Source organism: Cellulomonas shaoxiangyii (assembly GCF_004798685.1).
Lineage (GTDB): Bacteria > Actinomycetota > Actinomycetes > Actinomycetales > Cellulomonadaceae > Cellulomonas > Cellulomonas shaoxiangyii.
Window position 1 is genome coordinate 3,038,184 of sequence record NZ_CP039291.1, and the last position, 115,343, is coordinate 3,153,526.

The window sequence follows — 115,343 nt, forward strand, 5'->3', positions numbered from 1 at the left end:
CGCACGACCGGTGGCGCGCCGACCGGCTCGTCCGGCTCGTCGACGCCTGGTACGCACGGGCGGTCCGCTCAGCCGGCGACCGGGGCGAGCACCCGGCGGCGGGCCAGGTCGCGCCGCACGTACCAGGCGTTGGGGACGACCTGGCACACGAGCACGGAGACGGCTGAGCCGAGGACGGGACCGGCCGCGCCGAGCGGCGCGATCAGCACCCAGGACAGTCCGAGGTTGAGCGGCACCATCGCGACGATCGGCGCCACCTGGAACCGCAGGCCCGCGGCATCGGTCATGTACATGCCCAGCGGGTACTTCGCCGCCTGCACGACGACGAAGAGCACGAAGGACGCAGCGAGCGGCGTGCTCAGCTCGATCTTGCCCTGGGTGATGAGCTGCGTGACGACGGGCAGGACGAGCCACAGGAGCAGACCGAGCGCGGTCGCGAGGGCGGTGAAGACCGCCGCCGGGCGGGCAGGGCTCTCGACCTTCCCCGCGGCCCGCGCCCGCGCGTAGACGGGCCACAGCGCGACGCCCGCCGCGGCGACGACCTGGTTGATCAGGCCGAACGTCTGCGACCCGAGGTTGTACTCGGCGAGCTCGGCCGTGCCGGCGAGGTGGCTGAGCAGCAGGCGGTCGGTCTGCATGGCCATCGGCAGCGCGATCATCTGGACGAGCATCGGCCATGCGACGTCGACCACCCTGGCGCCAGGGACGGCACGCAGGCGCGGCACGTCGCGCGCGGCAGCCGTCACCTGGGGCGAGAGCAGCCGCGCGGCGAGCACCAGGCTGACCAGCGCGACGGTGGCGTTGGCGACGTAGGAGAAGACGGCGACGTACGGCCCGAACGACCACGCGAGCGCGACGGACGCCGCGACGCCTCCGAGGACGAGCGGCGACGCGATCCCCCCGAGCGCGGTCTGCTGCGCGGTCCGGCCGAGCGCCACGAGCACGCGCTGCCCCACGCCGAGCGGGAGGGCGACCGCGAAGACGAGGAGGCACACGGTCGCGGCCACCGCGCCGCGGTCCCCCATGAGCCCCTGGCCCAGCAGGGTCGGCCACCAGCCCAGGACGCCCGCGAGGACGGCGACCGTGGCGATGACCGTGGCCGAGACGAGGAGGATGCGGAACGCGCTCGTGATCGTGCGTCGCACCTCGCGGTCGGTGCGCGGGTGCGCCGCCGACGCGACGGCGTTGACGATGACGGCGGCGACGCCGAGGTCCGCGAACGGCATGAGACCCGTGAGGCCGGTGAGCAGGCCGTACTGGGCGAAGGCGTCGACGCCGTAGTGCTCGATGACGAGCCGGCTCGTCACGATGCCGGCGAGCCCGGCGACCCCCATGACGGCGACCTTGACGACCGCGGTCGAGCCGACCTGCCGGACGGCCGACCGCTCGCGCTCAACCTGCGTCACGCGCCCTCCTCGGCCCGTGCCCCGGCCAGCGCGACCCGTGCACGACCGGACGACGTGCGCCGGTACTGCACGTAGCGCGCGCCCACCACGGCGGCGAGCGCTCCGAGCCCTCGTGAGCACACCGCGACACCGCGCGCCTGCAGGGCGGGCCGACGGGCCACCGTGCCCGCCGCCGCGGCGAGCGTCCCGACGACGACCCGGCCGAGCGCGGGCACCCCGTACCGCAGCCGCGCGGCGACCCCCGCCAGGGCCCCCTGAGCCAGCCCGACCGACGCACCGACGCTGACGTTACCCTGGGCGAACCGGCGCCGTACGACGTACGCCCGGGTCATCCGATCGCGGGGCACCCTGTCCACCACGCGCGCCTGCGCGCACCAGACGATCTCCTCGCCGGCGGCGACGAGAGCCCGTGTGAATCGCGTGTCCTCTCCGCCTGCGAGCCCGATCGACGTGTCGAACGCCAGCCCGTGCCGGCGCACGGAGGCGAGGTCGAGCAGGAGGTTGTTGGTCGCCGCGGCCGGTACGCGGTCGCCCGTCACGAGGCCGCGGCTGTGCGCGCGGGCGTAGAAGCCGCCGGCGACGATCCAGGGGTCGAGCTCGCCGTCGTACACGGACACGACGGGACCCGTGACGGCGGCGACGCGCTCCCGGCGCCACGTGTCGACGAGGTGCGCGAGCCAGCCCGGCTCGGGGACCTCGTCGTCGTCGAGGAAGACCAGGGCGTCCGACCGGGAGCTCTCCGCGAGTGCACGCTCACGCGCGACGGCGATCCCGGGCCGCGGCTCGGCGACGTACCTCACCTCCGGGTCCTCTCGCTCCGCCACGACGGCCGACGCGCCACCGGCGGGGTCGTTGTCGACGACGAGCACCTCCGCCGACGTACCCGCGGCGGCCAGCTCGCCGACCTGCTCGCAGAGCCGCGGCAGGAGCGCACGCAGCATGTCGTTGCGGCGGAACGTGAGGACCGCGACGGTGAGCACGGGCACGGGAGCGCCTTCCTGTCCAGGGGGTTCGTGGTCCGGGCGCGTGGTCACGGGCGCCCCCGGCGGCGCGGGCCGCCCGGTAGCGTCGGCGCGACCGCCAACCGACGTCCCGAGGAGAGCCCGTGCCCGCGACCGCCGGTCGACCGATCCGCGTGCTCCAGCCGTTCGGCCGGATCCGTCCGACGACGAACCCGTACATCGCGATGCTGCACGCGGCGCTCGAGCGGACGGCAGGTGTGGAGCCCGTGCTCTTCTCCTACCCGCGGGCCCTGGTCGGCCGGTACGACGTCGTCCACCTGCACTGGCCGGAGACCCGGCTCGGCGGGCGCGGCCCGGTGCGGCGGGCGCTGCGCCTCGTCCTCGCCTACGCGTTCTGGGCGCGCCTCCGGCTGACCCGCACGCCGGTCGTGCGGACCGTGCACAACCTCGAGCTGCCGTCGGGGCTCGGCCGGCTCGACTACGCGTGGCTGCGGCTGCTCGAGCGGGCCACCACGCTGCACGTCGTGCTCAACGAGACCACGCCGCCGACGGGCCGCCCGTCGGTCACGGTCCTGCACGGGCACTACCGGGACTGGTTCCGCGAGACCGAGCGCACCGACGCCGTCCCCGGGCAGGTGACGTACGCCGGGCTGGTGCGCCGCTACAAGAACGTGGTCGGCCTCGTCCGCGCGTTCCGCGACGCGCACGCGGTGGACCCGTCCCTCAGCCTGCTCGTGGCCGGCAACCCGTCGGGGCCCGACCTCGAGGCCGAGGTCCGGGCCGCGGCGCACGGCGCCGACGCGATCCGGCTCGACCTGCGCTTCCTCGACGACGCGGACCTCGTGCGCGCGGTGACGTCCGGTGAGCTGGTCGTCCTGCCGTACCTGCACATGCACAACTCGGGGACCGTGCTCCTCGCGCTCTCGCTCGACCGCCCGGTGCTCGTGCCCGACAACGAGGCGAACCGAGCGCTCGCGCAAGAGGTCGGCCCGGGCTGGGTCCTGACCTTCGAGGGCGAGCTCGGGGCGGCGGCGATCCGCCGGGCGCTCGACGAGGCACGCGGTCCGCGGGCGCGACGGCCGGACCTGTCGCGGCGGGAGTGGGACGACGCAGGAGTCGCGCACCGGGAGGCCTACCACGAGGCGCTGCGGCTACGCCGCGGCACGCGGACGCTCTGACGTCGGGCCGACCGCCACGCGGGTGCCGGCTGCGCGCAGGGCCCGGCGTCCGTCCCGCACGCCGCGGAACGTCGCCCGCCACGGCGCCACCGACGTGAGGAGCTGGCGCCGCCCGCCCTGCAGGACGACCGACCGCACCGCGCGCGGCGTCGTGCGCCACCACCGCCGCCGGTCCGCCGGCTCGAGCCGCAGCGCCGCGTGGAGCAGCCGGTTGCGGATGTTGAAGTAGTAGTAGGTCTCGGACTTGGCCCGGCCGGTGCGCCCCTGCGTGCCACCCTCGTCGTGCACCGCCGTGACCTCGGCGGCGACGACGAGCCGGGCGCCGGCCTCCTGCGCGCGCACCGACAGGTCCACGTCCTCCCAGTACAGGAAGTAGTCCTCGGCGAACCCGCCGACCCGCTGCCAGAGCGTCACGTCGAACGCCAGGCAGGCGCCGGAGAGCCACTCGACGTACGGACGGCCGTCCGACGGGTCGGGCCGCCGCGTGCTCGACCGCATCGTCCCGTCGTCGAGGAGCAGGTCGGTCGTCGACGCGGCGAACGGCTGACCGGACGGCGCGAGGACCCGCGGGGCGACGAGCGCGTCCGGGTCCTCGACCGTGCGGGCGACGAGTCGCGCGACGTCGTCGGGGTCGAGCGCGAGGTCCGGGTTGAGCAGGACGACGTGCGTCGCGCCGGCCAGCACGGCGCGCGCGACGCCGAGGTTCGCGCCGACGCCGAAGCCGACGTTGCCGTCCGGCTCGACGACCTCCCACCCGTGGCGTCCCACGAGCGCGCGGACCGCGGCCCGCTCGTCGGCGCTCGACCAGCTGTCGACGACGACGGCGGACGTGCCCGGGGCCGACGCGGTGCGTGCGAAGTTCTCCGCGAGCAGCGCGGACGAGCCGTAGCTCACGACGACGAGCGCCGTGCGGGGGGCCGCGCGGACCTCAGGCGACACGGCGTCGTCCCCGGTGGAGCGCGGCAGCGGTGTCGCGCAGGGCCGTTGCGGCGGCGTCCCAGCCCGGCGGGGGGACGACGGTGCGCCGCCCCCGGGCGAGCTCCTGCCTGATCGCGGTCGCGGTGGCGTCGACGTCGAGCGGGTCGACGAGGCGCGCGTGCGCGCCGACGGTCTCCCGGAACACGCCGATGTCGCTCGCGACGACGGGGGTGCCGAACGCCAGCGCCTCGACGGGCGGGAGGCCGAAGCCCTCGTCGAGGGAGAGGAAGACGAAGAGCGCGGCATGCCGGTAGAGCCACGCCAGCTCCCTGTCGGCGACGTGCCCGGTCAGGACGACGGCCCCGTCGTCGATCGCGCGGCGGGCCTCGGGCCCGAACCCCGGGCCACGCCCGTCGGGGCCGCCGACCACGACGAGGGGCCGCGCGGGGCCGACCTCGCCGCTGCGGACCGCGGCCGCGATCACGGTGCCGAGGTTCTTGCGCACGTTGAGCCGACCGACGGTGAGGACGAAGTCGTCGACGCCCGCGAGCGCGGCCGGGCGTACCGGGGACAGGCTCGTGAGGCGCGGGTCGGGCGCGATCCCGATGGGGCGGACGTGCCCCACCCGCCGGTTGAGCCGCTCGATGCGGTGCGCCTCGTGCGCCGAGGACGTGAGCACCGCGCCGGCCCGCGGCAGCAGGGCCGTGACGGGCGCCAGGTAGAGCCGCTCGGCCGGCGTGAACCACTCCGGGTGCTCCTGGAAGAGCACGTCGTGCAGGAAGACCACGCTCGGCACGCCCCACGGGACGAAGTTGTGCGTCACCGCGACGTCGGCCCGTGCGCGACGCAGCACGGACGGGTACTCCGTCATGACCGCGACGCCGTGGGGCCGCCGGCGCACGCCGACGAGCTCGACGCCCGGCGGCACGTCGTCGCGGACCGCCTCCAGGTGCTCGGTGGGCACCGCGAGGACCAGCTCGTCCTCCGGGTGCGTGCGGGCCCACGCCCGCACGAGCTCGCGCTGGACGAGCGCGTTCGACGGGGGCCCCTCGTGCCACCAGTAGCCGTCGAGGAGCGCCCGCACCGGGCCGTGCGCCATCACGCCCCCACCCGCTCGCGCACGCGACGGGCGAGGCGTGCCGGGGCCTCGCGTGCGCGCTTGGCCCACACCTGCCGGCCGAAGAACCGCCGGTAGTCGTCGACGTACGCGCGGGCCGCCGCCGCGTCGGTGAACAGCCCGGCGCCCGCCCAGAACGCGCAGAGCGCCGCCGTGGCGTCGTCGTCCATCCGCACGAGCGCCGTGCGGTGGACGGAGAGGACGGGCAGACCCGAGCCGGCGGCCCGCACGGCCTCGTCGACCGCCGCCCGCGTCGGCCGCCCGGGCCACACCGTCGGACAGCCCGGCTGGTCCTCGGCGTAGATGCTCGACCGGTCCACGTGCCGCCACGTGAGCCAGGCGGCGTAGAGCGCGAACTCCGTGACGTCGTGCCGGACGAAGGCCCGTTCGAACGTCGTGCCGTCCCGGCGCTCGACCTCGTCGAGCAGGCCGAGGACCTCCTGCGTGTGCAGGACGAACGGCGTCACGGTGGCCGGGAAGTGCGCCAGGTGGTCGCCGGCGTCGAGCCCGAAGTACGCCAGTGCCCGCTCGACGGACGGCCGCAGCGGGTGGTGCGTGTAGGGGTGCGCGCCGACGCGGGAGCGCCCGTCGGGGCCGCGCAGGTAGCCGGCCTCGAGCGGGCGGACGACGACGTTCTTCGCGTCCAGCGCGACGTAGCGGTCGGTGCGCACGTGCCGGGCGACCGCGAGCTTGAGCACCTGCTGGCTCGTCCAGCCGAGTGCCGTCACCGGGGGCGCGACGTCGCGCGCGGCGACGACGTCGACCCGCGGTGCGTGGACGCCGTACGCGGTGACGATCGCGTCCCGCCACCGCGCCGGGATGCCGTGCCGGGTGTTGTCGAGGACGAGGACCCGCTCGACGAGCTCGGGAGCGACGTGCCGTGCGAACGACCGCGCCTGCAGCTCGAGGAGCGGGAGCTCGAGCTCGAAGACGACGGGGACGAAGGTGTCGCCGCTCATGGCGCCGACCCGCGACCCAGTGAGCGGACGTCCCGGAACCACTTCGGCAGCGCGAGGGCGAGGAAGCCGGCCGTGCCGAGGGTGAGGACGCCCAGCACCGGGACGAACACCTGCGGCAGCCCGTAGAGCAGGAACGCCAGGCACAGGACGCCGTAGTCGGTGGGAAGCACGAGCACCGGGCGCAGCCACGGCAGCCGCCCGCCCGTCGGGGCCCGCGACACGACGCCGTGCGCGCGGCGCAGCTGCTCGGTGAGCATCATCCCGAAGAAGAGGACCGACCCGACGACCGCGTTGGCCAGCGGCACGAGCAGCCACGGCACGTCCACGGCCTCGAACCGGTAGAGGCCGACGGCGAGCGCGAGCGGCAGGGCGACGACCTTGGTCGCGTCGACCATGTGGTCCAGCCACTCCCCCGCGCTCGAGCCGGTGCCGGTGAGCCGGGCGACCTGACCGTCCGCGGAGTCGAAGGCGTACCCGAGGACGAGGAGGAGGCACACGCCCACCGCCGTCCCCCACGACGGCGGGACGAGGGCGAGGAGCGCGACGGCGCTGAACGTGCACAGCGCGCTGACGCCGGTGACGGCGTTCGGCGTGAGACCGCGCCGGTAGGCCCACGCCGCGAGCACGCGACCGAGTCGGCGGTTGACGAACCGCGAGTACGCGGGTGCGCTGCGGGCCGCGCCCTTCTGCGCGGCACCCAGCCGGTCGAGGGTCTGCCGGAAGGTCTCCCGGCCGACGGGCGCCGAGCGGTCGGTCGTGGTGCCGGTCACGGCGTGACCTCCAGCGCGGGGACGGCCTCGAGGGTCGTCGCGCCGGCCGGCCGACGCCGCGCGGCTCGCTGCGGCCCGGGGGTGCGCCGCCCGGCGAGGTCGTGGACGAGCTGCTCGTACCCGTCCGTCACGAGCTCCCAGTCGTAGTCGCGGGCGCGCTCGCGCAGGCGCGCGCCGCGGGCCGCGGTCGCGTCCGGGTCGGCCTCCGCGGCCGTGAGCACCCGCGCGACGTCGTCGACGTCCCGCACGTACACCCCGTCCTCCCCCAGCACCTCGCGGTTGAACGACACGTCGTACGCGACGGTCGCCGTGCCGGCGCCGATGGCGCGCAGCAGCGACGGGTTCGTGCCGCCGACCGAGTGCCCGTGCGCGTAGGTGAGCGCGTGCGCGTACAGCTGGTCGAGCAGGCGCTGGTCCCACACGCCGCCGAGGAACCGCACCCTCGGGTCGGCGCCGGCCAGCGCGTGCACGCGCTGCGTGTACGCGTCGGCGTACGGCGCGGACCCGACCACGACCAGCGGCAGGCGTGCCGCGGACCGCACGTACCCGTCGACGAGCAGGTCGACGTGGTTCTCGGGCTCGAAGCGCGCGACGACCAGGTGGAACCCGCCGGGCGCCAGGCCGGCCGCGGTCAGGGCGTCGGTGTCCTGCGGTGCCAGCACCGGGGCCCCGTACGACAGCAGGGTCGTGGGCGCGCCGTACTCGGCGCGGTAGTAGTCCGCGATGCCGATGGCGTCCGCGATGAGCGCGTCGGACCAGCGCACGGCCCCCGTCTCCGCGAGCCGGTAGTACCGCCGCCCGGCCCCGCCCCACTTCGCGCGCATCCACTCGAGCCCGTCGACGTGCGTCGCGACGGGAACGCGCGCCGCCCGCAGCGCGGGCAGGAACGGCGCGTTCGCCGCGTTGAAGACCAGCGCGACGTCGGTGCGCCGCGCGAGCAGGTGCGCGAGGGACATGCCCGTGTGGCTCAGCGTCTCGAGCGAGCGGCGGCGCATCGCCGGCAGCGTGACGAGCTCCATGCCGAGGTGGGTCCGCTGCGGCGCCCCGACCGTCGTGCGGCAGTAGACCCGCACCCGGTGCCCGCGCTCGACGAGCCGGCGGCCGACCTCCTCGACCGCCGTCTCGAACCCGCCGTACCGCGCCGGGACGCCCCGCGTGCCCACCATCGCGACGTGGAGACCGCTCACGCCACGACCTCCCTCGCCCCACCCGCCACGAGGAACTGGCGCAGCATCGTCGACGACGTCGACGGCGTGTACGGCAGGTAGACCACACGCGCGCCCACCTCCGCCATCTCCCGCTCCAACCGGTCGCCCTTCGGCGTGCCGGCCCAGTCGTCGCCCTTGAACAGCACGTCGAACGGGTGCGCGCGCCAGGCCACGCGCTTGTCCTGGGCGAGGTCGGGGACGACGACGTCGACGAAGCGCAGGCTCGCGACGAGGTCCATCCGCTCGTGGTGCGGGACGACCGGCGGGCGTCCCTTCATCGCGACGAGCGCCGCGTCGACGGCGACGCCCACGACGAGGCGGTCGCACCGCTCCCGGGCTGCGCGCAGCACGTTGAGGTGGCCGATGTGCAGCATGTCGAAGCCGCCGGGGACGTACCCCACGACCGGTGGCGGGCCCTGCTCGTGCATCGCGCTCTCCTGACGGTGGGTGGTGGGGCGGCCCGCCGTCGCGCCGCGGAACGGGTGCTGCACGGTCAGTACGCCCCTGCGCCGGTCAGGACTGCCCGAGCCGTCTTCCAGAGGATGAGCAGGTCCATCGCGACCGACCAGTTGTCCACGTACCGCAGGTCGAGCTGGACCGACTCCTCCCACGTGAGGTCGGACCGCCCGCTGACCTGCCAGAGCCCCGTCAGCCCCGGCTTCACGTGCAGGCGCCGCTGCACGGGGTCCTCGTACGCCTCCACCTCCTCGAGCAGCGGGGGCCGCGGCCCGACGAGCGCCATGTCGCCCCGGAGGATGTTGAAGAGCTGCGGCAGCTCGTCGACCGACCACCGGCGCAGGACCCGGCCCACCGGGGTGATCCGGGGGTCGTCGGCCATCTTGAAGAGCACGCCGTCGCGCGGACCGCTGGCCAGGAGCGCGGCGCGCCGCTCGTCGGCGTCGCGGTACATCGTGCGCAGCTTGAACAGGGTGAAGGTCCTGCCGTCGCGTCCCACCCGGGTCTGGCGGTAGATCGCGCCGCCCTGCGACGAGAGCGCGACGGCCGTGGTCGCGACGGCGAGCACGGGTGCCAGCAGCAGCAGCGCGACCGCTGCGAGGGTCACGTCGAGGACCTGCTTGACCAGGAGCCGGGGCCGCGGCGCCTCGATCTCGACCTGGAGCAGCGACAGCCCGGCCGTGGGGCGCACGGTCAGGCGCGGGCCGGCGACCTCGACGATGTCGGGCACGACGACGAGCTGCGCGCCGGCTCGGGACAGCGCCCACGACAGCCGGCGCACGGCGTCACCGCTGAGGTACGCCCCGGTGACCAGGACCACGTCCGCCGCCCGGTCAGCGGCGATCTGCACGACGTCGGCGACGGCCCCGAGCACGGGCGCGCCCCCGATGCGCCGCGGGCCCTCGAACGACGGCAGGCAGACCCCGTCGATCCGGTACCCGTGGTGGGGCACCGCCGAGATGTCCCGCACGACCCGTGCCGCGGACAGCTCGTCGCCAACCACGACCGTGCGCATCATCCCGGCGCCGTGGAGGCGACCGCGGTGCAGGCGTCGCCGCTGCACGTGCCGCGCCGCCCAGCACAGGACGACGGTCACCGGGACGCCGACGAGCACGTAGCTGCGCGGCACCGGCACGCGGAAGACGTAGCCCAGGACCGTGAGGAGGAGGATCAGCACCAGGGCCGCACGCAGCAGCGACTGGAACTCCGCCGGACCGTCGGCGACCTGGCGCCGCCGGTACCCGCCGGTCAGCCCCGCGAGCGCCGCGAACGCGACGGCCGCGGCGAGGGCCCACCGCGTGGAGGCGGCCGGTCCCATCGCACCGGACAGCACCGCCAGGCACACCGCCAGCGTCAGCACCACGTCCGTCACGGCGGCGGCGACGACGTACCGCGTGCCCACCGCCCGCCACGCGTGGGCCAGCACCGTCGGGTCGGAGTTCTCCTGCGTGCGGCGCGACTCGAACGGCTGGCTGGACGCCCAGGACCGGCGCGGCTCGCGCGCGTGCCCGCGCCGGTCACCGGCGCTGCCCGACTGCGACGAAGCGTGGTCCGCTGTGAGCGTCATGATTCCCCCGTGCCCGACGTGAGTCGTCGTACCACTCGGGGACGTTATACGGGGTATAGATGCCTATTGGGGCGTTGTGTCCACTTTCACCCGGTCTCGGCCACTTGTCACCCTCTGGAAGACGTCTTCCGGGTGAACAGACCGTGGCGACGCCCGGCGGCGGGCGCGCTCAGGCCTTCGTGTGGAACCGCTGCTGCGCCGCCTCGAGCCCCTCGAGCACGACCGCCTCGACCGCGTCCGCGGCCCGGTCGACGAGCCAGGGCAGCTCCTTGCGCTCGGCGGCGCCGAAGTCGCGCAGCACGTAGTCGGCGGGGTCCATGCGGCCCGGCGGCCGGCCGACGCCGACGCGCACGCGCACGTAGTCCTTGGTGCCGAGCGCCTTGGTGGTGTCGCGCAGGCCGTTGTGCCCGCCCTCGCCGCCGCCCTTCTTCAGGCGCACGTCCGCGAACGGGATGTCGAGCTCGTCGTGGACCATCACGACCCGCTCGGGCGGCACGTCGAGGTACCGGGCCAGGCCGGCCACGGGGCCGCCCGACTCGTTCATGTACGTCGTCGGCTTCGCGAGCAGGACGCGCGGGCCGGGCACGCCGCCCGGGCGCGTGCCCATCCGGACCTCGACGGCGGTGGCCTGCGGGCGGCGGCCGAGCGAGCCGACGCGCGCGCCGAACGACGCACCCGCGCGCGCGGCGAGCTCGTCGAGCACCATCTGCCCGACGTTGTGGCGGTTGCCGGCGTACCGGTCACCGGGGTTGCCGAGACCGACGACGAGCCAGGGGCCGTCGCTCATGAGGTCCTCCGTGGGGGCGTCGTGCGGGGGCGGTCGGGGTGGGACGCGTCAGGTCCGGACGCGCCGACGCCCGGCACCGTCGGACGGTACCGGGCGTCGCGCGGACGGCGGGCAGGCTCAGGCGTTCGCCGCCCCGGAGGCCGCGGACTGCTCGGCGGCCAGGTCGGCGACGGCCGCGTCGGCGGCGATGTCGTCGGCCGTGACCTGCGGCTCCGAGACGACGACGATGACCTGCTCGGCGTCGCTCATGAGGGTCGAGCCCTCGGGCAGGATCACGTCGCCGGCCGTGACGGCCGCACCGGCGGCGAGACCCTCGATCGAGATCTCGACGGACGACGGCAGCTTGGTGGCGTCGGCCTCGAGCGACAGCGTCTGCGTCTCGACGACGTGGATCGTGCCGGGCGCCGACTCACCGGTCACGACGACCGGGACGTCGACGGAGACCATCTCGCCGCGGCGGACGATGAGCAGGTCGACGTGCTCGATGACCTGGCGGACGACGTCGCGCTGGACGTCCTTGACGATGGCGAGCGTCGTGTCGCCGTCGAGGTCGATCTCGAACAGGGCGTTGGTGTGCTTGAGCGCGAGCATCGTCTCGTGGCCCGGGAGGGCCACGTGCATCGGCTGCGTCCCGTGCCCGTAGAGGACGGCCGGGACCTGGCGCGCGCGGCGCAGGCGGCGTGCGGCGCCCTTGCCGAACTCGGTGCGGGCGGTGGCGGCGAGCTTGACGTCGGACACAGGGACTCCTCGGTACGTGACGTGGCGCACCACGCCGGGGAGGGCGGGCGCGCGGGATGCGGCGGACACGGGGCCGGCGGGACCGGCCGCGCTCGGGCACGGGGCCCGGTGGCCTCGACGCGGGACGCAGGACGGGCGCACGCGGAGGCGTCCACCCAGTCGATCACGGAGCCGGGGGCCGAGCCGGGGTGGTGCGTCCCGTCCGACCGTCCGTCGTCCCTCGCCGAGGCAACTGCGCCATCCTACCCGGCCCCGGGCGGGTGCGCCGCACACCGCCCGCGTCCGGGCGGTGCACGGCGCGCGACGGTCAGGCGTTGCCGTCGAAGAGGGAGGTCACGGACCCGTCGTCGAACACCTCGCGGATCGCGCGCGCGAGCAGCGGCGCGATCGAGAGCACCGTGAGCAGCGGGAACCGCCGCTCCTCGGCGATCGGCAGCGTGTCCGTGATGATGACCTCGCGGGCGCCGCACGACTGGAGGCGGTCGATCGCGGGGTCCGACAGCACGCCGTGGGTCGCCGCGACGATGACGTCCTTGGCGCCGGCCTCGAGGACCACGCGCACGGCGCCGGCGATCGTGCCGGCCGTGTCGATGAGGTCGTCGACGATCACGCACGACCGGCCCTCGACGTCGCCGACGACACGGTTGGCGACCGCCTTGTTCGGGCTGCGCACGTCGCGCGTCTTGTGCACGAACGCGAGCGGGCCACCGCCGAGCTTGGCGGCCCACTGCTCGGCCACGCGGATGCGGCCGGCGTCGGGCGAGACCACCGTGACGTTCGACGTGTCGACGCGCGTGCGGACGTACTCGACGAGGATCGGCTGCGCCCACAGGTGGTCGACCGGTCCGTCGAAGAAGCCCTGGGTCTGCGCCGCGTGCAGGTCGACGCTCATCAGCCGGTCGGCGCCCGCGGTGCGGAAGATGTCAGCCATGAGGCGCGCGGAGATCGGCTCGCGGCCGCGGTGCTTCTTGTCCTGGCGGGCGTACCCGTAGAACGGCGCGACGACCGTGATCGTCTTGGCCGACGCGCGCTTGAGGGCGTCGACCATGAGCAGCTGCTCCATGATCCACTGGTTGATCGGCGAGCAGTGCGACTGCAGGACGAAGGCGTCCGCACCGCGCACGGACTCCCCGAACCGCACGTAGATCTCGCCGTTGGCGAAGTCGTACGCCGTGGTCGGCAGCAGGTCGACGCCGAGGTGCTCGGCGACGTCCTGCGCGAGCTCCGGGTGCGCGCGCCCCGACACGAGAACCAGGCGCTTCTCGCTGTCCTTGGAGGTGATGCCGGTCATCGCGTCGTTCCCTCGTCCGTCGTGGTGGCGCCCTCGGCGAGCCGCTGGGGCTGCCCGGGCAGCTCGGGCAGCGGCGCGACCCGCTCGCCGGCGGCGGCCGCGCGCTCGCGCTCGGCGCGGGCCTGCGGGGAGAGCCCGCCGATGTCCTGCGTCCCGCGGGCGCGGGCGGCGGCCTCGGCGGCGGGCGTCCCGCCGCGCGAGCGCACGACCCAGCCCTCGATGTTGCGCTGCGAGCCGGCGCTGACCGCCAGGGCGCCCGGGGGGACGTCGCGCCGCACGACCGTGCCGGCGCCCGTGTACGCCCCGTCGCCGACGACGACCGGCGCGACGAACATGTTGTCCGAGCCGGTGCGGGCGTGCGACCCGATGACGGTGCGGTGCTTGCTCACGCCGTCGTAGTTGACGGTGACGGACGCCGCCCCGATGTTCGAGTACTCGCCGATCGTGGCGTCGCCGACGTAGGACAGGTGCGGGATCTTCGACCCCGTGCCGATCTGCGCGTTCTTCGTCTCGACGAACGTGCCGATCTTGCCGCCGGCGCCGAGGTCGGTGCCGGGCCGCAGGTAGGCGAACGGGCCGACGGTCGCGCCCTCACGGATCACCGCGAGCGACCCGTGGGTCCGCACGACCGTGGCGCCCGGGCCGATCTCCACGTCCGTGAGGGTCGTGTCGGGCCCGACCGTGGCGCCCTCGCCCACCGTCGTCGCACCGTGCAGCTGCGTGTTCTGCAGCAGCGTGACGTCGCGCGCGAGCTCGACGTCCACGTCGACCCAGGTGGTGGCGGGGTCGACGACCGTGACGCCGGCGCGCATCCAGTCGTCCAGCAGCCGGCGGTTGAGCTCGGCGCGCAGCACCGCGAGCTGCACGCGGTCGTTGACGCCCTCGACGCTCAGGGCGTCGTCGGTGCGCAGCGCGCGCACGTGGCCGCCGTCGGCGCGGGCGATCGCGAGGACGTCGGTCAGGTAGACCTCGCCCTGCGCGTTGTCGCGGCCGAGGCGCGCGAGCGCGGCCCGCAGCACGCGGGCGTCGAACACGTACACCGACGTGTTGATCTCGGTGATGGCCCGCTGCTCGTCGTCGGCGTCCTTCTCCTCGACGATGCCGAGGACGTCGCCCGTGCCGGGCTCGCGCAGGATGCGCCCGTACCCCGTGGGCTCGGCGACGTCGGTGGTGAGCACCGTGACGGCGTTCGCGTCGGCGGCGTGGGCGGCGAGCAGCTCGGTGAGCGTGCCCGCGTCCAGCAGCGGCACGTCGCCGGCCACGACGACGACCGCGCCGTCGAGCACGGAGTCGGCCGCGGCGCCGTCGGCGGCGCGGTCGTGCTCGCCCTGCGCGGCGGCGGCCTGGGCGGCACCGTCGAGGGCCGTCATCGCGACCTGGACCGCGCGGCCGGTGCCGGGCACGTCGTCCTGGTCCACGAGCAGCGCGCCCGGGTCGACCTCGAGGACGTGCGCGGCGACGCGCTCGCGCTCGTGGCGGACGACGACCGCGACGCGCTCGGGCTCCAGGGCCCGGGCCGTGGCGAGCGCGTGCCCGAGCATCGAGCGCCCACCGAGCGTGTGCAGGACCTTGGGCGTTGCCGAACGCATCCGTGTGCCCTCACCCGCTGCAAGGACGATGACGGCGGCTGGGCGGGGGACGTCCACCAGTGGTGCTCCTCGCGTCGTGCCCGGGGACGGGCCGGGTAGTCGTGCGTCAGTGGACTCTACCGCCGCGCCGGGGGCCCGTTCCGCCGCCGACGCGGCCGCGGGCACCGCGCCGCGGCGCGCTCGCGACCGCGCGCCCTCCCCGTACCGCGCCCTCGGGCGCTCGCCAGGCGGCGCCCGCCTGCACGGTCCTCGCACGCGGCGTCCGGTCCGCGACGGCCGGACCGCGCCGTCCGCGGCCGGCGTGTGTCCATGCTCACGCCGCGTCGATTATTCTGATGGTCGATGGAAATACCGTCAGCGTCCCCGCCGAGGACCGCCGGGGACGTTCGCACGTCGACGAGGACGCCCATGACGCCCCATCCCGCGCACGAGTCCCTGCTGCCGCCCACCGGCGTGCGCGCACCCCGCTCCGCCGTCCCCGGCACGGACGCCGCCGCGGTGGCGCTGGACGGCGACTGGCGCTTCCGCCTCTTCCCCACCGCCGACACCGGCGTCGACCCGGCCGACCCCGGGGACGGCTGGGGCAGCGTCCCCGTGCCCGGCCACTGGCAGCTCGCCGGCGCACCCGACGCGTGGCCCCACGGCCGCCCCGCGTACACGAACGTGCTCTTCCCTGTCCCCGTCGACCCGCCCCGGGTGCCGCGCGACAACCCCACGGGCGAGTACCGCCGTGCGTTCACCGTGCCTGCCGGGTGGCGCGACGACGGCCGCGTCGTCCTGCGGTTCGAGGGCGTCGACTCCTGGTTCGAGGTCGCCGTCAACGGTCGCGTGCTCGCGCAGTCCCACGGGTCCCGGCTGCCGACCGAGGTCGACGTCACCGACGCGCTCGGCGAGGGTCCGAACCTGCTCGCCGTGCGCGTCACGCAGTGGTCGGCGCACACCTACCTGGAGGACCAGGACCAGTGGTGGCTGTCGGGGATCTTCCGCGACGTCACGCTGCTGCACCGGCCGGCGGGCGGGGTCGAGCACGTCACGCTGCACGCCGCGTACGACCACGCCACCGGCGAGGGCGTGCTGCGCGTCGCGGTGGAACCGGCACGGCCCGACGCGGTCGTCGAGGTGCCCGAGCTCGGCCTGCGCACCCGTGCCGGCGAGGAGGTCCGCGCACGCGTCGAGCCGTGGAGCGCCGAGTCGCCCCGCCTGTACGACGTGCTCGTGCGCACCGCGGCCGAGACGGTCACGCTGCGCGCCGGTTTCCGCACGGTCGAGGTCGTCGGCGGCGTGCTCACGCTCAACGGTGCGCCCCTGAAGCTGCGCGGCGTCAACCGGCACGAGTTCGAGCCGACCCGCGGCCGGGCCGTCACCCGCGCGACCATGCTCGCCGACGTGCTCGACATGAAGCGCCACCACGTCAACGCCGTGCGGACCAGCCACTACCCCCCGCACCCGCACTTCCTCGACCTCTGCGACGAGCACGGCCTGTACGTCGTCGACGAGAACGACCTCGAGACGCACGGCTTCGAGCCGCTCGGCTGGCGCGGCAACCCCACCGACGACCCGGCGTGGGAGCCCCTGCTCGTCGACCGCGTCACCCGCATGGTCCGCCGCGACGCCCACCACCCCAGCGTCGTCATGTGGTCCCTGGGCAACGAGGCCGGGGCCGGGTGCAACGTCGGCGCGATGGCCGCGGCCGTCCGCGCCCTGGACGCGAGCCGCCCGCTGCACTACGAGGGCGACTGGTCGAGCGAGCACGTCGACGTGTACTCGCGCATGTACCCCACGAGCGAGGAGACGGCGCTGATCGCCCGCGGTGAGGAGGCCCCGCTGCCCGACGCGACGCTCGACGCGCGGCGGCGCGTCATGCCGTTCGTCCTGTGCGAGTACGCGCACGCCATGGGCAACGGACCCGGCGGTCTCACCGAGTACCTCGACCTCGTCGACGAGCACGCCCGGCTGGCGGGCGGGTTCGTCTGGGAGTGGTTCGACCACGGCATCGCCACCCGGACGGCCGACGGCGAGCCCTACTTCGGCTACGGCGGCGACTTCGGCGAGGAGCTGCACGACGGCACGTTCATCGCCGACGGGCTGCTGCTGCCCGACCGCACGCCGTCCCCCGGGCTGGTCGAGCTCGCCGCCGCGTACGCCCCCGTGCGGGTGCGCGCCACGCAGGCACCGCGCACGCTCGAGCTCCGCAACCGGTACGCGTTCACGTCGACCGCGCACGCGCGGCTGGTGTGGACGCTCGTCGCCGACGGGGCCGTCCTGGCCGAGGGCGAGCTCGACGACGTCCTCGCCCCCGGCGAGCGCCGCGAGGTCCGGGCCGACGACGTGCTCGGCGACCGCCTCGACGCCCTGCTGGCCGACCTCGACCCGACCGCCGCCGCGTGGTGGGTGCTGCGCGCCGTGCCGCGCGGCGACGACCCTGGGTTCCCCGCCCACCTCGGCCTCGGCGCCGGCCAGGTGCTCGTGCGCGCCCCCGTGCCGCCGCCGCGCGCCACCGGGAAGGCCGTGCCGACCGCGGGCGGCTGGCGGGTCGGACCGGTCGAGCTCGACGCCACCGGCCGCCCCGTCCGCGTCGGCGGCGCCGCCGTGCGCCTCGCGCGCGCCGACGCGTGGCGCGCGCCGACCGACAACGACCGGATCCGGTCCTGGTACGACGCGGTGGGCGACGGCGAGGCGTGGGAGCGCGCGGGGCTGGGACGCCTGCACGAGCGCGTCGACGACGTGCGCGCCGAGGACGGTGCGGTCGTCGTCACCTCCCGGGTCGCGGGCGCGGCGACCGACTGCGGCCTGCGCGTGCGCACGACGTGGCGCACCGTCGACGAGCGCACCGCCGACCTCGTCGTGGAGCTCACGCCCGAGGGGCGCTGGCCCGGGACGGTGGCCCGGCTCGGCTGGCTCCTCGCGCTCGAGCAGCCCCACGCGGGCGGCGTGCGCGTCGACTGGACGGGACTGGGCCCCGGGGAGTCCTACGCCGACTCGCACCTCGCCGCGCTCGCGGGCCGGTGGCAGCACACCGTCGACGAGCTGCAGACCCGTTACACGCACCCGCAGGAGAACGGCGCCCGTCGGGGCGTCACGCGCGCCGTGCTCGGCCTCGCCGACGGCCCGCTGACGCTCACCGCGGGCGAGGTCCGCGTCGCGCACCGCACCGTGCCGGGCCTGGAGCTCACCGCCCGTCCGTGGTCGGACCGCGCGCTGGCCGAGGCCCGGCACCCGCACGAGCTCGTCCCCGACGGCGCGCTGTGGCTGCACCTGGACGCGGTGCAGCACGGGCTCGGGTCGGCGGCGTGCGGGCCGGGCGTCCAGGCGGACGCGGCGGCGCGCCCCGCGCCGGCGACGCTGCAGGTGCGCCTGCGCGCCTGAGGAAGCTCCCGGTCGGCGCCCTGGGAGGGGAGGGCGCCGGCCGGGCAGCTCAGAGGGCGAGGGGCGACCGCGTCGTGAGGAGCCCGGCGTCCCCCAGGAACCGCTCGAGGGCGAGCGTCGCCATGCCGATCGCGGCGGAGTTGCCCCGGACCGTCGAGATGCCGACCGTGAGGTCGGCGGTGGTGCCGCGCGGCGCCTGCGCGCGGACCTCCGCGTGCGTGCCCGGGAGCAGACGGTCCCCCAGCGCCCAGGCGGTCCACCCGGTCAGCATGACGCGCTCGGGGTTGATGATCGCGACGAGGTCGGCGATCGCCGCGCCGAGGTAGGTCGCGGTGCGCTCGAGCGTGCGCACGACCGCGGGGTCGGGGTCCGGCGCGGCGAGCGCCGCCCCGAGCGCCCCGATGAAGTCGCGCTGCAGCTGCGTGCCGGTGAGCGGGTGGTCGGGCGCGATCTCCCGCAGCGTCTGCTGGATGCCCGGCGCGCCGACGTACGCCTCGACGCAGCCGCGCCGGCCGCACCGGCAGGCGCGGCCCTCGTGGACGAGCAGGGAGTGCCCCCACTCCCCGGCGGAGTTGGTCGCCCCGCGCAGCACGGTCCCGTCGAGCACGATGCCGACCCCCACGCCGGTGCCGAGGTTCACCGTGACCATGCTGGCGACGCGGCGTCCCTCGCCGAGCCACAGCTCGGCCGTGGCGATGGCCTTGAGCGGGTTCTCCACGACGATCGGGACGTCGAGCCGGCGGCGCAGCAGGTCCAGGACGCCGACGCCCCGCCAGTGCCAGGCCGGCACGACCACCGACATCGTGCCGGCGCGGCCCTGCACCAGCCCGGGCAGCGCCACGCCCACGCCGAGGAGCTCGGACCGCGCCCGGCCGGCCGCCTCGAGCGCCTCGTCGAGGGAGCGCACGAGCCCCTCGACGACGTGGTCGGCCGACTCCACGCGCTCGTCGAGCGGGACGTCGGTGCACGCGAGCTCGGTCAGCGCCGCGTCGAAGACGTGCGTCGAGACGTACGTCTCGGCGACGTCGACGCCCGCGAGGATGCCGCGCTCGCCGCGGATCGCCAGGGTCGTGGTGGGGCGGCCGACGCCGCTCGTGGACGACCCCGTCTCGGCGACGAGGCCCTCCGCGAGCAGCTCGGAGACGACCGTGGCGACGGTGGCGAGGCTGAGCCCGGTGCCGCGGGCGAGCTGGTTGCGCGTGGCGCCGCCCTGGGCGAGCAGCGCGTGGAGCACGTCGAGGCGCGACTCGCTGCGGATGTCGCGCGACGAGCGCTTCCTCACGGCCATGCACTCTCCCCGGTCGGCTGCACGAGCACCGCGGCGAGCTCCGGCTCCGCCGCGCCGACGGTCCCGCGGACCATCAGCCGGATGGTCCCAGAGTTCCACGCGGCCGGCAGCCAGACCCGCCCCGGGTCGCCCCCGGTGAACCGCGGGCGCGCGGCGTCCTCGAGCCACACCCGGCCGAGCAGCTCACCGTGGGCGTACGCAGCGACGCGCACGTGCGTGCCCGAGAACCGCACCGAGCAGCCACCGGCGGGCAGGTCCACCTCGAGCCAGACCTCCTCGCCGGGCGCCGGGCGCAGGGGCAGGTCGACCGGTGCGGCCGGTGCGTCGCGGCCGGCCAGGGCCACGAGCTCCCGGTCGGTCTGCGGCTCGACCTGCCAGCCCTCGACCGGCGCCAGCCGCAGCAGCACCGCCCCGCCGAGCGTGCCCGGCACGTGCGGGGCCGTCAGCGCCACCTCGGCGCCCGCGCCCGGGGCGAGGTGCAGCCACGGGTCCTGCGGCGTGACCAGGCACTCGACGCCGTCCACCGTGACCGTGACGGGGGCGGCGAGGCCCGGCAGGTGCAGCGCGTGGTCGTGCACCCCGTCGACGTCGAGGTCCCGCCGGTACGTCACGGGTGCCCCGACGCGCGTGCTGCTCCACCCGCCGAGCGGTCGCACGGGCGCCGGCCGGCCGGCCCACTGCGCGCCCGCGTCGACGGTCCACAGCGCGTGCACGTCCTCGCGGCCCAGCACCGACCACACGCGGCCCAGGCCGCGCAGCGAGCCCATCCGCAGGCCGGGCAGCCGCACGTCGTCGAAGTTGGGGTGCCCCCACGTCTCGACGGTCGCGGTCAGCGCCCGCGCCCCGCCGACGGGCACGACGACGCTCGCGCCGAACCGGGCGACCGTCGCCAGCGCGCGCCCGTCGAGCGCGAGGTCGACGACGTCGCCGGCGCCCTCGAGCAGCAGCTCGGCCGCGCCCGTGACGTCGGCGGCGTAGTGCACGCGCCCGCGGTGCACCCCGATCTCCTCGGAGGCCGGTGCGGTGCGGTGCGCGCGGGTCGCGTGGGTGCGCGTCGGCAGGTCGAGGCGGCGCGCGGTCCGCACGGCCGCCGGGTCGCCCGCGGCGTCCTGCGCGGCCGGCGGGTCGACCGCGCCGTCCGGCCCGGGCACGTCCTGCGGGTGGCGCACGACGACGTCCCACTGCTCACCGTCCGCGCGCACCACCGCGCGCACGGGCACCCCGGGGGCCGGCGCGTCGAGGCGGACGAGCGTCGGCGTGCCCGCCGGGGCGGCGAACGCCACCACGCCGGGCACGGTCGCCGCCAGCTCGACGCCGTGCGGTCCGGCGCCGACGAGGTCGCCGGTCGCGAGCGTGAGCGTGCCACGCCCCCCGAACCCGTCGAGCGGCAGGTCCCGCACGACGAGCGCGCACGCGTGCGCGGAGACGGTGAGCGTGACGGCGGGGACGCCGCCGGCGGCGGCGAGCTCGACGTCCGCCGGCTCGTCGCCCAGGTTCGGCACGCCGAGAAGCGTGCCGCCGCCGTCGAGCGCGACCCGCGACGGCGAGCTGCTCGTCGGCGCCTGCGTCGCGTACGCCCCGTCGGCCGCCTCGGGGACGCCGCGCGCGAGCCGCGGCCCGAGCGTGCGCGCCACGGCGGTCAGGACCCGCGCCTCGACCGTCTCGGGTCGCGGCGCGCCGGTCGGCGACAGGAACCCGCCGAAGTCGTAGTCGTGCGTCATGAAGCCGCCGGGGTCGCCCCAGTTCCCGACGGACGGCGTGAACCCGAAGTCGTACCCCGATGCCTGCAGGTACGGGGCCAGCACGCGCGCACCGCTGACCAGCAGGCGGCGCAGCGTGACGTGGCGGCGGTTGGTCTCGGTGACGAGCAGCGGCTCGCCCCGTGCGGCCAGCAGGTCCGCGTAGCGGCGCACCTCCGGCTCGAGGAACGGCGAGCGGTCGTCGGGGTAGAAGTTGAACGCGGGCGTGACGCCCGGCACCCCGCCGGTCGCCCCCTCGAGGTCGCCCTGACCGGCGCACGCGACGAGCGGGACCTCGATCCCGTGCCGCAGCGCCATGTCCCGCAGCGCACCCACGTACGCGCCGCGGTCGGCGGTGTCGAAGAAGTCCAGCTCGTTCTCCAGCTGCACCGCGACGACGGACCCGCCGCGGCCGTGCTGCCGCTGCGCGAGCAGCGGCAGCACGCGGTCGAACCAGCGCTCCACGTGGGCGAGGTACCGGGGCTCGGCCTGACGCAGCGCCAGCCCGGGTTCGAGGGGCAGCCACGCGGGCAGCGCGCCGCCGTCCCACTCGGAGCAGATGTAGGGCCCGGGGCGGGCGACGACGCCCAGCCCGGCGGCGTGGGCGAGGTCGAGGAACCGCCCGAGGTCGCGCCGGCCCGTGAAGTCCCACTCCCCCGGTGCGAGCTCGTGGAAGTTCCACGGCACGTACACGTCCACGAGCTCGTACCCGGTGGCCCGCACCTGCGCGAGCCGTGCGGCCCACTCCTCCCACGGGATGCGGAAGTAGAACAGGGAGGCGCAGGCCAGCACCTGCTCGCGGCCGTCGATGACGAGCCCGGACGTGCGCAGCGCGACGGGCGCCGTCTGGTGTGCGGTCACTTCACACCCGCGCTTCCGCCGGAGACGTTCATCTCGTACAGGTACTTCTGCCCGGCGTAGTAGATGGCGATCATCGGCGCCGTCAGGAGGATCGAGCCGACCATGACGAGGTTCCACGGCGGCAGCTGCATGGCGTTGCTCGTGGAGGTCATGTACTGCAGGCCGAGGGCCAGGGGCATCATGTCCTCCTGGTTGAGGTAGATGAGGGGGCCCATGAAGTCGCCCCACGCCGCGGTGAGCGTGAAGATTGCGATGGCCGTGAGGATCGGCCACATCATCGGCAGGATGATCCGGCGGTAGATCCCGAAGTAGCCGAGCCCGTCGACCTGCGCGGCCTCGTCGAGCTCACCGGAGACGCGGGACACGAACTGGCGCACCAGGAAGACGTTGAACGCGTTGGAGAAGAAGTTCGGGATGATCAGCGGCAGGAACGTGTTGACCCAGCCGAGCTCCTTGAACAGCAGGAACTGCGGGATCATCGTGATCTGCGCGGGGATCATCATCGTGGCCAGCACGACCATGAACATGACGTTCTTGCCCGGCGCGCGCAGGCGCGCGAAGGCGTAGCCGACGAGCGAGGACGAGAGCACCTGGCCGACGGCGGACAGCGTCGCGATGACGACGGAGTTGACGACGAACCGGCCCACGGGCAGCCCCGTCGCGGTGAACACCTGCGTGAAGTTCGACCACTCCCACTCGCCCGGGACGATGGTGAACATGTTGGTCGCGCTCGTCTGGTCGCTGGCGAGCGCGATCGAGACCATGAGCACGAACGGCACGAAGAACACGGCAGAGACCAGCAGCAGTACCGCGTAGGTCGCGGGCGAGGCCTTGAAGGCCTTCAACGTCCGGGCCGGGGTGTGGTCGCGCCGGGACCCGTCGGTGGTCAGCGGGGGCGCCGCCATGGGCGACACCGGGGTGGCGACGGTCATCACCGCACCTCCGTCTCGTAGAAGACCCAGCTCTTGGACGTGCGGAACGCGACGATCGTGAACGCGATGATGACGAGGAACAGCAGCCAGGCGATCGCCGACGCGTAGCCGAAGTGGTAGAAGCTGAAGGCCTCGCGGAAGAGCAGGGGCACCATCATCATGCTCGCGTTGTCGGGCCCGCCGGAGGTGAGGATGTACACCTGCGAGAAGATCTGGAACGCGCCGATCAGGCCCATGATGAGGTTGAAGAAGATGATCGGCGTGATCTGCGGGAACGTGATGGACCAGAACTGGCGCACCGGCCCGGCGCCGTCGATCTCCGCGGCCTCGTAGAACTCCTTGGGGACGCCGTTCATCGCGGACAGCAGCAGCACGGTGGCACCGCCGGCGCCCCACGCGGACAGCACGACCAGCGCCGGCTTCACCCAGGTGGGGTCGAGCAGCCAGTCCGGCCCGTGGATGCCGACCACGCCGAGCAGGTCGTTGAGGGGCCCCGACGGCGCCAGGACCATCTTGAACACCATCGCGGTCGCCACCAGCGGCACCAGCGTGGGCAGGTAGATCATGGTGCGGAAGAGCTTGCGGCCGCGGACCTTCTTGTTGAGCAGGTTCGCGAGCCACACCCCGATCGCGAGACCCACCGGGACCGACACCAGCGCGTAGAAGAAGGTGTTGCGGAGCGCCTTCCAGAAGATCGGGTCGTCGGACAGCGCCGTCGTGTAGTTCTCCAGCCCGACGAACTCGGCCGGCGTGAACGAGTCCCACTCGGTGAGCGAGATGTAGACGGACGCCACCATCGGCCCGAGCAGGAACCCGACGAACCCGATGAGCCACGGGGAGATGAACAACCAGAACCAGCGCGCCTCGGCCTTGCGCCGCCGGCTGAGCTTCTGACGAGGCGCGCCGCGCCCCCCGGCGCGGCGCGGGCTGCTCGCCCGCACCGCGCCGAGGGCCCCGCCGAGGTCGGCGGTCATCAGCTCGCCGGCTCGATGACGGTCTCGAGCTTCTTCTGGACCATGTCCAGCTGGGTCTTCGCGTCGCCGCCCTCGTTCCAGAACGTCTCGAGGTTGTCGGTGAACGCGGCCTGCATCTCGTTCCACTCGGGGATGAGCGGGGACGTGAAGACGAAGTCCGAGGACTCGCCGAACGCCGCCATGTTCACCTCGCGCGTGGCCCACTCGGGCGTGAGGAACGCCTCGGACTGCTGGACCTCGAGGTTCGCGGGGACGTCCTGCGCGTTCTTGATGATGACGGCCTGCGCCTCCGCGTCCGTGAGGAAGTCGATGGCCTCGAACGCCTGCTCGGCGTGCTCGCTGTCACGGGAGATCGCCAGGCCGGAGCCGAAGGCGGACACGGCCTGCTCGGGGCCCTGCCACATCGGCGCGATGTCCCAGTTGAAGTCGGCCTCGAGCAGCGAGTTGATGGCCCAGAAGCCGGTCGTGTTCATCGCGACCTTCTGCGCGGCGAACGCCGGGTCGCCGCCCATGTCGGGGCCCATGTCCGCGTACTCGGCGGCGGTGGGCGCGACGTGGTGCACGTGCGTGAGGTCGTTGGCCCACTGCAGGGCCTCGACGACCTCGGGCGAGTTCGCCGCCGGCTGCCCGGCGTCGTCGATGATCTGGCCGCCGTTCTGGTACGCGAACGACCACCACTGCGCCCACCAGCCGGCGCCCGCGTAGCCCCACTGCTGACCGGGGACCGTCAGCTTCTCCATCGCCGCCTGCGCGTCCTGCCACGTCCAGTCGGCGGCCGGGTACTCGACGCCCGCGGCGTCGAACATGTCCTTGTTGTAGTAGACGATCATCGCGCCGGAACGGTCGGGGACCGCGTACACGCTGTCCTCGTAGGAGTAGAGGCCGCCGACGGGGCCGAACCGCTCCTCCAGGTCCAGGCCGGCGTCGGCCGCGAGGTCGTCGAGCGGGATGATCTGGTTCTTCGAGGAGTAGACGTTCACGCCCTCGGCGACCTGGAGGATGTCCGGCCCGTCGCCACCGGCGATCATGGTCTGGACCTTCTGCTCGTACTGGTCGCCGGGGATCAGCTGGAGGTCGATCGTGACCTCGTCCTGCGACGCCTCGAACAGGTCGACGCGCTCCTGGTACGACTTCTTGTCGACGTCCCCGCCCCAGACGGTCATCGTCAGGGTCACCGGGCCGTCGCCCGAGGCGGCGTCGTCGCCGCCCCCGCACGCTGCCAGCGTGAGCATCCCCAGTGCTGCGAGTGCTGCCGTTCCGGTCCGCGCCACACGTGACCTCGTGGTCCTCATGCTGTCCGCCTCTCTGCGGTCAGGACGGGGGCGGACGTCGTCGTCCGCGCGACCCGTCGAGTAGTCGTGCCGGTAAATCTAACCATTAGAGAAATGGCTTGACCAGTACCGGGGCGGATGACCGCACGCACGGCGAGCCCCGCGCGACGGAGGGCGACGGAGGCGCGCCGCCGGGACGCAGCGGGCGGTCGGGCGCCCGACCGCCCTCGCCGACGCGGCGGGCCGGGCTCCGCCCCCAGGATTCGAACCTGGACCGCAAGGCTCCAAAGGCCTGCATGCTGCCGTTACACCAGGGCGGACCGGCCGCCCAGTCTGCCAGCCCCGCACGGCACAATGGCCGCGTGGCCGACTCCAAGCGCACGCCGCGCTCGCGCATGACCGGGACGCAGCGACGCGCCCAGCTGCTCGACGTGTCGCGCACGCTGTTCGCCGAGAAGGGCTTCGACAACACGAGCGTGGAGGAGATCGCCGCACGTGCCGACGTCTCCAAGCCGGTCGTGTACGAGCACTTCGGCGGCAAGGAGGGCGTGTACGCCGTCGTCGTGGACCGCGAGATCCAGGCGCTCACGGGTGCGCTGACGGAGGCGCTCGAGGGCGGGGGGCACGCGAAGGCGCTGGTCGAGCGGACCACGCTCGCGCTGCTGTCCTACATCGAGACGTCCGAGGCGGGCTTCCGCATCCTGGTCCGCGACTCGCCGGTCGCGCAGGCGACGGGCACGTTCTCGAGCCTCATCGGGGACGTCGCGTCGCAGGTCGAGCACCTGCTCGCGGACCAGTTCACCAAGCAGGGCCTCGACCGGCGCACGGCCCCCATCTACGCGCAGATGCTCGTGGGCATGGTCGCGCTGACGGGGCAGTGGTGGCTCGACGCGCGCAGCCCGCAGAAGGCCGAGGTGGCCGCGCACCTGGTGAATCTCGCCTGGAACGGCCTGTCGGGGCTCGAGCGGCGTCCGCAGCTGACGAAGGACGGCGAGCCCGCGCGCACCGCCGGGCCGTCCTGACCGCGTCGCCTGCCGGCGGCGCGGCCGACGGCGACTACCCTGCGACCATGGCCGAGACCCACGCCGGCCGCACCCGCCAGGACGAGGTCGACCGCATCGTGCTCGCGTGGGAGCGGGAGCGGCCCGACCTGGACGTACGACCCCTGACGGTGCTGTCCCGCGTCAGTCGCCTCGCACGCCACCTCGACCTGGCCCGCCGCGGCGCGTTCGCGCGGCACGGCCTCGAGACGTGGGAGTTCGACGTGCTCGCGGCGCTGCGCCGCGCCGGTGCGCCGTACCGGCTCTCCCCCGGCGCGCTGCTGACGCAGACCCTCGTGACGAGCGGGACCATGACCAACCGCATCGACCGGCTCGCCGAGCAGGGCCTCGTGGAGCGCCGGCCGTCGCCGGACGACCGCCGGGGCGTGCTCGTGGAGCTCACGGCGGCCGGGCTGCGCCGCGTCGACGAGGCGTTCGCCGACCTGCTCGACGTCGAGCGGGGCCTGCTCGGCGACCTGCCCGAGGCGGACCGCGACCGGTTGGCGGCGCTGCTGCGGGACGTGCTCACGCTCTTCGACGAGTCGTGACGCCGGGACCCGGGCGGCACGCGTGACCCGGGCGGCACGCGTGACCCGGGCGACGCGCCCGGCCTGACGGCTCAGTCCCGGGACGGCTCGACGAGCGCCGCGAGCCGGTCGAGGCGCTGCTCGGCGGGCAGCCGGTGCCGGTCCAGCCAGCGCAGCGCCGGGCGGACCGCGTCGGGCACGAGCTGGTAGGTGCGCACGCGCCCGAGCTTGTGCGACGTCACGATGCCCGCCTGCTCCAGCACGCCGAGGTGCTGCGTGACCGCGGGCAGCGACATCGGCAGCGGGTCGGCCAGCGTGCTCACCGACGCCGGCCCCTGCGCGAGCCGCTCGACCAGCGCGCGTCGCGTGCCGTCGGACAGGGCCTGGAAGACCCGGTCGAGGTCGCCGGCCGCACCCGCCGGCGCGCCGGCAGCGGAGGGGCCCGCAACCGGGTCGGTGCTCACCCCGAGACCTCGGCGGCCTCCAGCCACGCCGCCTCCAGCTCCTCGCGCTCCGCCGCCAGGGCGCGCAGCTCGGTGTCCAGCGCGAGCACGGCCGCGTGGTCGGTGGCCTGCGCGGCCATGCGGTCGTGCAGCGCGGCCTCGAGCGCGGCGATCCGGTCGAGGCGCCGCTCGATCCGGGTGGCCTCCTTGCGCGCCGCGCGCGCGTCCGCGGCCGACGGACCTGCCGATGCCGCGGCGGCCGTCGCGGCACCCGCCACGGCGCCGACCGGCGCGGGACCGCCCGCCCCGGCGAGCGCGGCCGCCCGCAGCTCCAGGTACTGCTCGACGCCGCCGGGCAGGTCGCGCAGGTGCCCGTCGCCGAGCAGCGCCACCTGCCGGTCGCACACGCGCTCGAGCAGGTAGCGGTCGTGCGAGACGACGATGAGCGTGCCGGGCCAGCCGTCCAGCAGGTCCTCGACGGCGGCGAGCGTGTCGGTGTCGAGGTCGTTGGTCGGCTCGTCGAGCAGCAGCACGTTCGGCTCACCGACGAGCAGGCGCAGCAGCTGCAGGCGCCGGCGCTCGCCCCCGGACAGGTCGCGCACGGGGGTGCGGGCGCGGTCGCGCGTGAACCCGAGCCGCTCGACGAGCTGGCTCGCGGTGACCTCCTTGCCGCCGATCACCATGGTGCGCTTCTCGCGCTCGACGGCCTCGGTGACGCGCAGGTCGGCGACCTCGTCGAGGTCCTCGACGTCCTGGCGCAGCTCGGCGATCTTCACGGTCTTGCCGCGCCGCACGCGGCCGGACGTCGGCCGCTCGCGGCCCGTCAGCAGGCGGAGCAGCGTCGACTTGCCCGAGCCGTTGACGCCGACGACGCCGTACCGGTCCCCCGGGCCGAGCCGCCAGGTGACGTCGTCGAGCAGCACGCGCCCGTCGGGCAGCGTGAACGTCACGTCCTCGAGGTCGAGCACGTCCTTGCCGAGCCGGGCCGTGGCCGTGCGGGCGAGCTCGAGCGAGTCGCGGGGCGGCGGCTCGTCGGCGATCAGGGCGGCGGCGGCGTCGAGCCGGAACCGCGGCTTGGACGTGCGCGCGGGCGCCCCCCGGCGCAGCCACGCGAGCTCCTTGCGCAGCAGGTTCTGCCGCTTCGTCTCGACCGTCGCGGCCTGCTGCGCGCGCTCCGCGCGGGCCAGCACGTACGCGGCGTACCCGCCCTCGTACTGGTCGACGACGCCGTCGTGCACCTCCCACGTGCGGGTGCACACGGCGTCGAGGAACCAGCGGTCGTGCGTCACGACGACGAGCGCGCCCGAGCTGCCGGCGTACCGCTCGCTGAGGTATCCGGCGAGCCACGCGACGCCCTCGACGTCGAGGTGGTTCGTCGGCTCGTCGAGCACGAGCACCTCGTCGTCGCGCACGAGCAGCGCCGCGAGCGCGACGCGGCGGCGCTGCCCGCCGGAGAGCGTGGAGAGGTCCGCCTCGAGGTCGACGTCGGCGAGCAGGCCGGTGTGCACGGCACGGATGCGCGCGTCGGACGCCCACTCGTGCGGGTCGGCGGACCCGTGCACCGCGTCCAGGACGGTGCCGGAGCCGAGGTCGTCGCGCTGGTCCAGCAGCGCGACGCGCGTGCCGCCGGCCCGTGTGACGCGTCCGTCGTCCGGCTCCTGGCGGCCGGACAGCACGCGCAGGAGCGTGGACTTGCCGGCGCCGTTGGGGCCGACGACGCCGATGCGCTGGCCGTCGTCGACGCCGAGGCTGACGCCGTCCAGGAGGGTGCGAGTGCCGAGGGTGAGGTGGACGCGGTCCGCGCCGAGCAGGTGAGGCATGGTGGCCTCATTCTCCCAGGTGCACCGCCAGGACGTCGAAGATGCCCCGCGTCCCCTCCTCGCGCCCCTCGGCGGAGTCTGGTCCGTCGAGGTGCACGCCCTGCTCGGTGTAGCGCAGGTGCGTGCCGTCGCCGTCGGCCGTGAGCTCGTACGTGGCCACGGACGTCGAGATGTGCGCGCCGTCGAGCCACATGTCGTAGGTCAGGACGAACCGCTCGGGCTCGACGACGTCGGTGTAGGTGGCGACGTAGCGGCTGACCGGCCCGCCGTGGAACTCCCCCTCGCTGACCGCGGTGCCGCCGACGCGGAAGTCGTCGGTGTCCTCGGACGTCGTCCAGTCGTCGCTCGTGCCGAACCAGGCGTGCTTCTCGGTGGGGTCGGCGAACGCGCGCCAGACGCGCTCGACGGAGGCGTCGAACGTGCGCTCGACGACGAACGTCGAGTGGGCGGTGCTGCGGGTGGCGGGGGTGGTGGGCGCGGTGCTCGTCATGGCGGTCCTCCTCGGGTGGGGGTCCGGCACGCCGCGGCGCCGGACCAATACTTAGGCGTTCGCTTAAGTATTGGTCCAGCCCCGCGGGACGGTCAACCCCTCAGTCGTCGGCCGACCGCGCGAGCGCCTCGCGCACCGAGACGCGGCCGCCCATGCGCAGCACCGACCGCTCGTAGATGCGCGCCGCGACCGCCGTCACCGCGAGCGCCGAGACGACCAGCACCAGCAGCGCCACGAGCGGCTCCCACCACTCCGCCTCGTTGAGGAACAGCCGCACGGGCATGCCGACCGGCGCGGTGAAGGGCACGAACGACATGATCCGCAGCACGAGGTCGTTGTCGTTGAAGAAGATGACGAGGAAGTACGGGACCATCGTCAGCCAGATCGCCGGCTGCAGGACCGAGCCCGTGTCCTCCACGCGGGACACCAGGGACGCGCTGGCCGCGAAGATCGCTGCCAGCAGCACGAACCCGATCGCGAAGAAGACCACGAACCACGCGACCGGCATGCCGATGAGCGTCAGCACCTCGTCCTGCCCGGTGACCACGAGACCCAGGACGGCGACCGCGGCGATGGCGGCGGTCTGCCCGAGCGCGAGCACCGAGTTGCCGAGGATCTTGCCCGCGAGCAGCGCACGCGCCGGCACCGCCGACAGCAGGATCTCGACGATCCGGGACTGCTTCTCCGTCACCGTGTTCTGGGCGATCATCGAGCCCGCGCCGATCACCGAGGTCATGAAGACCAGGCCGAACGCGAACGTGATGAGGTAGCGCAGGTCACCGTCGGCCGGCGCCGGCTCGAGCAGCTCGACCTCCGGCGACACCGTGAGGGCCTGCACGACGTCCGACGGCGCGTCCTCGAGCGCGAGGACGGCCACCCCGAGCGGCTCGCCGCCCGGCACCAACGCCGCCTCGACCTCGCCCGAGCGGACCAGCTCCTCCGCGGCGGCGCGGTCGGCGACGTCGTGCACCTCCAGGCCGGCTGCGCCGTCGACGCTGCCGGCCACGGACGAGACGACCGCCACGGGCGTGTCGCTCGGCTCGCGCTGGCCGATGAGCGCGCTGATCACGATGCCGACGAGGATCGCGCCCAGCAGGACCGCGGTCGAGATGATGAACGACTTCGAGCGGACCTGGGAGGTGATCTCCCGCTCGGCGACCAGCAGGCTGGCGCGGCCGAGCGACGGCGCCTGCGGCGCGGGGTGCGACGTGGTGGTGCTCATCGGGCTGCCTCCAGCTCCTGCGTGCGGCCGGCGTCGTCGGCCGGCACCTCGTCCGTGATGACCTCGCGGAAGATCTCCGCCAGGGAGGGCCGCAGCGGCGTGAAGGACTCCACCGGCCCACGGGCCAGCGCGGCCGTGAGCACGCGCTGCGCCGTCGCGGCGTCGGCCTCGAAGACGGCGGAGCCCGCGGCCAGCTCGTCGACCCGCACGCCGGGCTCGTCGCGCAGCCACCCCATGTCGCCGGCGACGACGATCTCGTGCCGCTCGTTGGCGTGCGCCCGCCGCAGCTCCTCGCGCGAGCCGGCGGCGCGGATGCGACCGCCGGCGATGATGACGAGGTCGTCGCACAGCCGCTCCACGACGTCGAGCTGGTGGGACGAGAACAGCACCGGCACGCCGCGCGCCGCCCGCTCCGCGAGCACGCCCTGCACGACCTCGACCGCCATCGGGTCGAGACCCGAGAACGGCTCGTCGAGCACGAGCACCTCGGGGTCGTGGACCAGGGCCGCCGCGATCTGCGCGCGCTGCTGGTTGCCGAGCGAGAGGTTCTCGACCGGGTCGTCGGCGCGCTCGGTCAGGCCGAGCCGGTCGATCAGGTCGTGCGCACGGGTGCTCGCGGCACCCTTGTCGAACCCGTGCAGCCGCGCCAGGTAGGTGAGCTGCTCGGCGAGCTTCATCTTGGGGTACAGGCCCCGCTCCTCCGGCATGTAGCCGAAGCGGGCGCGGCTCGCGCCGTCGAGCGGCCGGCCGTCCAGCGTGACGGACCCCGCGTGCGCCGAGAGCACGCCGAGGATGATCCGCATCGTCGTCGTCTTGCCGGCGCCGTTGCCGCCGACGAACCCCGTGAGCCGGCCGCGGCCGACCGTGAAGCTCACGTCATCGAGCACGCGCCGGTCCCCGAAGGACCTGCTGACGCCCTGGAGCTCGAGCATCGTCTCCTCCTCCTCGCTGGCCCGGCGGCTGCCGGACGTCCTGGGGACGACGCTAGGCGGGAGGGAGGTGCCGGCGCCTCGGGCGGGCGGCCGATCCTGCGCCTCGTCCTGCGGACGGAGGGCGGCGCCGCGCGGACGGCGGCTGCCGGCCGACGCCGCAGGTCAGCCCGTGAGGCCGTGCTCGTGCGCGTACACGACCGCCTGCACGCGGTCCCGCAGCCCGAGCTTGGCGAGCACGTTCGACACGTGCGTCTTGACGGTGGCCCGGCTGACGACCAGCTCCGCGGCGATCTCGTCGTTGTTCAGCCCGCGTGCCACGAGGACGAGCACCTCGGCCTCCCGCTCGGTGAGCGGGACGAGCGGCGCGGCGGTCGACGTGGGCGTCGGGCGGGCGTCCACGGCGCGGGCGATGACGGCGCGCGTCACCTCGGGCGCCAGCAGGCCCTCGCCGGCGGCCGCGCTGAGGACGGCCTCGTGCAGCTGCTCGGGGCGGGACGTCTTGAGCAGGTAGCCCACGGCGCCGGCCCGCAGCGCCTCCAGCAGGTAGTCCTCGCGGTTGAACGTCGTGAGCACGACGACGGCCGCCTGCACCTCCGGGTCCGCGGTGATGCGCCGCGTGGCCTCCAGCCCGTCCATGTCCGGCATCTGCACGTCCATGCAGACGACGTCCGGGCGGGTCTGGCGGACCACCCGCACGGCCTCGGCGCCCGTGCTCGCCTCGCCGACCACCTCCAGGTCGGGGTGGGCGGACAGGATCGTCCCGATGCCCGCGCGCAGCAGCGCCTGGTCGTCCACGAGCACGACCCGCACGCGCTCACCCATCGCCCGTCTCCCGTCCCCTCGTCGACGCCGCCGCGGTGGCCGTCCTGCCCGGGCCCGCGCCGCCGTCCGCGGCGACCGCGGCCACCGACCTGTCCCTGGCACCCGCCACGGGCACCCGCGCGCGGACCAGGAACCCGCCCCGGCGCAGCCGGCCCGCCTCGAGCGTCCCGCCGTCGGAGGCCACCCGCTCCCGCATGCCCACGAGCCCCATGCCGGTCGACGGCACCACGCCGGCCCGGCGCCCGGTGCCGCCGTCGTCCGACACCTCGAGCTCGACCGTCCCGCCCAGCCAGCGCAGGCGCACGTCCGCGCGCGCGGACGGCCCAGCGTGCTTGCGCGCGTTCGTCAGCGCCTCCTGCGCGATCCGGTAGAGGTTCAGGGACGCCAGGGGCGAGAGCCGCTGGGGGTCGCCGACCTCCTGGTACGTCACCTCCAGGCCCGCCGCGCGCGCCGACTCGACCAGCTGCGGGAGCCGCGCCACGTCGAGCGACGCGAGCGCCTCGCCCGGCGGGGCCGGCTCCACCGGGTCGCCGACCTCGGCCGTCGCGCCCTCGCGCAGCGTGCCCAGCAGGCCCTGGAGCTCCACCACGGCCTCGCGTGCGGACTCCTCGACGTGCCCGAGCGCGGCCGCCGCCCGGGCGGGGTCGCTCGCCAGCACGGTGCGGGCCGCGGCGGCCTGCACGCCCATGAGCGACACGTGGTGCGCGACCGCGTCGTGCAGCTCGCGCGCGATCCGCAGGCGCTCGAGCGCGACGGCCTGCGCCTCGGCCCGCACGCGCTCCGCCTGCAGCAGCCGGGTCCGCCACGCCGTCCGCTCGCGCTCGCGCGCCGACGCCCACGCGTGGTCGCCGAACCACCAGGCGCCGGCGAAGTACAGGACGTTGGTCAGCAACTGGATGAGCATGTACGCGACGAACGGCGAGAACGCGCCGGCGCGCTCCAGCCCGATGTCCGCGTCCGGGTCGGTCGCGGCCAGGAAGATCGAGACCAGCAGCCACGTGAACATCGCGGTGACCACGCCGGCCCGCACCCAGAACGCCCGCGCGCGCGACCGCTCCCACGCGCCCACCGTGTACAGGGCCATGAACAGCGCGATGTTGCTGACGAGCTGCTCGGGCACCATCAGCAGCTGCGCGACGATGAACGCGGCGCCCGTGACCACCGCGACCGCGCTCGGCCAGCGCCGGCGCACCGTGAGCGGCAGCGTCTGCGCCGCGAGCAGCAGCACGGACAGCCAGCCCGGCGCCGGGTCCGGGATGAGGCCCGTGACGCGCCACATCACCGAGCTGAGGACGGCACCGACGAACAGCAGCACGCCGAGCAGCACGTCCCAGCGCAGCCCGTCCGGGCCGGGCTGCCGGCGGCTCCAGCCGGTGACGTCCGGGTCGCCCGCGGCGCCGACGCGCGTCAGCGCGGCCGGCGCACCGGCGCCGGAGGGGACGAGCACCATGCGTCAGTCACCCACCCCGACCACACGCGCCCCGGGCACCGGCCCCGACGCGGTCAGGACGCGGTCGGCGACCCCCGACGCGGTGAACGCCGCGGCGATCGCGAGCGCGTGCTGCCGGCTGCGCGCGAGCGCCGCGACCGTCGGGCCCGACCCGGACACGACGACGCCCAGCGCGCCCGCGTCCGTGGCGACCGCGAGCGGCTCCGCCAGGCCGGGGTCGAGCTCCAGGGCGGCCGGCTCGAGGTCGTTGTGCAGCGCCGCGCCCAGCGCCGTGGCGTCGCCCGCCCGCAGCGCCTGCATGAGCGGCACGTCGTGCTCGTCGGTCAGCGGCTGGGCGTCGTGGCCGCGCAGGTCGTCGAACGCCGCGTAGACGCCGGCCGTCGGCAGACCGCGGTCCTGCACGGCGAACGCCCAGTGGAACTCGCCGCGGCTCAGCGCGGGCGTGAGCAGGTGCCCGCGGCCCGTCCCGACCGCGGTGTGCCCCACCAGCGCGAACGGCACGTCGGAGCCCAGCTCGGCGGCGATGGTGACGAGCTCGTCGCGGCTCAGGCCGGTCCCCCACAGCTGGTCGCACGCCAGCAGCGCCGCGGCGGCGTCGGCCGAGCCGCCCGCCATGCCACCGGCCACCGGGACGCCCTTGACCAGGTGCAGGTGCGCGGCGTCGTCGACGCCCGCGTGCGCGGCCACGGCCCGGGCGGCCCGCAGCGCGAGGTTCGAGTCGTCGGTCGGCACGGCGGCCGCCTGCGGGCCCTCGGCGGTGACGCCGAACTCCCCGGCGGAGCGCGCCACGACCTCCTCGTACACCGACACCGCCTGGAACACGGTGGACACCGGGTGGTAGCCGTCGGACCCGACCGGCCCCACGCGCAGGGACAGGTTCACCTTGCCGGGTGCGCGCACGCGCACCGTCCGCTCGGGCAGGTCGTCCACACCGCTCACCGTCACGGGGCCACTGTGCCAGGTCGGTGCGGCAGCGGCCGTCCGGCGGCCGAGAGCTGCTCGGCGATCCGCGCGAAGGCCGCGACGTCGAGCTGCTCGCCCCGGACCTGCGGGTCCACCCCCGCGGCCCGCAGCGCGGCTTCCGCGGCGGCCGGTGCACCGGCGAGCTGGGCGAGCGCCGAGCGCAGCGTCTTGCGGCGCTGCGCGAAGGCCGCGTCGACCACGGCGAAGACCTCGCCGCGCGTCACCGTGGTGGTCGGCGGGTCGCGGCGGTCGAGCCGCACGAGCGCGGAGTCGACGTTGGGTGCGGGCCAGAAGACGGCGCGTCCGACGGTCGCCGTGCGCCGCGCGGCCGCGTACCACGCGACCTTCGCCGACGGCACGCCGTACGTGCGGCTGCCGGGCGGGGCCGCGAGCCGGTCCGCGACCTCCGCCTGCACCATGACCAGGGCCCGCTCGAGCGTCCCGAACCGCTCGAGGAACGTCAGCAGCACCGGCACGGAGACGTTGTAGGGCAGGTTCGCGACGAGCGCGGTCGGTTCCGGGCCGGGCAGCGTCGTCACCGTGAGCGCGTCGGCCGTCAGGACCGTGAGCCGGTCGCGGCCGTCGGCGTCGGTGAGCCGCACCTCCCGCCGCTCGGCGTCCTCGTCCGTCGCCGCGACCGTCAGGCCGGGCACGTGCGCCGCGACCGTCGACGGGAGCAGGCGGGCGAGCACCGGGTCGATCTCGACCGCGACGACGTCCGCACCCGCCTCGATCAGGCCCAGCGTCAGCGAACCGAGCCCGGGCCCGACCTCGACGACGCGCTCACCCGGCCGGACGTCGGCCTGGCGGACGATCTTGCGGACGGTGCCCGCGTCGAGGACGAAGTTCTGCCCGAGGGTCTTGGTCGGGCGGACGCCGGCCCGCGCGGCGAGGGCCCGGATCTCCGCAGGCCCGAGGAGCGCGACGTCGGCTGGCATGGCCCCGAGCCTAACGACCGCGCCACCCCCGCCCGCGCCACGGCGTCCCCGCCCCGGAGCCCTCCGCCCGCCCCGCCACGCCCCCCCGACGCCGAGATCGTCACTCCGACGGGACGAGCTCGCGCGGGAGTGACGAGCTCGCGCGCGGCAGGGCCGATGCGGGCAGGGCCGATGCGGGCAGGGCGGATGCGGGCAGGGCGGACGCACCGCGGCCCCGCCTCCGGGGTCGGGGGCGGGGCCGGTGGGGCGGGTCGCGTCAGCTGAACAGGTTCTTGCCGCAGTGCGGCCACTGCCCGGCGCCCGAGCGGTTGTAGAGCATCTTGGCGCGGGCGGTCTGCTCCTCGGCCGACGCCTGCGACGGCAGGCCGCTGCCACCCACGGCCTGCCACGTGGCGACCGAGAACTGGTACAGCCCGTGGTACTTGCCGGTGGAGGACACGATGTCGGCGCGGCCACCGGACTCGCACTTGGCGAGCGCCGCCCAGTTGAGGGAGTCCGCGTCGCCGCCGGCCGTGATCGGTCCGGCCGCGCCGCCCGCGGCGGGTGCGGCGGGGGCCGCGGGACGCGCGGGCGCCGCGGGTGCCGGCGCCGGCTTGGGCGCCGGGCGCGGCTTGGTGCCCACCGAGACGACCTCCTCGACCGGCTGCTGCGTGACGGCGTCGAGAAGCGGCAGACGACGCTGCTCGGCCCCGTTGACGGTCGTGACGCGCTCGACCACCGTGCGGACCCCGGCGACGCCGGCCTGCGCGACCGCGCGCTCGCCCGTGTACCGGGCGGCGTCGTCCTGCGTGCGCGACGTGAACGGCACCTCGTGCGTCGTCGTGACGTTCTGCACCACGACGCGCTCCACGAGCACGTCGACACGGCCGTCGGCGCCGCGCACGACCTGCACGCGGTCCAGCGGCGTCAGCGTCACGCCGAGCTCGCCCAGCACGCTCGCGACGGTCGCGTCGGCGTCGCTCACCGGCAGCACCTGGCCGTCGACGTGCACCTCGGCGGCGCCGCGGACGACGAGCTCGAGCGGCAGCTCGGGGCGGCCGCCGGCGGACGAGCGGGACGCGACCAGCGCGACGCTGCTCGCACGGTCGGCGAGGTCCGTGAGCGCCTCCTCGGCGGACAGCGCGGTGGTCCAGACGACCTCCTCGGCGCCGTCCATCGCCACCGTGACGGGCGTCGCGTGGCGGACGACGACCTCGAGGCCGTCGGTGAGCGCACCGGACGCCGACACGACGTCCCTGTCGCCCACGACGACGCCCTCCTCGTCGAGGAGCCCTTCGACCGAGCCGGCGAACGTGGACACCTCCTGCGTGCGCCCGTCGACGTCGAGCACCACCGCCTTGTGGACGTGGGCGTAGCCGGCGGTGCCGGCGCCCACGACGAGCGCGGCGACGCCCGCGGTGACCGCGAGCCAGCGCGTGCGGCGGGGCGGTGCGGCGGGCTCGGCTGCGTCGGAGGAGGTCGTGCCGGTGGTGGGGGTCGAGAACTGCACGAGGCTCCAGCCGTCGTCGTGCCCGGGCACGGGGAGCGGTGCGCCGGTCGGCGCCCGGCGGGTGCGCACGCCCGCTGCGTGAGCAGCTCGGCGGGCCACGGCCCCACCGGCCCGGATCCCCGATCCGGCCGTCAGCACACCGCGGATCGGGCGCACTCGCCGCGGCTGGCGGCCTGGCCCGAGCGGGCACGGCCGGTCAATCGCGACACGCGACCGTAACGGAATTGTGACCCCGCTGCCAACCCCCTGAGGCGCACGTCACCCGGCGCGCGCCGGGCGCTGCACGGGGGTCAGTACCAGTTCTTCGCCTGCGAGTGCGCCCAGGCGCCGCAGGGGTTGCCGTACCGGCCGGCGATGTAGCCGAGGCCCCAGGTGATCTGCGTGGCCGGGTTGGTCCGCCAGTCGGCGCCCGCGCTGGCCATCTTGGAGCCCGGCAGCGCCTGCGGGATGCCGTACGCCGACGACGACGGGTTGTCCGCGTCGACGCGCCACCCGCTCTCCTTGTTCCACAGCTTGAGCAGGCAGGCGAACTGGTCGTCGCCCCACCCGCGCGCCGCCGCGAGCTCCTTGCCGATCGCCTGCGCCGTGCCCGGCTCGACCGACACCTCCGCCGGGTCGGGCAGCGGTGCCGTCCCCACCCGGATCACCTGGTCGACCGGCGGCACCGTCACCATCGACGCGACCGGCGTGCGGCCGACGACGACGCCGCCCACCACGTCGAGCGCGTACGTCGTGGTGCGCACCCCGGCGCGTCCGGCGGTCTGGACCTTGCGCGTGCCCGTCACGAGCGTCGCGTCCTCGACCTCCTTCTCCGCGAACGGCACGGTCTCGGTCACGGTCTCCCCCGAGCTCGCGGCGCGGGTCACCAGCACGACCAGCCCGTCCACGGCCGCCGCGTCGAGCGGGACGGACACGCGGTCGCCCTCCTCGAGCACGAGCCCGATGTCGCGCAGCGCGTCGCGGACCGTCGCACCGCTGCTGACGCCGTCGATGACCTGGCCGTCGACGACCAGGTGCACGGTCTTCTGCGTCGAGACCCGCAGCACGTCGCGGCCCACCTCGGCCGACCGGGACGCGGACAGGCGCACGCCGTCACGCAGGCCCAGGCCGTCGACGGCCTCGCCCACGGTCAGCGCCGTCGTCCACACCGACCGCTCCTCGCCGTCGACCTCCACGTCGATCTCGCGCCCGTGCCGCACGACGACCTGGCTGGTACGGCCCACGGGGGCGTCGAGGTCGGGCGCGACGAGGTCGCGCTCGCCCACCTCGATCTCCGCGGCGGCGAGCACGTCACCCACGGTCCGGCCGAACGCCTGCACCTCGACCTCGCGCCCGTCGACGTCGACGGTCACGTCCTTGTGCAGCGCGGCGAACGCGGTCGTCCCGCCCATCACGAGCGCCAGGACGGTCGCCTGCGCCACGCCGTGCGCGAGCCGACGCGCGGGGCGCGGCGTGCCCTCGCCGGTGCGGCGGTGGGTGCGGTCGGGACCGGTCACTGTGTCCTTCGGGTCGGCGGGCGGGATCACGTGCCCTGGTGCGTGGTCGGACGGTGCCGCGGGTCCGTGCTGCCCGGGGCTCGCCCGTCCCGTGGTCATCGGCAGCCGTGCGGAGCACCTTGACGGGCGTCCGCCACGGTTCCGCCACCGACCGTAACCGATCCGTGACCTGGCGACCACCCCGCGGGGCGCCGCGGTGGACATCCGTCCAGCACTGCCCGAGCCCGGCGAGCACCGCACGGCGCGCCTCACCAGGAGCCGTAGACCGCCTCCGCGGCAGCGCCGACCTGCGCGCACACGTCCCCGAGCGACCGGCCCGTGACCTCGGCGACGGTCCGCACGGTGCCCGGCAGCAGGTACGGCGCGTTCGGGCGGCCGCGGTACGGGTGCACCGTGAGGTACGGCGCGTCGGTCTCGACCAGCACGAGCGCCGGCGGCAGCACGCGCAGCGCGGCGCGCAGGTCGTCGTTGGCGGGGAACGACACCGGCCCGGCGAACGAGCAGAACCACCCGTGGCGCGCCGCGACCTCCGCGAGGGCCGCCCCGCCGGAGAAGCAGTGGAACACCGTCCGCTCGGGTGCCCCGTCACGCAGCAGGACGTCGACGACCTCCTCGTGCGCGTCGCGGTCGTGGATCTGCAGGGCCAGGCCGAGCTCCTTGGCGAGCGCGACGTGCGCGCGGAACGCCTCCCGCTGCACCGCACGGCCCGCGTCGCCGGCACGGAAGAAGTCCAGCCCGGTCTCCCCGATCGCCCGCACGCGCGGGTTGTCCCGCGCCACGGCCGCGACGCGCGCGACCGCCTCGTCGAGCGGGACGTCGTGCCGCGGCTGCGGGTCGGGGTCGAGCCCGTCGGGTGCGACCTCCCGGACGCCAGCGTGCAGCACCGCCTCGTTGGGGTGGATCGCGACCGCACCCACGAGCGCGCCGTGCGCCCGCACGGCCGCGTCCGTCCACGCGAGCGCGTCGAGGTCGCAGCCGACCTGCACCATCCGGGTCACCCCGACCTGCGCCGCCCGCGCCAGGTGCGCCGCGAGGTCGGGGTGCACGCCCGGGTCGGTGGGGTCCCAGCCGTCCGCGCGCCAGTCGACGACCGACTCGAGGTGCGTGTGGTCGTCGATGACGGGCAGCGGCAGCGGCTCCGGCGCGGGCGGCCAGCCGCGCTCCCTCTGCTTGCGGCCCATCAGCCCTGGCGCAGCCGGTCGAGCTCCTCCTCGACGATCGCGTCGTCGAGCTTCGTGAACACCGGCGTCGGCTTCGCGACCGGCGTGCCCGGCACGACCGCGCGCGGCTGCCACGGCGCGACCGTCGCACCGAGCCGGTAGTCGCCCGTGATGACGGGGTAGCCCCGCGAGTCGTCGTCGAGGTCCGTGACCTCGTCGATGCGGGGCTGCGGCGAGAACGTCCCCGTGCCGCCGAAGGTCTCGTGCACCTGCTGCGCGGCGAACGGCAGGAACGGCGCGAGCAGCGTGTTGAGGTCGCTCACCGCCTGCGTCGTCGTGTGCAGCACGGTCGCGAGGCGGTCCGGGTCGCCCTTGAGCTTCCACGGCTCCGTCTCGGAGACGTACCGGTTCGCCTCACCGACCACGCGCATGGCCTCGCCCAGGGCGGCGCGCTGGCGGTGCGTGCCGACGAGCTCCCCGACACGGCCGAACGCGGTCGTCACCTCGGCCAGCAGCGCCTCGTCCACGGGCTGGCGCTGCCCCGGCGTCGGGATCACGCCGAAGTTCTTGTGCACCATGCTCGCGGTGCGGTTGACGAGGTTGCCCCACCCGGCGACGAGCTCGTCGTTCGTGCGGCGCTTGAACTCCTGCCACGTGAAGTCGACGTCCTGCGCCTCGGGCCCCGCCGCGGAGATGTAGTACCGCAGCGCGTCCGGCTGGTACCGCGACAGCATGTCGCGCACGAGGATGACAACCCCGCGCGAGGACGAGAACTGCTTGCCCTCGACGTTGAGGAACTCGCTCGAGACGACCTCGGTCGGGAGGTTGAGCGACCCGTAGGCACCCGGCTCGCCGCCGCGCGCGCCCTTGCCGTCGTAGGCGAGCAGCTCCGCCGGCCAGATCTGGCTGTGGAACGTGATGTTGTCCTTGCCCATGAAGTAGTACGACAGCGCGGACGGATCGTTCCACCACTGCCGCCACGCGTCCGGGTCGCCGCTGCGCCGCGCCCACTCGACCGACGCGGACAGGTACCCGATCACCGCGTCGAACCACACGTACAGGCGCTTGGCGTTGTTGTCCTCCCAGCCCGGCAGCGGCACCGGGATGCCCCAGTCGATGTCCCGCGTCATGGCGCGCGGGCGCACGTCGTCGAGCAGGTTGAGCGAGAACTTCAGGACGTTCGGACGCCACTGCGTGCGCGTGCGCAGCCACGCGCCGAGCGCGTCCGTGAGCGCGGGCAGGTCGAGGAAGAAGTGCTCGGACTCGACGAACTTCGGCGTCTCGCCGTTGATGCGGCTGCGCGGGTTCTTCAGGTCGATCGGGTCGAGCTGGTTGCCGCAGTTGTCGCACTGGTCGCCGCGCGCACCGTCGTACCCGCAGATCGGGCACGTGCCCTCGATGTAGCGGTCCGGCAGGGTGCGGCCCGTCGACGGGCTGACCGCGCCCATCGTCGTCCTCGCGACCATGTACCCGTTCTTGTGCACCGTGCGGAACATCTCCTGCACGACCGCGTAGTGGTTGCGCGTCGTCGTGCGCGTGAACAGGTCGTAGGACAGGCCGAGCTGCGTGAGGTCCTCGACGATGACGCGGTTGTACCGGTCCGCGAGCTCCTGCGCGCCGACGCCCTCCTTGTCGGCCTGCACGAGGATCGGCGTCCCGTGCTCGTCCGTGCCCGACACCATGAGCACGTCGTGGCCCGCCATGCGCATGTACCGGCTGAACACGTCCGAGGGGACGCCGAACCCGGCGACATGACCGATGTGACGGGGGCCGTTGGCGTAGGGCCACGCGACGGCCGACAGGATGCGGGACATGCGCCGATCCTAGGTCGGACGCCCGTCCTCGCCGTCCGGCCTTCCGTCCGTCGGGCGGTCCGGCGCGGGCGGCGCGTCCCCGCCGGGGCGCGGCAGGGGCACGAACGTGGCCGTCGACTCGGACACGTCCCACGACCGGTCGTCGGCGTCCTCCTCGGCCCGGCGGAGCGCGTCCTCGCCGGCGATCGCCTCCGCCTCGACGGCGAGCGGCGAGACGCTGGCCTCGGCGAGCGTCGGGGGCAGCGCACCGGCGCCCGGGTCGACGGCCGCGGCGGGCGCCGGCCCGGGGCCCGCGTCGACGCGGATCGGCTGCGTGTCGGCCTCGCCCGGACGCGCGCCCGCTCCCGGCCACGCCGGCGCCACCGACGGCGGACGCGTCACGGGCCGGGTCCACCGCGCGCCACCGGCAGCACCGGCACCACCCGCCGCACCCGGGCCGCCGCCCGCGAACGCGGCCGCCGGCTGCCCGCCCCCGGCCGGCGGCCCGGCCGGCGCGCGTCCCGGCCACGCCAACCCGTGCGAGCGGGCGAACGCCTCCTGCGACGCGACCCGGGGTGCCCCGTCGCCCCCGTGCGGCGCGGCGGGCGTGAAGATCAGCGCGCACAGGTCCCGGTACGTCGCGTCGGGGCGCGCGACCCAGTCGATGCTGCGCAGCGCCTGGTCCTGGCCCGCGGACTCCAGCAGGAACTGCCCGTAGCCCAGCACCTGCCCGAGCACGGACCGCGAGTACCGCATGTCCGTGACCTTCATCAGCGGCATCATCCCGATCTGGTGCGTGACCAGACCCGTGAGCAGGAGCATCCGCTTGTCGGTCGCGACGAACCACTCCACGCGCCAGACGAGCGCGAACCAGCCGAGCCGCGCGAGCGCCGCGAGCCACAGCCACCACAGCCACAGCGCGCCGTCGCCGACCTCCGGCTGCAGCTCGAGGGTCAGCCACGCCACGACGACGAACACGGCGAGGCACGTCAGCGCGGGCTCGAGCAGCTTCGCCCAGTGCCGGCGCGTCGCGAGCACGACCCGCTCACCGGGCAGGACGTACCGGCGCAGCAGCCGGTGCGACATGACGATGCGTGTCGCGCGGTCCGCGCCCATGTCGTCACCCCTCCCGGTGCGCCGGCGCCGTCACTCCCCCGCCAGGTTGCGGAAGAACTCCCCGAAGCCCTGGATCGCGGCCCACAGGAAGTCCCAGACGGACCGGACGACGTCGGCGGCCCGGTCCGGGTTCGTCACGACCGCGTACACCAGGAAGATGACGACGACCCACATCAGGATGCTCTTCGCCCTCGCCGGCATGACGGCTCCTTCCGGGGTGCAGGTGGTCGGCGCACACAGTACCGATCGTCACGAACCCGGACACGGTGGACACGCCGGACACGCCGGGCGGACCCGGTCCCGGGATCAGCCGACGCGCACGCGCAGCAGGCGGTCGTCGCCGGGGCGAGGGTCGCCGCGGCCGTCCGTGTTGTTCGTCAGCACCCACAGCGAGCCGTCCGGCGCGGCCTCGACCGCGCGCAGGCGCCCGTGCTCCCCCGCGAGCAGCGGCTGCGGCGTGCCGACACCCGCCGCGTCCTGCGCCGGGTCCGCGAGCGCCGCGGGGTCGACCGGGCGCAGCGGGACCCGCCACAGCGTCTCCCCGCGCAGCCCGGCGAGGTAGACGCCCTCGTCGGTGACCGCGAGGCCGCTGGGCGACGCGTCGTCGGTCGACCAATGCGCGACGGGGTCCACGAACCCCTGCGCCGCGCCGCCGGTGCCCTCGACGGACGGCCAGCCGTGGTCGGCACCGGCGTGCAGCACGTTGAGCTCGTCCCACGTGTCCTGCCCGAACTCGGCGGCGAACGCGCGGCCGTCGGGCGCCCACCCGATGCCCTGCACGTTGCGGTGCCCCCGCGTCCACACCGGGGACGCGGGGTCCGGGTTGCCGGGTGCGGGCGCACCGTCGGCGGTCACGCGCAGCACCTTGCCGCCGAGGCTGGCCGGGTCCGGCGCGAGGCCCGTCTCGTAGACGTCGCCCGTCGTGACGTAGAGCGCGCCGTCGGGCCCGAAGGCCAGCCGTCCGCCGTTGTGGTTGGTGCCGCGGGGGATGCCGGTGACCACCGCGCGCACCGGGCCGAGCGTCGTGCCGTCGAGCGTCGCGCGCAGCACCCGGTTGTCCTGCGCGGCCGTCACGTACAGCACCACGTCGACGGGCCCGCCGGCGGGCGCGCCGGGGACGACGGCGACGCCCAGCAGGCCGCCCTCGCCGCGCGGCACGGCGGTCGCAGCGACCTCGTCCGCGCCGGGGCCGGTCACCTCATCGACGGCGCCGTCGGGCCCGACCACCACGAGCCGCGCCGCGTCGCGCAGCGTGACGACCGCCCGCGCGTCGGGGAGGAACGCCAGCCCCCAGGGCGCGTCGAGGCCGGTCGCCACCTCCTCCACCGCGGTGACGGCGACCGTCGGCACGTCGCGCACCGGCGACGTGGGCGCGGGCGCCGCGGTGGCGGGCACGTCGGCCGGGGTGGAGGTGGCGCTCCCGGCCGCGTCCGCGCCGGCGGTGGGGGTGCCGGACCCGACCGGGCCGCCCGTGCACCCCGTCAGCAGGGCGAGCGCCACCGCCGCGCCCGCGACCGCCGCCCCGCGCGTCGCGCGGACCCTGAGCCGTCCGGCCATCGCGGCACCTCCCGTCGGGCCGCCGGGATGACGGCGCCCCCCAGCGTCCGCGCCGCGCGACCGCCACGCAAGGGCGCGTGTGGCGGGGCACACGCCGCGAGGACGGGACGCGGCGTGGCATACCACCGAGAATGTCCGGATGAGCGAGCAGCGGACGCAGGGCCGTCGCGCCCTGGTGGTGGTGGACGTGCAGCCGACGTTCTGCGAGGGCGGGGCGCTCGGTGTCGCCGGCGGCAACGCCGTGGCGGAGGGCGTCGCGCGGTACGCGGCCGAGCACCGCGACCGCTACGACCTCGTCGTGACGACGCAGGACTGGCACGTCGACCCCGGTGCGCACTTCTCGGACACGCCCGACTACGTCGACTCGTGGCCCCCGCACGCGGTCGTCGGCACGGCGGAGGCGGAGCTGCACCCCGCGCTCGCGGACCTGCGCCCCGACGTCAGCGTGAAGAAGGGCGAGTACGCGGCCGCCTACTCGGGGTTCGAGGGGCTCGACCTCGACGGCCGCGCGCTCGGCACGATCCTGCTCGAGGCGGGCGTCACCGACGTCGACGTCGTCGGCATCGCCGAGTCGCACTGCGTGCGCGCCACGACCATCGACGCGCTCGGCCTCGGCATGCGCGCCCGCGTGCTCACCGACCTCACGGTCCCGGTGACGCCCGAGCAGGGCGAGGCAGCGCGTGCGGCGATGACCGAGGCGGGCGCCGAGCTCGTGGACTCCTCGGCGCTCTGAGGCGCGTGCCGACGCGTCAGCGGGTGCGCGCCGCGAGCGCCGCCGCGTAGAGCTCGCGCTTGCCGACGCCCGCCGCCTCGGCGACGCCCGCCACGGCCTCCTTGAGCCGCTCGCCGGCGTCCACGCGCGCCAGCACCTCGGGGACGAGGTCGCCGGCGTCGGCGGGTCCGTCCGCGGGCGCGCCGCCGACGACGAGGACCACCTCGCCCCGCACGTCACCCGAGTGCGCCCACGCGGCGAGCTCGGCGAGCGGGCCCCGCACGACCTCCTCGTAGGTCTTCGTCAGCTCCCGGCAGACCGCACCGGGCCGGTCGGCGCCGAACGCCTCGGCCATCGCGTCGAGCGTCTCGGGCACCCGGTGCGGGGCCTCGAACAGCACGAGCGTGCGCCGCTCCGCCGCCAGCGCGGCCAGCGCGCGGGCCCGCTCCCCCGGCTTGCGCGGCAGGAAGCCCTCGAAGCAGAACCGGTCGGTCGGCAGCCCGGAGAGCGCGAGGGCCGTCAGCACGGCGCTCGGACCGGGTGCGACGGTCACGGGCAGGTCGGCGGCGACGGCGGCCTGCACGGCTCGGAAGCCGGGGTCGGAGACCGCGGGCATGCCGGCGTCGCTCACGACGAGCACGGTGCCGCCCCCCGCCACGACGTCGAGCAGCTCCGCCACCCGCCCGCTCTCGTTGTGCTCGTGGTGGCTGACGAGCCGGCCGCCGATGGTCACCCCGAGCCGCGCGGCGAGCGCGCGCGTGCGGCGCGTGTCCTCGGCGGCGACCACGTCGGCGTCGGCCAGCAGCCGGCGCAGGCGGGCGGACGCGTCCTCGCTGTCGCCGATGGGCGTGGCGGCCAGCACGAGCAGGCCGGGGCGGTCGGGGCGGTCGGTGCTCACGGTCCCAGCCTGGCACCCGCGGCGACGTGACCACGTGCCGGTGACCCCGGTCACACCACCCCGGGGCGGCCTCTACGATGACCGCGTGCCGCCCACCGGAGACGACGCCGAGCGCGAGGACGCGCCGGGCACCCCCGTGCCCGGCGGTGCGGGAACGCTCCCGGCCGACGACAGCGCCGCCCGCCCCCCGCACGCCGCGACGGCCCCCGCGCCGGCACCGGCGGCCGGCGGGGCGGAGCCCGTGGGCGGCAGGCCGGAGCCCGGGGCCGACCCGGGAGCGAGCCCGTACGGTCCCGCGACCGCGACGGCGGTCGAGGACCCCGCCGCCGACCCCGCCGCCGACGTCGACGAGCCGACCGACGCGCCGGGCGGCGAGACGGCGGACGAGCCCGACGAGCCGCGCCGCGAGACGTTCCTGCGCCGCCTCCTCGGCGACGACGCCCGCACGCTCGACGCGACGCCGCGCGACCGCCGGAACGGCTGGCTGTGGGCGCTGGCGGTGACCGTGCTGGGCGGCGTGCTGCGGTTCTGGGACCTCGCCCGCCCGCACTCGCTGGTCTTCGACGAGACGTACTACGTCAAGCAGGCGTTCTCGCTGCTCGCGCGCGGCTACGAGGCCGCGTGGGGCGAGGACCCCAACGCCGCGTTCGAGAGCGGCGACACGAGCAGCCTCGGCACGGACCCCGAGTACGTCGTCCACCCGCTCGTCGGCAAGTGGATGATCGCGCTCGGCATGCAGCTCGGCGGCGGCGTCGAGAGCTCGTTCGCGTGGCGGCTGTCGGCCGCCGTCGTCGGCACGCTCGCGGTGCTCATGGTCGCGCGCATCGGCCGGCGGATCTTCGCCTCCACGGCGCTCGGCACGCTCGCGGGGCTGTTCCTCGCCGTCGACGGCCTGGCGATCGTGCACTCCCGGATCAGCCTGCTCGACCCGTTCCTCATGTTCTTCGCGCTCGCGGCGTTCGGGGCGCTGGTGCTCGACCGGGAGCAGGCGCGCCGCCGCCTCGCCGACCGCGCGGCCGCCGTGCTCGACGGCGGCGGCACGCTGCGCTGGGGGCCGGGGCTCGGCTTCCGCTGGTGGCGCCTCGCGGCCGGCGTGCTGCTGGGCCTCGCGATCGGCACCAAGTGGTCGGGCATGTACTTCCTCGCCGTGTTCGGCGTGATGACCGTGCTGTGGGACATGGGGGCGCGGCGGGCCGTGGGCGTGCGGCTGTGGCACGTGGCCGCCGTCGTCAAGGACGGGCTGCTCGCGTTCGTCCTGCTCGTCGGCACGGCGGCCGTCACGTACGTGGCGTCGTGGGCGTCGTGGTTCGCCTCGGACAACGCGTGGAACCGGCACTGGGCCGAGGCGAACCCCGACCAGGGCGTGCAGTGGCTGCCGCCGGCGCTGCGCTCCTGGTGGCAGTACCACCAGGACATGTGGCTGTTCCACAACGGGCTGGAGACGCCGCACTCGTACGCCGCGCACCCCGTGGGCTGGATCGTGCAGTGGCGGCCCACCTCGTTCTGGTACCCGACCGAGGTCTCGGGGCTCACGGGCGAGCAGGCGCAGGCGGCCTGCGGCGCCGACGCGTGCTCGCAGGCGATCCTCGCCGTCGGCAACCCGCTGATCTGGTGGGCGGGCGCCGCTTCCGTGCTCGTCGCGCTCTTCTGGCTCCTGCGGTACCGCGACTGGCGGGCCGGTGCGGTGCTGTCCGGCATCGTCGCCGGCTGGGTGCCGTGGTTCGCGTACGCGCACCGCACGATCTTCGCGTTCTACTCGGTGGCGTTCGTGCCGTGGGTGGTGCTGACGCTCGTCTACGTCCTCGGCCTGCTCGTCGGGCCGGCGAGCCCCGACGACAGCGAGCGGGACCGGCGCGGGCGCAGGCGGGCGGTCGTCGCGGTGGGGGTGTTCGCCGTGCTGGTCGTCGCCGCGGGGCTGTTCTTCTACCCGGTGTGGGCGGCGTGGGTGGTCCCGTGGCAGCAGTGGCACATCCGCATGTGGCTGCCCACCTGGATCTGACGGCCCCGGCCCGGCGCCTCAGGACGCGGGGTCGTCCCAGACGCCCTGCGGCGAGCGGTACCAGGCGAGGCCGAGGCGGTCCCAGTACGCCCCGTGCGCGGTCAGGCGGCGCGTGAGGTCCGCCCAGTCGCGGCGCTCCGGCACGCTCCACGCGACCTCCGCCACGGCGGCGAGCCGCGGCAGCAGCATGGTCGTGAGGTCGTCGAGCGTGCGCAGCGTCTCGGTCCACACGGCCGCCTCCACGCCCACGACCGCACCCTCCGGCAGCCCGGGCAGGACGTCCGCGGGCTCCCACGCGTAGGCGTCGCGCAGCTCGACGTGGCCGGCCCACTCGAGCCCGAGCGGGAAGTCGGCGTCGTACTTCATGTCGAGGTACACGCGTGAGCCGGGCGACAGCAGCAGCCGCGCACCGGCGTGCGCGGCGGCCACGAACGGCGCGGGGTCCGCGCGGTCGTCCCAGAGCTGCACGACCGTGCCCGGCGGCAGACCGGGCACGTGCGCGGCCTCCTGCCACGCGACGACCGACTTGCCGTGGGCGGCCACCGCGTGGGCGGCCGCGCGCACGAGCCGTGCGTACTCGTCGGGCGCCATGGTGAGCACCTCGTCGCCGCCGACGTGCACGTACGGGCCCGGCGTCATCCGCGCGAGGTCGCCGAAGACGTCGGCGAGGAACGCGTGCGTCGCCGGCAGGTCGTCGTGCAGGCGCGAGAACCCCACCTCGATGCCGAGGTACTCCTCGGTCGGCTCGCCGCCCGGGGTCAGCTCCCCGTAGGCGTGCTGGGCCGCGTTGACGTGCCCGGGGACGTCGATCTCCGGCACGACCCGCACGCCGCGGGCGTGCGCGTAGGTGAGGATCTCCGCCCAGTCGGCGGCCGTGTAGTGCCCGCCGGGGTCGCCGCCCACCGAGTGCGCGCTGGACCGGCGCACGAGCTCGGGCCGCGACGGCAGGTCGAGCCGCCACGCCTGGTCGTCCGTGAGGTGCAGGTGCAGCACGTTGAGCTTGTAGTGGCCGAGCAGGCCGATGACGACCTTGAGGTCCGGCACGCTCACGAAGTGGCGCGCGACGTCGAGCGACAGCCCGCGCCACGCGTACCGGGGCGCGTCGACGATCCGCACCGCCGGCACCTCGACCACGCCGTCGGGCCGCTCGTGCAGCAGCTGGCGCAGCGTGACGACGGCGTGCACGAGCCCCTCCGGGGTGCGGGCGTCGAGCTGCACGCCGTGCTCGCCGGCGACGACGCGGTACGCCTCGTCGCCCGCCGGGAGGTCGTCCACGGCACCGTCCGCGTCACGTCCGCCGTCGAGCAGGCGCACGTGCACCGCGCCCGGCACGCCGGGGTCGTCGAACCGCAGCGGCACGGCGTGCCCGCCGGAACGCCCGAGCAGGTCCGCCGCCAGCACCGCGGCGGGGACCGCCGGGTGGTCGGCGGGGTGGGCGGCGTCCGCGGCGGCGACGACGACCGTGGTCGCAGCCGAGACGACGTACGGCGGCGCGTCAGCCGGCTCGACGACGAGCGGGGCGGGCACCACGGGCACGACGTGGGGCACGGGGACTCCTCGGGGTCGGTGGACGGCACCCGCAACCTACCCGCGGACCCCTCCCGCGAGGCCTGCGGAGGTGCCCCGCGCACCCGAATTCTCGGCCGGTCGCGCTCTCGACAGGCGCGCCGGCCCAGAGTGCCCTAGTTTTCTCCCGTCACGGATTCCGACCCTTGACTCGACTTGAGGAGTGTGCATGAGCATCACCGGCATCATCACGGCCATCGTCATCGGCGCGATCATCGGGGCACTCGGTCGCCTCATCGTGCGGGGCAACCAGAACATCTCGATCATCGCCACGATCGTCATCGGCATCATCGCGGCGCTCCTGGGCACGTGGATCGCGAGCCTGATCGGCCAGAACGACACGGACGGCTTCGACTGGATCGAGCTGATCTTCCAGATCGCCCTCGCCGCGATCTTCGTGAGCATCTACGCGGGTTACGCCGGCAAGAACCGCCGCCGCTGACCTGGTGATCTGCGGCCGCACCGCGGCCGCGGACGACGACGGGCCCCTCCTTCGGGAGGGGCCCGTCGTCGTTCCCGGGTGCACGCGGGCGGGCACGCCCGGCGCGACGGTCCGGCACGGCCTGAGACGGCCGGGACGCAGCCACCACGGCGACGGGAGCAGGACGAAGATCCCTCGACAATCACCGCGCGACCATGCACGCGCGATCGATGCACGAGGAAAGCTGTACGACGAAGGGCCCGTCCCGGACTTCCCGGAACGGGCCCTTCTGCGGTGGAGCTGAGGGGATTCGAACCCCTGACCTTCTCATTGCGAACGAGACGCGCTACCAACTGCGCCACAGCCCCTTGTGCGAGGAACACGCTAGCACCCCACGGGCCCGGGAACGAAACCGGCCCGGGCCCCTCCCCGCGAGGTGCGTCACACCCGCCGACGGGCCACGACGGGCCGGCCGCGGAGGACGCCGCAGGCCGCTGACCGGCGCCGTCGCCGGCGCCTGCCGTCAGCGTGCGTTCACTGCCCGGCGGCCCGGCGGCGCGCCAGGACGGCGTTCAGGTCGATGCTGCCGGTCGTCTCCGCCACGGGCTCGAGCGGCGCCACGGGGCCCTCCGCGGCACGTGCGGCGTCCGCCGCGGACTCCCCAGCGCCGTCCGCCGCGGACTCCTGGTCGCGGTCCGCCGGACGGTCGGCGGGGCGGCGCGTGGTGGACGCCTCGGCGTCGGACTCCAGGAGCGCGGCCGGCGTCCGGCGGGGCGCCGCGGCCTTCATCGTGTAGGTCGGGCGGGGCACCGGGACCGGCGACCACTCCTCCGCGTCGCCGGCGTCCTGCGTCTCGCCGTCGGCCTGCGCGTCGCCGGGGGCGGGGACGCCGGAGGTGGGTGCCGTCGTGGCCGAGCGGCGCACGACGGGCGTCGAGCCGGTCGCGTGCCGCGCGGGGCCGGCGCTCTCGCCCGCGTCGGCGACGATCCGCTCGAAGACCTCGGTGTGCGCGTCCGACGGGCGCACGGCGTGCCCGGTGACGAGCGGTACGGGCACGTCCGCCGGACCGGCACCGGGGCGCACCACGGGCACCCCACCGGTCGCGGGGCGGCCCGCGCGCACCGTGTGCGTCGCGCCGGTGCGCGGACGCGACGCGAGCCGCTCCTCACGCTCGATGGTCGTCGCCCACGCCTCGTCGGCGGCGTGGCCGGCCACGACCGCACGGCGGCCCAGCACGGTGACCGCGCCCAGCAGGACGGTCGGCACGGCGCCGAATGCCCACGTCGACGCCGGGACCACGCCCGTGACTACCCAGCCGGCCACGGACGCGACCAGCAGCAGCGTGGCCAGCAGCCCGCGCCTGCGCGCGGCAGCGCCGCGTCGGGCCGATGCCGCGGCGCGCGCCGCGCGGGCCTGCGCGAGGCGGCGCGCCGCCTCGGCCGAGATGCGCTCGGGGGTGGCGTGCGGTCGGTCCACGGTCGTGCCTCCTGTCGCCGTGCCGGCGCCGACCGCCGGCACACCCGTCGCCGGGGTCAGCAGCAGCGCCGTCGTGCTCGGTCCCGCCGTCGCGGACGCCAGGGCCGGACGCACGGTCCGGCCCACGCCCCGCGACACCGCGACCACGCGCAGACCGGCCGAGAACCGGTCGTCCGCACGCGCCTCGAGCAGCCGCTGACGGTGCCGCAGGTGGTGCGGCACCAGATACGCAGCCCACAGGCCGACGAGCGCGAGCGCCACGAGGCCTGCGAGTCCGTTCACGCACCGACGGTAGGTGCGTCCCGGCCGTCACCGCCGCAGGGAAGCGGCGTGTCGTGCGACGACGCGCCAGAACGCGGTCCCGCGGACCCGTGGGGGCCGCGTGCGGACCCGTCAGGCCGTCGACCGGCGGGTCGCGTGCCAGCGCGCCAGCAGCCCCTCGGGCACGTCCTCGACCGTGAGCGCGAAGGTCCGGTGGTCGCACCACCGCCCCTGGATGTGCAGGTACCGCTCCCGCAGGCCCTCGTCGCGGAAGCCGAGCTTCTCGACGACCCGCAGCGACGGCGCGTTCTCGGGGCGGATGTTGATCTCGACCCGGTGCAGGCGCAGGACCCCGAAGCAGTGGTCCGTCGCCATCGCCACGGCCGTCGGGGTGACCCCGCGCCCCGCGACGTGCCGCGACACCCAGTACCCGATCGACGCGGAGCGCAGCGACCCGTACTGGATCGACGACACCGTCAGCTGCCCCACCAGCTCGCCGTCGTGGTCCACCGCGAACGGCAGCGCCGTGCCGTCCCGGGCCTGGGCCGCCAGGGAACGCACGAACTGCCCGAACGTCGGCCGCGGTCCGCGCACCGGCTCGGGGTTCGTCGCGTCCCACGGCTCCAGCCACCCCGCGTTCGCCGCGCGCAGCGCCATCCACGCGTCGGCGTCCCGCCGCCGCAGCGGACGCAGCCGCACGTCACCGTCGACCAGATCGACGGGCCACCCGACGGCCACGCTCACCCCTCTCGTCCACCGGCACGGCCGCTCACCCTTCCAGCACCAGGCAGTGCACGACCTGGCCGGGCCGCACGGCGGCGTCCGTCTCCCCCACCACGGCGAGGGCGTTCGCGTGCGCGAGGGCCGTCGTCGACGGGGCCGCCGGGTCGCCGAGCGGCGTCACCCGGTACCCCTCGTCGGGCGAGCCGAGGACCGTGGCGGGGACGAACTGCCGCAGCCCGGGCGGCGACGCCCAGCCCTGCGTCGCGGCGGCCGCCACGGACGGGCGGAACAGCTCGGTGTGCCCGGCCATGGCCCGCAGCGCGGGCCGCACGAACACCTCGAACGACACCTGCGCCGCCACCGGGTGCCCCTGCAGCGCGAACACGGGCACGCCCTGGTCCTCGTCGCGCCCGCCGACGCCGCGCCCGACCGTCCCGAACCCGTGCCGCATCCCCGGCGTCATGGCGACCTGGTCGAGGCGGACGGTGCCGAGCGGGGCGAGGACGTCCTTGACGGTGTCGTGCACCAGCTCCGACAGCCCGCCGGTGAGCACGACGAGGTCCGCGCGCACCAGCTGGTCCTCCAGCGCCTCGCGCAGCGTGGCGCGCTCGTCGGGCACGACGCCCACGCGCACCGCCGCGGCACCGGCATCGAGCACGGCGGCCTCCAGCGCGTGCCCGTCGGCCTCGAACACCGTGCCGGGCCGCACGGCCGTCGTCGGCTCCACGAGCTCGTCCCCGACCGACAGCAGCACGACGCGGGGCGTCGGGTGCACGGGCAGGCGCCCGCGGCCCATGGCCGCCGCGAGCGCGATCTGCCGGGCGCCGAGCCGCGTGCCGGCAGGCAGGACGACGTCACCCGCGTGCACGTCCGCACCCGCGTGGCGCACGTGCTGGCCCGGCCGCGCCGGGCGCTGCAGCGCGACGCGGGCGGTGCCGCGGTCCGTCTCCTCGATCGGCACGACCGCGTCCGCGCCGATCGGCAGCGGTCCGCCGGACGCCACCCGCACCGCGGTGCCCGCGACGTGCCGCAGCCCCGCCGGCGAGCCGGCGTGCACGTCGTGCGCCACGGGCAGGTCCGGGACGCGACCGCCGGCGCCGTGCTCGGTGTCGCGCGCCGCGACCGCGTAGCCGTCACGCGCCGCCACGGGCACCGCCGGCACGTCGATGGGCGCCGCGACGTCGGCCGCGAGGATGCAGCCCGACGCGTCGTGCAGCAGCACGTCCAGCGGCGTCACCGGACCCACTGCCGCGAGGACGGCCGCGAGGTGGTCCTGCACCGATCTCATGCGGGCATTCTGCCCGCTGGTCGCAGTGCCGCAGTCCGGCGCGGCGACCTGCGCCCGAGCCGGTGCCGCTGTCACCCCGATGCCGACCGCACCGCCGTCCGGCCCCGCCGGGGCGCGCACTGCGCCACACTGGACCCATGAGCACCGTCGCCCAGCCGTCCTGGCACACCCCTGCCGGCGGCGGTGGCGACGGTCGAGGGCGACGTGGGGCCGAGGACCGCGGGTCCGCGCGCCGCCCGTCCGCGGCGGAGGCGAAGCACGAGCTGCGCCGGCGGGTACGCACCCAGCGCGGTCACCGCTCCCCCCGGCTGCGCGACCAGGTCGCGGAACGCCTCGCCGCCGTGGTGCTGACGATCCCGGAGGTCGCGCACGCCAGCTGCGTCAGCGTGTACGCGTCACGGCCGGGCGAGCCGGGGACCGGTCCGGTCATCGAGGCGCTCGCCGGGCGGGGCGTCCGCCTGCTGCTGCCCGTGCTGGGGACCGGCCTGCAGCGGGACTGGGCGGAGTACGACGGCGCGCACGACCTGCGCGAGCGTGCGCCCGGTCGGCCGCCCGAGCCCGGCACGCCGCCGCTGGGCGCCGACGCCGTGCGCGACGCGGACGTGGTGCTCGTGCCGGCGCTCGCGGTCGACGCCGCCGGCACGCGCCTGGGCCAGGGCGGCGGCTGGTACGACCGGGTGCTGGCGCACGTGCGGCCGGGCGTCCCCGTCGTCGCGCTCGTGCACGCCGACGAGGTGCTCGGCGTCCCCCTCCCGCGCGAGCCGCACGACCGGCCCGTCTCGGCCGTCGCGACCCCCGAGCGCTGGTGGCGCGTGGGGGCGGCGGACGGCTGACCCGGCGCCGCGGCCCGGACGGGCCGCGGCTCAGTCCTGCCCGGGGACCAGCGTCTGCCGGTCGACCGCGTCCGCCTCGACCGCCGCGTCGGAGAACGGCCACGCGAACTGCTCGCCGCGCGCCCATGCCGGGAGCTGGTCGTCGTAGTGCGGGCTGGCGGGGTGCCCCGACGTGCCGGTCAGGTTGACCCACGTCGAGGAGTCGAGGTCGCCCAGGTCGACGACCATGCGCATCGACGGTGCGCTCGTGACCGCGAAGGAGCCGGACGCCGCGTCCCACCCGGTCGCGTCGACGACCGACGAGCCGCCGCCCACGCGCTGCGCCGGCGGGTTGACGAAGGAGCGCACGACCCCGGGGATGCCCTCCCCGCCGAGCACGGGGTGCTCGGGCGCGGCGACGTGCAGCTTCCCCCACGCCCAGTCCTCCGTGCGGCTGCCGAGGGTCGCGGTGAGCGAGTACCGCGCATCGGTCAGCGCCCGCGACAGGATCTCGTCGCGTCCCTCGACGAGGCCGGGCGTCGAGCGGTCGTCCCACCACGGCGACGTGGGCTCCGCCAGGATCGTGCGGACCACCTCGAGCCAGCGGGAGTCGCCGGACGCCGCGTGCCCGTCCGGCAGGTCGTCGGCGAACGTCAGCTCCAGCAGGTCCGCCCACACCGCCGCGAGGTACGCGGCGGCCGCGGAGTCGGCCGACGCCACGCGGTCCCACCGGCGCAGCAGGTCCTGACCCTCGGCGACGAACGGCTCCTCCAGGTCGACCTCGAGGAGCGCCGGCACGAGCACGTCCGCGTACGGGTTGTGCTGGTCGGTCTGCAGGTCGGCCATGCCGGCCGCGTCGAGGGGGCGCCCGGCGGCGATCTCCGCCGTGAGCAGGTCGCGGATCCGCTGCGCGCGGTACCCGTAGTCGGTGTCCTCCGCGAGGAACGGCCCGAGCCCGGCAGGCGTGACCGCCTGGTTCGCGGCGACGACGAAGCCCTCCGCCGGGTCGACGACGCGCGGCATCTCCGCGGGGTCGACGTACCCCTGCCAGTCGTAGCGGGAGTCCCAGCCCGGCCGCGGCCACGTGCCGTCGGACGGCACGGGCGAGGCCGGCACGCTCGCGCGCACGGGGATGCGGCCGGGCGCCTGGTAGCCGATGTGGCCGTCCGTCGTGGCGAACACGATGTTCTGGGACGGGACGTCCAGCAGGGCGGCCGCGGCCGCGACGTCGTCGGCGTCCTGCGCGGTCATCATCGCCAGGACCGCCTCCGCGGTCCGGCCCGGCTGCAGCGCGGTCCACGAGAGGGCGACCTCGAACCGCCGGCCCGGCGCACCCTCGGGCACGGGGACGCGGGAGACGCCGTCGACGTCGAGCACCTCGGACACGAGCGGCCCGTGCCGCGTGGCGCGGACGACCAGCTCGACGTCCTCGCCGCCGGCGACCCGGATGGTCTCGGTGCGCACCTCCAGCGGCTCGCGGCGCCCGTCCACCACGACCTCGCCGTCCACGACGCGCTCGAGGAAGAAGTCGGTCACGTCGGCGCCGAGGTTCGTCAGCCCCCACGCGAGGTCCGCGTTGTGCCCGATCACGACGCCCGGCAGGCCCGCCAGCGCGAAGCCGGACACGTCGAACGGGCACGCGTCGTCGACCTGCGCGCACCGCAGGCCCACCTGCGACCAGATGCCCGGCGCGGAGATCGACAGGTGCGGGTCGTTGGCCAGCAGCGGCGCGCCGGACGCGGTGTGCTCACCCGCGACGACCCACGAGTTCGAGCCGACGCCGTCGCCCTCCCCCACGAGGTGCGGCACGGCCGCGAGCGCACGGTCGGCGGCCGCGAGCGCCTCCTGCAGGTCCGCCTCGCCGAGCACCTCGGTGAGGTCGACGTCGGCCGCGACGGTCTGCGCCGCCTGCTGCGCGACCGACGCGGCGTCGAGGATCGGCAGGTTGCGGTCCTGCGGGTACGCCGGGAACAGCTGCTCCACCCGCGCCACGTCGGGCACCGACTGGTACGTCAGCGCGCGGGCGAGCTCGTCGTCGTAGTTCGCCCGCAGGTCCCACGCCATCGCCTTGAGCCACGCGAGGGAGTCGACCGGGTCCCACCGCTCGGGGCGCTCGACGGGCACGCGCTGGCCCAGGACCGTGTACTCCATCGCGATCGCGGCCGTGTCCCGCCCGTCGAGGTAGGCGTTGACCCCGGCCGCGTACGCCTCGAGGTAGCGGCGGGCGTCGGCCGGCAGCAGCTCCCACTCCTGCTCCGCGACGCGCCGCCAGCCCATCGTGCGGATCACCATGTCCGCCGCCAGCGCCTCCTCGTTCTCGCCGACCAGCTCCGACAGCCGCCCGGCCGTGACGTGCCGGCGGTAGTCCATCTCGAAGAAGCGGTCCTGCGCGGACACGTACCCCTGCCCGGCGAACAGGTCCTCGGCCGTCCGCGCGACGATCGTCGGCACGCCGCGCGCGTCCCGCGAGACCCGCACCTCCTCGCCGAGGCCGGGGACTGTCTCCTCGCCCGACCCCTCGGGAAGCGGGCGGCGGAGCACCACGGCCGCGAGGAGCGTCGTGGCGAGCAGCGCCGCGACGACGACGGAGGCGACGACGACGAGCGCAGTGCGCAGACGAGAGCGGCGGGGCACGGTCGAAGGCTAGTACCCACCCCCCGCGCTTGACGCCGTGAGTAGTGTTGGCACTCGGACCTCGAGAGTGCCAGCTTTCACGGGTGCCGCGTCGCGGGTGCGGTTCCCACGGGTGCCGCGGCTCGTGCGCCGCCCGGACGCCCAGCCCTCGCCGTGCACGCGGGACGTACCGCGCACACGTACCCGTGCCGGCTCCGCCGCCGCACCGGGGTCCTCACGTCCCCGCCGGGCGCACGCCCGGCACACGAGTTCCACGGGAGTCGGCCAGTGCCCACCTATTCCTACCGGTGCACCGCGTGCGAGCACGCCTTCGAGGTCCAGCAGTCCTTCACCGACGACGCCCTGAGCGTCTGCCCCGAGTGCGAGGGGCGTCTGCGCAAGGTGTTCTCGTCCGTCGGGGTCGTCTTCAAGGGCTCCGGTTTCTACCGGACGGACGCGCGCGCGGGCGGGTCGTCGACGAGCGCGTCGGCGCCCGCCGCGGCGGGGTCGGCGTCGGGCGGGTCGTCGTCGGGCGGGTCGTCGTCGGGCGGGTCGTCATCGGGCGGGTCGTCATCGGGCGGGTCGTCCTCGGGCGGGTCGTCCTCGGGCGGATCCTCGTCCGGCGGATCCTCGGGCAGCTCCTCCTCGGGCAGCTCCTCGTCCGGCAGCTCCTCGTCCGGCGGTTCCTCGTCCGGCAGCGCTGCCACGACGACGAAGGTTGCCTCCTCCTGACCGCGGGGGCGTTCCCGCCCTGACCCGACCACAGCCGCGCGGCGACACGCGCCCGTCCACCGCTGGTGGCACGCGCCCGACCGGCGGCGACCGACGGGGCCTAGCGTCCCGGGCGTGCTGCCCCTCAACGCCACGCGCCCGGACGACCTGTCGCCCGCCCTGCCTCCTCCGCTGCCGCGGGTGCGGGCACCCGCGGCCGTACGCCTGCGGGGTGCGCTGTGGCGGTGGCGCGTCGTCGTCGCCGCGGTGTGCCTGGGCGCGGCCGCCGCCGCGACCGTCCAGGCGCTGAGGCCGCCGCCGCCCCGCACGGTCCCGGTGCTCGTGCTCGCCGCCGACGCGACCGCCGGGACCCCGCTCACCACCTCCGACGTCACGGTCGCGCGGGTGCCGCCCGACGCGGTGCCGGCGGGCGCGCTGACCGCACCGGACGACGCGGTGGGCGCCGCACCGGTGGTCGACCTGCCGGCGCGCCAGCCGCTCACGCCCACGCTCCTCGGGGGCGGCACCCCGACCGGCCCGGCGGGCACGGTGGTGGCCGCCGTGCGCCTCGACGACCCCGCGGTCGCGGCGCTCCTCGCCCCCGGCGCGCACGTCGACCTCGTCGCCGCCCGTCCCGAGGGCGGCCCGGGCGAGACCGTCGCCCGGCGCGCGCTCGTCCTCCCCGCCCCGCCGTCCGACGGTGCGGGCGGCGGGCTGCTCGGCGGTGCGAGCGGCGCGCCGGACGTCCCGGTCCTCGTGGCGGTCGCACCGGACGAGGCCGTCCGCCTGGCCGAGGCGTCCGCCTCCGCTCGGCTCGTCGCGGTCGTCGTGCCATGATCGACGGACGACGCATGCCCGGAGCAGGGGGAGCACGCCATGAGCGAGAACGCGCGGGACCGTCGACGCGGAGCGGGCGACCGCCTTCGTACCGTCGGCAGCAGCGAGCGCCTGAAGGGCATGAGCAAGGTCCTCCAGGGCTTCAAGGACTTCGTGTCCCGCGGCAACGCGGTCGAGCTCGCCGTCGGCGTCGTCATCGGCGCCGCGTTCACGGCGATCGTCGGTGCCATCCAGGACGGGCTGCTCAGCCCGCTCATCGGGTGGATCTTCGGCCAGCCGAACCTCGAGCAGCTCTGGAACGTCGGGCCGTACTCGTGGCAGGAGGGCGCCGACCCGGTGCGGCTCGGCCTCATCCTGAACGCGCTGCTGCAGTTCCTGCTCACCGCCGCGGGGATCTACTTCCTCATCGTCCTGCCCCTCAACGCGCTGGCCGCGCGCCGCAAGCGCGGCCAGGAGGAGGAGCCGCAGGCACCGAGCGAGGACGTCCTCCTGCTGCAGGAGATCCGCGACCTGCTCGCCGCGCAGGCATCACCCGCCGTGCGGAACGACGCGGCGCCCGGGGGCGGCACGCCGGACGGTCCCACCCCCGGCACCGCGGCCGGTGCACCCCCGGCAGGCGGCGCGCCGCCGAGCATCCCCCCGGGCCCCGGCCCCGCCTGACGGGGGCCGCGTCGGCCGCGGCGCGTCACCCGTCACCAGCCCTTGGGCACCGGTCCGCCACGCGCCCGCCGGTCCGCCGCGCGCCGCACCGGTCCGCCACGCGCCCGCAGGTGCGCCCCGCCTCACCAGTGCGGCGGGCGCTCCCGGCGCAGCCGGTCCTCGTTCGACGACGGCTCCTCGCACCCCCAGCCGTGGTCCGTGTCGTCGGCGGAGCGGGTCGCGCTCCACGGGTCGGGCGCGCCGGCCGGGCTCGTCGGCCCGGCGTCACGGGTCGCGCCCGCCCTGGTCTCGTCCGCTCCGGAAGAGGCGCCGGCTGCGCCGGCACGCGGCCGTGACGCGGGCTCGTGGTGTGCCACCGGAGTCGCGCCAGGTGCCGCGGGCAGGGTCGAGCGGAGCACCGACTCGTCGGTGCCGACCGTGCCGGGTGGGCGTACGGCGCGCCGGGGCGTGCGTCGCCGCGGCGCAGGGGTGGGTCCGGTGCCCGTGGTCATCCCCCGATGGTCGCGCGGACCGGCCCCCTGGGGCGAACCGTCAGGTGAACGCGCGGGCGACCGCGCCGCGCACGACCGTGTCCACGCGGTGGCTGCGGCGGGTGATGCCCAGCTCGGCGCGCAGCGCGTCGGCCAGCGCGTCGCGGGTGCGCTCCTGCCCGTCCGAGCACAGCCAGCGCACGAGGTCGTCGAGCTGGTCGTCGCTGTACGCGCCCACCGGCAGTCCCGGACGCACGTCCGGGCGCGGCTGCGTGCGAACCGCCAGGACGAGCTGCTCGCCCGTCGTCGCCGCCGGCTCGGCCGCGGACGGCGCCGCGGCGGCACGCGTCGCCCCCGTCGCGGGACGGGTCATCGGGATGCCGCCGCTGCCGAGGGACGCCACCGCGGGCAGCACCCCCGTCGGCGTGCGCACGACCTGCGTCGCACCCGTCGGCGTCCCACGCCGCGTCGCCGTCGCGGGCACCGCGGGGTCCGCCCCGGTGGGCACCGCGCCCGTCGTCGCCGGCGCGGCAGGAGTCTCCCCCGTCGGCACCGCCTGCACGGCGCCGGTCGCGGGCCGCACCACGGGCACGGCACCGGTCGCGGGGCGGGCCGGCACGTAGGGGCGCACGCCCACCTCGACGTCGTCGACCTCGGGGGCGTCGCGCACGACCACCGGCACGGGGCGCGACGGCGACGCGGCGGTCTCCGGCCGACGCTCCACGAGCCGCGTGTGCACCGCGCGGCGGATGCGGTCCACCTCCGCCTGCGGGTCGAGGAACGCGGCGGCGGACCACACCCGCACCACCGACCAGCCCAGCCGCTCCAGGCGGTCCGCCGCGAGGCGGTCGCGCACCCGGACGCTCGGCTCGCGCACGTAGTCCGAGTCGTCGGTGAGGACGGCGACGAGCATCTCGTCGGGCAGCTCGGGGTGGCCCACGACCAGCGGGATGCGCACGCCGCCCGGGACGCCGTGGTCGACGTCGACGACGAGGCCGTGCTGCCACAGGCGCTCGGCCAGGTCCAGGACGAGCCGGTCGGGGTCCACGCCACCGGTCGGCCGACCGCCGGCGTCCGCGGCACGCGCGTCGGCCTGCCCGCGGTCCGCCGTGAACCGCAGCAGGTCCCCCAGGAGCCGGGGGCCGCCGTCGCGCAGTCGCTCGGGGTCGAGGTCGTCCACGCCGAAGCACGACACGACGGTGAGGCGGTGCCGGGTCGAGCCCAGCGCGTCGAGCAGGAGCGCGTCGCCGCCGGGGCGGCTCACGGGGCCGAAGGAGTGCAGCACGCGTCGGTGCGGCGTGCGTCCCAGCCCGAAGGACAGGATCACCGCCTCGCGCCGGAGCCCGGCGACGTTCGCGAGGTCGACGACGACGAACGGCTCCGTGCGCCCGGAGTCGAAGAACGACGCCAGCGCGGGGTTGTCGCGCACCTCGGCGAGCACGACCTCGCGGACCGCGTCGGCGTGCCGGGGCGTCACGGTGACGACGGCGAGCGACTCCTCGGGGTGCTGCAGCACGTGCTCGACGACGAGCTCGAGGACGCGGTCGACCTCCGCACGCGTCGAGTCGACGGTGCCGGTCGCCGGGTCCGGCATGCCGGTGCCGTCGACGACGTCGAGCTGCACGAGCGGCTGCGCCGACGGCAGCGGCGTGGGCACGAGCACGCCCTCGTACCCGTGCCGGGCGAGGAACGCGGTCAGGTACGGGTCACGCCGCGACGCGTCGGCGTGCAGCGCGACGGACGGGAGCACGTCCGCGAGCTCCCGCACGGCGGACCCCGAGGCGCAGCGCGCGTCCCCGACCACGACGACCTGACGGCCGCGCGCGATCGCGGGCAGCGCCGCCTCGACGGGCAGGTGCGCGGCCGCGTCGACGACGACGAGGTCGACGGTCCGCGCCGCCGGCAGCACCTGCGACACCAGCATGGGGCCCGCGACGAGCACGGGCCGCAGCCGGCGCGCCACGTCCGGGTAGCGCCCGAGCGTCTCCCGCACGGACGTGACGCGGTCCTCGACGAGCTCGGCGAACAGCCCTTCGGCCTGGTCGCGGTGCTGGCGGACGGCGGCCGAGACGCGCGCGAGGGCGGCCGCGAGCACGGGCGCGGTCCGGCTCTCCACGTGCGCTCGGTCGAGCTCGGCGTACCGGGCCGAGAGCGTGCCGAGCGCGGCACCGTCGTAGCCGGCGAGCGCCGGGTCGGCGGCGAGCACCTGCTCGAACACCGTGCTCCACCAGGCGAGGTCGAGCTCCGCGGGGGCGAGCGCGGGCTCGACGCGCCGCCCGGTGAGGTCGTCGACGAGCTCGCCGAGCCCCGCCGCGCGCACGCCGTGCAGGAGGTGCGTGCGCTCGGGCAGCGTCTCGAGCGCGTCGGCGGTGTCCCGCAGGCGCGTGAGGCGGTCACGCAGCTCGGGGAACGGCGTCGCGGCGAGGCGGCCGCCCCCGGGCGTGCCCGCGAGGACGTCGGCGAGCGCCTCCACGTCCTCCCGGACCGCGCGGTGCTCCTCCTCGATGACCTCGAGCGCGTCGGGCAGCCGCGGCCACCCGCCGGCGGGGCAGTGCGCCTGCCACACCTCTCGCCTGGCCTGCACCTCGAGCAGCGCACCGTGCAGGTCGGCGACCGGGCGGCCCGGGCGGAGCATGTCCTTCGCCTGCTTGCGCAGCCGCCGGCGCACCCAGAAGCCCATCGGCACGTCGTGCTGCTCGCGCCACTCCTTCGACGCGGTCGCCGCGACGAGGTCGGCGGCCGTGCGCTCGAAGACCAGCGGCTGGAAGACGTCGAGCGACGCACGAACGCCGTCGAGCATGCGCAGCTGCTCCGCCCAGTCGTCGAGGGTCGTCGCGGGAGTCAGGCCGGTGTCGGCGGCGACGTGCGCCACGCGGTCGAGGAGCACGGGCAGCGACACGTCGAGCAGGCGCTCGAGGCGGTGCCGGACGACCTGGGCGTCCGCGGACGTGCGCAGGTCCGCACCGAACCACGGCGTGTCCTGGGGGCGCAGCGTGAACGCCGCGAGCTCGCCCGCGCGCACGAGGTCGCGGCCCAGGCGGGTGCGGCGCTCGGCGTCGAGGACGCGCGCCACCTCGGGCGTGAGCCGCACCGTGGTGCGCGGGGTCGGCCGGGCGGACGTGAGGCGGGCGAGCTCCTGCAGGGCGTCGTACGCGGACACGTCCCAGGGCCCGCGGGGCACGTGCAGCGCGTCGACGTACCCGCGCAGCCGCTCCCGGTGCTCGACGAGCGACGCCCGCAGGGTCGCGACCGCGGCCGCGTCGACCGCCGGCGGCTCGATCGTCATGGCACCGAGCAGTCGCCGGCCCGCGGCGGCGCGCCAGCCGGCGTGCGGCTCGACGTCGAGGACGAGCTCCCCGAGCCCCAGCGCCGTGAGGCGGTCGACGAGCGCGGTCGCGGCGCGGCGGTGGCCGGGCACGTACAGGACCGTGCGGCCCTCCGCGGCGGCGTCGGCGACGAGTGCCGCGAGCGTGCCCGTGACGTCGGCGCCCGTCGGTGCGTCGACGAACACGTGCCCGCCCGCCGCGACGACGTCCAGCACGTGCTGCTGCGCGGGGTCGAGGTCACCGGCACCGCGCTCCACCGACGGGTCGCGGTCGCCCGCGACCGGCTCCGGGAGCGGGACCGTCAGCGCCTCGCGCGCGTCGTCGAGGCCGGCGAGGGCGCGGACGACCTCGTGCCGGTCGAGGGCGCCCGCGAGGTGGTCGAGGTCGTCGACCAGCACCTGGCCCGGGTGGATGAACGTGCCGACGACGACCTTCTCGACCAGGGAGAAGTCCTCGAGCACCGCCTCGCCGAGCGAGGAGAGCCGCTGGAGCGCACCGCGCGGGTCGAAGCCGGCGCCGGTGAACGTGCCGCGCGCGACCGCGGCGGGGTCCAGCAGGGCGCCGTGGCGGCGCAGTGCCCGGGCGAGCACGGGGTTGACCTCGAGGGACGGCTCGAGCGCCAGCTCGTAGTCACCCTCGCCGGAGCCGCGGCCCCGCAGCGTGACCGGCCGCAGCAGCACGGGCGCGCGGACCGTGCGCACGGCGTCGGCGCCCCGCTCGGCGCGGGTGTCGCGGGGGTCGGGCGTGCGGCGGGTCACGTGCGCCAGCGCGCCCACGTCGTCCGAGCCCAGGTCGGCGGTCGACCGCTCGGTCCACGAGGCGACGCCGATCGCGAGGGACGTCGGCGCGATGCCGTAGCGCTGCGTGTACGTCGCGGCACGAGCACTCACGGCACGCGCGCGGCGGCGCGCGCTGGACAGGGCCCCGGCCTCGCGCACGAGGTTGGACAGCCGCGTCGCGCGGCCGGCGAACAGCTGCGCCATGCCCGACGGGTGCGCCGCCGACAGGTCGAGCGCCGCGTCGCCGAGCTGGTCGACGTCCGCCAGCGTGGACGCGCCCGCGGCCTCGACGAGCGCACCCCGCCACGTCGCGACGGCGCCCTCGAGCACCTCGGCGGGCGACGGCGGCTCGACGAGGGCCACGGGCGGGCCGGCGGCGCGGTCGTCCGTGCGGTCGTCCGTGCGGTCGTCGGTGCGCTCGTCGGCGGACCCGGGGGCCGGTGCGGAGGCGTCGGCGGGGGTCGGCTGCGGGGGCGAACCGGCCGGGGTCGGTCCCGAGCCGGGCGTGCGGGCGGGGACGGTCACCCTGGCACGGTAGACCGCCGGACGCCGATCGCCCGGGCGGCCACGCCGGGGCACGCAGACCCGGTCGCGGCGTGATCGCCGTCCCGGCACGCCCCGGTCGCCGGCGTACCGGACGGGGCCTCGAGGGGGAAAAGACGAAGAGCGGGACGGGGTGACCCGTCCCGCTCTCGTGACCGCCGACCGGCGGGAGATTGAGAGACGGTGCGCACCACGCAGGGGGCAGGCGATGCGCACCGTCAGGTACGAGTGTGGCTCATCGGCAGGCGTTGGTCAAACGTCCAGACCACCCGTCAGGGTGAAGTCGGCCGACCGTCCAGCTCGGCGCGACGGAACCTCACCCCGCCCGCCGCCGCGCCGGGCCGACCGGTGCCCGACATGTCGCGTCTGCCCTGGTCACGGGCGGCGCACCCCCTCCGCGGCGCCGCCCGCCGGCGGCCGCGGCGCCGGCCTCCGGCCCCGCGCCGACCCGGCTCTCGCGAGCCCGTGCGGCCCTCGCGACCCGACCGGCGCCTCCCCCTCCCGGGCCGCGCCGGGCTCCCCCGGTCCGTCCCGGTCCGGTCGCCTCCCGTCCCTTCCCGTCGCGTGCCTAGGCTGGGCGCGGACGGCGGACGCCGGCCCGGGAGGGACGGACGCGATGGCAAGGCGCGGTGCCGTGGTGGTGTACACGGCGGCGGCGCTCGCCTACCTCGTGGCGGTGGTCCACCGCACGGCGCTCGGCGTCGCGGGCGTCGACGCGATCGAGCGGTTCGGGCTGTCCGCCACGGGCCTCGCGGCGTTCTCCGTCGTCCAGCTCGCCGTGTACGCGGCGCTGCAGATCCCCGCCGGGCAGCTCCTCGACCGGTTCGGGGCGCGGGCGCTGGTCGCGGGCGGGTCGCTCGTGATGGCGGTCGGGCAGGCGCTGCTCGCGTGGGCCGACGACGTGCCGACGGCGATCGTCGCGCGCGTGCTCATCGGGGCCGGCGACGCGGGCATCTTCATCAGCGCGTGCCGCCTCGTCGCGGAGTGGTTCCCGCCCCGGCGGGTGCCCGTGCTGGTGCAGCTGACGGGCCTCATCGGGCAGTCGGGGCAGCTCGTGTCGGCCGTCGCGGTGGCGTGGCTGCTGCACGCGCGCGGCTGGGGCGTGACGTTCGGTGTGCTGGCGGCGCTCGGGATGCTCGTGGCGGTGGTCGCGTGGGTCGGCGTCCGGGCCCCGGTCCCCGCGACCCCCGCGGACGCGATCGCGTCGGCGGCCCGCGCCCGGTTCCTGCACGCCGTGCGCGACGCGGCGCGCCCCGCGGGCACCCGGCTCGGGTTCTGGTCGCACTTCCTCGCACCGTTCAGCGCGAACGTCGTCGCGCTGCTGTGGGGGGTGCCGTTCTTCGTCACCGCGCAGGGCCGGTCCCCCGGGGAGGCGAGCGCCCTGCTCAGCGTGCTCACGGTCTCCGCGATGGTCTCCGGCCCGCTGGTGGGGCGCTGGACCGCCCGGCACCCGCTGCGACGCAGCTGGTCGGTGCTCGCCTCCGCCACCGCGACGCTCGCCGCGTGGGTCTGGCTGCTCGTCCCGGACACGCCGCGCCCGTTCGCCCAGCTCGCCGTGTTCTGCGTGGTCGTGGGTGCGGGCGGGCCCGTGTCGCTCGTCGGGCTCGACTTCGCCCGCACGTCCACGGCGGCCGACCGGCTGGGCACGGCCACGGGCTTCGTCAACACGGGCGGGTTCGCGTCGACGATGGTCGGGATCCTCGCGGTCGGCGTGGTCCTGCAGGTCGCGTCGCCGCCGGGTGCGACGACGTACTCGCTCGACGCCTACCGCCTCGCGTTCGCCGTGCTGCTCGTGCCGTGGCTCGTCGGCGTGACCGGCGTGCTGCGCAACCGGCGGCTGGCACGCGCGGACATGGCCCGCGCGGGCACCGTGGTCCCGTCGGTCCGCGAGGTGCTGCGCCGCCGTCGCCCCTGAACGCGGCACCGCCCCGGCACGATCCCGAGAAGCTCGATGCGTCTGCATGCATCCGCGCGGTGCCCCCGGACGGAAGTAGAGGTGTCAGCACGACACCGCCCGCACCGCGGGCCGATCCAGGAGGACCTTCATGCGCGCTCGATCCCTCGCCGCAGCAACCGGTTCGTTCGCCGTCGCAGCACTGACCCTCGCCGCCGTGCCCGCGCAGGCGGCCGGTGCCGACGCCGCGCAGCTCTCGGTGCTGCACGGCGTCCCGGGCCTCACCGTGGACGTGTGGGTGAACGGCGAGCGCACGCTCGACGACTTCACGCCCGGCACGCTCGCCGGCCCGCTCGACCTCCCCGCGGGGACGTACACGGTGGCGATCACGGCGGCCGACGCGGCCGACGCGAGCTCCCCCGCCATCGGCCCGGTCGACCTCGCCCTCGAGGCCGGCGGCAACTACACGGCCGCCGCCCACCTCGACACCGCGGGCGAGCCGACGGCGACGCTCTTCACCAACGACACCAGCCCGACGGCCGCCGGCCAGGGGCGCCTCACGGTCCGGCACGTCGCGGCCGCACCGGCCGTCGACGTCCTCGCGGGCGGTCAGCCGGTCATCTCGAACCTGACCAACCCGAACGAGCAGACGCTGGACCTGCCCGCGGGCACCGTCGCGGCGAGCGTCGTCGCGGCCGGCACCACCGAGCCGGTGCTGCTCGGCCCGGCCGACGTCCCCGTCACCGAGGGCACCAACACGATCGTCTACGCGTGGGGCAGCGCGACCGCGTCGCCGTCGACCCTCGCGCTCGCGACGCAGGTCGTCGATGGCCTGCACAGCGCGCCGTCCGGTGTGCAGGCGGGCCAGCTGGGCCTGGTCGACGACACCCGGACGCAGCCGTGGCTGCTCGGTGCGGGCGCGTTCGCCGTCCTCGCCGCCGCCGTCCTGGCCGTCACGCGCCGCACGTCCGCGGCGACCGTGACGGGCGACCGCTGACCGGTACCCCGGCGGAGCGCACCGTGGCCCGGGGGTGGACGGCGGCACCCGCCGTCCACCGCCGGGCCGCGGCCGTCCCCGCCGTCCGCCGCCCCGGCGGCATGCTCCGCCCGGGCGGCGCGTTCCGGCTCCGCGGCGCGTTCCGTGCGGTCGCGGCCGTGGCGGCGCTCGTCGTCCTGACGGCGTGCGGCGGTGCCGCGCCCGCGCAGACGCCGGCCGGTGCGTCCGCGTCCGCGTCGGCGACACCGTCGGCGGCACCGGTGCCCGCCGGCGGCGCGACGACCGCGCCGCCCGTCCCGGTGCAGGACGCGTCGCTCGGCGCCCTGCCCGTGGCCGCCGTCGTCCCACCGGTCCGGGTGCAGGTTCCCGACCTCGAGATCGACATGCCGGTCGAGCCGGCCGGCGTCGCACCGGAGGGCGACATGGAGCTCCCCGACCGCGCCGACGTCGCCGCCTGGTACGAGTTCGGCCCCGCACCGGCCGCACCCGCCGGGTCGACGCTGCTCGCCGCGCACGTCGACTCGCGGACCACCGGCGTCGGCCCGTTCGCCCGGCTGCGCGACGTGGGCGCCGGCACCGCCGTCGTCGTCACCACCGCCGACGGCGCGACGTACGAGTACCGCGTGCGGGACGTCGTGCGGGTGCCGAAGGACACGGCACCGGTCGGCGAGTGGTTCGACCGTGCGGGCGCCCCCCGGCTCGTCCTCGTCACCTGCGGAGGTGCGTTCGACCGGGACGTCGGACACTATTCGGACAACGTCGTCGTCACCGCCCTCCCCGTGGGCGGCTGACCGTGCTGCAGCGGGCGCGCGAGCGGACGGCGGGTGAGGAGCGGTCCGTGGCGGTGGCAGTCCCCCCGTCCGGCGTGCCGGCTGTGCCGCCGGAGCCGGGCCAGGGCGCCGACGACGGTGTCGCGGCCCTCGGCGAGGCCTTCGCCGCGGGCGACGACACCGCCGTCCGCGAGGCGTACCGCCGGTGGGCGGCGCTCGTGCACACGGTCGCGCTGCGCTCGCTGGGCACGATCGCCGAGGCGGAGGACGTCACGCAGCAGGTGTTCGTCGACGCGTGGCGCAGCCGGCAGCGGTTCGACCCGACGCGCGCCCGCCTGCCCGCCTGGCTGCTGGGCATCACGAAGCACGCGGTGGCCGACGCGCACGCACGCCGTGCACGCGACGGCCGGCTCGAGGCGGCGGCGGAGACGTCGGCCGTCGCGGCCGGCACGCAGGCCGCGCCCGGCCACGCCGACCGCGTGGTCGACCGGGTCGTCGTGCGGGACGAGCTCGACCGGCTGGGCGACCCGCAGCGCACGATCCTGCACCTGGCCTTCTACGACGACCTCACGCACGAGCAGATCGCGCGGCGCCTGGACCTGCCGCTGGGCACCGTGAAGAGTCACGTCCGACGCAGCCTCGCCCGGCTGCGGACCCGATGGGAGGTGGAGGGTGTCGCCGAGTGACGCGCACGTGGACGACGACGTGCTGAGCCTCCTCGCCCTGGGCGAGGACACGGGCACCCCGGACGAGCGCGCCCACGTGGCGGCGTGCCCGCGCTGCTCGGCCGAGCTCGCGCAGCTGCGCGACCTGGTCGGGGTGGCACGCGCCGCCCAGGCGGACGGACCGCTGGTCGCCCCCGCCCCGCACGTGTGGGAGCGGATCGCGGGCGAGCTGGCCCTCGACCCCACCCCCGTCGTGGTCGACGACGCGACGGCGACCGCCGTGCCCGTCGCGGGTGCGCCCGGCGCCGGCGCACGGGCGGACGAGCCGGTCGCGAGCGGCGGCGGACCCGCCGCTGCACCCGCACCCGCACGCGAGCCCGGGCTCGCCCCCGTCGTTCCGCTGCGGCCGCGCCGCTGGGCCTGGGTGGCCGGTGCCGCCGCTGCGGGCCTGGTCGTCGGCGGCGCCGGCGCCTGGTGGACGGCGACGCGCGAGCCGGCGACGACCGTGGTCGCCCGGGCCGAGCTCGACGCGCTGCCCGGCTGGGACGCGGCCGGCTCCGCCGAGCTCGAGACCGCCCCGGACGGCTCCCGCGTGCTCGTGGTCGACGTCGCGGACGACGGCCCGGCGTCGGGCGGTTACCGCGAGGTGTGGCTCCTGCGCCCGGACGTGTCGGGGCTGGTGAGCCTCGGGCCGCTCACGGGGACGTCGGGCCGCTTCACGCTGCCCGACGACCTGGACGTGGACGAGTTCCCCGTGGTCGACGTGTCGTCCGAGCCGCTCGACGGCGACCCGGCGCACTCCGGCGACTCGATCGTGCGGGGCACGCTCGGCGCCTGACGCCGCCGTGCTGTCGGTGGCGTGCGCCACAGTGGGCGGATGGACGACAAGGAGACGCTGCACCGGTACCTGCGCCGCAGCCGCGAGGACCTGCTCGGCAAGCTGGACGGGCTGAGCGACTACGACGTGCGCCGTCCGCTGACCCCGACCGGCACGAACCTGCTCGGGCTGGTCAAGCACGTGGGGGGCGTGCAGCTCGGCTACCTGGGCAGCGTCTTCGGCCGGCCCAGCCCGCGCGAGGACGCGCCGTGGATGGCCGAGGACGCCGAGCCGGACGCGGACATGTGGGCCGCGCTGCACGAGACGCGGGACCAGGTGCTGGAGCTGTGGGCCCACTCGGCGGAGCACGCCGACGCGACGGTGGCGGCGCTGCCGCTCGACGCGCCGGGCGTCGTGCCCTGGTGGGGGCCGAGCGGCGACGTGACGCTGCACGCGGTGCTCGTGCACCTGGTCGTCGAGGTGGCGCGCCACGCGGGCCACGCCGACGTGCTGCGGGAGGGCATCGACGGGCTGGCGGGCCAGCGGCCGGGCGACCTCAACGTCACGGGCCGCACCGCCGAGCAGTGGGCGGCGCACCGGGCCCGCGTCGAGGACGCCGCCCGCCGGGCCGCGGGGCTGGCGGGCGAGGCGTGAGGGGCGGACGTCACGGGCACGGTGTGCCGGGGGTGGAGCGAGGAGTGCGTCGACGTCGGACCGGCGGGCGGCGCCCGCGTCGGTCCGGAAACGACGACGCGCCGCCCCGACCGGGGATCCGGTCGGGCGCGGCGCGTTCGCGTCGAGCCCGGGGTGCGGGGCGCGCGTAGTGTCAGTACTTGCAGCAGGGCGCGGCCTCGGCCGAGTCCGCCTGCGCGATCGAGGCGCCGGTGACGCCGGTGACGGCAGTGAGGGCGACGAACACGGCGACGATGAGCTTCTTCTTCATGGCGGGGACCTCCGGTCTGGTGCGCCGGTCTGTCCGGCACAGCGGAATGTTCTCGGCCTGAGTGTCGCGCCCGCAATGACTCGGGGAATACTGGTATAGACTCTCCCCGAATTTTGGTCGCCCGGGCGTGTCGCGTTGCGCCTGGTGAGAGCGCCGTGCCCTGCCGGACGGATCGGGGCCGGAAATGCCCACGCGGCTCGCTGCACCGCCCCGCAGAACGTGAGAGTCGTTCCGCAGCGGGCTCTGATCTGGCGACTCCACCCCGTGACATCCCCGGAGCACGGTCGCCGTGGACGACCGCGCCGGACGCCGTCGCCGGGGTGCAACCGGCCCCGAACGCGGACGACGGCGGCCCCGGTACGGGACCGCCGTCGTCCGACGTGATGCGTGGGCCCTCAGCGTCCGGTGGGCGGACGCAGCGTCGTGCGGGTCCCGAGGGCACCCAGCGCGCGGCCGTATGCCTCCACGACAGCCTCCATGCTGTCGCCGGCGGTCCGTAGCCGGTCGGCCACGCTACGCCACGCGGTGGCGGCGGGACGGCCGGGCGGCATCGACTCGAGCCGGGCCGCCGCCTCCCGGTACGCCTTGAGCGCAGGGACGCGCTCGCCCGACGCCAGCAGGGCGTCGCCGAGCACCTCGTGAGCGGCAGCGCCGTCGCGTCGGTCGCCGGGGCCGATGAGCTCGACGGCCTTGACGGCGTACGTCAGAGCGGCCCGCGGCTGCCCCAGCATGAGCAGGGCGCGCGAGCGGAAGGTGGCGGCGCGGGCGAGGTCGACGCCCGACTCGCTGATCTCAAGGGCGAGACGCGCGGCGTCGAGCTCGACCAGTGCCTCCTTGGGGCGCGGCGGCGTCACCTGGAGCAGCAGCTGCGCGAGGTCGAGGCGCAGCAGGGGGACGTCGTTGTCGGCCTCGTCGGCACCGGCGATCGCCAGCGCGGCCCGCAGGTGGCCGAGCGCCTCCTCGCCGTGCCCGTGGGCGTCCTCGACGAAGGCCAGGTTCCAGTGCACGGCCGAGACGGCGCGCGCCGACCCGTCCTGCAGTGCGCGTGCGAGCAGGTCCTTGCCCCGCACCAGTGCGTACATGGTGTCGCCGCGCGCGACGTAGGCCCAGACGACGGTCGACTCGAGGCGGAAGAGCGCATCGCTGCCGCTCGCCGCGTCCGCCAGGGTGACCAGGTGGTGCTCGCCCGCCTGCACGGCCGGCGTCAGCTCCCCCGCCTGCGTCAGTGCCATCACCAACCGGGCGGCCGCCTGCGCGGCGCGCACAGCGCGGTGCCCGTCGGTGAACCGCTGCGTCGCCTCCGCGAGCAGTCGGTACGCCTCCTCGAGCTCGCCGACGCGGTCGAGGGCGTCGGCGTGCGCGAGCAGGACGCGCCCCGCCTGGTCGACGTCGAGCGCGTCGAGGTCGACGGCCGCGAGCTCCGCTGCGGCCGCACCGGGGCGCCCGGAACGTACGAGCTGGCGGGCGCGGACGACGGCGGCCTCGGACGCCTGGTACGCCGGTGACCGCTCGCCCTGTTCCAGGTACGTGACGGTGATACCGAGCGCGGTCGCGAGGCGCTCCAGCGCCGCCGGACCGGGTCCCCGGATGCCACGCTCGAGGTGCGAGACGTAGCTGGGGTGCATCAACGCGGCGCGGGCGAGGTCGGCCTGGCTCAGGCCGGAACGCTCGCGAGCGTCACGGAGCCTCTCACTGACTGGGTGCACGTCTCTCACGATAAGCACGGGTCGGCACACACGGAAGGGGGACAGCCACTACTGGTGGTCACGAGTGTGCAGACAGACCGGGCATTCACGTCAGGAGCGCACATCTGCGGGGGTGACAGCACCCCCGCGCCCGTCCGTGACTGGACACATGACCTGGAACACAGGGCGTGGGACACGTCGTCCCACGTGCCGGTCACAGCGACCATGCAGGCGTTATGCCGGTGCCGCGCCGGGTGCGGTTCCCTACGCTCGCGGCATGCTTCCCGTGGACTGGATCGAGCACCGCCGGGCGGGCGACCGCGAGCTCGTCGGATGGGTGCGCCCGGACGGCGCCGGCTTCGTCGCGATCGACCGGCTCGGGCACCCCGTGACCGACGTCGTCGACTGGGACGTCGCGGAGGAGGCGCTCGACGCGCGCGGCCTGCACTGGCTCGCGGACCTGTGGCAGCTCCAGGTCGAGGACGGCCGGTGGATGCGCGTGCGCCTGGTCGAGGTCAGCCCCGAGCGCGTCGTCGTGAAGATGGACGACTTCGGCGCGGTGGACGCGGAGATGCGCACGTGGACGCTGCCCTTCCCTGCGCCGGCGACCCTGCGTCCGTACGCGGGCGACCCGGGGGTGCTCTGACGCGCCCCCGCCGCGGCACGTCACGCGGCGCGGGGGCCGGTCAGTCGGCGCCCGGGCCCGCGTACTCCAGGCCCGGCCAGTGCGCCCACTCCTCGAAGTGCTCGGCGCGCCCGTCGGCCGCGAACCGCATGACCCACAGGTCCCGGAACTCGTGCGGGTCGTCGCCGAGGTACTGCACCTCGACACGGACGACCGCCATCGGCGGCGCGACCGCGACGGGCTCCGCGGACATCGTGAACGGCGTCGGGTCGAGCCAGAACTCCGCGATGGCCGCGCGTCCCCGCAAGCCCTCGTCGTACGCGCCGCGCAGGTACAGCGCGTCCTCGGTGAACAGCCGCTCCACGGCGGCGACGTCCTGGTCCCGCCACGCGCGCTCGTACTCCCGCACCCATCCCATGACGTCCGCGGTCTCCATGTGTGCCCCCTCGCTCCGAGGCGTCGAGCCTCGCACGCGCCGCCCCGTCCGCGCCCGCGTGTCGCCACCCCGACGTGCGTTCGGACGCCCGGGTAGCGATGCTCGGGGTGAGGGGCGGCACGTCCGCCCACCGCGCACCACCGCACGCGGAGGAGCACCCATGAGCGAGAACCCCGGACCCCCGTCGCAGGGCGGCGGCACCCACGGCGACGGCCAGGTCGACGGGTCCGCCGACACAGGCCCCGGCCCCGCCCGGACGGACGTGAACCAGGAGCCGGCCGACGAGTCGCCCGACCAGCCGGACGACGACGAGCCCGTCGAGGGCTGACGCTCCCCGGTCGCCCCCCCGCCCGCGCCCGGTCCGCCCGTCGGCGCACACCGAGCCCCCTCCCCCCGCCGAGTTCGTCAGTTCCGCGTCGAGTTCGACACCTACGAGTGACGAACTCGGTGCGCAACCACCGAACTCGGCGAAGCACCGGCGCGCGCCGCCTGACCTACACGCGTACCGCCGTCACGCCCGGCAGGTCGCCGAAGCGAGCACGCAGGTCGTGCGAGGCGATCGCCCGCCCGTGCTCGACTGCGTGCGCGGCGATGACCAGGTCGTGCGCGCCGCGAGGCACCCCCGAACGTCGGACGTGGGCCAGGAGCCGGGCGTGCTCGGCGGCGGTGCGTTCGGTGTAGTCGAGGACGGTGATCGCCGACGTGATCGCGGCGAGCACGCGGGCGCGTTCGGCCGCGCGCTGCGCGGTGTCCGCGAGCTCGATGCCGGTGCGGAACTCAGCGACAGTGATCGCCGCGATGGCCAGGTCGTCGGCGTCGAGCTGCGACCGGTCGATCGTGCCTCGTTCGTAGGCGATGAGGGTCGTCGTGTCGAGGATCAGTCGACGCGCCACGGATCGTCCTGCTCGGTCGTCAGCAGCGCCGTGGCGGCCGCGATGTCGCTCTCGAGGTCCTCGTCCAGCCGGGAGACGCCGGCGAGCGCCTCGCGGAGTGCGCGCCCGGTCGTCGCGGCCGCCGGCCGGATCTCCGCGACGACGTGCCCGGCTCGCGTGATGGCGATGGTCTCGCCGTGCTCGACCGCGTCGAGCAGGTCGGAGAACCCGCGCGAGGCGTGGGTGGCCGTCACGGTGCGCATGAGGATCAGCGTACGCGCGGATCAGAGAGTCAGATAGGGCACGGCAGTGCCCGCCGCGGCGGACGTCCGGGCAGCGAGCGTGAGCGACGCCCTACGGTGGCGGGCAGCGGCCGGCAGCGTGCCCGCCGCCCGTGGGCGAGGGAGCCGGCATGGACGGACGACGGCTCGGCTGGCGCACGGCGTACGAGCTCCTCGCGCTGCGCGTGCGGCGCCCCGAGTGGGCGTTCATGAACTACGGCTACGCGCCGGCGGCGGACGACGACGGCGACCTCGCCCTCTCCCCCGCGGACGAGCCCGACCGCCTCTGCATCAACCTCTACGAGCGCACGATCGACGGAGTCGACCTGACCGGCCGGGACGTGCTCGAGGTGGGGTCGGGCCGCGGCGGCGGCAGCGCGTACGTGGCGCGCACGCACGGCCCGCGGTCCGTCGTCGGGCTCGACTTCTCCGCCGCGGCGGTCGACCTCTCCCGGCGGCACCGGACCGCCCCCGGCCTGACGTTCGTGCACGGTGACGCGCAGGCCATGCCGTTCCCGGACGCGTCGTTCGACGCCGTGCTCAACGTCGAGTCGTCGCACTGCTACCCGTCGCTGCCGGCGTTCCTCGGCGAGGTCCGCCGGGTCCTGCGCCCCGGCGGCGTGCTGCTCCTCGCCGACTTCCGGCCCACCGACGCGGTCCCCGGCCTCCTCGCCGACCTCCGCGCGTCCGGCCTCACGCTCGTGGACCACGCCGACGTCACGCCGCACGTGGTCGCCGCGCTGCGCCGCGACGACACCCGCAAGCGCGCGCTCATCGGCGCGTGGCTCCCCCGCGTCGTCCACCCGCTGATGCGCCGGTTCGCCGCCGTCGAGGGGTCGCGCGGGTTCGCGGCGTTCGCGTCCGGCCGCACGACGTACCTCGTCGCACGCCTCACCGCCCCGACGCCCGGTACGGCCCCCTGACCGGCGCCGCCGTCCTGCACGTGCGTCCAGATCCCGAACAATGGACGACGTGAGCACCCACCTCGAGGACTACGCCCTCCTGTCCGACCTCAGCACGGGGCCGCTGGTCTCCCGGGACGGGAGCATCGACTGGCTGTGCCTGCCAAGGTTCGACTCGCCGGCCGTGTTCTCGGCCCTGCTCGGCGGGCCCGACGACGGGCGGTGGCGGCTGTCGGCCGTCGACGGCGAGGTCGTCGAGCGCCGGTACCTGCCGCAGACGTTCGTGCTCGAGACGACGTGGCAGACCCCGACCGGCCGGGTCCGCGTCACCGACTTCCTCCCGCCCGTGACGGACCGCGCGGACCTGGTGCGGCGCGTCGAGTGCCTGGAGGGCACGGTCGAGGTCGAGCACGACCTGCGCCTGCGGTTCGACTACGCGCGCGCGACGCCGTGGGTGCGGGTCGTGGAGCGCGAGGGGCGGCCGGCGCTGCTGTCGCTCGCGGGCCCCGACGGGGTGCTCGTCAACGGGCCGCTGCTGCACCGCACCGCGTCCGACGACGCGGACGACGACCCGACCGGCCGGCCGGGGTCGGCCCACCAGCACGAGGGCGCCCGCGCGCCGCGCCTGACGGGCCGCTTCGGCCTGGAGGCCGGGCAGGTGCTCGACTGGGACCTCACCTGGTTCCCGTCGCACGAGGCCCCGCCCGGGCCGGTGGACGCGGACCGGGCGCTCGCGCAGACGCTCGAGTTCTGGACCGACTGGTCCGCGCGCCTGACGGTGGACACCGGTCACGACCCCCTCGTCCTGCGGTCGCTGCTGGTGCTGCGGGCGCTGACGCACGCGCGCACCGGCGGCATCGTCGCCGCGCCCACGGCCTCCCTGCCGGAGGACCTCGGCGGCTCGCGCAACTGGGACTACCGGTTCGTGTGGCTGCGCGACGCGGCGCTGACCATCGAGGTCGCGATCGCGCACGGCCTGACCCGGGGCGCCCAGCTCTGGCGCGACTGGCTGCTGCGCGCGGTCGCCGGCGACGCCGACGACATCCGGATCATGTACGGCATCGCCGGCGAGCGGGAGCTCGACGAGAAGGAGCTCGACCACCTCGACGGCTACGAGGGGTCCCGGCCCGTGCGCATCGGCAACGGCGCGGCCGACCAGTACCAGGCGGACGTGGTCGGCGAGGTGATGATCGCGCTCGGGGAGCTGCGGGACGCCGGCGTCGCCGAGGACCGGTACTCGTGGGGCCTGCAGAAGAACCTGCTGCGGTACTGCGAGGCGAACTACGACCGCCCCGACCACGGCATCTGGGAGATGCGCGGCGACCTGCACATGTTCACGCACGGCCGCGTGATGATGTGGGCGGCGTTCGACCGGGGCATCCGCGCCGTCGAGGACCACGGGCTCGACGGCCCGGTCGAGCGGTGGCGCGAGCTGCGCGACCGGCTCCGGGCCGAGATCGACACCCGCGGCTTCGACGAGGCCACGAACAGCTACACGCAGACGTACGACGGCACCGAGGTCGACGCGTCCCTGCTCCAGCTGCCGCACACCGGCTACCTGCGCCACGACGACCCGCGCATGCTCGGCACGGTCGCCCGCATCGAGGCCGACCTGCGCGACGAGCACGGCCTGCTGCACCGGTACCGCACCGACGCCGGGCTCGACGGCCTCGAGGGCGGCGAGCACCCGTTCCTGATCTGCAACTTCTGGCTCGTCGAGCAGTACGCGCACAGCGGGCGGGTGGACGACGCCGAGGCGCTCATGGACCAGCTCGTCGGCTACGCGAACGACCTCGGGCTGCTCAGCGAGGAGTACGACGCCGAGGCCGGGCGGCTCATCGGCAACTTCCCGCAGGCGTTCAGCCACCTGGGCCTGATCCGCGCGGCCGACGCGCTGGCCGCGGTGCGCTGAGGCCGGGCGCGGCCGTCGTCGCGCCGCGGGGGGTCAGGCGACCGTGAGCATCGTCCCGGCCGGGACCTTGTGCCACAGCAGGTCCAGCACGTCGTCGCCGACGCGGACGCACCCGTTGGAGATCGCGCCCGTGCGGGCGTACGGGGTGGTGTGGATGGCGGTGGCCGACGTGCCGGTCCGCGTGTCGTAGGCGTCCAGGGTCTCGCTCTGGCTCGACAGCAGGACCACGCGGGGCGTGGCGGTGCCGGGCTGGTCCCAGAAGGTGCCGACGACGAACTGCGGCGCGGTCGGCGTCGGCGACCCCGGGGCGCCGACCGCGATCACGGGGACCGTCTGCGTCGTCGTGCCGTCCTCGACGGTCAGCGTGCGTGCCGCGAGGTCGAGGTGCAGGCGCCAGCTCGTGCCCGAGGTCACGGTGTCCTCCGCGCGGATCCACGCGGTGCGGCCGTTGACCTGGGTCACGTCCTGGCTCGGCAGCGCGCCGCGGCTCGCGACGAGCACGCGCAGCCAGCCGCCCCGTTGGTCGACCACCGGCAGGACGGTCGGCACGTCGAGCGTCATGGCCGGCACCGTGCCGACCGCGCGCCCACCCACGGCGTCGTAGCCGGCGGTGTCCCGGACGACGGTCGCCGTCTGCCACGTGCCGAACGCGGCGTCGTCGCTGCGGCGCTGCTCGAGGCCGTCGGCCCCGGGCAGGCCGGGGACGACGGTCACCGGGTCGATCGTCGGCAGCGCGGCCAGGTCGGCGGGCGCGGGCGTCGGCGGCTCCGGCGTCGCTGCCTTGGCCACCGCGACGGGTGCGCGCACGACGACGACGGGCCGCTCCACCTGCTGCTGCGCACAGCCGGACGCCAGCACCACAACGCCCACCGCCGCGGCGGCCCACGCCCGCACCCGACCCCTCACCCGCACATCGTGCGCGTCGGCGCCGCCGCCTGCCACGCGCGGCCACGGACGGACCAGCCGCCTGGCGGACCACCGGCACGGTCGGGTAGACCTCGGACGGTGACGGGTGCGCAGCACGGGCGGGACGCGGGGACGCTCGTCGTCGACGCCGCGAACGTGGTCGGCGCGCGGCCCGACGGCTGGTGGAAGGACCGTGCGGGGGCGGCGGCGCGCCTGCTCGACGGGCTGGCGGCGGCCGTCGACGACCCGGAGCTCGCCGGGCGGCGGGTCGTCGTGGTGCTGGAGGGACGGGCGTCCGACGCGCGCGGCTCGTGGGACGCGATCGAGGTCGTGCGCGCCGAGCGCGACGGGGACTCGGCGATCGTGGACGTCGTGGCGGCGGCGACCCGCGCCGTCGGCCCCGCCGACGCGGAGGGGCCCGCCGACGCGGACGGGGCGCGTGACGTCCTCGTCGTCACCTCCGACCGCGAGCTGCGCCGACGCGTCGAGGCCCTCGGCGCGCACGTGCGCGGCGCCGGCTGGCTGCGCGACCTCCTCGACACCCACCACCCCTGACCCGACCCCTCCCCCCTCGCCGCCGAGTTCGCCGGTTGCACCTCGAGGTCGCCGCGGAGAACCAGCGAGCTCGGCGCCGCACCAGCGAACTCGGCGCGGTGCCTGGGCCCGGCGCGGCGGGCGTGGGCGGGCGGACGTGGGTGGGCGTGCGTGGGTGGGGCGCCGAGCGCGCCGGGTCAGTCGTCGATCGCCTCGACGCCCTGACGTGCGAGCTCCGCGAGGTGGGCGCGCATGGACGCGAGCACCTCGGGCGGGTGGGGCTCCCAGTCCTCGACCTCGCCGACCACCCGCACCGGCTCGCGCGTCCGGTACGAGCGGGTCGGGTTGCCGGGGAACCGGGTGTTCGTGAGGTTCGGGTCGTCCTCGACGGGACCCGTCGGCTCGACGCGGTAGATGCGGCCCGGTCCGTCGCCGGCTGCGAGCTCTGCACCCCAGGTCGCGGCGTCCAGCGTCGCGGTCACGTAGACGTGGTTCGCGGCCCGGCCGGTGCCGAAGTTCGAGCGCCGGCCGGGCTCCAGCACGTCGCCGACCCGCAGGTCCGCCTTGGTGCCGTGGAAGAAGGGACCGGGGTCGTCCACCCCGGCGGCCGCATCGGTCGCGTCGGTCGCGTCGGTCATGGGCACCCCGTCGTCGGGCCGGGAGCGGACGCCGACGACCCTAGGGGCGCCGGCCCGGCGGCGGGAAGCCCCGGACGGCGGCGACGGCCTCGAGCCACAGGTCCTCAAGGTCACGGGCGCGGTCGGTCCGCATCCACGTCTCGACGGCCGTGTCGAGGCACGCCAGCGCGCACGCGCGTCGCGCGGCTGCTCGGCCGCCGCACGCGGGTCCGGGCGATGGCCCGCATCGCCGGTGACCGCCTGCTGGCCGGCGGGCCGGCCTAGGTCAGCCCGCGGAACGCTCGCGCCGCAGCACGAACACGTACGGGTGCGGCTGCCCGCGCAGGTCCATGACCCCGAGCAGCGTGTCGTCGTCGACGCGCCGGAACACGTCGATGATCGGCAGCCGGTCGTAGACCATCGCCGCCGAAGCGACGCCCCGGTAGGTGACCGTCCGCAGGCGCGCCTGGGGCCTCGACGTCGTGAGCAGCGGCCTGACCAGCGCGAACGCCCGTGCCGCGACGGCTCGCGGCACGACCGGCGCCAGCCGCAGCGCGGGGCCGACGGGCAGCAGCGTCGGGGTGATGCTCACGAGCCGCCCGCGCGCGCCACGGAACACGAGCGGGTGCACGACGTCGGCCGTGTCCATGCGCTTGCCGTACCAGCCGAGCGCCTCCAGCAGCCCGTCGAAGGGGTGCCCGGTGGGGATTCCGCGGCCCGCCCACCGGCCCAGCAGCCCGTCGATCCCGACCGGCTCCAGGGTGTCCAGCAGGTCCAGGACGGCGCCGGGGTCGGCGCCGTCCTGGAGTGCCTCCAGCCGTGCGGTGGAGTCGGGCATCGGCAGGGCTCCTCCGTCGCGTGCGGTGCGGTGGAGGACGACGCTACGACCTCCTACGACCTCCTCCGGCGCACGCCCCACGTCATCGCGGCACCGGTCGCCAGCAGCGCGAGCGCGCCCAGAGCGAGCGGCGCGTCCGTGCCGCCGGTGGCCGCGAGCCAGTACGGCGCCCGCCGCGCCGGTGTGGTCCAGGACGACCCGGACGACGGCGGGGTCTCCGGCGTCACGACCGGGTGCGTCGTCGACCGGCAGTCGTCCGTGGGGTCCACCAGGACGGCGAGCGTCACCGGCACCGTCGGGTCGCACGGCTCCGCCCCGGGGGCCGTCACGACGTTGCGCAGCGTCACCCCGCTCACGCCGTCGTCCACCCGCACCTGGTAGGTGAGCGTCTGCGCGCCCTGCAGCGTCGGCAGGAGCCACGTGAGCCGGGTGCCGGACGGGAACGCCGTCCCCGCGCTCGCGTCGATGCTGCCCTCGACCAGGGTCGCGCCCACCAGCACGCCCGCGAGCTCGTCGACGACCAGGACGCCGTCGACGCTCGCGCCCCCGACGGGCTCCACCCGGATCGTGTAGGTGATGACGTCGCCCGGCTGCACCGATGCCCCGGACGGCGGGTCGCTCTCCTTGACGGCGGTCCACGCGGGCGGCGGCGGCACCGGGGAGTCGTCGTTCGTCACCGTGCACGTGACGTCGTCGCCGGCGGCGAGGTCGAGCGCGTCGCCGTCGAGCGCGACGGGCTCGCCCCGGTTCACGCACACCCATCCCGCCGTGTAGCCGCCGGGACCCTCCTCCGTCAGGACGTACCTCCCGGGTGCGACGGGCGACGCGGTGACTGCCGCGCCGTTCTCGCCAGGGACGCCGGAGACCGTCTCCGGTCCCTGCGCGGTGAGCGTCCAGTCCGCCGGGGACGCGGTCCCGCCGTCGTCGTTGACGACCACCTTGACGAGCGTCAGGAGGGGCAGCGCGTACTGGTTGACGACGGTGCAGCGGACCGTCTCCCCGTTGGCGACGGTGACCGTGTCGCCCTCGAGGGTGCCGCCCTCGCACGTCCACGGCGACGCGGTGTAGCCGGCCGGTCCGCCCGTCTCGGACAGGGTGTACGCACCGGCGGGCACCTCGACGTCGGTCACGGCCGCGTCCCCGGTGCGCCCCGAGATCGCCTGCGCCGACGTGTCGGCCGCGAGCGTCCAGTCGGTCGGCACGGCCGTGCCGCCGCCGGTGTTCACGACGTCCTTGAGCAGCGTCAGCCGCCCCGGCTGGTCGTCGTTGAGGAGCGTGCAGGTGACGTCCTGCCCGGTGTCGATGGCGACCACGCCGTCCTCGACCGGCAGGTCCTCCTCCTCGGTGCCGCACGCCCACTCGCTCGCGGTGTACCCCGGGAGCCCGTCCTCGGTGAGCGCGTAGCTGCCGACCGCCACGGGTCCGGCGGTGATCGCGTCGTCCCCGGTCCGGCCCGTCAGGACCGCCGTGGGCCCGGTCGCGGTGAGGACCACGTCGCGCGGCTGCGCCGTGCCGCCGTCGTCGTTGGTCACCTCCTTGACGAGGGTCAGCGTGGACGGGACGGCCGTGTTGGTGATCGTGCAGGTCACGTCCGCGCCGTTCGTCAGCGGGAGCGAGCCCTGGTCGAGCTCGACCGGCGCACCGGCCGCGTCGACGCAGCCCCACTCGCCCGTCTCGAAACCCGGCACGAACGACTCGGAGAGCGCATAGCTGCCCGCCGAGACGTCGACGTCGGTGACGCCGTCGGCGCCGTTGCCCGAGACGGCGTCCTGACCCGGGATGCCCTGCGGCGCCGCGGTCAGCGTCCAGTCCGCCGGCGTCCGCGTCGATCCCGTCGTCCCGGGGTCCACGACCTTGCGCAGGGTCAGCTGCGCCGGCTGGTCGTCGTTGACGATCGTGCACGTGACGTCCTGGCCGAGGCCGATCGCGACCGACCCGTCCTCGACGGGCAGATCGGTGCCGCCGTCGGCGCACGTCCAGGCGCCCGCGGTGTACCCGGCGGGTCCGGACTCGGTGAGCGCGTAGCTGCCGATGGCGACCGGTGCGGCGGTCACGGCTGCGTCGCCGGTCACGCCGGTCCGGCCCGCGGTGGGGCCGGTGGCCGTGAGCGTCCAGGCGCCCGCGGCGGCCGTACCGCCGTCGTCGTTCGTGACCTCCTTGACCAGGGTCAGCAGCGGCTGCTGCGCCGTGTTCGTGATCGTGCACGTCACGTCCGCGCCGTTCGCGAGCGCCACGACGCCGTCCTCGACGGCCACGTCCCCGCCGGCCGCGTCGACGCACCCCCACGCGCCCGCGTCGAAGCCCGCGACGTCCGACTCCGACAGCGCGTAGCTGCCCGCGGCCACCTGCACGTCGGTCACGCCGTCCGCACCGTCCCCCGAGACGGGGTCCTGGCCGGCGATGCCCTGCGGCGTCGCCGTCACGGTCCAGTCCGCGGCCGTCTGCGTCGCGCCCGACTCGCCCGCGTCCACCACCTTGCGCAGCGTGAGCTCCGCCGGCTGGTCGTCGTTGACGATCGTGCAGGTCACGTCCTGGCCGAGGCCGATCGCGACCGCGGCGTCCTCGACGGGCACCTCGGTGCCGCCGTCGGCGCACGTCCACGTCCCGGCGGTGTACCCGGCCGGTCCGGACTCCGACAGCGCGTAGCTGCCGATCGCCACGGGCGCGTCGGTGACCGCGTCGTCCCCGGTCACGCCGGTGAGCCCGGCGGTGGGTCCGGTCGCCGTCAACGTCCAGGCGTCCGTACCGGCCGCCCCGCCGTCGTCGTTCGTGACCTCCTTGACCAGGGTCAACGTCGGCTGCTGCGCCGTGTTCGTGATCGTGCACGTCACGTCCGCGCCGTTCGCGAGCGCCACGACGCCGTCCTCGACGGCCACGTCCCCGCCGGCCGCGTCGGCGCACTCCCACGCGCCCGCGTCGAAGCCCGCGACCTCGGACTCCGACAGCGCGTAGCTGCCCGCCACGACCTCGACGTCGGTCACGCCCTCGGCGCCGTCGCCCGAGACCGGGTCCTGGTCCTCGATCCCCTGCGGTGTCGCGGTCAGCGTCCAGTCCGCGGGGGTCTGCGTCGCCCCCGTCGTGCCCGGCTCGACGACCTTGCGGAGCGTGAGCTGCGCGGGGTCGTCGGCGTTCACGAAGGTGCACAGGACGCTCTGGCCGGCACCCACCGTGATCTCCGTGACCTCCTGGGGGACGCCGTCGACGAGGCACTCGAGCCCCGTGAGGCCGTAGCCGGCCGGGCCGCTCTCGCTCAGGGCGTAGGGGTGCCCGGGCCGGATCTCGACCGCCTGGGCGTCCTCCGGCGCGGCGCCGGCGACCTCGACGTCGGCGAGCCCCGCGACGGGCGGCGTGGTGCCCGGGACCGCGCGCAGCGTGAAGTCGGACGCCACCGCCGTGCCCCCGGCCGCGTTGACGACCTCCTTCGCGAGCGTCAGCTGTGCCGTCTGGTTGGTCGCCGTGCACAGGATCCGGGCGGCGAGCGGGACCGTGACGCCGCCGTTGAGGCCGTCGGTGAACCCCGGGACGACCTCCCCCGCGCTGGTGACGCGGTTGCACGCCCACGACCCGGTCGACTGCGGGTACACCTGCAGGTCGGACCGCTGGTCCACCTGCACGTAGGTCGCCGGACCGCCCGACTCCGCGAGCTGGTACGGCACGCCGGCCGTCACCACCTGCTCGGTCACTGCCGCGCTGCCCGCCTGCCCGCTCGGCCCCGGCAGCTGCCCCGCGGGCGCGCCGGGTGCCGGCAACGCGGCGAGGTCCCAGAGGGTGGGCGCCGCGCTGCCCTCGACGTTCTTCGCGAGCGTCAGCCGGGACTCGCAGTCGATCGTGTTGCGGATCACGACGAGGTTGTCGCCCTCCGCGAGCGTCACGTCGTACCCCGCGCCGGTGACCGGGGTGGGCGTCACGGGCTCACCGTCGACCTCGACGACCTCGGCCTCCGCGACGTCGCAGAGGTCGAGGTCCACCTCCGGCGTCTGCAGCGTCAGGTCCTCCTGGACCGTCACGGTGTTCCCCGCGACGTACCCCGTGCGCGTCACGCTCCAGGCCTGGGGCGTCGCGCCTGCCGCGCCGGGGCCCGTGAGGGTCAGCTGCGAGGTGAAGCCGGGAGGCTGGCCGCCTTCCGGCACGGGGTCGGCGCCGTTGATCACCCACAGCTTGTCGACCGTGACCGAGGCGGGCCCGGCCACCTGGTTGTAGACCGTGCAGCTGATCGCGGCGGTGCTCGCCACGTCCACGGAGAAGCCGGTCGCCCCGGCGTTCGTGACGGCCACGGGCTGCCCCGTGTCGAGGTCCGTGCAGACCGCGTTCGCCCCGTCGACGGGGAACAGGGCGGTGCCCTCCTGCGGCTCCTCCTGCACCTCGATCGTGCCCGCGGTGGTCCCGGCGTCGTAGGTGATCGGGAAGTTCACCGCGCTCGACGCGTCCGTCGTCGCACCGGGCGTCGGCAGCGTGACGCCGGTCGACGTCGTGGACGCGCCGAACGTCCACCCGGCACCAGCGGGCGTGGCGCTCGCGACGTCGCCGCCCGAGCCGACGATCTGCTTGACCACCGACAACGAGCCGGCGCACTCCCCGAGCGCCAGCTGGCGCAGCGCCTGGCCGACGACCGTGTAGTCGGACACCTGGTAGTGGTCGGCGGCCTGTGAGTTCGTGCCGTCGTACCGGACGGGACCCGAGATCGCGGCGAGGTTCTGCGCGGTCGTCGGGTCGCTCACACCGGCCCCGACACCGACGGCGAGGACGCGGGTGCCCTGCGCCTTGACGGCGTTGGCGGAGAAGATGCCGTTCTCGGTCTCGCGGAAGCGGTTGAAGTTGCCGGGGCCCTCGGCGGGCTGCGAGTAGAAGGTCGGGTCCCCGTCGGTGATGACGACCGCGATGTCGTAGGACGCGTCCGCCTCGGCGGCGGCGGCGAGGCCGCGGTCCCAGTTGGTGCCGCCGCCCGACGTCCACGCCGCGTAGCGGGACTTGACCGCGTCGGCGCTCGCCTGCGTCGAGATGGAGGTGAGGCCGGGGTAGTTCTGCGTCGCGCCCGTCGCGGGGCTGGCGTTGGAGAACGAGAACACGGCCATCTCCGACGGCGTGCCGACCAGCGAGTCGACGAAGGTGTCCGCCGCCGCCTTGAGCTGGACCAGCTGCGGTGCGGTCACCGAGCCGGAGAGGTCGAGGATCAGCGCGACCCGCAGGCCGCACTGCTGCAGCGGCGCGGGGTTGACCCTCGACTGCTGCCAGGTGCCGCCGGACGCGGTGCGGTTCGTGCTCCCCGTCCCGACCATGAAGGCCGACTGCGAGCTGTACGTGCTGCCGGCGCGCAGGGTCGTGCCCGTGCGGAACCGGTACGCCGTCAGCTGGGAGCCCGTGCCGTCGCCGTTGCCCGTGCGCAGCGTCGCGTTCGCGGTGAAACCGGACGGCACGCCGGTCTGCACGACCCAGAACCTGCGGTCGCAGTTGGCGCCCGCGCCGAGGAAGCACCCGAAGGCGCCCGGCTCGGTGTCCGGGACGACGAAGCTGCAGTCACCGTCGGCGTCCGACACGCACGTCGCCCAGTCGGCGGCGACCGGCGTGGTGGGCTCGGTCGTGCCGTCGTAGAGCTGCAGCGTCACCCCGGCGAGGCCGGAGACACCCGTCGTGCCCTGGCGGTCGGCCCCCACCCGGACGGTGATGACCGCGTTGTCGCCGGTCGCCGGTGGCACCGCCATCGGCACCGCTGCCGGGACGCCCCCGGCGCTCAGCCCCTGGGCCGACGCCGCGCCGGCGAGCCCGAAGGCCAGCACCGCCGATGCCAGTGCAGCGACGGCGCGCAGCGCGCGCCCAGACCTGTGTTCCATGGCGTCCCCCCGGTCGCACGGAATACGCACCGCCGACGGTGCGACCTCGAACGTACACCGGAAGGGAGGAATCCGACGTTCCGAGCGAAAAGCGCAGGTGCCGGACGCGGGCGGCAGCCCTGCGCAGGGGGCCCGTGACGGCGGGGAACGCGTGGTCGCGGGCCCGGGCTCGTCCTCCCGGACCGGCGGAGATCACCCGGTCCGCGCGCGGCCGAACAGCGCGGCCAGGGCGTCGTCCGAGGCGGCGAGGGCGGCGCGGTCGAACGTGCTGCCCGCGGCGACCAGCTCGGCGGCGCCGGTGCGGTCGAGGAGCTCGGCGAGGCGCCGCTCCACGTGGGCCTGCGTGCCGGCGATCGCCGCGGCAGCGGTCTGCTCGAGGTACCCCTGCTGGCGCGGGGTGCGCGCCGCGGCACGCACGGCGGCCACCGGTTCCAGGGGCGGGAAGACACCGGTGGTCCGGCTCCGGGCCATCGCCCACGCCTCCGGCAGCAGCAGGTCGGCGGCCTCCGCGGCGGTGTCGGCGACGAGCACGTCGAGGCTGATCGCCACCCGCGGCTCCGGCTGCTGCGGGGAGGGCGTGAAGTCGCGGCGGTAGGCGGCCAGGGCCTCGAGCCCCGGCGTGGGGTCGCCGCCCACCCCCAGGAGCGGGCCGCCGACGATCACGGGCAGCCCGAGCGCGGCCGCGACCTGCAGCCCGGTCCCCGTGGCCAGGACGTGCATCGGCACCGGCCCGTCCGGCTGCGGGTGCAGGGTGATCTCCGCCGTCCCGTCCAGGAACCCCCGCAGCTCGGCGAGGTCGGCGGCGAAGTCCCGCTCGGTCTCCCGCAGGGCCCGGCGCACCGGCGGCGTGAAGCCCGGCGAGCGGCCGAGCCCGAGGTCGACGCGACCGGGCGCGAAGGCGGCCAGCGTGGCGAACTGCTCGGCCACCACGAGCGGCTGGTGGTGCGGCAGCATCACCCCGGCCGAGCCGAGGCGGACGGTCGTCGTCGCCCCGGCGACCGCCGCGAGCAGGACCGCCGGAGCGGCGCCCGCGATCCCCGGGACGCCGTGGTGCTCGGCGACCCAGAACCGGTCGTACCCGAAGCGCTCGGCGCGCGTCGCGCGTGCGACGGTGCCGCGGAGCGCGGCGGCGTCGGTCTCGCCGACGCGCGTGCGGGAGCGGTCCAGCAGGGAGAGGCGGACGTCGGGGTCGATCACGACGGGTGCAGCGCCGCCCGGCGGACGGTTGTTCCGTCCCGCCGGACGCCGCCGACCTCCGCGTCGTCAGGCGCGCGGGCCGGACCGGCTCAGGGCCGCCCGGACGGCCGCGCGCCGCCGCGGTTCCGGAGCCTGCTCACCAGCTCCTTGGCCTTGCGCTGGTTCTCGGGCTTCGACATCTCCCGCCGGGCGATCTGCGCCGCCTTGATCGCGAGCCCGCTCTTCATCGCCTTGCCCAGGTATCCCATGGCTGTCTCCCGTCCTCGAGGTGCCGACGACGGTACGGCCCGCCCGCCGTCCGCGCGCGGCAGAGGTGGTCAGGCGTCCCGGCCGAGCGCGGTGGACAGGCCGATGATCCCGGCGTCGACGACTGCGACTCGAGGCATCCGCTCAGCCCATCACCCCTCGGGGCGCGGGTCGTGTCAGCGTCCGCCGTCCGCGGCCCATGCGTCGGTGAGCAGTGCGACCAGTGCCTCGAGCTGCACGTCCGTGGACCCGCCGTCCTCCTGCGCCGCCCCGTCGAGCGCCCGCGCGGCCAGCCCCGCCTTGCTGTCGATGAGCTCGGCGATCTTCGCGTCGATGGTCTGCGCGGCGATGATCCGCCACGCGGTGACCGGCTCGGACTGGCCGATCCGGTGGATGCGGTCGATGGCCTGGGTCTGCTCGGCGTCGGTCCAGGAGAGCTCGGCCAGCACCATGTTCGACGCGACCTGGAGGTTCAGGCCCACGCCGGCGGCCGTCAGCGAGCACACGGCGATGGACACCTCGGGGTCGTCGACGAAGGCGGTGACGTTCCGTTCGCGGACCCGCGGCGTCTGGTCCCCGCGGATCGAGGCGTACCGGATGCCGCGGTCGGCGAAGGTCTGCTCGGCCTGGTCCATCACGTCGACGTGCTTGGCGAAGAACACGACCTTGCCGACGTTGCGGGCCAGCTGGGCGGCGTAGTCCGCGGCCGGCCCGGCCTTCGCCTGGCCGATCCGGCGGACCATCGTGAAGACGTTCTCGCCGCCGGCCTTGTCGCTCGAGTCCTTGAGCTCGGCCGCGGCGACGCGACGCGCCAGGTCCAGGTCGAGCCCCACGACGCCGGGGTCGCCGGTGCGCGCCTCCAGGGCGGCGCGGTAGCGGCCGACCAGCCGGCGCGCGAGCGCCTCCTCGGCGGCGCGGATCGAGCGGCCGGCCGCGCCGTCGAGCTCGACCGGCAGGTCCGCGACCCGGCGGGCGGGGATGTCGGCGACCACGTCGATCTTGCGGCGGCGCACGATGCCCATGTCGATCACGGCCGTGCGGGCCGCGGCGGAGAACCCGCGGTCCGCCGGGGTGAGGCCGGTGTCCTCCAGGGCCGTCATGAGCCGCCCGAGCGGCTTCTCGTCGTCGATCCAGCCGAGGAACTGCCAGATCGCCCGGAAGTCCTCGATGTCGTTGATCAGCGGCGTGCCCGTGAGCGCCATCAGCAGCGCCCGCGACGTGCGGGCGCGGATGCGCTCGGACAGCGCGAGGACGTGCTGCGAGCGCTGGGACGACTTGTTCTTGATGAAGTGCGCCTCGTCGACCACCATGCCGCGGAAGCCGAGGTCGCCGAGCCAGCCCACGTGCCGGTCGAGGATCTCGTAGTTCACGATCACGACGTCCGCGAAGGCGTCGACCTGCTCGCCGTCGCCGTGGACCACGGTGGCCCGCCGCAGCGGCGTCCACAGCCCCACCTCGTGCGCCCAGTTCGTCTTCACCACGTTGGGGACCACGACGAGCAGCGGGAAGGCGTCGGCCGCCTGCGCGGCGAGCAGCGCCTGGGCGGTCTTGCCCAGGCCCGGCTCGTCGGCGAGCAGGAACGTGCGGTGGCCGCGCGCGGCCGCTGCCACGACCTCGGCCTGGTGGCGCATCAGCTCGCGGCCGGGGGGCGTCGGCACGACGCGCGGCTCGGGCAGCGGCATGCAGGCGGGGGCGCCGGGGCCGGCTTCCTCGAACGAGCGGAAGAGCGGTTCGAGCAGCTCCCAGCCGGCCAGTCGACGGGGGCGCGCGGCGATCCGCTGCGCCGCACCCTCGAAGTCCGGCGCGAGGAACGGGTTCGCCCGCTGGAACGAGATGACCGACTGGGGCACGACCCGCTTCTCGGCGTTCGGCTCCGGGGCGGCCGGTGCGGCGGGCGCGGGCTCGTCGGGCGGCTCCAGGCCGCCGGCGCGCATGAGGGTCGCCTTGTACGCGCGCGCCGCGTCGGACAGGCGCACGTCCTCGGCGAGCAGCGCGAGCAGGGACGTGTCCCGCGCCGCCGTCCGCGCCAGCACCGTCGCGACCTCGTCCAGCCGGGCCAGCTGCTTGGACCGCCGGCCGTCGGTGAGGGCGCTGTCGCCCGTCAGCCGTGCCCGCTCCTCGCGCACGAGCAGCGCCACGACGTGGAACTTCGTCCGCACCGACGGCTTGGCGGCCGCGCGCTGCACCGAGCGGTCGACGCCGCGCGCGACCTCCGCCAGCACCGGGATGATGCCGTCCTCCGCGGGACGCGGGGGGCGGCGGCGCTGAGCGCCGGGCTCGGTCCGCGCGCGACCGGACCGACGCTGGCCGCCTGCTCGTGCCACTTCTCCTCCTTCGCACCGCGCCCGTCGGGCGAGCGGGTGCAGCAGTGCGTGTCGAGGCCGCCCGGACCGCCGGACGCGCCCCGTCTCGGGCGCGGACGCGCCCGGGTCGACGACGTGCGCCGACGGGCGACGACGTCACGGCATCGCCCTCGGCGTCTCGCGCGGGTCCGTGCCGAGCCGGTGGTGCCGCGCGACCGGGCGTCAGGCACACCACCACGGAGCACGATCGCCCCGGGCCTGGTTCAGCACCGGCTGAGGTCAGCCTACCGCCGTGCGGCCCTGCCCCCGCGCGACACACTCACGGCGTCGACCGCCGTACCGGCAGGCTCCCGGCGGCGGCGGCGACGCGGTTCGGCCGCTCAGCGCCCGCCGGTGATGGACCGGTTCCGCTGCTGCACGCCCGCCTTGCCGTAGGGGTAGTCGTCGACCCGCGGCGTGCTGACCTCGGTCAGCCGCTCGATCGCGTCGGGCGAGAGCCGGAGGTCGGCCGCGCCGAGGTTGTCGTCGAGCTGCTCGACGGTCCGCGCGCCGAGGATCACCGACGTGACCGCCGGCTGCTCCGCCAGCCACGCGAGCGCCACCTGCGACATCGAGGCGTCGTGCTGCTCGGCGACCTCGCGCAGGACGTCGAGCACCTGCCACGTCCGCTCGTCGGCGTTGCGGGCGGCCCACGCCTCCATCCCCCGCTGCGGGTTCTCGCCGAGCCGCGTCGCCCCGGTGGGGTCGACGTCGCGCCGGTACTTGCCGGTGAGCCAGCCCCCGGCCAGCGGGGACCACGGCAGCAGGCCGAGGCCGGCGTCGAGCGCGGCGGGGACGACCTCGTGCTCGATGTCGCGGACGAGCAGGTTGTACTGCGGCTGGAGCGTCACGGGGGCCGACCAGCCGTGCGCACGGGCGACGTGCACCGCCTTGGTCAGCTGCCAGCCCAGGTAGTTGGAGAAGCCGTAGTAGCCGATCTTGCCGGCCGTCACCGCGTCGTCGAGGAAGCGCAGCGTCTCCTCGACGGGTGTGAGGGCGTCCCAGGCGTGCACCTGGTAGAGGTCGACGTGGTCGACGCCCAGGCGTCGGAGGGACGCGTCGAGCGCGTCGCGCAGGTGGCGGCGGGAGAGACCGAGGTCGTTCGCCCCGTCGCCCATGGGGAACCGACCCTTGGTGGCGAGGACGAGCTGACGCGCCTCGGTCGGGTGCTGCGCCAGCCACCGCCCGATGACCTCCTCCGACACGCCCGCGCTGTAGACGTCGGCGGTGTCGACGAACGTGCCGCCCGCCTCGACGAACCGCGTGAGGATCGCGTGCGACGTCTCCTCGTCCGCCTCCGCGCCGAACGTCATCGTGCCGAGCGTCTGCGTCGAGACGACGGTGCCGCTGCGGCCGAGGGTGCGGTACTGCATGGGTCCTCCTGGGTGGGCGCGGATCGGACCACCCACTCCATCACCGCGGGGTACCGGCGGCGAGCGGGCGGGGGTCAGCGACCGCGTGCCGCCGCGGTGCGCAGTCGCGCGAGCCCCTCGTCGATCGTCACCTCGGGGCGCCACCGCAGGTCGGCGCGCGTGCGCCGCTGGTCGAACCAGTGGGCGGTCGAGAGCTGCTCGGCGAGGAAGCGCGTCATCGGCGGCTCGTCCTGCCCCGGACGCACCCGCCACACCGCCTCCACCGCGCCGCCCGCGGCGCGCGCCAGCCCGGCGGGGACGCTCCAGCGCGGGGCCGGCACCCCCGCGGCGGCGCAGATCCCTGCGAGCATGTCGGCCACCGGGCGAGGCTCGCCGTTGGTGACGACGTACGCGTTGCCGTGCACCGCGTCGTCGTCGGCCCGCTCGAGCGCCGCGGCGATCGCGGCGGCCGCGTTGTCGACGTAGGTGGTGTCGATGAGCGCGCGGCCGCCGTCGAGCAGCGGCAGGCGGCCCGCCCGGGCCCTCGCGACGATGCGGGCGACCAGCTGGGTGTCGCCCGGGCCCCAGACCAGGTGCGGGCGCAGGGCGACGACGCGCATGCCGTCGCCGTCCGCCGCGAGGGCCGCGAGCTCCGCCCGCGCCTTCGTCCGGGCGTAGTCGCCGCGGGCGCGCCCGGGGTCCGCGGGCCGGGCGTCGTCGCCGACGATCGAGCGGCCGCTGTGCGCGACGGACGGCGAGGACACCTGCACGAACCGCGTGGCTCCCGCGCGGGCGGCGGCAGCCAGGAGTCGCTCGGTCCCGTGCACGTTGACCCGCTCGAAGTCGGCCGGGTCGCCCGCGAGGGAGACCTTCGCGGCGAGGTGGACGACGCCGTCGACCCCGGCGACGGCCCGCGCGACGTCGTCCGCCGCCGTCACGGAGCCGCGCACGTCCTCGACGCCCGGCACGCCGCTCGGGCGGCGCTGGAACGTGCGCACCTCGTGGCCCGCGGCGCGCACGCGCGCGGCGACCGCGCGGCCGAGGAGCCCGCTCGCGCCCGTGACCAGGACCCTCACGGGCGGCGCACCCGTCCCCCGGACAGCACGTCCTCGGCCCAGCGGGCGAGCCGGGTGCGGTCGATCTTCGAGTTGTGCCGCACGTCCGTGGGCAGGCCGGGCACGACGAGGACCGCGGCGAGCGGCGCGGGCACCGCGGCGCGGACGGCGCCGGCCAGCTCCGCGGGCGCCAGGCCGGGACGTCGGGTCCGCGGCCGGGTCTCGACGACGGCGACGAGCAGCTGGGTCCCCCGCGGCCCGATCCCCACGACGCCCGCGCGGTCCACGGCCGGGACCCGCTCGACGCGCTGCTCGAGGCCCACGGGGGTGACCACGCCGTCGGCCGTGGTGACGACGTGCGCGAGGCGCCCCTCGACCCACAGCCTGCCCTCGCCGTCCAGGTGGCCGACGTCGCCCGTGCGGTGCCAGCGCCTCCCGGGGACGTCCCGGGCGGCAGCGCGGTCCGTCAGGTGCAGCCGGAAGTAGCCGTCCTTGAGGTGGGGCGCGCTGACGAGGATCTCGCCCGTCCGGCCGGCCTCGGTGGTCGGCTCACCGGTCGCGGCGCCGTCGTCACCGAGCGGGCTGATGCGCACCTGCGTGGTCGCGGTGGGGCGACCCACGCAGACCCCGCCCGGGTCGCCGTCGGCCCGGGCGGCGGTCGCCTCGCGGATGCCCGCGAGGGTGGCGTCCGTCATGAGCAGCCCCTCCGTCATGCCGTACGGCGTGTGCGGCTCCGCGTTCGGCATGAGCCGGCCCGCGGCGGCGAGCAGGTGCTCGGGCACCGGGGCACCCGCCGACAGGAAGGTCCGGACGCGGGCGAGCGCGGCGTGGTCCGCGGGGGTCAGGTCGCCCGCCGTCGCGACGACGTTCGCCAGCGCCGCCGGGGACAGGAAGAGGACCGTCGCGTCCACCGCCGCGGCTGCGGCCGCCACGGCCGGGGCGGTGAGGGTGCGCGGGGAGGTGACGTCCATGTCCGGCGTGACCGAGCGTGCGCCCAGCGCCGGTGCGAGCAGCGCGAAGGGGGCGAAGCCCGCGACGAGGCCGGTGCCGGCGCCGAGGTCGTACTGCGCGCGCAGCGCACCGGCCACGGCGGCGAGCTGCCGGTGGGTGTAGACGACGCCCTTGGCTGGGCCGGTGGAGCCGGAGGTGAACAGCACCGCGGCGGTCGCGTCGGGGCTCGGCTCCGCCGGGAGCTCGACGCCGCGCCCGGCGTCCACGAGGTCGACCAGGGCGTGGCCGACGCCGAGCGCGCGGGCGACGGCGGGGAGCAGCGGCGTGGTGGAGATGCGGCGGCCGGGCCAGCCGAGGGCGCGGGCGACCGTGAGCCCGGGCAGCTCTCCGACGACGTGGTCGGGCCGAGCACCGCGGACCGCCCGGGTCAGGCCCCGCACGCCCAGGCCCGCGTCGGCCACCACGACGACGGCACCGATCCGCAGGCACGCGTACAGGACGGCGGTCAGGTCCGCACCGGGCGGGACCAGCAGGGAGACACGGTCCCCGGGCCGCACGCCGACGGCGGTCAGGCCGGCGGCCAGCTCGCGCACGCGGCGGGCGAGCAGCGCCCAGGTGACCACGCGCGGTCCCGCACCGCCGGTCGGTGCCATCTCGACGAGTGCCGTCCGCGTGCTGTCCCGCTGGGCGTCGAGGTGGTGCCACAGGGGCTCGTAGCGCGGCGGCTCGTAGGGCGGCGCGGGGGTGTCGGCCGAGCGGGTCCCGGGCACGTCGTATTCAGCCGGGGCGTCGGGTGGCGGGGCGTCGGCGGCCGGGGCGCCGGGGCCGGTCGTGGCGCTGGCGAGCCAGTCGAGCGCGGCGGTCGCGTAGTCGACGTCCTCGGCGACGAGGTGCCCGGCCCCCTCGAACCGGTGCACGGCGGCGTGCGGCAGGCGGTCGACGAGGTCGTCCAGGTACTGGTCGCCGAAGACCGGGTCGCCCGGGCCCCAGAGCAGCAGCGCCGGGACGTCCAGCGCGCGCACCCCCGCGGCGACGCGGTCGAGCTCGGCGGCGCTGGGGTGGGCGGCCGTCACGGGGATGTCCGCGACGAAGCCGCCGATGCCCCCGCGGCGCGCGGCCTCCCGGTACGGGGCGCGGTAGGCGTCGCGGACCGGCCGGGGCAGGCGCGGGCGGGCGAGCGCGAGGGTCGTCTCGAGGAAGGCCGGCGTCGCGACGGTGGCCGAGCCCAGGACCGCCGGGCGCAGCGCGAGCCGCAGCGGCACCGGCACCCGCAGGTGCGCCGGCTGGTGCACGGCGGTGTTGAGCAGGACGACGCCCGCGAGGAGGTCCGGGTGGTCGACCGCCCAGCCGAGGCTGATGACGCCGCCCCAGTCGTGCCCAACGGTGACGACGGGGCCGGCGAGGCCCAGCGCGGTCGTGAGGTCGCCCAGGTCCGCGACCCGCTGCGGCAGCCCCCGCGGCGACCCGGTGCGCTCGGAGAAGCCCATGTCGAGCTGGTCGACGGCCACGACCCGCCACGCCTCCCCCCCGGCCGCGGCCCGGTCGGCCGCCTCCGCGACCAGGCGACGCCACAGGTAGGACCACGTGGGGTTGCCGTGCACGCAGAGCAGGGTGCCGACCGGCTCGACGCCGAGCCGGTCGAGGTGGTCGGCGTTGTCCAGCAGGTGCCAGGTGTGCGCGCCCGGTCCCGCCGTGACGAGGCGCGAGAAGGACGGGTCGAGGCCGTGGAGCCCCCGCGGCGGCAGCGAGGCGGGTGCGATGGCCCCGGCTGCGGCCAGCAGTGCGCGCATCACCAGGCGATCTCCGTCATCGCCGTGTTGATGCCGGAGCCCACGCCCATGAGCAGCACGCGGTCGCCGGGCGCGAGGTGCCGCGCCTCCTCCGCGAGGGTCATGGGGATCGAGGCGGGCCCCACGTTGCCGTACCGCGGGTAGGTGAGCGGCACCCGGCTGCGGTCGAGGCCGGCGGCCTTCACGATCGCGTCCGTGTGGACGTCGGAGACCTGGTGGAGGACGTAGCGGTCCATCGCCGACCAGCTCCAGTCCGTCTTCGCCTCTTTCCACGCCGACATGACGAGGTCCAGCCCGCCCTTGAGCAGGGCCTTGGCGTCGGTGAACATCCCGTTCACGCTGCCCACGCACAGCTCGTTGAACTGCGTCGCCGCGCGCGTCACCCCGCCCAGCATCCGGTGGCCCTCGGGGTGGGCGTCGGCCGGCCCGATCACCGCGGCCACGGCGCCCGAGCCGAGGGTCAGGCTCGGGAACTCGCGCATGAAGTCCCTGCGCGTCACCCCTGGCCGGTTGAGCCGGTCGATCGTGATGTCCTGGATCTCGTCGGCGTCCTCGCCGTCGACGACGACGGCGTAGCGGATCTGCCCCGCGTCGATGAGCTGCGCCGCGAGCGTCATGCCGTTGACGAAGCCGAGGCACGCGTTGGCGAGGTCGAAGTTGACGGCCGACGGCGGCAGGCCCATGCCGTGGTGCAGACGCACCGCCACCGAGGGCTCGAGGTGCTTGCGGGTGACCGAGGTGTTGATCAGCATGCCGACGTCGCCGGGGTTGACGCCCGCCTCAGCCAGCGCCTTCTCGCCCGCCGCGACCGCGGCGGAGTCGAAGGTCTGGCCCTCAGCCCAGTTGCGCCGCTCGTGCACACCGGCGACCCGCTGGAGCAGGCCGGTGGGGAGCCGCAGGCGGTCCAGCACAGGCGCGAGCCGACGGTCGATGTCGGCGGACGTCGTCACACGCTCCGCCACCGTCGTCGCCAAGGACAGCAGTGCCGCGTTGCGGTGGACCGACGTCGCGTTGCCCTTCACACCGACCCCTCTCCTGGCGCACACCGGGCTGCGCCTAGCCCGCACGATCGTGCACCGGACTGGGCGGCGGCGCCTTTCGAGGCAACGGGAAGAAGGGTGCACTGTCGCGGGGTCCGGTGGCTCACCCCGGGGGGCCACCGAGCGAGCGCCGGTCCGCGCGAGCCCAGCGAGTACCGCGTTCCCACGTAGGCGTCGCCTCTGTCGCGCACCAACACTCTGCGCCTGTACAGATTCGAACTGCGGACACGCTTCAGGAGTTCGGTCTTGCTCCCACGCAACGCGGTGACCTGAGGATGTACGCGTGGATAGTCGATGTAGGGCCCCGTTCCGGGCTCCGCGCTGACGACGCCTCGAGCCAAAGGCACCCGCGACGCACCTTCGCGCCTACGGGACCACCGATCGGGCGCCCGACAGTGCCTGCCGGGTCCGCGAATCGCCGCAATCGCGAGGACGACACCCACCCAACCTATTCACGACAGGCCTACACCGCGCCTAATCTTCGTGTCGGGGCAATTGCGATCAGCTAGTCGACCAAGCCCCCGGGTCTAGGGCTGCCCTCGCGGTGTCCAGTCCCGGCGCCGTGGGCCAACAGGATGGAGCACCCGATGTCGTTCAGCGCCTCCCGTCTGACGTGCTATGCCTTGCTGTCGGCTCTGGAGGAAGACTTACGCCTCGCCCTCGTCGAGGCGCTTCCAGGCGTCACACCCGATGAGGCGCTTCCAAGCGACGTGCTGCAGGAAGCTCGTCGCCGCATGGCGAAGCAGCCCGACCTCGGCACGGAAGCGCGGCTCACTGATGTCCTACCGTTCGTCGACTTCAGCGAGACACTTCACCTCATTGATCGCCATAAAGCTTCGCTGCATCCCGCGTTCGCGGACAACCTGCCCGAGTGGCGACCGAGGATCTACCAGTTACTCCCGATCAGGAATCGCGTGGCACATACGCGGCCGCTCGAGATCGCCGACCTGCCGACCGTTCAGGATCTGGTCGGAACTCTTCTGCGATACCGCGACATGTGGCCGTCACTGGACGGAACTACGGCCAGAATTCGCAAAGACCCGAGCACAGTCCTCGACATGGACATTCGCTTCCTTGACATAGAGCCCGATGTAAGCAGGCACAACCTGCCACTCCCCGACTTCGATGATACTGGGCTCGTCGGCCGCGCCTCCGACGAGAAGAAGTTGCTGCAGATGGTTCGCGGACCTTTCCCAGTGATCAGCGTGGTCGGCGACGGCGGAGTAGGCAAGACAGCGCTCGCACTCAAGACGGCGTACGCACTCCTCGACGAGGAGCGCCAACCCTTCGACGCGATCGTGTGGACAACAGCAAAGGCTGCTCAACTCACCAGCACAGAGGTGACCAGAATCGAGGGTGCCATCAGGGACAGTCTCGGCATGCTGGGAGCAGCCGCGCGGGAGCTTGCGGGATCCGGAGCCGAGATCAATGATCCATTAGCAGAAGTTCTCGCTTATATGGAGACATTTCGCGTCCTCCTCATTCTAGACAATCTCGAGACCGTGCTTGACGCACGACTCCGGGAGTTCCTCTCGCGCCTACCCAATAACAGTAAGGTGCTGATCACAAGCAGGATCGGTCTAGGCAGCCTCGAGATTCCTCTAAGACTGGGCCCGCTCGAAGCTAACGACGGCGTGACGCTACTCCGAGCGACCGCAAGGACTCGCGGAGTAGGCGCGCTCGCATCCGCACCGCAGGAGGTGCTCGAGCGATTTATTCATAAGATGCGCAGCCATCCCCTGTACATCAAATGGTTTGTAAGCGTCATTCAGGCCGGCCGCAGGCCAGAAGACGCGCTGTCTGGCAGCGGCAACTTTCTCGACTTCTGTATGAGTAATGTCTACGAGTTCCTCAGCGACGAGAGCCTCGCCGCGCTGCGGTGCCTCCAGGCGCTCCCGGGGAGGCACTCCCAGGCGGCGATCGCCGAGTTAACCGACCTGCCAGCGGACGCCTTACAGGAAGCGCTTGCTCAGTTGATCACCACCAACTTTGTAAGCCTGCAGCCGGTGGCTCGCGGTGGCGGCGTTCGAAGCGAGTACGAGCTGACCGAGTTCGCGCGTACGTATCTTGATCGCCGCCACGCGCTTTCGCAGACTCAACGCACTTCTATCACTGGGCGGCATAGCCGGATCTTGGAGCAGGGAGCGAGGCTCGCTTCCGCCAGCGTTGCCGATCCCTATGGCGAGCGGTCCCTGACGGTTGGCGGCCCTTCGGACTTCGGCGTTGCGATGAAACTCATGAACGCAATGACGCTACACGACCGCGGTGATGCGCCGATTGCATTCGAACTGATTCAGGAAGCACAGATCCTCGCGCCCGACTACCACGAGTCCTACCGCATCGAGGCGCTTCTCCGCGACCGCGAGAACGACATCGGTGGTGCTACACAGTCGTACGAGCTTGCCCTTGAGCACGCTGATGGAGATCCTAGTTGCTTGTATCACGCGGGCAGGTTCTTCATGCGGCGCGCTGGCGACCCCAAGAGAGGGCTTGTCCTCCTCCAGCAGGCCGCAAGGACCCGCCGCGAGGATCCTGTGCTCCAACTCGAGATCGTCCGGGGCCACATCCAGTGCGGAGACAAGCACTCAGCGCTCGACGGCGCGCTCGGTTTGCTCGCGAACCATTCGGATGTGGCCCACGACGCGGCCGCGGTTGCGTTTCGTGCCGCGCTCGAGTTGGCCCGAGACCATCTAGGCGTCGGAGAAGTGGCGGAGGGCTTGGAGAGACTTGAAGACGTGGCCGACGTAATTCTCCCCGCCTTGAAGAAGCGAGACGACGCTTATCATGTTCGCCTGGTCCAGGCGAAGGGGCTCGTATCTCGTGCGTCTACGCTTGCCACCACGGCTTACCTGCGCTCAAACGCCGACACCCTGGGACAACGACTGGGCTCAGTAAATGTAAGGGGCGGAGAGATGGAGTACTCGAGAGTCCTCCGAGTCTTCCCAGAGAAGGGCTTCGGTTTCCTATCCGTACCTGGCCAGCGGGACCTCTTCTTTGGCCGACGTTCGGTAGTTCCCAGCGGCGCCTTCGATCGCCTGATCGCTGGATCCGATGTCTGTTACTCCATAGGCGAGGACAACGAAGGTCGCCCTTGCGCAGTTCGAGTCCTCCCGGTCAGTGAGTACGACGGCGCTCTCGAGTGACGAGAGGCGCGGGTATCGAGCGGTGATCGTCTGGCCGGTGCGGTGGTGGACCCATCGGGGTCCCGGTCGCGGCGGCGGTTGATCCCGAGCCGGACCAGCCACCGGCCCACGGTCGCCACCGAGACGCAGCGCCCGGCCCGGCCCGGACGAGCTCGCGGTGGATCTGCCGGGCGGTCCACTTGCGCTCACGCCGCCAGCACTCGATCAGCTCGACGACTTCGGCCGGCAGCTGGGTCGGGCTCGCGTGCGGGGCGCTCGAGCGGTCGAACAGACCAACCTCGCCGAGCGCGTCGTGGCGGGCTTTCCACCTCGACAGTGTCTGGTGCGCGATCCCCGCCTCGGCCGCGACATGGGTGATCGGGCGGTCCTGGCTCGCCCGCCCTCGCTCTCTCTCCGAGACGCCACCGCGAAGCTGGAGCAGCGTCGGACACTGGTCGCTCTGCGTCCGCCGGCGTCGGTCCACATCCTCGACAAGTCGTCGAGCGCCTGAGGCGAGCCACTCAGCACGGGCTGGCCAAACCCTGCGTATCGGGGAAGGGACCCGCTGCAGCTGCAGCGTCGATGTAGCCCCTGCTCTGCACACCCGTTCTGTGCGCCTGGGCAGATTCGAACTGCCGACACCCGCTTTAGGAGAGCGTTACGGGCACTACCGGTAAACGCCGAGAGGTGCTGGCTACTCGGGAATCTCGCGCGTGACCTGCGGCGCAGCCCGCGCCGACCCCTGGAAACTACCGAAGCTCGCCTGCTTCACTGCGGACTCTGCGCGGACTCATGCCGAGCACGGGTCCGCACCGGCCATGGCGCCCGCCAGAAGCGAAACCTACGACCCCCTGGTCACCTTTGCCTTCCGATTCTCCGAGGGCTGGATCGTGACAGGCACTCTTGCAAACACGCTAGACGACCGGCAAGCGCGAACGCACAGCGATCACAAGCTCATCGAGATGCGCCCCCTCGGCGGCGCCCGATGCGATGAGAGGGGCTAGCGCCTTGATGACGTACGCCTTGCCGCCGTACTCAGACGCCAGCCCGTCGATCCAATCGTGGTGATCGATCCCGTCCAGCCGAGCAAGCACCGCCCGCAGTCGCTGAGCACCCCCGGGAAAGGGCGGGCGCCACTCGACCCCACCCAACCGCCATAGCGAAAGAGCCTGCTGCAGCACAATCTCGGGCGCAGCGTCACCGGGGAGGAACGTGTGCGGCGCATTCCCGGCCGCTCGCTGGTCGCCGTCGAGGACGCCGATCACCGCAACTCGGTCCCCCGCCGTTTTCAATCCCTCCACAATCCGGCGAACGCCTGACTCACCGTCCACTGAGTAGCTGATCGTTACGCGCCGACGAAGATCTGGGTCGGCAAGCTCTAGCATCTCCCCTAATAAAAGCGCCGCACACTCGTCTTCACAAACCAAGTGAACGGACCCCTCGGGCGCAACGCCTAGTTGACGCGCGGCTTCGCCCGAACTCAGGGAGGTCGTAATCGACGGCGTCGGTGACGACTCAATAACGGCCACACTTCCTTCGGGCAGTCGGCGAAAGAAGCTTGGCGTATGACTGGCACATATAAGACTGAGATTGCGATCGATAACGATCTTTGCCAGCACGTAAACTAGCGCATCGTGCGAATACACCGCCAAGTGGCTCTCAGGCTCTTCGATGAGAACGATGGAACCCGAAGCGAGTCGGTCGAGACGCCAGATCAGATGTAATGCACTCAGCTCCCCTCGGCCCATAGATAGCGAGTTATACGAGTCGCCTCCGACTTCAACCTCGAAGAATGGTGTAGCGGCCTCTTCTTCATCCATCCCCGTGATCTCATATACACCAACGTGACTGTATGTCTTTCGGATCAAGAACGAAGCGAGGGCTTGTAGGTCAGGGGCCAAGTCGCCGGGGTCGAGACCTTCGAGCAAGTCACCACTCGCCGGGTCTCTTCGAAGGCGCCGCACGATCTCGTCTGACTCCCCCGACGGATCGAGATGGACAACGGGAACCGGGCAGGAGGTAGATCCGTTGGACTCTCCATTCCCCCCGATCGCGAGCTCGGCCTGCCACGCCTTGCCACTTGACACGCCCTCAATCGAAATCCGAGTCAGCCATGGAGGACACGACTTCAAGTCGCGGGGCACAGCAACGTCGCCAGCGAGGCACCGCCAAAGCGCACCCAGCACCGCACTCTTCCCAGCACCGTTCCCGCCGCTAAGGACGGTCAAGCCGGGCGCGAACGGCAGTTCGAGGTCCGCTCCGGATCTGAGAGAAATCCGCGCCGGTTGGAGGGTCGTCGCGTAGGTTCGAAAGGGCAGCGATCTGAGCCACTTGCTTCGTTCGACCGCTCTTAGATCCATCCCTGGTGTCCCCAGTCCGCCTCCTGAGCAAAGGCCAGCAGGCTCCGCTCAGGCTCCCTCAGATCGACTCGTGCCCACGCCGCGGCGGCTAGGTCGCTCGCTGGGTGGCTGGCATGCAGCCGCTCGTTCTCGAGGTCCACCATGACCATCCATGCGATGAGATCCCGAAGGACGACGGACGACACGTCAGCCACGCGTGCGGTGGACCTGTCATGGAACACGGCAAGCGCCGCACCCATCGCTATGGTGGACGAGAAATCGCGAGAGGATCTGCTCCTCTCGATGTGCTCAATCGCATCGGACGCAACTCCGCCGATCTCACCGAGATCGCCCCAGCGCGACATACCTGCCGCGAAGCATAGCCACGTGTGCAACGTTGCCTTGTTTGGCTTCGGATGGGCAACACCAGCACCGAGAAACGATTGCGACAGGAAGAACGACAGCGAGTCTCGCGCCAACCCGATGATGTCTTCGCTGAACCCGTCCTCGCCTCGATACCTATACGTAACGCGCTGAGCAGTTATCTTCTCGTTTAGCGAGGACTGTTCAATCGTCAGCAGGAAGCGCGCGATGATGTCATCATAAGCGAGTCTAGAGTTCGAAAAGCCCAAGCGTTCAGGACGCATACCGGCGTCAACTGCCCAACTAACTAGTTCCTTTACTTGGTTCCTCGCGCCACCGATGAATGCGTTTCTCTTCTCGGCCTCCGTGAGGCTCGTTGGCTGGTTTAGCCGGAAGAATAACTCATGAGGCTCCTCCGGCTGAAAGTTATGCAACTCAAGAACCCTGATCGAAAAGGTATCGTATCGGCCGCGAACGTGCGGCGGCAGTTCCTCATATCGGAGCCCGTGCAGCATCGCCATCTTGGAATCAAGCGGTTCAATGTGTCCGTCGACGGCAAATTTCCCCAGCGAGAAATCTCGAAGCGCAGTAAGTCGCTGCTGGCCGTCGAGCACGTCGTACCCGCCGTCTTCACGCGCGACCAAGTGCACCGGTGGAATATGCCAACCTCGAAGGACACTGTCGACCAGGCGCTGCTGCTTTGCGCGGCCCCAAACCTCGCCGCGCTGAAAGTTGGGCTGCAGGTCTATCGCGCCTCGGCGGATGCGTCCGACTAAGGTCTCGAGGTCCGGGTCGCGCGGGATGAATTGCATTTAGTTCCTCGTCTACTTGCGCGGGACAGGAGCCGACTGCTGCCCAGCATGGCCGAGGTATCAACACGAGTGCTGGGTCACAACGAGCTTGGCGCGCGGCTCAGGAGCAGACGCGGCCGCCAAGCAAACCATGGCGCTCTTCGCGGTGAGTTGCATGGCGGCGCGCCGATGCCAGTGATGTTAGAGCGCCATTGAGGTCTCGATCCGGCGATCTGGCTCCTTGTGGACGTCCGTCGGGTTGCGAGCGTGGCCCATGCATCTCGGGGCTGCTTCCGACCCTCGCGGTGATGCACGACGATGCTTCACGCGGTCGCGGGCAGGGAACCAGTCCATCCTCAACTTCCACGTGCTGCCCCGATGAGGCAGCACTCGTCTCTCGTCCCTGGACCCGGAGTCTCTCCAGGTGGTGGACCAACGAACTCGCCGCGACCGGGCTCGCCGCGGGGACTGTGCGCAAGATCGTGGGACTCCTGCACTCGATTCTTCAGTCCGCGGTGAAAGCGCGACGCCTTGGCCGTCAATCCGGCTGAGGGACTGGCCCTGCCGCGCCAGCGGGTCGCTCGCCGGCGCTACCTGTCTACACACGAGGTCGAGGCGCTGGCTGAATCCGCCGGTGACCACGCAGACATCGTCATGGTCCTGTCGTACTGCGGTCTGAGATGGGGGGAACTTGCAGCTCTACGGGTACGCGACGTAGACGTCTTTCGCCGTCAGCTAAAACATAGAACGAAGCGTCACCGAGGTGAACAGGCGGCTTGAATGGGGCGCCCCCAAGGACCACCAGCGTCGCTCCGTCCCGTTCCCCGGCTTCCTGCGGGGGGCCATCGAAGCGGCACTCGACGATCGCTCCGCCGACGATCTGCTGTTCCCTGCAGGCGGCGACACCGCGATGCGCGTGGGGAACGCGCGACGTGACTGGTTCGACGGCGCAGCCACCGACGCGGGTGTCGCAGGGCTGACGCCGCACGAGTTGAGACACACCGCCGCGAGCCTCGCGGTGGCCGCCGGTGCGAGCGTGCTTGCCGTCCAGCGAATGCTCGGCCACGAGAAGGCCAGCATGACCTTGGACACTACAGCGACCTGTTCGACGGAGACCTCGACCTCCTGACTGACAGGCTCACTGAGGCTCGGACTCGGGCGCTCGCGGACTCAGTGCGGACTCCGGAAATCCCTGAGCGGAGTCAGGCAGTCCCGGTAGGGCCATGACCTGCGGAGACGTGGTGCGCCTGGGCAGATTCGAACTGCCGACACCCGCTTTAGGAGAGCGGTGCTCTATCCCCTGAGCTACAGGCGCGAGGGACGGGGAGAGTCGTCGGCGGCGGTCCGGACGGTCGGCGTCCAGGTCCCGTGGCGGTTCTCGCACGTCCCGTGCGTCGCCGGGCGGGCCAAGGCTCGCTCGACGCGGGTCCAGGGTACCGGTGCCCGTGTCGAGGGCACGTCGTCGCGCCTCGGTGGCGAGCCTTCGGCCCAGAAGCCCCAGCGCCGCCGTCGTCCCAGAACCCGCCCGCCAATACCCGCCCGCTGCCAGACTCGCGCGACGGCATGAGGAGGCGCCATGGCGGACGCACCGCACGGCGACGACCGACACGCCCCCGACCCGGTGCGCGGCACGGCCCCCATGGCGATCGGGCGGACCTCGCGCGGGCCGTCGCGTGCCCGCCCGCTCGCGAGCCTGTGCCTCACGCTCGGCGCAATCCTCGTCGCCGCGGTGTTCGTGCAGTGGTGGGACGTCTACTTCTCCATCGGCGTGCCGGCGAACGCGCCGACCGAGGCCGAGGCGAACCGCTACGTGGTCACGGCCGGCGCGTGCCTCCTCCTGCTCGTCGTCGGCACCGTCGCCGCCCGGCGCTACGTCCTCACCGCCTTCGGCATGGTGCCGTTCGTGGTGGGCGTCGCCGTGGCGGCCTTGTTCGCGGTGCCGTCGGACCGCTGGGAGCGGGAGCCGCCGCCGCCCCCGGCCGACCGTCCCATTTGCCGCAGCGGCGGCGGCAGCGACGACTGCCCCGGCGGGTAGCCGCCAGGCACGGTGGCCTTGCCAGCCCGGCGTGTGAGGCGCATCCCGGCCATCCGCTCGAACGTAAACGGCCTGCGCAGGCGCGCCGCCGGCACACCTCGCCCAGCTCGGAAGGGCGAGAGTCACCCAGGCGTGCCTCGTGACGTCGGGCGCGTCACCTCGAGGATGACCCGCCCACTCCCACCACCGCGGCCAGCAGCTCCGCGGTCAGCGGCTCCGCAGCTCCCCCGATCCGCACCCACATACGGGCACCCAGCGCGGCGGCCAGGCCCTGCACCGTCGCCCACAGGGCAAGCACGTCCTCCGGGTCCACCGGCGGGTCGCCGTACACCTCGCCCGCGAGCTGCGTGAGCGCCCCCTGCGCGTCGGGCTCGAGGGCGATCTGCCAGAAGACCGTGCCACGGCCGGCGTCGAGGACCCCCTCCGGCACGGCGGACACGTCCACCCCCAACCCGCCCAGGAGCGTGCGGGCGAGCGGCTCGTCGAGCGCGGGCAGGGCACCGGAGAGGAACTCGTCGGGGTGCCCCGCCGCGAGGATGAGCTCCTCAGCCACGGGCGCTCCGGTTCCCCTCGAGCTGCCTGAGGGTCCGCACCACCTTGTCGTGCAGGTGGTCGGGCAGGAACGGGCGGCCGCTGCCCACGGCCGCCGGGACGCTCCCGTGCGCGAGCGTGATGACGTCGGCCGGGTTCTCGGGCCAGCCGATGTCCATCATCGGCTTGCCGTTGCGTTCGTCCCGCCGGTCGCCGTTGCGGAAGCAGATCCACGTCGAACCGGGCACCTGCGCGCGCAGGACGTCGGCGACGTGGACGGTCACGAGGTCCCACAAGCGCATGACCGCGTCGCTCACGGGGGCGCGGGCCACCGGGGCGGGGCACGAAGTGCGGGTTCGGCGGCGGCGCCCACGGCGGACGGCCCGGCGACGGGTCCTGCTGCGCCTCCACGGCCCGCGCGTGTTACCAGACGTTCAGCGCGCGCAGGCTCTCGAGCGTCGGGTCGAGGGACGGCCCACCCGTTGCGGCGACCCACGCGTGGAGCCTGTCACGACGGGCGTCCTCCGCCGCCACCCACTCGGCGAACCGGCGCTCGGCCTCCGGCCTCCTCGCGCGTCATCTGCAGGTACACGGTTTGCCTCGCGTGGGTCGGTGGAGCCGGGTCCTGAACTCCGGTGCCAGGAGCTCGGGCGCTGGAGCGGCGGGCACCGCCGCCTCACTCGAGGTCTAGCAAGCCCGCGAGCGCGTAGTCGATCCGCTGCATCGCCTCGAGCGGAAGGTAGCCGACCACGTCCCCCAGACGTGCCTGCGGGTCGACGGCAGTGACCGCGTCGCACAGCGCGAGCGTCTCCCCGTGTCCCGGGATCTCGATCGCGGGCCGGAACACGAACGGGCGCGCCCGGGTGGAGGTCGGGACGACCAGCCAGGTGCTCAGGTGATCGAACCGGGACGCGAGAACGACGACGGCGAAGCGAGGGCCGGCCTGTTCGTGCCCACGGGTGTCTGCGGCCTTCAGCCGGTAGACGTCGGCGCGCATCACCCGGCCAGGTCGGCCAGGATCGAGGCGACCTCGGCGCGGTCCGCTGGATCGGCGGCGGCTGCGCGAGCGTCGATCTCGGCCTGCCGGCGCCACTGCTCGCGACGCAGCAGGGCGATGCCGTCGCGGATGACCGCCTCGACGGGCTCGCCGCGTTCGGCGCTGAGCTTGTTGAGGTCGTCGCGGGTCGAGGTGCGCACACGAACCGTCGTGGTGTCCGTCATCCGACGAGTCTACATTGCGTCTACATCTATGGTCTATCTACCGCGGCGCTCATGAGGGACTGCCCCGAGTTCGGTTGACCTGTTCGGTAGGGGCGTCCATTCCGCTGATGATTCCGGCTGCGAGGGCCTGACCAGAGGACGTCAGCGCGAACGCCGGGCCGCCGGAGTCGCCGTTACCAGCTCGGCCGATTCGACGATCGGCCGCGACGTGATCGTCGTCGCCGCGAGAAACCGCACCCTCCGGCGAGCATGCGACCGCGACCGCGCCGAACGCCGTGACGCTGATGGCGTGGTTGTCGCCCGCGGTCAGGCGAGCATGGTGCGCGCCCGGCGCACCGCGAGCTCCTCCTCGCACGCCGTCGCCCACTCGCGGCGCGGGCCGCGCATGGTGGGTGCGGGAGCGAGGAACAGCGCCGTCACGGTGCCGAGGGCGTAGGCCCGGCGCGGCGGGACGTCACGTGCACGTGCCTTCGCGTACGTCTTCCCGAACGCGCTCAGGTGCGCCTCGACGAGCACGCTCACGGCCCGACGGGCCGGCGGGAGCAGCGTCGACATGGTGGTCTTCTCCTCCGTTCCGACTTCTCGACGCCCCACGGGTGGGTCGGCGGGAGTGTGCCACGCCGACCTGTGCGGAAGGCGATTTCCCGAGGCGCCAGGAGGCTTGCTCGGACCTCTCGGCCCCCGCCTCCTCCCGGCCGACGGAGTCCCGCGGCAGAACCCGGGCGCGCCGTCCGGGCCGCGTGCGGGGGCTCACGGACGCCGTCGTGCGGCCGAATGGGTCCACTCAGGGCGCCAGCAGGGGGCTGTATAGACCGGATGCTGGACAGTCGTCCGGTTCATTGTTTTCCACCCGTGCGATGAGAAGTCACCCGTTCGTGGCAAACCGCCGCGGCCCTGCCGCAAGCCCCGCAGCGCACGCCACCTTGGGCCCCCACCTGCACCGACGCCCCGGAGAGCGCGCCGCTCGGTCAACGGTCAAGGCCACTGCGACTGCGCCCGTCACGATCTAGACGGATCTACCCGAACGAGGGCCTTTTGCGTGATTTGCCCGAACGGGCGATATCGGACCGTCTCCGTCACGCATACGTTTCGGTCAGCCAGGTCAACGGAGACACCGCCACCCACTCGACGGGAGTCCGATGCCCTCGGCCACCTTCCCCATGCTGCCTGCCCTCGACACGAGCGCACTGACGTTCGACACCCTGCGGGACGCGTTCCCGCTCGCGCTGGCCGGCCTCGTCGTGTGGGGGCTGTGGCTGTACCGCGTCGTGCTGTCCCGCCTGGCACAGCCCATCCGGACGGACTTCCGGACGACGACGTCGGTGATCGTCCCGTCGTTCCACGAGGACCCCGACATCCTCATGAGCTGCCTCGAGTCGTGGCGGTCGCAGGGGCCGACGGAGATCATCGTCGTCCTCGACCTCGCCGACACCGAGGCGTTCGAGCGCATCACCGCCCTCGGCGACCCGCGCGTCACACCCGTTCTGTTCAAGCACGCCGGCAAGCGCTCGGCGCTGGGCGAGGGCATCCGCCGGGCCCGCAGCGAGCTGCTCGTGCTCACCGACTCCGACACCACGTGGATGCCGGGGCTGCTCGAGGCCGTGCAGATGCCGTTCGCCGACCCCGAGGTCGGCGGCGTCAGCACGCAGCAGAACGTGTACGACCGGCGCTCGAGCGTGTGGCGTCGCGTCGCGGACTGGCTGGTCAGCCTGCGCTACTACGACTACGTGCCGGCCATGGGCCGCGCCGGGGCCGTCGCGTGCGTGTCGGGCCGGACGGCCGCGTACCGCCGCGCCGCGGTCCTGCCGGTGCTGGAGAACCTCGAGGACGAGTTCTTCCTCGGCCGGCGCTGCATCGCCGGTGACGACGGGCGGCTCACCTGGCTGGTGCTCGCCTCCGGCTACAAGACCGTGCACCAGTCCGCGGCGCGCGCGCTGTCGATGTTCCCGGCGTCGTTCCGCGCGTTCGTCAAGCAGCGCGTGCGCTGGAGCCGCAACAGCTACCGCTGCTACCTCACCGCCGTCTACAAGGGCTGGCTGTGGCGGGTCCCGTTCGTCACCAAGATCACCGTCCTCCAGATCCTGCTCACGCCGGTGACCATGGGCATCACGCTCGGGTACATGGTGTTCGCGCGGCTCGAGGCGACGACCTGGGGCATCGTGGCCGTCGTGGCCTGGCTCCTGATCGGCCGCGGCATCCGCGGGCTCTCCTACCTGCGCCACCACCCGAAGGACATCGTGCTCCTGCCGCTCGTCACGCTCGTCGTCATCTTCATCGCGCTGCCCATCAAGCTGTACGCGTTCGTCACCATGAACAAGCAGGGCTGGCTCACGCGGCACGCCGACCAGGTCGGCGGCGACGGCCAGACGGCCCGCACGCTGACCCCGCGCACGACCACGGTGCAGCCCCCGGCACCGGTGCGGCCGGTCGCCCCGCAGCCCGTCGGCGCGCTCGCGATGCGCCGGTCGGGGGTCTCCGCGTGAGCGCCGCCAGGCAGCGCCGCCGCCTGGCCGCCGGCACGCTCGGCGCCGTCCTCGTGACGACGCTCGTCGCCGCCCCGGCCTCCGCTGCTGACGGCGCGACCGCACCGGCCGACCCGAGGGGTCTCGCGACCGCCGTGGCCGGGATCCTCGTCGGCGCCGGCATCGACCCGTTCGGCACCGGCGAACCGGCCGGGCAGGGGGCCGCCGTCCTCCCCGCCTCCGCCGCGTCCGAGTCGGCGCCGGCCGACCCCGCACCGTCCGGGTCGACCCCCGCCGGCGACGCCTCCGCCGCCACGACGAGCGCGCCGGCGACCGCGCCCACGGGCGCGGACACCACCGACGAGCTCGACACCGAGGACGTCGACGCGTCGGCCGGCGGTCGTCCCTACCCGGGCGACGTGACGACCGAGCCGGTGCTGGTCGCGGACGAGGACGACCGTCTCGACGAGATCCGCACCGTCGCGTCGATGGTCCGCTGGCGCCAGCTCGAGATGGACGCGCCGTACCGCCTGACCAGCGGCTCCACCTACACGCTCGTGCTGACCAAGCGCGAGGCCCCCTACACCGTCACCGACCTGCTGGCGCTCGCGCCGCAGACGTTCGTGCGTCAGCCCGACGGCGCGTTCCTGCTGAGCGAGAACGTCGTCGTCCAGCCGGGCGCGACGCTCGAGCTCAGCGGCGCCGGCGGCCTGACCGTGCGGCTCGCGAGCGACTCCGAGCGGTTCGTCTCGATCGTCAACTACGGCGGCAAGCTCGTGACCGGCGGGACCGCGAACGACCCGGTCGTCATCACGAGCTGGGACCGCACGGCGGGTGCGCCGGACCTGCTGACCGACGACGGCCGCGCGTACGTCCGCGCCGTCGGCGGCCAGGTCGACCTGCGGGCCACCGAGTTCCGCGACCTCGGCTTCTGGAGCGGGCGCACCGGCGGCGTCGCCCTGACCGGCACGGACCGTCCCACCGGGGGTGCGCTCGAGCAGTTCGGGCGCGAGCTGCGCGACGACGTCTCCGCCATGAAGGGCACCGCCCCGGCGACGGAGCCCGGCGCCCCTCCCACCGACGCTGCCCCTCCCGTCGAGGAGCCGGCCGGCGCCGTGCCGGGCGTGCTGCCCGCGGGCGAGCTGCCGCTGCCGGAGGTCGACCTGGACGACCCCTCGTACAGCTACGTCGCCGCACGCATCGACGGCGTGACGTTCGACGGCAACGCGTTCGGCCTGTTCCTGTCGAGCGCGAACGGCGTCGACATCACGGACACGGTCGTGTCCGACAGCCTCGTCGACGGGCTGGTCCTGCACCGCTTCGTCGCGAACGCAGCGATCAGCGCCACCGAGGTGAGCGGCAACGCGGGCGACGGCATCGTGCTGTCCCGCGCGACCACCGGCATCGTGCTGAGCGAGGTCTCGGCCACCGGCAACGGCGACAACGGCATCGAGCTGCGCGGCGAGTCCCTCGCGGACGGCCCGAGCGCCACCGGGTCACCGGTCGGCGACTACGGCAACAACTCGGTGTCCAACAGCGTGGCGTCGGACAACGCCCGGTACGGCATCGAGGTCGTCGGCGGCCGCAACGTCAGCCTGACGGCGAACGACGTGTCCGGGAACGACATGGGCATCGTCGTGCGCGACCCGGCCTCCGAGGTCGCGGTCGTCGGCAACCGGCTGCGCGACAACGCACGGCACGGCATCGCGCTGCGCGACGGCGTCCTGTCCGCGACGGTCAGCGGCAACGTCCTCGACGACGGCTCCAACGGCATCTACCTGCGCGACGCCGTCGCGGACGTGCGCCGCAACACGGTGTCGGGCATGACGCTGCACGCCGTGACGCTGGTCGGCGACGTGGGCACGACCGTGGTGACGGAGAACGACCTGGCGGGCCGCGGCCCCAGCGCCGTGGACCGCAAGCGCGTGACGGGCACCGAGCTCGAGGTGACCGGCAACGACGAGGGCGGGTGGGCCAGCACGAAGCCGTTCTGGACGGTCGTGCGCAACGCCGCCCAGCCCCTCACCGTCATGTGGGTGCTGCTGGGGCTCCTGGTGGTCGTGACCGCCGTGCGCGGCGCTGGCCGTCCCCGCACCCGCACCCACCCCTACGCGGAGCAGGCGAGGCTGTCGACGATCGTCGGCCGGCCCGCCAACGACCTCCCGCTGAGCACGCACGACATGCGGACCCGTCCGCAGGAAGGGGTGCTCGATGCGCCGCGCTGACCTCCGGAACGGGATCGTCCTGCTCGCCGTCGTCGGCCTCGCCGGCTGCACGGCGCCGGCCGACACCGCGGGGCCGACCTCCTCGCCGACGTCCCGGTGGACGTCGCCGCCCGTCCCCACGCCCGACCCGCTGCCCACGGGCGACGAGGACGACTCGGACGGCTCGGACGACGGGAAGAAGGACGAGGACAAGGACGACAAGGACGACAAGGACAAGGACAAGGAGAAGGACGACGACGCCGGCGCCTCGGCCGCCGGCGCCACCCCGATGCCGTCCTGGATGACCGAGCCCGTCGCGGAGGCCCCCGAGTGCCCGGCCGTGACCGTGCCGGTCGGCTCCGCCGACGAGCTGCAGGCCGCGCTGGACGACGCCGCACCCGGTGACGTCATCGGCCTGGCCGACGGCGTCTACGCCGGCGAGTTCGTCACCGGCGCGTCCGGCACCGCGGACCAGCCGATCGCGCTGTGCGGCGGCCGCGGCGCGGTGCTCGACGGCGGCGGGCTCAAGGGCGGCTACGCCCTGCACCTGGACGGCGCGCAGCACTGGCTGCTCGACGGCTTCACGGTCCGCAACGCGCAGAAGGCCGTGATGGCCGACGGCACCACGGGCACGACGATCTCCCGCCTGCGGGTGCACCACATCGGCGACGAGGCGATCCACCTGCGCCGCTCGAGCACCGACAACCTCGTCACGGGCAACGTCATCAGCGACACCGGCCTGCGCAAGCCGAAGTTCGGCGAGGGCGTCTACGTCGGCACCGCGGAGTCCAACTTCTGTGACGTGTCGGACTGCGAGCCCGACCCCAGCCACCGCAACCGCGTCGTGGCGAACGCGATCTTCGCGACGACGAGCGAGGCGGTCGACGTCAAGGAGGGCACCGACGACGGGCTGATCGCCCGCAACCAGCTCGACGGCAGCGCGCTCGCCGGCGACGCCGACTCCTGGGTCGACGTCAAGGGCCGCGGCTGGACGATCGAGGACAACGTCGGCCGGCACTCCACCGCCGACGGCTTCCAGACCCACGAGATCGTCGACGGCTGGGGCACGGACAACGTGTTCCGCGGCAACAGCGGCGAGCTCGACTCCCCCGAGGGCTTCCTCGTCGCGCCCCGCCCCGCGCGCGACAACGTCGTGGAGTGCTCCAACACGCTCCTGACCTCCGTCGGTGGCGTGGCCCCCGACGACTGCACCTGACCTGACGCGGCCCGCCGCCCGGCCGGTCGCACCGCACGTCCCCGTACGCCCCCACCCCCTCTGTCCGGCCCGCGCACCGCCGTGGGCAGGCCCCGCACACCCTGGAGGACCCCATGAGTGAGCAGCTGCCCGTCCCCACGAGCGTCGACGGCATCCCGGTCGTCGCCCGTCCCCGCATGACCGTCATCGGCACCGGCTACCTCGGCGCCACGCACGCGGTCTGCATGGCCGCCCTCGGGTTCGACGTGCTCGGCGTCGACGTCGACGCGGCGAAGATCGCCCGCCTGTCCGCCGGCGAGGTGCCGTTCTTCGAGCCCGGCCTGCAGGCCATGCTGGTCGACGCGCTCGCGAGCGGCCGGCTGCGGTTCACGCAGGACTACGCCGAGGCCGGCGAGTTCGGCGACGTCCACTTCGTCTGCGTCGGCACGCCGCAGCGCAAGGACTCCCAGGCCGCGGACCTGTCGTACGTGTACGCCGCGGTCGACGCCCTCGCACCGCACCTGACGCGCCGCGCTCTCGTCGTCGGCAAGTCCACCGTGCAGATCGGCACCGCGCAGGCCCTGACCGAGCGTCTGCACGCGACCGCGCCGGCCGGCACGGACATCGAGCTCGCGTGGAACCCGGAGTTCCTGCGCGAGGGCTACGCCGTGCAGGACACGCTCGCGCCCGACCGCCTCGTGTTCGGCACGACGTCGGCGTGGGCGTCGGCGCAGCTCGCGGCCGCGTTCCGCCCGGTGCTCGACCGCGGGACGCCGCTGGTGGAGTGCGACCTCGCGACCGCCGAGCTCGTCAAGGTCGCGGCCAACTCGTTCCTCGCGACGAAGATCTCCTACATCAACGCGATGGCCGAGGTCTGCGAGGTCACCGGCGCCGACGTGAACCTGCTGGCCAAGGCGCTGTCGTTCGACGACCGCATCGGCGGCCGGTTCCTCAAGCCGGGCCTCGGCTTCGGCGGCGGCTGCCTGCCCAAGGACATCCGCGCCTTCGCGGCCCGCGCCGAGGAGCTCGGCGTCGGCCAGGCGGTCGCGTTCCTGCACGAGGTCGACGCGATCAACGTCCGCCGCCGCAAGCGCACGGTCGACCTGGTGCGCGAGCTCGCCGGCGGGTCCCTCGCGGGCGTCCGCGTCGCCGCGCTCGGCGCCGCGTTCAAGCCGAACTCGGACGACATCCGCGACGCCCCGGCGCTCGACGTGGCGCGCATGCTGCACGAGGAGGGGGCGATCGTGCAGGTGTACGACCCCGAGGCGATGGACAACGCGCGCCGCACGTACCCGGAGCTGACCTACGCCGAGAGCATGCCGGCCGCCCTGCACGGTGCGGACGTCGTGGCGCTGCTCACCGAGTGGTCGCAGTTCCGCACCGCCGACCCGGAGATGATGGGCTGGCTCGTCGCCCACCGCCGCATCGTCGACGGCCGCCACGCCCTCGACGCCGACGCGTACCGCGCCGCCGGCTGGGACTACCGCGCGCTGGGCCGCCCGCTGCTGCCGCGCACGGTCGAGCTCACCGCCTCGGCCGCCGACGAGGTCGACCTCGCGACGGCCCTCGCGATCGCCGAGGACGCGCTCGCGGCGACCCGCTGACGAGACCGCACCACGAGGGGGCCCGCGCACCGTGCGCGGGCCCCCTCGCCGTCGGCCGCGCCCGTGCCGGCCGGGTGTCAGACGGTGGTGGTGGTCGGGGGCTCGCCCGCGGGCGGCTCGCCGTCCCACCAGCGCAGCACGCGGGTCGCGAGGAACGTCAGCCACCTCGACGGCTCGCCCGCCGGCACGTCGACCTCGAACCACACCGCACCGGGGTGCCGCCGTTCCTGGAGCCAGGTCCCGTCCGGCTGCCGCGCGGCGCGGATGTGCTCGATCGCGTCGGCCGTGCGCGGGTCGGGCGGGGTGCCGTCGTGCAGGGACGCGGCGCGCAGGTGGTCGGCGGCGTTGAGCACGCTGTAGTACGCGCGGAACGGGTACGCGAGGCGCAGGGCCCACGGCGCGAACGGTTCGCCCGTCGCCAGCCGCCGGAACAGCGAGCGGGAGAGCAGGTACTCCTGACCCGCGAGGCGCGCCGCACGCACCCGCTCCCGGTCGCCGGTCGCGAGCTCGTAGTCGAGCAGGCCCTTGAGGGTGTTGAGGGTGGAGGGGAACGACGACCGCGTCGACCCCTCCACCCACTCGCAGTTCCACCCGCCGTCGTCCATGCGGTGCGCGAGGAACCAGTCGACGATCCCGTCCACGTCCGCGCCGAGCCACAGCCCGTTGGACAGCGTCCAGGAGTTGATGCAGCAGTCGACCTCACCGCCCCAGTACGGCAGGTCGTCGTACTCCCAGCGGGCGTGGGCGGCGAGCCGGTCGGCGGTGCCGGCGAGCGCGTCGGCACCGACGCCCCACTCCCGCAGCGAGTTCAGGGACCAGGTCGTCGCGGTCCACGGCTGCCCCGCCGTCTCGACCGACGCGAAGTCGAAGCCCGCGGGGAAGAACGCGCCGCCCGCCCACTGCCCGTCGGGGTCCTGCAGCGCGAGGAGCTGCGCGCCGAACCCCTCGGTCGCGACGCGGGCCCGCGTCGCGGACCACGTCTCCTCCGGCAGGTCCAGCAGGTCGCGCTCGACCTGCCAGCGCAAGGCGGGGTCGGAGTCGAGCAGCCACTCGGTCGGCACGGGTGCGGTCACGGCCCCAGGGAACACCGGGCCGGGGGGCGGCGGGAACCCCTCGGCGTCACCGCCGCAGCAGGCGGGACCAGAAGCCGCCGGACGCCGACGCGTCAGCGCCCGGGGCGTCGGCGTGGCCGGGGCACCACTGCGCCGCGGGGACGGCACGGCGCACGTCCTCGACGTGCTGGCCGCACCC

95 protein-coding genes, 3 tRNA genes and 4 pseudogenes (2 of these 102 cut by a window edge) are annotated in these 115,343 nt (G+C 74.8%); 30 read left to right on the forward strand and 72 right to left on the reverse strand.

The window, feature by feature from the left end:
• Nucleotides 1-167 carry the 3' portion of a glycosyltransferase gene (locus E5225_RS13590; RefSeq protein ID WP_135973251.1) on the forward strand. 1,132 nt of this gene lie to the left of the window's left edge, so only the last 167 of its 1,299 coding nucleotides appear in the window; its start codon lies off the left edge, out of view; it ends in the stop codon at nucleotides 165-167.
• On the opposite strand, the gene E5225_RS13595 is transcribed toward E5225_RS13590, so the two are convergent.
• Together E5225_RS13595 and E5225_RS13600 are read right to left on the reverse strand one after the other, a co-directional pair.
• Nucleotides 69-1,406, reverse strand: a complete 1,338-nt coding sequence (locus E5225_RS13595; RefSeq protein WP_135973250.1) for a lipopolysaccharide biosynthesis protein — start codon at nucleotides 1,404-1,406, stop codon at nucleotides 69-71. The two genes, E5225_RS13590 and E5225_RS13595, sit on opposite strands and share 99 nt — an antisense overlap.
• Nucleotides 1,403-2,392: a glycosyltransferase family 2 protein gene (locus E5225_RS13600; RefSeq protein WP_135973249.1), complete on the reverse strand. Its 990-nt coding sequence runs from the start codon at nucleotides 2,390-2,392 to the stop codon at nucleotides 1,403-1,405. The genes E5225_RS13595 and E5225_RS13600 overlap by 4 nt, the downstream gene beginning before the upstream one ends.
• 119 nt (nucleotides 2,393-2,511) lie before the next feature.
• On the opposite strand from E5225_RS13600, the gene E5225_RS13605 reads away from it, so the two are divergent.
• A complete protein-coding gene (locus E5225_RS13605; RefSeq protein WP_208012525.1) occupies nucleotides 2,512-3,546 on the forward strand; it encodes a glycosyltransferase family protein in 1,035 nt (344 codons plus the stop codon).
• Here the strand turns inward: E5225_RS13605 and E5225_RS13610 are convergent.
• The 11 genes from E5225_RS13610 to glmU form a co-directional block, all read right to left on the reverse strand.
• Nucleotides 3,520-4,485, reverse strand: coding sequence for a glycosyltransferase (locus E5225_RS13610; protein ID WP_135973248.1), 966 nt, complete (start codon nucleotides 4,483-4,485; stop codon nucleotides 3,520-3,522). The genes E5225_RS13605 and E5225_RS13610 overlap by 27 nt on opposite strands.
• Nucleotides 4,475-5,563 carry a glycosyltransferase family 4 protein gene (locus tag E5225_RS13615; RefSeq protein ID WP_135973247.1) on the reverse strand — a complete coding sequence of 363 codons (1,089 nt, stop codon included), beginning with the start codon at nucleotides 5,561-5,563 and terminating at the stop codon, nucleotides 4,475-4,477. Before E5225_RS13615 ends, E5225_RS13610 begins: the two co-directional genes overlap by 11 nt.
• On the reverse strand, nucleotides 5,563-6,540 hold the full coding sequence (locus E5225_RS13620) for a DUF6492 family protein (RefSeq protein ID WP_135973246.1): 978 nt from the start codon (nucleotides 6,538-6,540) through the stop codon (nucleotides 5,563-5,565). The genes E5225_RS13615 and E5225_RS13620 overlap by 1 nt, the downstream gene beginning before the upstream one ends.
• Entirely contained in the window at nucleotides 6,537-7,310 is a 774-nt protein-coding gene (locus E5225_RS13625; RefSeq protein ID WP_135973245.1) for a CDP-alcohol phosphatidyltransferase family protein, read from the reverse strand. The genes E5225_RS13620 and E5225_RS13625 overlap by 4 nt, the downstream gene beginning before the upstream one ends.
• The gene (locus E5225_RS13630) at nucleotides 7,307-8,476 is read right to left on the reverse strand and encodes a DUF1972 domain-containing protein (RefSeq protein ID WP_135973261.1); all 1,170 of its coding nucleotides are present in this window, start codon (nucleotides 8,474-8,476) and stop codon (nucleotides 7,307-7,309) included. Before E5225_RS13630 ends, E5225_RS13625 begins: the two co-directional genes overlap by 4 nt.
• 17 nt (nucleotides 8,477-8,493) lie before the next feature.
• Complete coding sequence (locus tag E5225_RS13635; protein ID WP_135973244.1) at nucleotides 8,494-8,946, reverse strand: FAD synthase family protein; 453 nt, start codon at nucleotides 8,944-8,946, stop codon at nucleotides 8,494-8,496.
• Between the two features lie 65 nt (nucleotides 8,947-9,011).
• Nucleotides 9,012-10,541, reverse strand: coding sequence for a sugar transferase (locus E5225_RS13640; RefSeq protein WP_135973243.1), 1,530 nt, complete (start codon nucleotides 10,539-10,541; stop codon nucleotides 9,012-9,014).
• Between the two features lie 169 nt (nucleotides 10,542-10,710).
• Nucleotides 10,711-11,328 carry an aminoacyl-tRNA hydrolase gene (pth, locus tag E5225_RS13645; protein WP_135973242.1) on the reverse strand — a complete coding sequence of 206 codons (618 nt, stop codon included), beginning with the start codon at nucleotides 11,326-11,328 and terminating at the stop codon, nucleotides 10,711-10,713.
• A gap of 117 nt (nucleotides 11,329-11,445) precedes the next feature.
• Entirely contained in the window at nucleotides 11,446-12,066 is a 621-nt protein-coding gene (locus E5225_RS13650; protein WP_135973241.1) for a 50S ribosomal protein L25/general stress protein Ctc, read from the reverse strand.
• A gap of 307 nt (nucleotides 12,067-12,373) precedes the next feature.
• Entirely contained in the window at nucleotides 12,374-13,357 is a 984-nt protein-coding gene (locus E5225_RS13655; RefSeq protein ID WP_135973240.1) for a ribose-phosphate diphosphokinase, read from the reverse strand.
• Nucleotides 13,354-14,946, reverse strand: coding sequence for a bifunctional UDP-N-acetylglucosamine diphosphorylase/glucosamine-1-phosphate N-acetyltransferase GlmU (glmU, locus tag E5225_RS13660; RefSeq protein ID WP_243738192.1), 1,593 nt, complete (start codon nucleotides 14,944-14,946; stop codon nucleotides 13,354-13,356). Before glmU ends, E5225_RS13655 begins: the two co-directional genes overlap by 4 nt.
• Nucleotides 14,947-15,354: 408 nt before the next feature.
• On the opposite strand from glmU, the gene E5225_RS13665 reads away from it, so the two are divergent.
• Nucleotides 15,355-18,312: a glycoside hydrolase family 2 TIM barrel-domain containing protein gene (locus E5225_RS13665; protein WP_166435943.1), complete on the forward strand. Its 2,958-nt coding sequence runs from the start codon at nucleotides 15,355-15,357 to the stop codon at nucleotides 18,310-18,312.
• 49 nt (nucleotides 18,313-18,361) lie between these two features.
• Here E5225_RS13665 and E5225_RS13670 read toward each other — a convergent pair whose 3' ends face one another.
• The 6 genes from E5225_RS13670 to E5225_RS13695 form a co-directional block, all read right to left on the reverse strand.
• Entirely contained in the window at nucleotides 18,362-19,600 is a 1,239-nt protein-coding gene (locus E5225_RS13670) for an ROK family transcriptional regulator (protein WP_135973238.1), read from the reverse strand.
• Entirely contained in the window at nucleotides 19,591-22,200 is a 2,610-nt protein-coding gene (locus E5225_RS13675; protein WP_208012524.1) for a beta-galactosidase, read from the reverse strand. The genes E5225_RS13670 and E5225_RS13675 overlap by 10 nt, the downstream gene beginning before the upstream one ends.
• A complete protein-coding gene (locus E5225_RS13680) occupies nucleotides 22,197-23,132 on the reverse strand; it encodes a carbohydrate ABC transporter permease (protein ID WP_135973237.1) in 936 nt (311 codons plus the stop codon). Before E5225_RS13680 ends, E5225_RS13675 begins: the two co-directional genes overlap by 4 nt.
• Nucleotides 23,132-24,106, reverse strand: coding sequence for a carbohydrate ABC transporter permease (locus tag E5225_RS13685; RefSeq protein ID WP_135973236.1), 975 nt, complete (start codon nucleotides 24,104-24,106; stop codon nucleotides 23,132-23,134). The genes E5225_RS13680 and E5225_RS13685 overlap by 1 nt, the downstream gene beginning before the upstream one ends.
• Nucleotides 24,106-25,338, reverse strand: a complete 1,233-nt coding sequence (locus E5225_RS13690) for an ABC transporter substrate-binding protein (RefSeq protein ID WP_243738191.1) — start codon at nucleotides 25,336-25,338, stop codon at nucleotides 24,106-24,108. Before E5225_RS13690 ends, E5225_RS13685 begins: the two co-directional genes overlap by 1 nt.
• Before the next feature lie 287 nt (nucleotides 25,339-25,625).
• Nucleotides 25,626-25,697 (reverse strand) — tRNA-Gln (locus E5225_RS13695).
• 75 nt (nucleotides 25,698-25,772) lie between these two features.
• Between E5225_RS13695 and E5225_RS13700 the strand changes: the two genes are divergently transcribed.
• Together E5225_RS13700 and E5225_RS13705 are read left to right on the forward strand one after the other, a co-directional pair.
• Nucleotides 25,773-26,399, forward strand: coding sequence for a TetR/AcrR family transcriptional regulator (locus E5225_RS13700; RefSeq protein ID WP_135973258.1), 627 nt, complete (start codon nucleotides 25,773-25,775; stop codon nucleotides 26,397-26,399).
• A 47-nt stretch (nucleotides 26,400-26,446) separates the two neighbouring features.
• On the forward strand, nucleotides 26,447-26,965 hold the full coding sequence (locus tag E5225_RS13705; RefSeq protein WP_135973234.1) for a MarR family winged helix-turn-helix transcriptional regulator: 519 nt from the start codon (nucleotides 26,447-26,449) through the stop codon (nucleotides 26,963-26,965).
• A gap of 71 nt (nucleotides 26,966-27,036) precedes the next feature.
• Here the strand turns inward: E5225_RS13705 and E5225_RS13710 are convergent, their stop codons facing one another.
• The 17 genes and pseudogenes from E5225_RS13710 to E5225_RS13780 all read right to left on the reverse strand — a co-directional run bounded on the left by E5225_RS13710 (nucleotide 27,037) and on the right by E5225_RS13780 (nucleotide 44,635).
• Complete coding sequence (locus E5225_RS13710; protein ID WP_135973233.1) at nucleotides 27,037-27,408, reverse strand: ArsR/SmtB family transcription factor; 372 nt, start codon at nucleotides 27,406-27,408, stop codon at nucleotides 27,037-27,039.
• On the reverse strand, nucleotides 27,405-28,676 hold the full coding sequence (locus E5225_RS13715; protein WP_425267388.1) for an ABC-F family ATP-binding cassette domain-containing protein: 1,272 nt from the start codon (nucleotides 28,674-28,676) through the stop codon (nucleotides 27,405-27,407). Before E5225_RS13715 ends, E5225_RS13710 begins: the two co-directional genes overlap by 4 nt.
• Before the next feature lie 65 nt (nucleotides 28,677-28,741).
• Nucleotides 28,742-29,207 (reverse strand): annotated as a pseudogene (locus E5225_RS18285) (ATP-binding cassette domain-containing protein); the annotation flags it as partial.
• Between the two features lie 7 nt (nucleotides 29,208-29,214).
• The gene (locus tag E5225_RS13720) at nucleotides 29,215-29,697 is read right to left on the reverse strand and encodes an SRPBCC family protein (RefSeq protein WP_135973231.1); all 483 of its coding nucleotides are present in this window, start codon (nucleotides 29,695-29,697) and stop codon (nucleotides 29,215-29,217) included.
• 100 nt (nucleotides 29,698-29,797) lie between these two features.
• Nucleotides 29,798-30,919 (reverse strand): ABC transporter permease, encoded by a 1,122-nt coding sequence (locus tag E5225_RS13725; protein ID WP_135973230.1) that lies wholly within the window; start codon nucleotides 30,917-30,919, stop codon nucleotides 29,798-29,800.
• Nucleotides 30,916-31,851, reverse strand: coding sequence for an ABC transporter ATP-binding protein (locus E5225_RS13730; protein WP_135973229.1), 936 nt, complete (start codon nucleotides 31,849-31,851; stop codon nucleotides 30,916-30,918). The genes E5225_RS13725 and E5225_RS13730 overlap by 4 nt, the downstream gene beginning before the upstream one ends.
• A 162-nt stretch (nucleotides 31,852-32,013) precedes the next feature.
• Nucleotides 32,014-32,673, reverse strand: a complete 660-nt coding sequence (locus E5225_RS13735) for a response regulator (protein WP_135973228.1) — start codon at nucleotides 32,671-32,673, stop codon at nucleotides 32,014-32,016.
• Nucleotides 32,666-34,123, reverse strand: a complete 1,458-nt coding sequence (locus tag E5225_RS18145) for a sensor histidine kinase (RefSeq protein ID WP_135973227.1) — start codon at nucleotides 34,121-34,123, stop codon at nucleotides 32,666-32,668. The genes E5225_RS13735 and E5225_RS18145 overlap by 8 nt, the downstream gene beginning before the upstream one ends.
• Nucleotides 34,124-34,126: 3 nt before the next feature.
• On the reverse strand, nucleotides 34,127-35,068 hold the full coding sequence (locus tag E5225_RS13745) for a 4-(cytidine 5'-diphospho)-2-C-methyl-D-erythritol kinase (RefSeq protein WP_135973226.1): 942 nt from the start codon (nucleotides 35,066-35,068) through the stop codon (nucleotides 34,127-34,129).
• A complete protein-coding gene (gene rsmA / locus E5225_RS13750; protein WP_135973225.1) occupies nucleotides 35,065-36,024 on the reverse strand; it encodes a 16S rRNA (adenine(1518)-N(6)/adenine(1519)-N(6))-dimethyltransferase RsmA in 960 nt (319 codons plus the stop codon). The genes E5225_RS13745 and rsmA overlap by 4 nt, the downstream gene beginning before the upstream one ends.
• 256 nt (nucleotides 36,025-36,280) lie before the next feature.
• Complete coding sequence (locus E5225_RS13755) at nucleotides 36,281-37,582, reverse strand: resuscitation-promoting factor (protein WP_136225470.1); 1,302 nt, start codon at nucleotides 37,580-37,582, stop codon at nucleotides 36,281-36,283.
• A gap of 221 nt (nucleotides 37,583-37,803) precedes the next feature.
• Complete coding sequence (locus tag E5225_RS13760) at nucleotides 37,804-38,904, reverse strand: aggregation-promoting factor C-terminal-like domain-containing protein (RefSeq protein ID WP_135975454.1); 1,101 nt, start codon at nucleotides 38,902-38,904, stop codon at nucleotides 37,804-37,806.
• A gap of 353 nt (nucleotides 38,905-39,257) precedes the next feature.
• The gene (locus tag E5225_RS13765) at nucleotides 39,258-40,190 is read right to left on the reverse strand and encodes a TatD family hydrolase (RefSeq protein WP_135975450.1); all 933 of its coding nucleotides are present in this window, start codon (nucleotides 40,188-40,190) and stop codon (nucleotides 39,258-39,260) included.
• Nucleotides 40,190-41,983: a methionine--tRNA ligase gene (gene metG / locus E5225_RS13770; protein WP_135975448.1), complete on the reverse strand. Its 1,794-nt coding sequence runs from the start codon at nucleotides 41,981-41,983 to the stop codon at nucleotides 40,190-40,192. Before metG ends, E5225_RS13765 begins: the two co-directional genes overlap by 1 nt.
• Nucleotides 41,984-41,992: 9 nt before the next feature.
• Nucleotides 41,993-43,078 (reverse strand): PH domain-containing protein, encoded by a 1,086-nt coding sequence (locus E5225_RS13775; protein WP_136225472.1) that lies wholly within the window; start codon nucleotides 43,076-43,078, stop codon nucleotides 41,993-41,995.
• A gap of 30 nt (nucleotides 43,079-43,108) precedes the next feature.
• Complete coding sequence (locus tag E5225_RS17580) at nucleotides 43,109-43,279, reverse strand: hypothetical protein (RefSeq protein WP_166435898.1); 171 nt, start codon at nucleotides 43,277-43,279, stop codon at nucleotides 43,109-43,111.
• Between the two features lie 105 nt (nucleotides 43,280-43,384).
• A complete protein-coding gene (locus E5225_RS13780; RefSeq protein WP_166435899.1) occupies nucleotides 43,385-44,635 on the reverse strand; it encodes a PQQ-dependent sugar dehydrogenase in 1,251 nt (416 codons plus the stop codon).
• Between the two features lie 139 nt (nucleotides 44,636-44,774).
• Between E5225_RS13780 and E5225_RS13785 the strand changes: the two genes are divergently transcribed.
• A complete protein-coding gene (locus tag E5225_RS13785) occupies nucleotides 44,775-45,368 on the forward strand; it encodes an isochorismatase family protein (RefSeq protein WP_135972406.1) in 594 nt (197 codons plus the stop codon).
• 16 nt (nucleotides 45,369-45,384) lie between these two features.
• Here the strand turns inward: E5225_RS13785 and rsmI are convergent, their stop codons facing one another.
• Nucleotides 45,385-46,245, reverse strand: a complete 861-nt coding sequence (gene rsmI / locus E5225_RS13790; protein WP_135972407.1) for a 16S rRNA (cytidine(1402)-2'-O)-methyltransferase — start codon at nucleotides 46,243-46,245, stop codon at nucleotides 45,385-45,387.
• An 85-nt stretch (nucleotides 46,246-46,330) separates the two neighbouring features.
• On the opposite strand from rsmI, the gene E5225_RS13795 reads away from it, so the two are divergent.
• A complete protein-coding gene (locus tag E5225_RS13795; RefSeq protein ID WP_243738109.1) occupies nucleotides 46,331-48,244 on the forward strand; it encodes a dolichyl-phosphate-mannose--protein mannosyltransferase in 1,914 nt (637 codons plus the stop codon).
• Between the two features lie 18 nt (nucleotides 48,245-48,262).
• Here E5225_RS13795 and E5225_RS13800 read toward each other — a convergent pair whose 3' ends face one another.
• The gene (locus E5225_RS13800; RefSeq protein WP_135972409.1) at nucleotides 48,263-49,792 is read right to left on the reverse strand and encodes a family 20 glycosylhydrolase; all 1,530 of its coding nucleotides are present in this window, start codon (nucleotides 49,790-49,792) and stop codon (nucleotides 48,263-48,265) included.
• 187 nt (nucleotides 49,793-49,979) lie between these two features.
• Here E5225_RS13800 and E5225_RS13805 point away from each other — a divergent pair, with 187 nt between their 5' ends.
• Nucleotides 49,980-50,252 (forward strand): GlsB/YeaQ/YmgE family stress response membrane protein, encoded by a 273-nt coding sequence (locus E5225_RS13805; RefSeq protein ID WP_135972410.1) that lies wholly within the window; start codon nucleotides 49,980-49,982, stop codon nucleotides 50,250-50,252.
• A 274-nt stretch (nucleotides 50,253-50,526) separates the two neighbouring features.
• Here the strand turns inward: E5225_RS13805 and E5225_RS13810 are convergent.
• From E5225_RS13810 to E5225_RS13825, 4 genes are all read right to left on the reverse strand, one after another.
• Nucleotides 50,527-50,599, reverse strand: a tRNA-Ala gene (locus E5225_RS13810).
• Between the two features lie 166 nt (nucleotides 50,600-50,765).
• Entirely contained in the window at nucleotides 50,766-51,989 is a 1,224-nt protein-coding gene (locus E5225_RS13815) for a hypothetical protein (protein WP_135972411.1), read from the reverse strand.
• 111 nt (nucleotides 51,990-52,100) lie between these two features.
• Nucleotides 52,101-52,706 carry a GNAT family N-acetyltransferase gene (locus tag E5225_RS13820; protein WP_135972466.1) on the reverse strand — a complete coding sequence of 202 codons (606 nt, stop codon included), beginning with the start codon at nucleotides 52,704-52,706 and terminating at the stop codon, nucleotides 52,101-52,103.
• A 31-nt stretch (nucleotides 52,707-52,737) separates the two neighbouring features.
• On the reverse strand, nucleotides 52,738-53,979 hold the full coding sequence (locus tag E5225_RS13825; protein ID WP_135972412.1) for a molybdopterin molybdotransferase MoeA: 1,242 nt from the start codon (nucleotides 53,977-53,979) through the stop codon (nucleotides 52,738-52,740).
• Between the two features lie 137 nt (nucleotides 53,980-54,116).
• On the opposite strand from E5225_RS13825, the gene E5225_RS13830 reads away from it, so the two are divergent.
• A complete protein-coding gene (locus E5225_RS13830; RefSeq protein ID WP_135972413.1) occupies nucleotides 54,117-54,812 on the forward strand; it encodes a 5-formyltetrahydrofolate cyclo-ligase in 696 nt (231 codons plus the stop codon).
• 30 nt (nucleotides 54,813-54,842) lie between these two features.
• Here E5225_RS13830 and E5225_RS13835 read toward each other — a convergent pair whose 3' ends face one another.
• Nucleotides 54,843-57,425: a penicillin acylase family protein gene (locus tag E5225_RS13835; protein ID WP_135972414.1), complete on the reverse strand. Its 2,583-nt coding sequence runs from the start codon at nucleotides 57,423-57,425 to the stop codon at nucleotides 54,843-54,845.
• A gap of 267 nt (nucleotides 57,426-57,692) precedes the next feature.
• On the opposite strand from E5225_RS13835, the pseudogene E5225_RS18220 reads away from it, so the two are divergent.
• Nucleotides 57,693-57,833, forward strand: a pseudogene (locus E5225_RS18220) (FmdB family zinc ribbon protein); the annotation flags it as partial.
• A 14-nt stretch (nucleotides 57,834-57,847) separates the two neighbouring features.
• Here the strand turns inward: E5225_RS18220 and E5225_RS18225 are convergent.
• Nucleotides 57,848-58,111 carry a hypothetical protein gene (locus E5225_RS18225; RefSeq protein ID WP_341867954.1) on the reverse strand — a complete coding sequence of 88 codons (264 nt, stop codon included), beginning with the start codon at nucleotides 58,109-58,111 and terminating at the stop codon, nucleotides 57,848-57,850.
• A 139-nt stretch (nucleotides 58,112-58,250) separates the two neighbouring features.
• Here E5225_RS18225 and E5225_RS13845 point away from each other — a divergent pair, with 139 nt between their 5' ends.
• The gene (locus tag E5225_RS13845) at nucleotides 58,251-58,952 is read left to right on the forward strand and encodes an SAF domain-containing protein (protein WP_243738110.1); all 702 of its coding nucleotides are present in this window, start codon (nucleotides 58,251-58,253) and stop codon (nucleotides 58,950-58,952) included.
• Between the two features lie 39 nt (nucleotides 58,953-58,991).
• Nucleotides 58,992-59,612 carry a large conductance mechanosensitive channel protein MscL gene (mscL, locus tag E5225_RS13850; protein ID WP_135972416.1) on the forward strand — a complete coding sequence of 207 codons (621 nt, stop codon included), beginning with the start codon at nucleotides 58,992-58,994 and terminating at the stop codon, nucleotides 59,610-59,612.
• 531 nt (nucleotides 59,613-60,143) lie between these two features.
• Here mscL and E5225_RS13855 read toward each other — a convergent pair.
• On the reverse strand, nucleotides 60,144-64,712 hold the full coding sequence (locus E5225_RS13855) for a hypothetical protein (RefSeq protein WP_135972417.1): 4,569 nt from the start codon (nucleotides 64,710-64,712) through the stop codon (nucleotides 60,144-60,146).
• Between the two features lie 634 nt (nucleotides 64,713-65,346).
• On the opposite strand from E5225_RS13855, the gene E5225_RS13860 reads away from it, so the two are divergent.
• From E5225_RS13860 to E5225_RS13885, 6 genes are all read left to right on the forward strand, one after another.
• Nucleotides 65,347-66,645, forward strand: a complete 1,299-nt coding sequence (locus E5225_RS13860) for an MFS transporter (protein ID WP_135972418.1) — start codon at nucleotides 65,347-65,349, stop codon at nucleotides 66,643-66,645.
• Nucleotides 66,646-66,775: 130 nt separating this feature from the next.
• Nucleotides 66,776-67,621, forward strand: coding sequence for a DUF4397 domain-containing protein (locus E5225_RS13865; protein WP_135972419.1), 846 nt, complete (start codon nucleotides 66,776-66,778; stop codon nucleotides 67,619-67,621).
• 23 nt (nucleotides 67,622-67,644) lie between these two features.
• A complete protein-coding gene (locus E5225_RS13870; protein ID WP_243738111.1) occupies nucleotides 67,645-68,412 on the forward strand; it encodes a class F sortase in 768 nt (255 codons plus the stop codon).
• Nucleotides 68,413-68,465: 53 nt separating this feature from the next.
• The gene (locus E5225_RS13875; RefSeq protein ID WP_424945120.1) at nucleotides 68,466-69,077 is read left to right on the forward strand and encodes an RNA polymerase sigma factor; all 612 of its coding nucleotides are present in this window, start codon (nucleotides 68,466-68,468) and stop codon (nucleotides 69,075-69,077) included.
• Entirely contained in the window at nucleotides 69,064-69,894 is an 831-nt protein-coding gene (locus E5225_RS13880; RefSeq protein ID WP_135972420.1) for an anti-sigma factor, read from the forward strand. Before E5225_RS13875 ends, E5225_RS13880 begins: the two co-directional genes overlap by 14 nt.
• Nucleotides 69,895-69,933: 39 nt before the next feature.
• A complete protein-coding gene (locus E5225_RS13885) occupies nucleotides 69,934-70,527 on the forward strand; it encodes a DinB family protein (RefSeq protein WP_135972421.1) in 594 nt (197 codons plus the stop codon).
• 684 nt (nucleotides 70,528-71,211) lie between these two features.
• Here the strand turns inward: E5225_RS13885 and E5225_RS13890 are convergent.
• Complete coding sequence (locus E5225_RS13890) at nucleotides 71,212-72,522, reverse strand: helix-turn-helix domain-containing protein (RefSeq protein WP_135972422.1); 1,311 nt, start codon at nucleotides 72,520-72,522, stop codon at nucleotides 71,212-71,214.
• 256 nt (nucleotides 72,523-72,778) lie between these two features.
• Here E5225_RS13890 and E5225_RS13895 point away from each other — a divergent pair, with 256 nt between their 5' ends.
• Nucleotides 72,779-73,147, forward strand: a complete 369-nt coding sequence (locus E5225_RS13895; protein ID WP_135972423.1) for a hypothetical protein — start codon at nucleotides 72,779-72,781, stop codon at nucleotides 73,145-73,147.
• Between the two features lie 40 nt (nucleotides 73,148-73,187).
• Here E5225_RS13895 and E5225_RS13900 read toward each other — a convergent pair whose 3' ends face one another.
• Entirely contained in the window at nucleotides 73,188-73,562 is a 375-nt protein-coding gene (locus tag E5225_RS13900; protein ID WP_135972424.1) for a nuclear transport factor 2 family protein, read from the reverse strand.
• A gap of 160 nt (nucleotides 73,563-73,722) precedes the next feature.
• On the opposite strand from E5225_RS13900, the gene E5225_RS17585 reads away from it, so the two are divergent.
• Entirely contained in the window at nucleotides 73,723-73,890 is a 168-nt protein-coding gene (locus E5225_RS17585; protein ID WP_166435900.1) for a hypothetical protein, read from the forward strand.
• A gap of 166 nt (nucleotides 73,891-74,056) precedes the next feature.
• On the opposite strand, the gene E5225_RS13905 is transcribed toward E5225_RS17585, so the two are convergent.
• Both E5225_RS13905 and E5225_RS13910 read right to left on the reverse strand, forming a co-directional pair.
• Complete coding sequence (locus E5225_RS13905) at nucleotides 74,057-74,455, reverse strand: PIN domain-containing protein (RefSeq protein WP_135972425.1); 399 nt, start codon at nucleotides 74,453-74,455, stop codon at nucleotides 74,057-74,059.
• Nucleotides 74,440-74,697 carry a type II toxin-antitoxin system Phd/YefM family antitoxin gene (locus tag E5225_RS13910; protein WP_135972426.1) on the reverse strand — a complete coding sequence of 86 codons (258 nt, stop codon included), beginning with the start codon at nucleotides 74,695-74,697 and terminating at the stop codon, nucleotides 74,440-74,442. The genes E5225_RS13905 and E5225_RS13910 overlap by 16 nt, the downstream gene beginning before the upstream one ends.
• Before the next feature lie 149 nt (nucleotides 74,698-74,846).
• Between E5225_RS13910 and E5225_RS13915 the strand changes: the two genes are divergently transcribed.
• Nucleotides 74,847-75,638 (forward strand): class I SAM-dependent methyltransferase, encoded by a 792-nt coding sequence (locus E5225_RS13915; RefSeq protein WP_135972427.1) that lies wholly within the window; start codon nucleotides 74,847-74,849, stop codon nucleotides 75,636-75,638.
• 49 nt (nucleotides 75,639-75,687) lie between these two features.
• The gene (locus E5225_RS13920) at nucleotides 75,688-77,529 is read left to right on the forward strand and encodes a glycoside hydrolase family 15 protein (protein ID WP_243738112.1); all 1,842 of its coding nucleotides are present in this window, start codon (nucleotides 75,688-75,690) and stop codon (nucleotides 77,527-77,529) included.
• A 33-nt stretch (nucleotides 77,530-77,562) separates the two neighbouring features.
• On the opposite strand, the gene E5225_RS13925 is transcribed toward E5225_RS13920, so the two are convergent.
• Nucleotides 77,563-78,435: a L,D-transpeptidase gene (locus E5225_RS13925; protein WP_243738113.1), complete on the reverse strand. Its 873-nt coding sequence runs from the start codon at nucleotides 78,433-78,435 to the stop codon at nucleotides 77,563-77,565.
• A 99-nt stretch (nucleotides 78,436-78,534) separates the two neighbouring features.
• Between E5225_RS13925 and E5225_RS13930 the strand changes: the two genes are divergently transcribed.
• Nucleotides 78,535-78,990, forward strand: coding sequence for an NYN domain-containing protein (locus E5225_RS13930; protein WP_135972430.1), 456 nt, complete (start codon nucleotides 78,535-78,537; stop codon nucleotides 78,988-78,990).
• Between the two features lie 176 nt (nucleotides 78,991-79,166).
• On the opposite strand, the gene arr is transcribed toward E5225_RS13930, so the two are convergent.
• From arr to E5225_RS13975, 10 genes are all read right to left on the reverse strand, one after another.
• Nucleotides 79,167-79,607 (reverse strand): NAD(+)--rifampin ADP-ribosyltransferase, encoded by a 441-nt coding sequence (arr, locus tag E5225_RS13935; RefSeq protein WP_135972431.1) that lies wholly within the window; start codon nucleotides 79,605-79,607, stop codon nucleotides 79,167-79,169.
• A gap of 265 nt (nucleotides 79,608-79,872) precedes the next feature.
• On the reverse strand, nucleotides 79,873-80,424 hold the full coding sequence (locus E5225_RS13940; protein ID WP_135972432.1) for a DUF4334 domain-containing protein: 552 nt from the start codon (nucleotides 80,422-80,424) through the stop codon (nucleotides 79,873-79,875).
• 53 nt (nucleotides 80,425-80,477) lie between these two features.
• The gene (locus E5225_RS13945; protein WP_135972433.1) at nucleotides 80,478-86,252 is read right to left on the reverse strand and encodes a DUF7927 domain-containing protein; all 5,775 of its coding nucleotides are present in this window, start codon (nucleotides 86,250-86,252) and stop codon (nucleotides 80,478-80,480) included.
• A gap of 192 nt (nucleotides 86,253-86,444) precedes the next feature.
• The gene (locus E5225_RS13950) at nucleotides 86,445-87,449 is read right to left on the reverse strand and encodes an MsnO8 family LLM class oxidoreductase (RefSeq protein ID WP_135972434.1); all 1,005 of its coding nucleotides are present in this window, start codon (nucleotides 87,447-87,449) and stop codon (nucleotides 86,445-86,447) included.
• Between the two features lie 89 nt (nucleotides 87,450-87,538).
• The gene (locus E5225_RS17590) at nucleotides 87,539-87,697 is read right to left on the reverse strand and encodes a hypothetical protein (RefSeq protein ID WP_166435901.1); all 159 of its coding nucleotides are present in this window, start codon (nucleotides 87,695-87,697) and stop codon (nucleotides 87,539-87,541) included.
• A gap of 174 nt (nucleotides 87,698-87,871) precedes the next feature.
• Nucleotides 87,872-90,019 (reverse strand): DEAD/DEAH box helicase, encoded by a 2,148-nt coding sequence (locus E5225_RS13955; protein WP_135972435.1) that lies wholly within the window; start codon nucleotides 90,017-90,019, stop codon nucleotides 87,872-87,874.
• Nucleotides 90,020-90,378: 359 nt separating this feature from the next.
• Nucleotides 90,379-91,410, reverse strand: coding sequence for an aldo/keto reductase (locus E5225_RS13960; RefSeq protein ID WP_135972436.1), 1,032 nt, complete (start codon nucleotides 91,408-91,410; stop codon nucleotides 90,379-90,381).
• A gap of 74 nt (nucleotides 91,411-91,484) precedes the next feature.
• Nucleotides 91,485-92,465: an NAD-dependent epimerase/dehydratase family protein gene (locus E5225_RS13965; RefSeq protein WP_135972437.1), complete on the reverse strand. Its 981-nt coding sequence runs from the start codon at nucleotides 92,463-92,465 to the stop codon at nucleotides 91,485-91,487.
• On the reverse strand, nucleotides 92,462-95,185 hold the full coding sequence (locus E5225_RS13970; RefSeq protein ID WP_135972438.1) for an alpha/beta fold hydrolase: 2,724 nt from the start codon (nucleotides 95,183-95,185) through the stop codon (nucleotides 92,462-92,464). The genes E5225_RS13965 and E5225_RS13970 overlap by 4 nt, the downstream gene beginning before the upstream one ends.
• A complete protein-coding gene (locus E5225_RS13975; RefSeq protein ID WP_135972439.1) occupies nucleotides 95,185-96,207 on the reverse strand; it encodes a 3-oxoacyl-ACP synthase III in 1,023 nt (340 codons plus the stop codon). The genes E5225_RS13970 and E5225_RS13975 overlap by 1 nt, the downstream gene beginning before the upstream one ends.
• Nucleotides 96,208-96,812: 605 nt before the next feature.
• Here E5225_RS13975 and E5225_RS13980 point away from each other — a divergent pair.
• Entirely contained in the window at nucleotides 96,813-99,368 is a 2,556-nt protein-coding gene (locus E5225_RS13980) for an NB-ARC domain-containing protein (protein WP_166435902.1), read from the forward strand.
• A gap of 9 nt (nucleotides 99,369-99,377) precedes the next feature.
• On the opposite strand, the pseudogene E5225_RS13985 reads toward E5225_RS13980, so the two are convergent.
• The 4 genes and pseudogenes from E5225_RS13985 to E5225_RS13995 form a co-directional block, all read right to left on the reverse strand.
• Nucleotides 99,378-99,789, reverse strand: a pseudogene (locus E5225_RS13985) (helix-turn-helix domain-containing protein); the annotation flags it as partial.
• 472 nt (nucleotides 99,790-100,261) lie between these two features.
• The gene (locus E5225_RS13990; protein ID WP_136225476.1) at nucleotides 100,262-101,215 is read right to left on the reverse strand and encodes an OLD family protein; all 954 of its coding nucleotides are present in this window, start codon (nucleotides 101,213-101,215) and stop codon (nucleotides 100,262-100,264) included.
• Between the two features lie 291 nt (nucleotides 101,216-101,506).
• Nucleotides 101,507-101,707 (reverse strand): annotated as a pseudogene (locus E5225_RS18290) (AAA family ATPase); the annotation flags it as partial.
• Entirely contained in the window at nucleotides 101,698-102,861 is a 1,164-nt protein-coding gene (locus tag E5225_RS13995) for a DUF262 domain-containing protein (RefSeq protein ID WP_135972442.1), read from the reverse strand. The gene E5225_RS13995 and the pseudogene E5225_RS18290, both read right to left, overlap by 10 nt.
• A 742-nt stretch (nucleotides 102,862-103,603) precedes the next feature.
• Here E5225_RS13995 and E5225_RS14000 point away from each other — a divergent pair.
• Nucleotides 103,604-103,969, forward strand: coding sequence for a tyrosine-type recombinase/integrase (locus E5225_RS14000; RefSeq protein WP_166435903.1), 366 nt, complete (start codon nucleotides 103,604-103,606; stop codon nucleotides 103,967-103,969).
• A 110-nt stretch (nucleotides 103,970-104,079) separates the two neighbouring features.
• Here the strand turns inward: E5225_RS14000 and E5225_RS14005 are convergent.
• Nucleotides 104,080-104,155: transfer RNA gene (locus E5225_RS14005), tRNA-Arg, on the reverse strand.
• Nucleotides 104,156-104,416: 261 nt separating this feature from the next.
• On the opposite strand from E5225_RS14005, the gene E5225_RS14010 reads away from it, so the two are divergent.
• On the forward strand, nucleotides 104,417-104,875 hold the full coding sequence (locus E5225_RS14010; protein ID WP_135972444.1) for a DUF6234 family protein: 459 nt from the start codon (nucleotides 104,417-104,419) through the stop codon (nucleotides 104,873-104,875).
• Between the two features lie 154 nt (nucleotides 104,876-105,029).
• On the opposite strand, the gene E5225_RS14015 is transcribed toward E5225_RS14010, so the two are convergent.
• The 5 genes from E5225_RS14015 to E5225_RS14035 form a co-directional block, all read right to left on the reverse strand.
• Complete coding sequence (locus E5225_RS14015) at nucleotides 105,030-105,428, reverse strand: hypothetical protein (RefSeq protein ID WP_135972445.1); 399 nt, start codon at nucleotides 105,426-105,428, stop codon at nucleotides 105,030-105,032.
• The gene (locus E5225_RS14020; RefSeq protein WP_167306021.1) at nucleotides 105,421-105,708 is read right to left on the reverse strand and encodes a hypothetical protein; all 288 of its coding nucleotides are present in this window, start codon (nucleotides 105,706-105,708) and stop codon (nucleotides 105,421-105,423) included. Before E5225_RS14020 ends, E5225_RS14015 begins: the two co-directional genes overlap by 8 nt.
• 374 nt (nucleotides 105,709-106,082) lie before the next feature.
• The gene (locus E5225_RS14025; protein WP_135972447.1) at nucleotides 106,083-106,403 is read right to left on the reverse strand and encodes a type II toxin-antitoxin system PemK/MazF family toxin; all 321 of its coding nucleotides are present in this window, start codon (nucleotides 106,401-106,403) and stop codon (nucleotides 106,083-106,085) included.
• Nucleotides 106,403-106,627 (reverse strand): hypothetical protein, encoded by a 225-nt coding sequence (locus E5225_RS14030; protein ID WP_135972448.1) that lies wholly within the window; start codon nucleotides 106,625-106,627, stop codon nucleotides 106,403-106,405. The genes E5225_RS14025 and E5225_RS14030 overlap by 1 nt, the downstream gene beginning before the upstream one ends.
• A 306-nt stretch (nucleotides 106,628-106,933) precedes the next feature.
• Complete coding sequence (locus E5225_RS14035; RefSeq protein WP_135972449.1) at nucleotides 106,934-107,182, reverse strand: hypothetical protein; 249 nt, start codon at nucleotides 107,180-107,182, stop codon at nucleotides 106,934-106,936.
• Between the two features lie 584 nt (nucleotides 107,183-107,766).
• Here E5225_RS14035 and E5225_RS14040 point away from each other — a divergent pair.
• From E5225_RS14040 to E5225_RS14055, 4 genes are all read left to right on the forward strand, one after another.
• Nucleotides 107,767-109,110 carry a glycosyltransferase gene (locus E5225_RS14040; RefSeq protein WP_208012465.1) on the forward strand — a complete coding sequence of 448 codons (1,344 nt, stop codon included), beginning with the start codon at nucleotides 107,767-107,769 and terminating at the stop codon, nucleotides 109,108-109,110.
• Entirely contained in the window at nucleotides 109,107-111,314 is a 2,208-nt protein-coding gene (locus E5225_RS14045; protein ID WP_135972450.1) for a right-handed parallel beta-helix repeat-containing protein, read from the forward strand. The genes E5225_RS14040 and E5225_RS14045 overlap by 4 nt, the downstream gene beginning before the upstream one ends.
• The gene (locus E5225_RS14050) at nucleotides 111,301-112,509 is read left to right on the forward strand and encodes a right-handed parallel beta-helix repeat-containing protein (RefSeq protein WP_243738114.1); all 1,209 of its coding nucleotides are present in this window, start codon (nucleotides 111,301-111,303) and stop codon (nucleotides 112,507-112,509) included. The genes E5225_RS14045 and E5225_RS14050 overlap by 14 nt, the downstream gene beginning before the upstream one ends.
• A gap of 113 nt (nucleotides 112,510-112,622) precedes the next feature.
• Entirely contained in the window at nucleotides 112,623-114,092 is a 1,470-nt protein-coding gene (locus tag E5225_RS14055; protein WP_135972451.1) for a UDP-glucose dehydrogenase family protein, read from the forward strand.
• Between the two features lie 77 nt (nucleotides 114,093-114,169).
• Here E5225_RS14055 and E5225_RS14060 read toward each other — a convergent pair whose 3' ends face one another.
• Complete coding sequence (locus tag E5225_RS14060; protein ID WP_135972452.1) at nucleotides 114,170-115,165, reverse strand: squalene cyclase; 996 nt, start codon at nucleotides 115,163-115,165, stop codon at nucleotides 114,170-114,172.
• A 46-nt stretch (nucleotides 115,166-115,211) separates the two neighbouring features.
• Nucleotides 115,212-115,343: the 3' portion of a hypothetical protein gene (locus E5225_RS14065; RefSeq protein WP_135972453.1), read on the reverse strand. It continues 48 nt past the right edge of the window; the window shows 132 of its 180 coding nt (coding positions 49-180); the start codon falls outside the window, past its right edge; the stop codon is at nucleotides 115,212-115,214.

Bases quoted from the DNA above. Each gene is read 5' to 3' on its own strand.
- E5225_RS13615 (WP_135973247.1), bottom strand. From the start codon at position 5,563: ATGGCGCACGGCCCGGTGCGGGCGCTCCTCGACGGCTACTGGTGGCAC.
- E5225_RS13620 (WP_135973246.1), bottom strand. From the start codon at position 6,540: ATGAGCGGCGACACCTTCGTCCCCGTCGTCTTCGAGCTCGAGCTCCCG.
- E5225_RS13630 (WP_135973261.1), bottom strand. From the start codon at position 8,476: ATGGTGGGCACGCGGGGCGTCCCGGCGCGGTACGGCGGGTTCGAGACG.
- E5225_RS13635 (WP_135973244.1), bottom strand. From the start codon at position 8,946: ATGCACGAGCAGGGCCCGCCACCGGTCGTGGGGTACGTCCCCGGCGGC.
- E5225_RS13640 (WP_135973243.1), bottom strand. From the start codon at position 10,541: ATGACGCTCACAGCGGACCACGCTTCGTCGCAGTCGGGCAGCGCCGGT.
- pth (WP_135973242.1), bottom strand. From the start codon at position 11,328: ATGAGCGACGGCCCCTGGCTCGTCGTCGGTCTCGGCAACCCCGGTGAC.
- E5225_RS13655 (WP_135973240.1), bottom strand. From the start codon at position 13,357: ATGACCGGCATCACCTCCAAGGACAGCGAGAAGCGCCTGGTTCTCGTG.
- glmU (WP_243738192.1), bottom strand. From the start codon at position 14,946: ATGCGTTCGGCAACGCCCAAGGTCCTGCACACGCTCGGTGGGCGCTCG.
- E5225_RS13665 (WP_166435943.1), top strand. From the start codon at position 15,355: ATGACGCCCCATCCCGCGCACGAGTCCCTGCTGCCGCCCACCGGCGTG.
- E5225_RS13670 (WP_135973238.1), bottom strand. From the start codon at position 19,600: ATGGCCGTGAGGAAGCGCTCGTCGCGCGACATCCGCAGCGAGTCGCGC.
- E5225_RS13680 (WP_135973237.1), bottom strand. From the start codon at position 23,132: ATGACCGTCGCCACCCCGGTGTCGCCCATGGCGGCGCCCCCGCTGACC.
- E5225_RS13685 (WP_135973236.1), bottom strand. From the start codon at position 24,106: ATGACCGCCGACCTCGGCGGGGCCCTCGGCGCGGTGCGGGCGAGCAGC.
- E5225_RS13690 (WP_243738191.1), bottom strand. From the start codon at position 25,338: ATGCTCACGCTGGCAGCGTGCGGGGGCGGCGACGACGCCGCCTCGGGC.
- E5225_RS13700 (WP_135973258.1), top strand. From the start codon at position 25,773: ATGACCGGGACGCAGCGACGCGCCCAGCTGCTCGACGTGTCGCGCACG.
- E5225_RS13705 (WP_135973234.1), top strand. From the start codon at position 26,447: ATGGCCGAGACCCACGCCGGCCGCACCCGCCAGGACGAGGTCGACCGC.
- E5225_RS13720 (WP_135973231.1), bottom strand. From the start codon at position 29,697: ATGACGAGCACCGCGCCCACCACCCCCGCCACCCGCAGCACCGCCCAC.
- E5225_RS13725 (WP_135973230.1), bottom strand. From the start codon at position 30,919: ATGAGCACCACCACGTCGCACCCCGCGCCGCAGGCGCCGTCGCTCGGC.
- E5225_RS13730 (WP_135973229.1), bottom strand. From the start codon at position 31,851: ATGCTCGAGCTCCAGGGCGTCAGCAGGTCCTTCGGGGACCGGCGCGTG.
- E5225_RS13735 (WP_135973228.1), bottom strand. From the start codon at position 32,673: ATGGGTGAGCGCGTGCGGGTCGTGCTCGTGGACGACCAGGCGCTGCTG.
- E5225_RS18145 (WP_135973227.1), bottom strand. From the start codon at position 34,123: ATGGTGCTCGTCCCCTCCGGCGCCGGTGCGCCGGCCGCGCTGACGCGC.
- rsmA (WP_135973225.1), bottom strand. From the start codon at position 36,024: ATGCCAGCCGACGTCGCGCTCCTCGGGCCTGCGGAGATCCGGGCCCTC.
- E5225_RS13760 (WP_135975454.1), bottom strand. From the start codon at position 38,904: ATGGGCGGGACGACCGCGTTCGCCGCGCTGCACAAGGACGTGACCGTC.
- E5225_RS13765 (WP_135975450.1), bottom strand. From the start codon at position 40,190: ATGGGCCGCAAGCAGAGGGAGCGCGGCTGGCCGCCCGCGCCGGAGCCG.
- metG (WP_135975448.1), bottom strand. From the start codon at position 41,983: ATGTCCCGCATCCTGTCGGCCGTCGCGTGGCCCTACGCCAACGGCCCC.
- E5225_RS13775 (WP_136225472.1), bottom strand. From the start codon at position 43,078: ATGGGCGCGGACCGCGCGACACGCATCGTCATGTCGCACCGGCTGCTG.
- E5225_RS17580 (WP_166435898.1), bottom strand. From the start codon at position 43,279: ATGCCGGCGAGGGCGAAGAGCATCCTGATGTGGGTCGTCGTCATCTTC.
- E5225_RS13780 (WP_166435899.1), bottom strand. From the start codon at position 44,635: ATGGCCGGACGGCTCAGGGTCCGCGCGACGCGCGGGGCGGCGGTCGCG.
- E5225_RS13785 (WP_135972406.1), top strand. From the start codon at position 44,775: ATGAGCGAGCAGCGGACGCAGGGCCGTCGCGCCCTGGTGGTGGTGGAC.
- E5225_RS13805 (WP_135972410.1), top strand. From the start codon at position 49,980: ATGAGCATCACCGGCATCATCACGGCCATCGTCATCGGCGCGATCATC.
- E5225_RS13825 (WP_135972412.1), bottom strand. From the start codon at position 53,979: ATGAGATCGGTGCAGGACCACCTCGCGGCCGTCCTCGCGGCAGTGGGT.
- E5225_RS13830 (WP_135972413.1), top strand. From the start codon at position 54,117: ATGAGCACCGTCGCCCAGCCGTCCTGGCACACCCCTGCCGGCGGCGGT.
- mscL (WP_135972416.1), top strand. From the start codon at position 58,992: ATGAGCGAGAACGCGCGGGACCGTCGACGCGGAGCGGGCGACCGCCTT.
- E5225_RS13860 (WP_135972418.1), top strand. From the start codon at position 65,347: ATGGCAAGGCGCGGTGCCGTGGTGGTGTACACGGCGGCGGCGCTCGCC.
- E5225_RS13865 (WP_135972419.1), top strand. From the start codon at position 66,776: ATGCGCGCTCGATCCCTCGCCGCAGCAACCGGTTCGTTCGCCGTCGCA.
- E5225_RS13885 (WP_135972421.1), top strand. From the start codon at position 69,934: ATGGACGACAAGGAGACGCTGCACCGGTACCTGCGCCGCAGCCGCGAG.
- E5225_RS13895 (WP_135972423.1), top strand. From the start codon at position 72,779: ATGCTTCCCGTGGACTGGATCGAGCACCGCCGGGCGGGCGACCGCGAG.
- E5225_RS13900 (WP_135972424.1), bottom strand. From the start codon at position 73,562: ATGGAGACCGCGGACGTCATGGGATGGGTGCGGGAGTACGAGCGCGCG.
- E5225_RS17585 (WP_166435900.1), top strand. From the start codon at position 73,723: ATGAGCGAGAACCCCGGACCCCCGTCGCAGGGCGGCGGCACCCACGGC.
- E5225_RS13910 (WP_135972426.1), bottom strand. From the start codon at position 74,697: ATGCGCACCGTGACGGCCACCCACGCCTCGCGCGGGTTCTCCGACCTG.
- E5225_RS13915 (WP_135972427.1), top strand. From the start codon at position 74,847: ATGGACGGACGACGGCTCGGCTGGCGCACGGCGTACGAGCTCCTCGCG.
- arr (WP_135972431.1), bottom strand. From the start codon at position 79,607: ATGACCGACGCGACCGACGCGACCGATGCGGCCGCCGGGGTGGACGAC.
- E5225_RS13940 (WP_135972432.1), bottom strand. From the start codon at position 80,424: ATGCCCGACTCCACCGCACGGCTGGAGGCACTCCAGGACGGCGCCGAC.
- E5225_RS13945 (WP_135972433.1), bottom strand. From the start codon at position 86,252: ATGGAACACAGGTCTGGGCGCGCGCTGCGCGCCGTCGCTGCACTGGCA.
- E5225_RS17590 (WP_166435901.1), bottom strand. From the start codon at position 87,697: ATGGGATACCTGGGCAAGGCGATGAAGAGCGGGCTCGCGATCAAGGCG.
- E5225_RS13960 (WP_135972436.1), bottom strand. From the start codon at position 91,410: ATGCAGTACCGCACCCTCGGCCGCAGCGGCACCGTCGTCTCGACGCAG.
- E5225_RS13970 (WP_135972438.1), bottom strand. From the start codon at position 95,185: ATGCGCGCACTGCTGGCCGCAGCCGGGGCCATCGCACCCGCCTCGCTG.
- E5225_RS13980 (WP_166435902.1), top strand. From the start codon at position 96,813: ATGTCGTTCAGCGCCTCCCGTCTGACGTGCTATGCCTTGCTGTCGGCT.
- E5225_RS13995 (WP_135972442.1), bottom strand. From the start codon at position 102,861: ATGCAATTCATCCCGCGCGACCCGGACCTCGAGACCTTAGTCGGACGC.
- E5225_RS14010 (WP_135972444.1), top strand. From the start codon at position 104,417: ATGGCGGACGCACCGCACGGCGACGACCGACACGCCCCCGACCCGGTG.
- E5225_RS14020 (WP_167306021.1), bottom strand. From the start codon at position 105,708: ATGCGCTTGTGGGACCTCGTGACCGTCCACGTCGCCGACGTCCTGCGC.
- E5225_RS14025 (WP_135972447.1), bottom strand. From the start codon at position 106,403: ATGCGCGCCGACGTCTACCGGCTGAAGGCCGCAGACACCCGTGGGCAC.
- E5225_RS14030 (WP_135972448.1), bottom strand. From the start codon at position 106,627: ATGACGGACACCACGACGGTTCGTGTGCGCACCTCGACCCGCGACGAC.
- E5225_RS14035 (WP_135972449.1), bottom strand. From the start codon at position 107,182: ATGTCGACGCTGCTCCCGCCGGCCCGTCGGGCCGTGAGCGTGCTCGTC.
- E5225_RS14040 (WP_208012465.1), top strand. From the start codon at position 107,767: ATGCCCTCGGCCACCTTCCCCATGCTGCCTGCCCTCGACACGAGCGCA.
- E5225_RS14050 (WP_243738114.1), top strand. From the start codon at position 111,301: ATGCGCCGCGCTGACCTCCGGAACGGGATCGTCCTGCTCGCCGTCGTC.
- E5225_RS14055 (WP_135972451.1), top strand. From the start codon at position 112,623: ATGAGTGAGCAGCTGCCCGTCCCCACGAGCGTCGACGGCATCCCGGTC.